The sequence below is a fragment of the Rhizobium sp. PK7-22 genome (genome assembly GCF_056530405.1).
This window is the reverse complement of the sequence record NZ_CP096514.1, coordinates 3,776,484-3,865,000: the sequence shown is the minus strand read 5'-3', so window position 1 is coordinate 3,865,000 and position 88,517 is coordinate 3,776,484. Positions and strand designations below refer to the sequence as shown.

Genomic DNA, 88,517 nt, shown 5'->3' with positions numbered 1-88,517 from the left:
TAAGTACCTGAAGGAAAGGACATCAACCGAGACTCCGTAAGTAGTGGCGAGCGAACGCGGACCAGGCCAGTGGCAATGAGGAATAAAGCTGAACAGGTTGGAAAACCTGGCTATAGTGGGTGACAGCCCCGTAGGCGTAGAACACTCATTGTCCTTGAGTAGGGCGGGACACGTGAAATCCTGTCTGAACATGGGGAGACCACTCTCCAAGCCTAAGTACTCGTGCATGACCGATAGCGAACAAGTACCGTGAGGGAAAGGTGAAAAGCACCCCGACAAGGGGAGTGAAATAGAACCTGAAACCGGATGCCTACAAACAGTAGGAGGGCGAAAGCCTGACTGCGTACCTTTTGTATAATGGGTCAACGACTTAGTGTAACGAGCAAGCTTAAGCCGGTAGGTGTAGGCGTAGCGAAAGCGAGTCTGAATAGGGCGTTCAGTTCGTTGCATTAGACCCGAAACCGAGTGATCTAGCCATGAGCAGGTTGAAGGTTGGGTAACACCAACTGGAGGACCGAACCCATATCTGTTGCAATAGATCGGGATGACTTGTGGCTAGGGGTGAAAGGCCAATCAAACTCGGAAATAGCTGGTTCTCCGCGAAATCTATTTAGGTAGAGCGTCGACCGAATACCCTCGGGGGTAGAGCACTGGATGGGCTATGGGGACTCACCGTCTTACTGATCCTAACCAAACTCCGAATACCGAGGAGTACTAGTCGGCAGACACACGGCGGGTGCTAACGTCCGTCGTGAAGAGGGCAACAACCCTGACCTCCAGCTAAGGTCCCCAAGTCATGGCTAAGTGGGAAAGGATGTGAGGATCCCAAAACAACCAGGATGTTGGCTTAGAAGCAGCCATCATTTAAAGAAAGCGTAACAGCTCACTGGTCTAAATAAGGGTCTTTGCGCCGAAAATGTAACGGGGCTAAAGCCATGCACCGAAGCTGAGGATATGCACTTAACGTGTATGTGGTAGCGGAGCGTTCCGTAAGTCTGTGAAGGAGGACCCGTGAGGGCCTCTGGAGATATCGGAAGTGCGAATGTTGACATGAGTAACGATAAAGGGGGTGAGAGACCCCCTCGCCGAAAGACCAAGGGTTCCTGCTTAAAGTTAATCTGAGCAGGGTTAGCCGGCCCCTAAGGCGAGGCAGAAATGCGTAGTCGATGGGAACCACGTTAATATTCGTGGGCCTGGTGGTAGTGACGGATTGCTCAACTTGTACAGTCTTATTGGATTGATTGTGCAGGGACGCGGTTCCAGGAAATAGCTCCACCAATATAGACCGTACCCGAAACCGACACAGGTGGTCAGGTAGAGTATACCAAGGCGCTTGAGAGAACTATGTTGAAGGAACTCGGCAAATTGCACGCGTAACTTCGGAAGAAGCGTGACCCCATTTTACGCAAGTATTTTGGGGTGGCACAGACCAGGGGGTAGCGACTGTTTATCAAAAACACAGGGCTCTGCGAAGTCGAAAGACGACGTATAGGGTCTGACGCCTGCCCGGTGCTGGAAGGTTAAAGGGAGGGGTGCAAGCTCTGAACTGAAGCCCCAGTAAACGGCGGCCGTAACTATAACGGTCCTAAGGTAGCGAAATTCCTTGTCGGGTAAGTTCCGACCTGCACGAATGGCGTAACGACTTCCCCGCTGTCTCCAACATAGACTCAGTGAAATTGAATTCCCCGTGAAGATGCGGGGTTCCTGCGGTCAGACGGAAAGACCCCGTGCACCTTTACTATAGCTTTACACTGGCATTCGTGTCGGCATGTGTAGGATAGGTGGTAGGCTTTGAAGCGGGGACGCCAGTTCTCGTGGAGCCATCCTTGAAATACCACCCTTATCGTCATGGATGTCTAACCGCGGTCCGTCATCCGGATCCGGGACAGTGTATGGTGGGTAGTTTGACTGGGGCGGTCGCCTCCGAAAGAGTAACGGAGGCGCGCGATGGTGGGCTCAGACCGGTCGGAAATCGGTCGTCGAGTGCAATGGCATAAGCCCGCCTGACTGCGAGACTGACAAGTCGAGCAGAGACGAAAGTCGGTCATAGTGATCCGGTGGTCCCGCGTGGAAGGGCCATCGCTCAACGGATAAAAGGTACGCCGGGGATAACAGGCTGATGACCCCCAAGAGTCCATATCGACGGGGTTGTTTGGCACCTCGATGTCGGCTCATCGCATCCTGGGGCTGGAGCAGGTCCCAAGGGTTTGGCTGTTCGCCAATTAAAGCGGTACGTGAGCTGGGTTCAGAACGTCGTGAGACAGTTCGGTCCCTATCTGCCGTGGGTGTAGGAATATTGACAGGATCTGTCCCTAGTACGAGAGGACCGGGATGGACATATCTCTGGTGGACCTGTTGTCCTGCCAAGGGCATAGCAGGGTAGCTATATATGGAATGGATAACCGCTGAAGGCATCTAAGCGGGAAACCAACCTGAAAACGAGTGTTCCCTATCAGGGCCGTGGAAGACGACCACGTTGATAGGAGGCGTGTGGACGTGCAGCAATGCATGAAGCTTAGCCTTACTAATAGCCCGATTGGCTTGATCGTTCTCATTGACCATGCTCATCAACGCGCCTTCGGCGCGGTGATGATGCCGTTCTTTGTCCTGACGCTGACGCATCCTTCGGATGCTAGGCTGCGGACGGCCCCGCGCCACTCGGCGCGACGGCCTATCGGCCTGTATGGGTGCCCAAAGCACTCCTCCAGGCCATCGAAGAACAAACCGACGTGTTCTAAACAAAACCAGCTTCTCGACACATCACCCATGCGTAGCCGCATCGGTGGATTGCCCTTAGCCGACCTGGTGGTCATGGCGGGGCGGCCGCACCCGTTCCCATTCCGAACACGGCCGTGAAACGCCCCAGCGCCAATGGTACTTCGTCTTAAGACGCGGGAGAGTAGGTCGCTGCCAGGTCTGCTAAAGGCAATCAAAACAATCTTCTCAACGAAAACAGATCTCGGTCAAAAGACCCAAAACATAAAACCAATAACGCGGGGTGGAGCAGCCCGGTAGCTCGTCAGGCTCATAACCTGAAGGCCGCAGGTTCAAATCCTGCCCCCGCAACCAAATCAACAGTCCAAATGCATTTGACGACAAAGCCCCTCACGTGGGGCTTTTTGCGTTTGTGCTCGCCGTCGAGATCCCCAAACGTTCATCGACGCAATGACGGTGGCGATCGAGCCATGAAGTCGTCCTGAGCCGCGGCCAGGAACTGCTGCCCCAGCATGTCGATCGCCTCCATCGACGCCATGATGTCGGCGATAAGCCATGGATCTGCAGGGCTGCCGGCTGGTATTACGTCAGACGTCCGGCAAGACACGAGTTGAGCAGGACCTGCTTTGACCGATGTGTCCGACACGACGGGGGCACTCCAGGACCTGATTAATGGCTGATCATCCAGGGGCGCGCTGAGGGAAATGTCTTTTCGCCATTAGGGCGATAGATCAATTTTGATTTCGATGGGTCCTTGCAACAGCCGCATCCGGGTGCGTGACTGAGGTTTTTCGACATCCTGGGCTCATGCCTGGCCTTCTCGTTCGTCTGAAGTGCCAGTCTTGTGCTCCTTTCCATCCCGGGAACGAAGGGCATGGTGAGGAAGGCCCGGTCTGAGGGTTGGCCGCAGCCTGGGCAGTCGCAGGGTTCGGCCGAGCGCGCCATCGGGCGCAGCTCGGTAAACGTTCCGCAGGCATCGCAGCGATAGTCGTAATAGGGCATGGCTGGCTCCAGATGATGGCATTCCACGGCGTGCCGAAGACGGCAGCGCTCGCCGCCTCGACACGCTCGGCAGGATCAAAGGTCAGGCGCGAGCGGCACGTCGATCTTGCCGTCAAGAAAGATCTTCGGTCCGTCCGCACCGGGTTTCATGTCGAACTCGAAGATGTCGAGCGGCAGCCAGAGGGTGGCGCAGGCATTGGGGATGTCGACGACGCCGGAAATATGGCCCTGGACGGGGGCCGTGCCGAGGATGGCATAGGCCTGGGCGCGGGTGTAGCCGAAACTTCGTCATGTATTCGATGGCGTTCAGGCAGGCCTGGCGGTAGGCGATGTGCACGTCGAGATAGTGCTGCTTGCCGCCCTCGTCGACGGAGATGCCCTCGAAGATCAGGTAGTCGTCATATTTCGGCGTGATCGGCGAGGGGCGGAAGATCGGGTTCTTGATCCCGTATTTGGCCATGCCATCCTTGATCAGCGTCACCTTGATGTGCAGCCAGCCCGCCATCTCGATGGCGCCGCAGAAGGTGATCTCGCCGTCGCCCTGGCTGAAATGCAGGTCGCCCATCGAGAGCCCGGCGCCGTCGACGTAGACCGGGAAATAGATCTTCGAGCCGCGCGACAGGTCCTTGATGTCGCAGTTGCCGCCATGCTCGCGCGGCGGGACCGTGCGTGCGCCCTCGGCGGCCGCCTTGTCGCGTGCCTCGCCCTTGAGGCTGCCCATGTGGGCGCTCGGGCCGCCGTCCGGCAGCGTCGCCAGCGCCGGCACACGGGCTGGATCCGTATCGAACAGCGCCTTCTCGCGGGTGTTCCACGTCTCCAGCATCTTGTGGTCCGGCAGGCAGCCGATCAGGCCGGGGTGGATCAGGCCTGCGTATTTGACGCCCGGGACGTGGCGCGACGAGGTGAACATACCGTGGAAGTCCCAGATCGACTTCTGCGCTTCTGGAAAATGCTCCGTCAGAAAGCCGCCGCCGTTCTTCTTGGAGAAGAAGCCGTTGAAGCCCCAGAGGCTGTTGTCGAAGGCGCCGATGTCGAGGATGTCGACCACCAGCAGGTCGCCCGGTTGCGCGCCCTTCACGCCGATCGGGCCGGAGAGGAAATGCACCTGGCTGAGGTCGACGTCGCGCACGTCCGATGCATCGTCGTCGTTCTTGATCTGCCCGCCGGTCCAGTCATAGGTCTCGATGCGAAAATCGTCCCCCGGCTCGACCCAGCAGGCCATGGGGATATCGGGATGCCAGCGGTTGTGGATCTTCTCGTTGCTGTGGGCGGACTCGCTGAGGTCGACCTTGATGAGCGTCTCGGGCATGCTGTTCTCCTTCCTTGGGTGGTGCGTTGATTGAGTGTCGGTTGCCGGTCAGACGGAGAGGAAGGCCGAGACCTTCTGCTCGTCGATGCCGTCGCGGGGGGATTGGTGGACGATCTGGCCCTTCTCGATCACCAGCACCCGGTCGGCCATGTCGAGCGCGAAGCTCAGCACCTGTTCGGAGACCAGGATCGAGAGACCCATCTCGTCGCGGATGCGGCAAAGGGTGCGGGCCATTTCCTTGATGATCGACGGCTGGATGCCTTCGGTCGGTTCGTCGAGGATCAGCACCTTGGGCCGGGAGGCCAGCGCCCGGGCGATCGCCAGCTGCTGCTGCTGCCCGCCCGAAAGATTGCCGCCGCGGCGGCTCTTCATGTCGAGGAGCACCGGAAACAGCTCGTAGATGTGGTCGGGCACGACCGTGTCGCCGGTGACGGTGAGACCGGTCTCGATGTTCTCCTTCACCGTCATGGCCGAGAAGATCATGCGCCCTTGCGGCACATAGGCGAGACCCGCGCCGACGCGCTGGTAGCTGTCCATCGTCTCGATCGGCGTGCTGCCGATGTGGATCCTTCCCATGGTGGAGGGGACGATGCCGATCAGCGACTTCATCAGCGTCGTCTTGCCCATGCCGTTGCGACCCATGATGGCGACGATCTCGCCGGGGGCAAGCGAGAGGTCGAGGCCGTGGATGACCTCGCTCTGGCCATAGGCGACGTGGAGGTTTTCGACTGCGAGCATGGCGGTCTCCTAGTGCCCGAGGTAGACTTCGACGACCTTGGGGTCGTGCTTGACGCGGTCCATCGTGCCCTCCGACAGCACCTTGCCCTGATGCAGCACGGTGACGCGGTGGGCGATGTCCTCGACGAACTTCATGTCGTGCTCGATGACGATCACCGACTGGTTGCGGATGATGGTGTTGAGCAGTTCGGCCGTCTTCACCCGCTCGGCGATGCTCATGCCGGCGACCGGCTCGTCGAGCATCAGGAGCTTCGGGCTCTGGATCAGCAGCATGCCGATCTCCAGCCACTGCTTCTGACCGTGGCTGAGGATCGCGGCTTCGGTGTCGAGGTGCTCCTTCAGGAAGATCATCTCGGCGACTTCCTCGACCCGGTCGCGGACCTCGGCATCGCGGCGGAAGAACAGCGCGCCGAAGACATTGCGGCCGCGAGGGAAGGACAGCTCGAGGTTCTCGAAGACCGTCAGGTCCTCGTAGATCGACGGGTTCTGGAACTTGCGACCAACGCCCGCATGGACGATCTCGTGCTCGCGCATGCCCGTCAGCTCCTGGCCCTTGAAGCGGATCGAGCCCTCCGTCGGCCTGGTGCGGCCGCAGATCAGGTCGAGGACGGTCGTCTTGCCCGCGCCATTGGGGCCGATGATGACTCGGATCTCGTTCTCATCGACATAGAAGGAGAGGTCGTTGACGGCCTTGAAGCCGTCGAAAGAGACCGTCAGGCCCTCGACGCTGAGGAGGAAATCGGCAGGTGCGCTGGGATCCATGGTTGAAAGCCCTTCACTTGGCGGAGGAGGAAAGGGGCACGCCACCGGCACGCCAGAGGGGCAGGCGCTGTGCAAGCTTCAGAAGTGCCGGTTCGACATGATCGCGGAAGACGCCGGCAAGCCCGTTCGGGAAGGCCATGACGACCGCGATGAACAGCCCACCCATGGCAAACAGCCAGAGCTCGGGAAAGCTCTCGGAAAACGTGGTCTTGGCGAAGTTGACGAGAAGGGCGCCATAGACGGCGCCAAACAGCGACATGCGTCCGCCGACCGCGCAGAAGATGACCATTTCGATCGACGGAACGATGCCGACGAAGGAGGGCGACATGAACCCCACCTGCAGGGTAAACATCGCTCCGCCGATGGCGGAGAAGGCCGCCGCCAGGCAGAAGATGAAGATCTTGAAGTTGGCGACGTCATAGCCGGAAAAGCGGACGCGGTCCTCGCGGTCGCGCATGGCGACCAGCAGGCGGCCGAACTTGGAGACGCGCACGAACTGGGCCGCGACGAGGCAGGCGATCAGAAGCACGGCGTTGACGAAATAGAGCACCGTCTTTGCGTCGTCGGTGCGGATGTCCCAGCCCAGCAGCGTCCGCAGGTCGGTAATGCCGTTGACGCCGCCGGTATACCCCTGCTGGCCGATGATGAGGATGGTGAGGATCGCCGCGACGGCCTGGGTGATGATGGCGAAATAGACGCCACCGACGCGCCGCTTGAACATCGCCGCGCCGATGATGTAGGCGAAGATCGCAGGCACGGCGACGATGGCGACGAGCGTGAAGCTGAGCGAATGGAACGGCTGCCACCAGAAGGGCAGTTCGGTGATCTGGTTCCAGTCCATGAAGTCCGGAATGCCCGGCGTCGACTGGATCTTCGTGGCCTCCGGCGTCGACGCCTCGAGCTTCAGGAACATGGCCATGCAATAGCCCCCGAGCCCGAAGAAGATGCCCTGGCCGAGGCTCAGGATCCCGCCGAGACCCCAGCACAAGACGAGGCCGATCGCGACGAAGGCATAGGTCAGGTACTTGCCGACGAGGTTCAGGCGGAAGGTGTCGACGCCGATCGGGATGACGATCAGGATGATGGCGGCGAGAAGGGCGAGAGCAAGCCATTCGCGGGGTCTGAAAAGCTGGGTATCGGAGGTCATGGGCTGGTCCTCAGCGGCGGATGTTGAGAGTGAACAGGCCTTGCGGGCGCAGCATCAGGATGCCCACGACGGTGAGCAGGGTCAGGACCTTGGCCATCGACCCGCTCATGAAGAATTCCATCGTCGACTGGGCCTGCGAGATGGTGAAGGCGGAGGCGATGGTGCCGATCAGGCTGCCGGCGCCGCCGAAGACGACCACCAGGAAGGTATCGACGATGTAGAGCTGGCCGGCGGTGGGGCCGGTGGAGCCGATCATCGTGAAGGCCGCACCGGCGATCCCGGCGATGCCGCAGCCGAGCCCGAAGGTCAGCCGGTCGACGCGCTTGGTGTTGATGCCGACGGCGCCGGCCATCACCCGGTTCTGCAGCACGGCTCGCACCTGCTTGCCGAAGGTCGAGCGGGCCATCATCAGGTAGACGCCGAAGGCGATCAGGATCGTCAGCCCCATGACGAAAAGGCCGTTGATCGGGATCTCGATCATGTCAGTCAGCGCCACCGATCCCATCATCCAGTCCGGCAGCGTGACGCCCACCTCGCGGGCGCCGAAGACGGAGCGGTAGAGCTGCTGCAGGATCAGCGACAGGCCCCAGGTGGCGAGAAGCGTGTCGAGCGGGCGCCGGTAGAGATGCCGGATGAGGGCCCATTCGACCAGAACCCCCAGCGCGAAGGAGGCGCAGAAGGCGAGCACCATGGCGGCGAAGAAGTAGACCGGAAACAGCACCGGCACATAGGTCGTCACCAGGTGCGAGCAGAGGTAGGTGACATAGGCGCCGAGGATCATGAACTCGCCGTGGGCCATGTTGATGACGCCCATCTGTCCGAAGATGATCGCCAGGCCGAGCGCCATGAGCACGAACACGGAAAACAGGCTGAGGCCCGCAAAGCCCTGCATGGCCAGGATCGAACTGAATTCGCCGAAGGTATAGTCGCCAATCATCGTGGCCTCGCCGGTTCGCAGTCGTTGGATAGGAGAAAGGACGCTGCCCGCCCGGAGCCGAGGGGCAGCGTCAGGCGAGGCTTACTGGTAGCCTTCGGGGAAGGGATCGGGCTCCATCAGGTCGCTCGTCTCGTAGACCACCTTGTACTGGCCATCGAGCTGGGCATGGCCGACACGGGCCTTGGACCAGAGGTGATGGTTCTCGTGGATCTTGACGTAGCCCTCCGGCGCCGTGGTGAGCTCGATGCCCGGCGAGGCTGCCCTGACCTTGTCGATGTCGAAGGAGCCGGCTTTCTCGACGGCGGCCTTCCACAGCCAGGGACCGAGATAGGCCGCCTGGGTGACGTCGCCGATGACGATGTCGTCGCCCCACATCTTCTTGAAGGCTTCGACGAAGGCCTTGTTGTTGTCGTTGTCCAGGCTCTGGAAGTATTTCATCATGGCGTAGGCGCCGGCCATGTTCTCGCCGCCGATGCCGAGGATTTCGTCCTCCGTCACCGAGATCGTCAGGAGCAGAGGCTTTTCCTTGGCAAGATCGATGCCGGCGGCCTTCAACTGCTTGTAGAAGGCGACGTTGGAGCCGCCGACGACGATCGCATAAATGACGTCTGGCTTCCTCAGCTTGATCTTATTGATCACCGAGTTGAACTGGGTGTGACCGAGCGGATAATATTCCTCGCCGACCACTTCGAGCCCGAGCTTTTCGATGTGCTTGCGGGCGATCTTGTTGGAGGTGCGCGGCCAGATATAGTCCGAGCCGAGGAGGTAGAAGGACTTCGCGCCCTTCTCCTTCACGACCCAGTCGATGCCGGCAAGGATCTGCTGGGTGGCTTCCTGGCCGGTGTAGATGACGTTCGGGCTTTCCTCCAGACCCTCGTAGAATGTCGGATAGTAGAGCATACCGTTGTACTGCTCGAAGACCGGCAGCACGGCCTTGCGCGAGGCGGACGTCCAGCAACCGAAGACGGCTGCGGCCTTGTCCTGGACCAGCAGCTTCTTCGCCTTCTCGGCGAATGTGGGCCAGTCCGAGGCGCCATCTTCCTGGATGAACTCGATCTTGCGGCCCAGCACGCCGCCCATGGCGTTGATCTGCTCGATCGCCAGCTTCTCGGCCTGCACCGAGCCGGTCTCGCTGATCGCCATGGTGCCGGTGACGGAGTGCAGGATGCCGACTTTCACGGTATCGTCGGTGACAGCGAGCCCCCGTGGGTTCTGACTTCTGCTGTGACATGGGCCTCTCCTGGACGGCGCATCGGATCCGATGTCGAACCGTACGTTATACCGTAACGTTTTCCGTTGACGAACGTAATAACATTACCTAAGCAGTCGCTGTCAATCCCTGAGGATGCGATGAGCGACATTTGCCTGAAACTCGATAACTTCACCCTGGGCTATCAGGGCCATGCCGCCATTCATCATCTGAGCGGTGCACTCAAGCGCGGCTCGCTGACGGCTGTCGTGGGGGCAAACGGATCGGGGAAGTCGACGCTCCTCAAGGGAATTTCGGGCATTCTGCGGCCGATGAGCGGCACATGCGCATCGTCATTCAAGCGCCTTGCCTATCTTCCCCAACAGTCGGAGCTGGATCGCAGCTTCCCCGCCCGGGTGATCGATCTTGTATCTCTGGGCTTCTGGCAGCGGCGTGGCCTGCTTGGGCGGATGACCCCCGGCGATCGGGCGGATCTGTCCGGTTGCTTGAAGGCCGTCGGTCTTGCCGGCTTCGAGAAAAGACCGATCGACAGCCTGTCCGGCGGGCAGATGCAGCGCGCGCTGTTTGCGCGCACCATGCTGCAGGATGCCGATCTGATCCTGCTCGACGAACCCTTCAACGCCGTTGACGACCGGACCATCCGCGACCTCATCGCGCTCATCAAGGCCTGGGTTGCCGAAGGACGAACCGTCTTGTGCGTCCTGCACGATCATTCGCTGGTGCATGAGCATTTTCCGGAAACAATGCTGCTCGCGCGCAAGCTCGTGAGTTGGGGACAAACGGCGGCGGTCATGACGCCCGACAATCTGGTGCGGGCGAGGGGGTTCCAGGAGGCCTGGGACGAGAACGCCGGCTGGTGCGAGGAGCGGCTGCCCGAAGCGGATCACGGGCATGTCCATCTCGAGGCGGAAACCCTGAACAAGAAGGTGGTCCGCCTTGTTTGATTATCTGTTCGGTCCCTTCCTGCAATACGGATTCATGCAACGAGCGCTCTTCGGGTCGCTGATCCTGTCGATTACTTGCGCGCCGGTCGGCGTGTTCCTGATGCTGCGGCGGATGAGCCTGACCGGCGATGCCATGTCGCACGCCATTCTTCCGGGCGCCGCGCTGGGCTTCCTGTTCTTCGGCCTCGAGATCATCCCGATGACCGTCGGGGGGCTTGCTGTCGGACTGCTCGTTGCCCTCGGCTCGGGGCTCGTTTCGCGTTTCACGGTGCAGAAGGAGGATGCCTCGATGGCAGCCTTCTATCTCATCTCGCTTGCCGTCGGCGTCCTGATCGTGTCGTGGCGCGGATCGAGCGTCGACCTGATGCATGTCCTGTTCGGATCGGTCCTGGCGCTCAATGACCAGGCGCTTAGCCTGATCGTCGGGATCGCCGTATTCACCTACGCGATACTGCTGGTGTTCTGGCGGGGGCTGGTCGCCGAATGCCTCGACCCGTTGTTCCTGCGGTCGGTTAGCCGCATCGGCGGGCCGGTCCACCTGCTGTTTCTCGTGCTGGTGGTCCTCAACCTTGTCGGCGGCTTTCAAGCTTTGGGAACGCTTCTGTCGGTCGGCTTGATGATGTTGCCGGCGGTCGGTGCCCGTTTCTGGTCCAACGATGTTCGCAGCCTCTGCGTCATCGCGGTCGCCATCGCCATGCTGTCCTCGGTCTGCGGATTGCTGCTGTCCTACCACGCATCCATGCCCTCCGGCCCTGCGATCATCTTCATCGCCGGTGCCTTCTACCTCTTTTCCGCACTGGTCGGCCGCCGGGGGGTGCTCGCCAGCCTCTTCGTCTCCGGTCGCCACAAGACAGCCTGATAACAAAAGGAGTTTCCCATGTTCAGAACCCTACGTCTCGCCACCTGCACCAGCATCCTGGTGATCGGCGGTATCGCATCCAGCGCATCTGCCGCAGAACTGAAAGTGGTCGCGAGCTTTTCCATCATTGCCGACCTCGCCAAGAATGTCGGCGGCGACCGCGTCGAGATCTCCTCGCTCGTCGGTCCCGACGGCGACGCACATGTCTATCAGCCTCGCCCGGCCGATGCCGCAGCGCTGGAAGGCGCGGACGTCGTCCTCGTCAACGGTCTGCAGTTCGAAGGCTTCATGTCGCGGCTGATCGAGACCAGCGGCACCCAGGCCGCCGTGGTGGAAGTCAGCAAGGGCATCGAGCCTCTGAAGAACGCCGAAGAAGAGCATGAGCAGCACGAGGGCGAGGCGGCCGAGGCAGGCCATGATCACGCAGGCGAGGACCATGCCGAAGCCGGCCACGATGATCACGGTCATGAAGGCCATCATCACCATGGCGAGTTCGATCCCCACGCCTGGCAGTCGATCCACAATGCCGAGACCTATGTGAAGAACATCGCGGACGCCTTCTGCGAAGCGGACAAGGCCGGTTGCGCCACCTACACGACCAACTCGCAAGCCTATCTGGTAAAGCTCGCCGAGTTGGAGACCGAGATCAAATCCGCCATCGAGGCCATTCCTGCCGAGAAGCGCACGATCATCACCTCGCACGATGCCTTCGGTTATTTCGAGCGTGACTACGGCTTGAATTTCATTGCCCCCGAGGGGGTTTCGACAGAGGCAGAAGCATCCGCGGCGGATGTGGCCAGGCTCATCGATCAAGTGAAGGAGGACAAGGCCTCGGCGATCTTCGTCGAAAACATCGCCAATCCGCGCCTTGTCGAGCAGATCGCATCGGAAACCGGCCTCACCGTCGGTGGCACGCTCTACTCCGACGCGCTCTCGGGCGAAGACGGCCAGGCGTCCACCTACATCGACATGTTTCGATACAATGTGAACACGATCACGTCCGCTATCGTCGGCCGCTGATCCGGCTGGCCCGCCTGGCGAACGGCCGGGCGGGCCCCTCATCAGCGACAATGTAATGCGGGTTCCTGGATGTTTGGCGGGCTGTTCAATCGGCGCAAGTTGGCGTGTGAAATTCTACAGGAGCCTGATGTGAGGCGTCTTTACGATTCCGTGCCGGTGATCTTGCTGACCGGCTTTCTCGGATCCGGCAAGACAACCCTGCTCAACGAGATCCTGGCCGATCCGCAGATGGCGGGCACTGCCGTGATCATCAATGAGTTCGGCACGGTTCCGATCGATCATGATCTGGTGCGAAAAGGGTCGGAGACCTACGTCCGCACCACCACCGGCTGCATCTGCTGCACCGCCTCGAGCGACATACGAATGTCCTTGTCCGACTTGCACGAAGCGCGGCTGCGGGGTGAGGTTCCGCCGGTTGCGCGCGTGGTCATCGAAACGACCGGCCTTGCCGATCCCGCGCCCATCATCAACAGCATTATCCCTGGCGGTGCGCCGGCCATGGCGCTTCGGGACCATGCGGTGGCGCGCCATTTCCATCTTGCGGGTGTGGTCACCGCCTTCGATGTCCTGAACGGACGGGCAACGCTCGACGGTTTCCTGGAAGGCTGGAAGCAGCTCGCTTTCGCCGATCATGTCATCCTGACCAAGACGGATCTGACGACGCAACAGCGGGACTGGGCAGCTGAACTTGGTGTTCTCAATCCTTCTACTTGCTACCACGACCGTCACAAGCCGGGCTTCCAGTTGCCGGTGCTGTTCGGACAGGGCAACTACACGATCTCCGGAAAGGCCGAGGACGTTCCCGGATGGCTCGCGATGGAACGGCTTGCCCAGCACCCCGACCATGCTCACGACCCGAACCGGCATGGCGATGAGATCGAAGCCATCAGCTTGAGCCATGATGTGCCGCTGTCTCCACAGGCTGTGGAGATGTTCCTTCACATCGTGACGACCAACATCAGTTCCGGCCTCCTTCGCATGAAGGGCATATTCGCACTCACGGACGATCCTGATCGTCCGCTCGTCGCCCATGCCGTGCAGCACAGGCTCCATCCGCCTCTGCGGCTGGAACAGTGGCCGGACGACAATCGCACAAGCCGCGTGGTGCTCATTGGCCAGGACATGCCGATCAAGCCGATCCGAGACCTCTTCGAAGTGCTGGCGCCACGTGCGGCAAGGAAACAATGGAGGCGAAGATGAGCGCGCCGTTCGTCAATCCACTTTCGCGTGGTTCTGCCAGTGTCCTTGGCAGGGCACGCGAGATCAAAGCCTGGGCGCGCGAGCTTTTTGGTCTTTCCGATGACGCGGTGGTATCCGTAAACGAACTTGCCTGCCACGTGCCCGGATGTCCGCCGAAGGAGACAGTGATCCTGATGATGTTCGGGGATCAGACGGTACAGGTGTCGATCCATAAGGCCGTGCTCGATGTCACCAGGGAAGACATCGACGCGGGCGCACACCTCACGAAAGACACAAGATGACGAGGTTGCCTTTGGGATCACTGACGATGTCCGCTTCTTCAAGCGGTGCGCTACCAGCGGACAGTCTGCAGCCGGCCCGACACCGAGCCGCCGCTTTGCGGTTTGGACTTCCCTTCGGCGTTCATACCACGCTCGGTTGGGAGCGATGGCACACCTTTTTCATGCCCGTATCAGGATAGCTGACAGATTGCGGGTCACGATTCAGTGGCCGACCCGGCTGCTTGCGGAGATATGCGCCAGCTTGTCCGGGTTTCGGGTCTTGTAGATCGCCAGTATCCGGCCGTCCTCGATCTCGAACGACGTCGTCTGGAGGGTACCGTTGTATAGGCTGATGTAGCCCGGAAGACCGTCGATCCAGACTGTGCGCACAAGGGTTTCGACGTCGCCGTACTTACGGAACAGGCCCCCGTAGAGCCGCAAGGCCCTGTCCATCCCGGCAATGGCGTTTGGAAAGGCCAAGACCTTGCCGCCCCCGTCAGACACGATCCTGACGCCCTCGGCGAGGAGCGTCCGAAGGCCTCCGATATCGCCGGTTCGCGTCGCGTCGAGGAAGGCCGTAGCGATCCGTTCGCCTTCGCCGCGCGCCACGGGATAGCGAGGCGTATCGGACTGCACGTTGCGCCGGGCACGGGAGGCCAGTTGCCGGACCGCCGCGACGTCACGATCGAGGATCGAGGCAATCTCGTCCATCGGTGTATCGAAGACGTCGTGCAGAAGGAACGCCGCCCGTTCCAGGGGCGAAAGCCGCTCGAGCGCGAGCATCAGTGTCAGCGTGAGGTTGTCGGCCCGCAGTTCGTCGTCCGGTTCTGGAAGCGGGTCGGGCAGCCAGCTCCCGATATAGGTCTCTCGACGCACCCGTGCCGATTTCATCGCGTCGAGGCAGAGCCGGGTGACGATCCGACTGAGAAAGGAGGATGGGTTTTGCACTTCCCACAGGTCGACGCGCTGCCAGCGCAGCCAGGCATCCTGCACGACGTCCTGGGCCTCGGAAACCGAACTCAGCATCCGGTAGGCGAGACGCAGCAACCGTGGCCGCTGCGCCTCGAATATTTTGGTCGCTTCAGGCAACCTGTCCATTGCTTTCCTCTTGCGGATGAACGGCACGAAGGCCGACCTGGAGTCTGTTCCACAGGTTGGTAGCACCGATCGCGAGCGTCAGGTTCACGCGTTCTGCCTCGTCGAAGGCAGCCTCCACCAGGGCATAGTCCTCGTCCGGCGCGCCGGTCCGGGCGACGTTGGTGAGGGCCTCTGTCCAGGCGAGGGCTGCACGTTCGCGGGCGGAATAGAGCGAGGACTCACGCCAGCCGTCGAGCAGATAGATCCGCATCTCCGTTTCGCCGTCGGCACGGGCGGCCTTGGCATGCATGTGAAGGCAAAAGGCGCAGCCATTGATTTGCGATGCGCGCAGCTTCACGAGGTGCAATATGGTCTTGTCGAGGTTTGCCGCGATGGCAACTTCGACGGCATACATGGCCTTGATGCCGGCGGCGGCCAATGAGAAGGGCTCGGCTATGCGGGGTACCATGACGGATCTCCTTTGAAGGGTGTATCAGATTTCGGTTCTAACCGGAGCTTCGGCTTGCAGCGCAGCGCGCACGGCGGGACGCTCGAGCATCTGCCGTTTCAGTTCGACCATCTGTTGCGGGACCTCGATGTTGAAGCGTTCTGCCCAGACCAGCATGACGAACAGGTAGAAGTCGGCGACCGTCGGTTCCTTTCCGAACAGGAACGGGCTCTTCATGGCATCGCACATCAGGCGAAGATGCCCTGTTACTGTTTCAGCCGCGTGAGAGCGCTCGCGCTCCGATCCGCCATGCCACATCGGCTTGAATGCGCGGTGCAACTCGGTCGAAATAAAGGAAAGCGCCTCGATCAGCCGGCTGCGACCGAGCGGTCCCGCCGGCGCCAACTGCGGGTAGAGCGTCGCCAGATAATCGAGCACGGCGATGTTCTCTGTCAGAAGCTGGTCGTCGGGCAGAACGAGAGCGGGGACATAACCCTTGGCGCTGACGGTTCTGAAGTCGATGCCGTGTTCCGTCATGTGCGTGCGGATGTCGACGCGCTCGATCTCGAACGCGTGTCCCGCCTCATGCAGCGCGATGTGATCGGCCAGGCTGCAGGCGCCCGGCGCGTAATAGAGCTTCATCCGCTTCATGCCCTCAGCTCGCCGCGATGCAGGAATGTCTCGAAGGTGGTGGCGGCGATCCTGGCGGGCCCTGAGGGCACCAGCGACGTTTCATCGAGCAGGACGCCGAAATAGGTCGATGCCGGATCCGTCACGACGACACGCGGATCATGCGCTGCGGAGAGGAAGCGCGCGACCATGCGGTCGAGCGGCTGACGATCCGGGCCGGCGATTTCGACCAGACCGTTCACAGGCGCCGCCAGGGCCATGTCTGCCACTGCCTCGGCCACATCGTCGGAGATGATCGGCTGGATCAGCGACGACGACAGCCGCACCTCGTTGCCCTGCGTTGCCCCGCGCGCGATAGCGCCCATGAACTCGAAGAACTGCGTCGAATGGATGATCGTGTAGGGAATGCCGGAGGCTGCAATCAGATCTTCCTGCGCCTGCTTGGCGCGGAAATAGCCGCTGGCCTGCAGTTTTGCTGTCCCGACCACGGACAATGCAACGTGGTGCCCGACGCCGGCTTCCTTCTCGGCAGCCAGAAGGTTGCGGCCCGAGGTCTGGAAGAACTCCATCGCAGCGACGTCCTCGAAGGAGGGCGAGTTGGCGAGGTCGATGACGACCGATGCTCCCGCGAGTGCTGCGTTGAGACCAGCGCCCGTGATCGTATCGACGCCGGTTGATGGTGCAGCGGCAATGACCTCATGGCCGCGTTCTCTTAACTTTGCGACGGTCTTGGACCCGATCAGGCCGGTTCCGCCGATGATGACGATTTTCATGGTCGTGGCTCCTTTGGGATGCTTCACGAACAAGACGAGACAAGAGACGCCGACGTGACATCGAGTGATGGATTTAATTCTGTCGACACCGAGGTGTCTTCGCAGCCTTCAGGTTCTGCCGGCACGTCTTGCGCGGTTAGACCCGTCATCCAGTCGAAGGGGAGGCCAATGGCTCATTCGGAGGCGTAGCCAAACGCTCCGAAGAGCCGACAAGGCCGATGAACAAGGCTCGCGGATTCAGGCGAGCTTTAAGCGCCGATGCAATTCATGGAGAACCACACAGGGAACTTTTCCGCGCTGGTCTTGCGCTGTTGGGGGAGCGTCGTGAGCTGTGACAAGCCGCCACTATAGTCGACGGGGGGCTGCCGAAAGCGTTTGTGCCTTGTAGGCGCAGAGCGTGGCCGTCTGCAGGAATCGGGTGGCGGGTTGCTTGGCCCAATGCGTATGTCGGAGCTTCCAACAAGGAGTGGACCATGGGAATGCTGCAAGACAAAGTCGCTATTGTAACGGGTGCATCATCAGGGATTGGCCGCGCCACAGCGATGCTGTTCGCCGCTGAAGGTGCTGCCCTGGTTTTGAACGCTCGCGGAAAATCAGGCTTAGAAAAAGTCGCTGAGACAATCCGGGCTCAGGGTGGACGTGTTCACCTGGTGGTTGGCGATGTAGGCCTACCGGACACTCACGATGAACTGGTTGCTGACGCCGTGCGAGTTTTTGGTGGCTTGGACATCGCTTTCAACAATGCAGCGACGGTCGGACCCATAAAGCCACTCGCAGAGGTCACCTTGTCAGAATGGCAAGAAACACTTGCGACCAACCTCACCTCAGCTTTCGTTGCAAGTCGCAGTCAGATCCCCCTTCTCCTGGAAAGGGGCGGTGGCTCCATCATATTCACATCCAGTTTCGTCGGCACCAGTGTCGGTCTTCCCGGCATGGGGGCCTACGCAGCGTCCAAGGCGGGACTGATGGGGCTCGTGAAGGGGATCACCGCCGACTATGCCAGCAGGGGTGTGAGGGCGAATGCACTCCTGCCCGGCGGCTCCGATACTGCGATGGCTGGCGATGAAGCGCAGAAGGAATGGGCAGCAGGTCTGCACGCCATGAAACGGATAGCGCAGCCGGAAGAGATTGCCCAAGCTGCCCTGTTCCTCGCCAGTTCCATGTCAAGTTTTGTTGCCGGTTCTGCATTGTTCGCAGACGGTGGAAACTCCGCAGTGAAATAGCTAAGCGAAAACCGTACACACTATGTCGTCAAGCGCGGCAAAGGCGCTTGACGACACTCGGCCGGAGTGCGCTTACCGGGAGCGAGTTCAGGGCGTGTGATCGATATGCGCCAATCACGGCCATCGCGATGTTAGGCGGCCGGCATGGAAAACGTTAGCCCAACGGGACAGTCATCGAAGATGAACACCGAAAAGATCGAAACCGAGAGGTTGACGCTAAGTCCCTATTCGTTGGCGGACTATCAGCCGTATCTGGCAATGTGTTCTGATCCAGTCGTTACTCGCTTCCTGGGTGGGCAAGCCTTCTCGGCGGAGGACGCGTGGAATCGCGTGTTGCGCTACGCCGGCCACTGGTCGCTGTTGGGATACGGAATATTCGCCGTAATCGAGAAAAGCACCGGCGACTACATTGGTGAAACAGGGCTAGCTAACGTTTGCAGAGGCCTTGGTGAAAACTTCGATGATTTCGGGGAAGCCAGTTGGACGTTCTCATCAAGAGTACATGGTCTTGGCCTTGCATTTGAAGCGGCCGACGCTGCTCACGGATGGTATGCAGATCGCATGCTCGAGTGCCGCACGGTATGCCTTATTCATGAGAAAAACACGTCTTCCCGCAAGATGGCAGGGCGGTTGGGTTACGCCGCATTCGGCGAGGCAATTTATCGGGGCGAACCGATGATTATGCTTCAGCGCAGCGTAGCCAAATAACTCAGCGCCAGCCTCGTGGTCCAGGCAAGAGCCTCATTCGCGACAGCTTCGCGCCTTCATTTCCGGCGCAGAGGCCACCCCCCTATGCGCCGTAAAACGGACATGCCTTCTGGCCGTGATGTTGCCTGTGCCCGCGTCGTCGATGGTTGACCAGATGACCACGCAATCGGAAGCGGACATTGTGCTTCTTACATGCGCCTTAAGGGCGTACTGCGAGCAAGTGCGGTATCGCAGTCGTTGAAAGCTTACCAACGGCGTCGATCAGCCAGCGCGTCTCAGTCGGCCCGAACTCTCCCAAATCCCTGACCGAAGGAGACCTGCTGAATCGCCAAACAGCGGCTGTCAGTAACGGTGACGGCAGACGCGACAGCACCGCGAAGAAGCGCGGGCGCAAGACGTGTCCCATGTTCCGTACAACAGTCGCGCCCTCCTTCAAGGCCAAAGCAAGCTTTCTCGCCTCGGCCCATGTCAGCGCCTCCCTGCGTTGCCATGTCCAAAGCCCGGCTACGAAGAATGGCACGGTCATTGCGACATGGCTGCGCAAGAAGGCATTCATGTCGGGCTCCACCTCGGTCGGCAGTCCCGCTTCCTTGAAAACCTCAGCCAAATCCGGACGTGCCAGCGTCGTGACCATACCGGGCCCGTCGACCTTGTGACTTAGCCGGTCGTTTTCAAGGAACGCTTTCATGTTCGGGAAACCAGCCGTCAGACGCCCGGAACCGAGAGCATCGCTATATCTCTCAGTGCCGTAGAACGTGTTGAACATGAGCAATATCGTCTTTGCAGCACTGTTCTGCAATTGCGGCAACAAGGCTTGAATCTGATGTTCCGGCACTGTGACGATAGCCAGGTCATAAGGTTCCGTCGGATCAACGCACGGGACGGCGTCGACAGGCGCGGCCTGGCCATCGACGGTGATAATTGCTTTGTCACTAATCAGCGCTTCGAGACGGGCGCCGCGCGCGACGACCGTGACGTCATGTCCTGTCTGAGAAAGATGGAAAGCAAAAACGCTTCCAATTCGGCCAGCGCCTAAGATGATGATTTTCATATCGCCATGATAGCGCGACGTGGATATTCTGAAAATGGAAAAACATGGAAAGCCGATTACCGTTTATGGAAAACATATCGTGGGATGATCTGCGTGTGCTGCTGGCTGTCCATCGTGCCGGCAGCCTGCTCGGCGCTGGCCGGTTGCTCGGTCTTTCGACGTCGACCACCGGCCGGCGCCTGGACGCGCTCGAGTCGGCTGTCGGTGCGAAGCTGGTCCACCGTGATCAGAAGGGCGCGGAACTGGCCCCTGCCGCGGTGCGCCTGGTGCAACTGGCAGAGGGGTTCGAACACGGCTTACTTGCGCAGCAGCGGGACAAGCAACTCGTCGCCGGTACGATCAAGGTTTCCGTGCCGGACGGCCTGGCCGCAGCCATCGCCCAAGCACTGATGACCTTTCATCGCGAACATCCGCGTATCGACATCGAGCTTGTCGGCGAAAACAGGATGGCCGACGTGGCAAAACGGGAAGCGGATATTGCGCTGCGGCTCGTCCGTTCGACGTCGACCCTCCTGGTCCAGAAACAAGTTGCGACGCTGCGTTTCTCCCTGTTCGCTTCGGCTGACTACGCCCGCCGCAGGTTGCCGGATCGACGGCTTCGGAAACAGGATGCTGCAGCTCATAATTTCATTGGACTGGATACCCGGTGGAAGGAATTACCCCAGGAGAGTTGGATGGTGCAGCTGGGGGCCATCCGCTTCGCCTTGCGGTCGAGTTCGATGGACGCAGTGAAAGAGGCCGTTCGCCAAGGCATGGGCTTGGCTGCTTTGGTGGAGCAGGAGCAGCAACATGCCGATCTGGTCCGCCTCACCACCGAGAGCGCAGGGCCGACCCAGCCCCTCTATCTTGTCTACCACCGCGACCTGCGCAGTGCACCGCATCTTCGCGCGGCTGTGAAATCCATTGAAAGCTACATTCGCGCTTTGCGCTGAGTGCGGCTTTCTGGCGAACATTGTTGATTTAGCCGAACACGTACGGTCTGGTCGGCGCTGGCGGGGCTAGGCGAACAAGCAACACGAAGTCCAGGCTCAGACGCTCGTCGGGACGCGACGATGGCAGATCCAACGAACGTCTCGTCTCCAAGGCAGGCCTGCTTTCGACCGCTGCGCTTGCGCACTGTGAGCTTCTCCTCGCAATGGAGACGGCGGAGCTTTTTCAGCTTGGCGTTCTCATCCTCGAACGCCTTCAGCTTGCGGGCATTGGACACGTCCATGCCGCCATACTTCCCCTTGCATTTGTCAAAAATCGCATCCGAGATGCCGTGCTTGCGCGTAAACGCTCCAATCGTCCGTCTCCCGATTCCAAGGGAGTTTCAGTGGTTCAAGTCGCCGGTCGTCATACGTTCTGCCTAGGGTGCTGAGTAGACGTCGATTGGCCTGATGATATCCGGAGTGCTGCGTCTGCCTTCCTCCATCAGTCGCAGCTCCAGAAGAAAGTGTGGCGGCTGTCCGTCAGAGGATCTCAGCGCCGGCGGCGCTCGCGTGTCCTACTCCTCAGGAACACGAGACACATCCGGATGTGATCATCGTTCGATTGCGCGCGCGAAGCAGTGTCATCTGCTGTTCAATTAGCAAATATCACATATGCTAATTCACCCTTCGGTTGAGTTTATATTTTTGATATTGGTTGAATTAGAGTATTCTGATGTTTGCTGCGGTCGAGGGTGCTGCAGCTCCGGCGTAGGAGGCTAGAAAACGTGAAACCCATAATGATCCTGTCAGGTGGCGCATTCGCTGCGATTTTCCTCGCCGCAGCACCGGCGCTGACCCAAACCGCAACGTCGCAGTTCAACGTCCAGATGACCATTACGTCGGATTGTCAGATCAATTCGGCCGGCAATTTGGATTTCGGCTCCACCGGCGTCATCGCGGGAAATCGTGACGTGGCGAGCTCGATCGTTGTCCAGTGCACCAGCGGCACACCTTACCACATAGGCTTGAATGAAGGACTAGGTGCGGGGGCGACGGTCGCGTCACGCGTGATGACGGGCCCGAGCTCCTCGACCGTCGGCTATTCGCTCTACACGGACGCGGGCGTAGCCTGGTCTGGGGCGATACCGTCAACACCAACACGATGAGTGCCAGCGGCAGTGGTGCTGCCCAGACATACACCGTCTATGGCCGGGTTCCCTTGCAGGATACTCCTGCTGCCGGCACATACACGGATACCGTCACCGTCACTCTCACCTACTGAACGGTATTGATCCTCATGCGCATCATCATCGCCGCTGCGGTCGTTGCGGTCTCTCTATGCGGCCCCAGTTCCGGCTCCGCCGCATCGCTGCGCGTTGCTCCCGTCATCATCGATCTCTCTGCCCCGACGGCAACCTCGCACATCCGCCTCTGGAACGACGCAGCCAAGCCGATCAACGTCCAGGTCCGCGTGTTCCGCTGGCGCCAGGAAAACGGGCAAGACGTTCTCGTCCCGGCGGAGCAGGTAGTGGCAAGCCCGCCGATCACGACCCTGAAGGCCGGCGGCGAAAACCTTGTTCGCATCGTCCGAACGGGCAAGCAACCGGTGCGGGGAGAGGAGTCCTATCGGCTGGTAGTGGATGAGTTGCCAAGCGCCGGTCGCCAGGCCGCCACGGTGGTAATGGTCGTGAGGCACTCTATCCCCGTCTTCTTCTCGGAAGATACCGCCAGCGATCCCAAGCTGGAATGGAGGGTGAGGCGAGCCTCCGGAGGCTATGAACTGACGGTGATCAACAGAGGTGATCGCCGACTGAAGGTCTCGGACCTTGCACTGAAGTCCGGGAACCAAACCTTTGCCCGGCGTGGCGGTCTGGTCGGCTATGTACTTGGAGGATCCAGCGTAAGCTGGTTCGTGCCGGGCGAGAAGATCGGTAATGGCTCCGTCACCGTCACTGGCCAGAACGAGGGCGGCGGGTTCGATGCCAAGGTTGCCCTTAAATAGTGCGCGACTTCTTCTGACGGCCTGCCTCCTGCTGACAAGCGCCAGCAGCGGCGCACGGGCAGCAGCAGACGGGACCACGTCTGGCAGTCGCGACCTGCAGCTTGAGGTCATCGTCAACGGCACACCAAGCGGCTTCATCGCGGCCTTCCACGAGACCGGTGACGGCCGCCTGACGATCGAGGCAGAGCAACTGCACAATTGTGGCTTGGAGCCCGCACCGGAAGCGACCCTCCCTGACGGGCGGATCGACATCGCCCTGCTGCCAGGCGTCACTTACCAGTTCGACGAGGCCTTGCAGACGGTGGCCTTCATCACGGAACTTGCAGCACTTGCCCCTCAAGAACTGGGCGGCGAGGCTCTTGCAGGCGACGAAGAGCCAGCGGATCCAGAAAGCAGCTTCGGCGGCTTGGTGAATTATACGCTCTATGCCTCCACCTCCGCCGAGGATCTCGGTGACCCCTGGTCGTTCAGCGGCATGTCGGGCTCGTTTGAAGGGCGGCTTTTCGGACCTCTCGGCCTATTAACCTCCTCTCAGCTTCTGACGGTCTCGCCGAACGAACTTTACTCCACAGCCCGGCTGGACACGACGTGGCGGTACAGCGATCCGGGCAGCATGATCAGCTATCACGCGGGCGACGTCATCACCGGCGGGCTGGGCTGGACCCGGCCTGTTCGTCTCGGGGGTGTCCAGATCCAGCGGAACTTCGGCCTGCGGCCTGATCTGGTGACGATGCCATTGCCGGAACTGTCCGGCAGTGCCGCCGTCCCATCAACCGTCGAGGTCTATGTCGACAACACCCGCCGGTTGTCGCAGGAGGTTGACGCCGGACCCTTCTCCATATCCGACGTCCCCGTCTTCACCGGAAACGCGACGGCGAGGCTTGTCGTTCGTGACGCCCTTGGCCGCGAGACCGTGAGCGAAACACCGTTTTTTACCTCTTCCGACCTTCTTGCCGAAGGCTTCTTCGACTATTCCGCCGAGGCAGGTTTCGCCCGCCGCCTCTACGGGGCGGAGTCCTTTTCCTATGACGAGCGGCTGCTGGGAAGCGCGACAGCGCGCTACGGCGTCACGGACTGGTTCACGCTGGAAGGACATGCAGAGGCCGGTGCCGGTTTCTGGAATGCGGGTCTTGGAACGACGATGGCACTCGGCAACTGGGGCATCGGAACGCTTTCTGGAGCAGCAAGCAGCCATCAGGGCAGCGGCTATCTCGCATCCGCAAGCCTGGAGACGGAAATCTGGGGCCTGCAGTGGCACGCAAGTACCCAGCGTACTTTCGGCGACTATGCCGACATCGCCTCCGTCACCGCCGATCTGACCGTGACCGGCAGCATTCCCCGCAATCGCAGCGGCGCTCCGCCACGGGCGCTCGATCAGGTTGGCGTGTCCATTCCGCTCTCCTTCGATCAGACTGTCCTGAACCTCAATTTCACGCATCTGGAGACGAGTTCGCATGAGCATTCGCGGATCGTCGGCGCCACAGCGAGCAGGCCGATCGGCGACCGCGGCAATGCCTTTGTCACGGCATATGCGGACCTCGGCCGAAGTGACGCCTTCGGCATTTTTGCCGGGATAAGCTGGACCTTTGGCAACAACGGCGCGGTATCTTCCGGTATCCAGCATGACGGCGACGGAACAAGCTTCATTTCCGAAGCATCCGGCCGGCGGGCCTTCAAGCACGGCGATCTGGAATGGCGCGTGAGCGATTCGGAGGGCAGCCGCCGCAGTCGCGGAGCAGGGGCGGTCTATAACGGTTCGGCAGGACGCGTGGAGGCGCATGTGGAACAGGGCCAGGACATGATGAGCGTCCGTGGCCAGGTTGATGGCGCGCTGATCGTAGCCGGCGGCGACGTGTTCCTCAGTGATCGCGTCGAGGATGCTTTTGCCATCGTCGACGCGGGCGCACCAAATGTGGAAATTCATTTCGAGAACCGGCCGATCGGCAAGACCAATCGCCACGGCAGGATGCTGGTGCCGGACCTTCGGGCTTATGAGACGAATCGGATCAGCATCGACCCCGCAGCACTTCCCATGCATGCGACCTTGGAGACGCTGACCAAGACTACTGTGCCGCATCACAAGAGCGGCGTGACCGTGGGATTTGCCGTGAAAGTGCACGAACGACCCTTAACCATCTCGCTGCGTCGGCCGGATGGAACCTTCGTCGAGCCGGGTTCGGTGATTGCGGCCGACCAAGCCGATGAGACGTTCCTGGTCGGCTATGACGGTCAGTCCTATCTCGCCGGCATCAGCGGACGCACTCGCTTCACCGTCAATCCGGGCAGCGCAAGCGGCTGTTCCTTTGAAATCGACCTGGACGAGATCGAGGACAGGGACAGGATCATGGAGACGACATGCACAGAGGACGGTGGATGAACAGGCAAGCTATCGGCGCTCTTGCGGCAGTATCAGCCGCTCTCGCGGGGACCCCTGCGCTTGGACAGGCTTGTGACGTCAGCATGTCCAACATCAGCTTCGGCACCGTCAATTTGCTGGGCGGCTCGGGGGTTAACAGCTCCGGGTCCGTCAACGTCAACTGCCGCAATCTTCTCGGTCTCAGCCTCAGCGTTCGGCTCTGCGTTCATCTGGGGGCCGGAAGCGGCGGCATGTCCGCGCCCGTCAGGACCATGGCCAATGGCGCAAACCGTCTGCAGTACCAGCTCTACCAGGATGCCTCCCGCACCACCTCCTGGGGCGCAGCGAACCTACCCTCGCTGGGGGCTCCCCATACCTTCGACTTCGCTCTCCTGCCGCTCTCGACATTCACGGCGAGCCGCACCATTCATGCTCGCATCCTGCCCAACCAGCAGACAGTGCCTGGCGGTGCGTACTCCTCGACCTTCACGGGCGGCGACGTGCGCGTCAATTGGGGTACGTACACCCTCATCCCACCGTCCTGCAGTTCGCTCACGCAAAACCCCAGTTCGCCCAGCTTTGCCATCCAGAGCTTCGTTGATCGGACTTGCAGTGTCTCGGCACAGAACCTTGACTTCGGCCGCCATGGCCTCCTGAAGAACCGGATCGATGCGGCAAGTCAGCTTGCCGTCAGTTGTACATCCGGACTGCCGTTTGCCATCAGCCTCAACGGCGGGCTCACCAATGCAGCGCCGGCGGAGCGCAAGATGACCAACGGCACCCACGCCATCACCTATGGTCTGTTCCGCGATTCCGCGAGAAGCCAACCCTGGGGCAGCGCCACCGGGCTGCTGGCCGCCGGTACGGGAAGCGGCATCATTCAGAACCTCACGGTTTACGGGCGGGTTCCGGCGCAGACGACACCGCCCGCCGGCACCTACACCGATACCGTTGTCGTCACGGTCACCTATTAGCTCTGCGAGGCAGGAGCATCCCATCTTGCGGCGTATTTGCCTCAAAACTCCCTGCTGCAATCGCGCCGTTCATGGAGACCGTCGACGATGGAAAAGGACTGTCTCGGCCGCTGCCAGCGAACGGTCTTCGAACGTCAATCAATCATCTATTAGAATTCACTGTTTAACTAAAGTAATCGGTTAATCGTGTTGATGGAAGGTCGGGACCTGGTCCCTTGAAAGGTTGAGTGATGATGCTTGGTAGGCAAACTGACGCAGTGGCGATGATGCGGGCGCTTTCGACCTCGCAAGCCCTCATCGAGTTCGATCTTGAAGGCATCATCCTCACGGCAAACGAGAACTTTTGCCAGGCACTCGGGTACAATCTTTCGGAGATCGTCGGTCGGCATCACAAGATATTCTGTAACTCAAGTCAGGTCGCATCCCCAGAATATGCAACCTTCTGGTCACGTCTGGGCGCCGGGACCTTCGACGCCGGGAGTTACAGACGTTTCGCAAAGGGCGGACGCGAGGTCTGGATCCAGGCTTCCTACAATCCGGTCTTCCGCAACGGCAGGCCCTACAAGATCCTTAAAATTGCTGCTGATGTCACCTCTGCCAAGACGCAAGCGATCGAAGACGCCTGCAAGCTGGAAGCGATCTCGCGCTCTCAGGCGGTCATTGAATTTACGCCCGCCGGCGAAGTCATCGCTGCCAACGAAAACTTCTGCCGGACGATGGGCTATTCACAAGACGAAATTATCGGCAAGCATCACCGCATGTTCTGCCGAAGCGACTACATCAGTACGCAGGAGTACAGAGTTTTCTGGGAGCGGCTTGATCAAGGTGAGTTCATTTCGAGCGAGTTCGTTCGCATCGCCAAGAGTGGGCGCGAGGTCTGGATCCAGGCGGCCTACAATCCCATCATCGATTCCTCCGGCCGCGTGACCAAGGTGGTGAAGTTTGCAACCGACGTGACGGAGCGGATGAGTGCCATCAACGAGGTGAACGTCGGTCTCTCAGCTCTCTCGGATGGCGACCTGACAGTGGCCCTTGAACAGCCTTTCGTTCCATCGATGGAAGAGCTCAGGCTGAACTTCAATCGGTCGATGGCGCGCCTGAATTCCACCATGGCGACCATCGGTGAGAGTGCGAATGTCATTGCCGATGCATCCACCGAAACCAGTGGCGCAAGTGCCAGCTTTTCAAAGCGGACAGAGCAGCAAGCGGCTTCTCTCGAGGAAACTGCCGCGGCCCTCGAACAGATCACGACCACGATCACCAGTACCCGTGACAGCGCTCAGGAAGCCGGTGTTCTCACAGCTTCAACGAAGGCCAGCGCAGAGGCATCGGGAGCTGTCGTCGCAAAGGCTGTGGCAGCCATGGGTGAGATCGAGAAATCCTCGCAACAGATCGCAGGCATCCTGGGCATCATCGACACGATCGCGTTCCAGACAAACCTGCTGGCACTGAATGCCGGTATCGAGGCCGCCCGGGCTGGCGAAGCAGGCAAGGGATTTGCTGTCGTCGCGCAGGAAGTGCGCGAGTTGGCGCAAAGGTCGGCTGCGGCTGCGAAGGAGATCAACAGCCTGATCTCGACCTCCAACCGCTTGGTGGGTGACGGTGTGGATCTGGTTGGCCAGACCGGCACCGCCTTGAACCAGATCCTGAACCAGATCGCCAGCGTCGACTCCAACATCAGCGCCATCGCCGATGCAGCCAGGGAGCAATCGGCGGGGGTCAAGCAGATCAGCGTCGCCGTCAACTCCATGGACCAGGCGACGCAGCAGAATGCGGCTATGGCCGAGGAGGCTACTGCTGCAAGTGCCGCCCTGGCCCAGCAAGCTGCGCTACTGAGAGAGCAGATGGCAACCTTCCGTACGAAGGCTGAAGGTGCTGCACGCTATTCAGGTGCAGGCCTCAGGCGTGTTGCGTGAGGCATCCTTCCTGACCGAAGGTTCAATTGCGGCAGCCGACGAATGTCATTCGCGCTGGACCGGCACGATCGCGTCACTGCGCGGCGGGCGATCCAAAGGGCCGCGGGTCAGATCCTGTCTTCCCCGCTCCACTTCTATGACGGTGTAGGCCTTTTCATCCCGGTAGATACTGCCGTGCCTGCTGGTGACGTCTTCCCCCGGTAGCGCCCGGACCTCCGTAAAGTCGAATTCGGCACCTGCCGCCACGATGCGAGCATCGCCGGGCGTCCTGGCAGCGACCAGAAACTCGCCGATTTCGGGTGCATCGTGCCATCGAGCATCATTGTGTTGCGCCACAGGAACCAGCCGGTAGATGTTCAGCGGCTCGCCGGGCTCCGTGCCGTGGGCGAGTTTTGCGGCATCCGAAAGCTGCGCCTGGCTCTCGACCGATCGTCCAAAGGTGGTGGGACTTTCGCTGCTCACTGTCACGTTCGTGGCCGAGTTGTCAGCGTTGTCGATCATCTTGCAATCTCCCATGTTGCGTCCGGATAGAACAAGGCTTCACAGGCATCGTTCCGGAGTAGCATTCCACCGCGGATGCATTTTTTTCTGCTTGCTGTCGCCCGGCTGAAATGGGGCGTGGAACCCGCGGTCTCGATGCCGGTTACAGAGACCCGCTCCAGCATCAGCAGGAATTCTCCATGGCTCTTCAAATCAAGCTGCCCCAAGAAGCGACTGCCCCTCACCTGGATCTAGGCGGTGGGCTGCATGAGGTCGCACCGGACATTGCCTATCTCCGGGCGGTACTGGTCAACGTCATCCTCGTAGGCCCCCAAGGTGCTGGTGATCGAGAATGGGTGCTGATTGACACTGGCGTGGCGGGATCGAAGGCCAGCATCACCAGAGCGGCAGAAATACGCTTTGGATCTTCCTCGCGGCCACGCGCAATCGTCCAAACCCATGGTCATTTCGACCACGTGGGAGCGCTGGAGGAACTCAGCGCTGACTGGGACGTGCCAGTTTATGCGCATCCCGAAGAATTGCCGTACTTGGATGGCACACGGAGCTATTCGGCGCCGGATACAGCAGCCGGTGGAGGCGTCATGCCAAAACTGGCGCCTCTGTTTCCCCGGTCGCCCGTCAACGTCGCTGATCGTATCGTCGCGTTACCTGAAGGCGGCAGCATTCCGCCGATGCCGGGCTGGGTCTGGATCCATACGCCCGGCCACACTCCTGGCCATGTGTCGCTGTGGCGAGCCAGCGACAGGTCTCTGATCGCGGGCGATGCGTTCATCACCACCGGGCAGGAGTCGGCGTATGAGGTAGCCCTTCAACGGCTCGAAATGCATGGTCCACCCCGGTATTTCACGCCTGACTGGGAAGCCGCGGGAGCATCGGTCTCAAAGCTTGCCGCCCTTGGACCAAGACTTGTCGTGACCGGTCACGGACGACCGGCCGCCGGCGCGGAAATGCTTGCGGCATTGAACAAGCTCTCCGACAACTTTTTCGACATCGCCGTCCCCGAGCACCTGCGCTGAACACTGCGGCGCGTGGAGCTCTGGTATCAAGTCGCCGATCTCTCCGTTGTCCGACTGCTCCGGCGGGACACTCGTGGACGAGGGCGCTAAGGACAACGTCGCCCGGGACCGTTCGCGATGCTGCCACGACTGCGAAAGTTCCTGGAGTTGAGTGTTCGCAGCCGACCGTACGCTCCTGTACCTACCATACCGCATGGATGACTGGCAGGAACACCAGCCCCATTCTGCCGGTTGGCATTGCCAAAGGAGACTGAAGCCATGCCAAGCAGATCACACGATCCGGCCCCCAACCCGGCGCAAATCAGAGGCGACCTCCAGCGAGGACTTAGTGCTGACAGAAGGCCGGGCGTCGACCCGGCCATGGCGCCGCTCGAGACCGACTCCGGAGCTGGCGGCGCCCCGCTCACACCCGACGACGGATCGCCCCCGCCACAGAAACGCAAAGCAGAGGAGGGGCCCGCCTGAAATCATAGGCGAACGCAGGCCGAGCCTTCCCGCTTATCTGCCGCTTCTTGCCGTCGTCGTGATCGCCGCTGCGGTTCTGGCTGGCGTATTGCCGATGATGCGGCGCGGGCCCTGGACTGGTGAGCCATCCACAGGAGGCGAGAATGCATACGGAAGAGGCCCGGAAAGCGTGGTGGCAGCGCCTGGGGCGTGTCGGTTGATGCAACCGCGACGCCGCACAGGTTCGATCCTGCGTGGCGAGCTGGAGGAGTCCGTTTCCTGAGAGCTTGCCTACTAGGTGGCCTGCCGTCGTGCAGCGAGAGAGGGAGCAAGCTCGTTGAAATAGGAAGGATCGGGCCGGCTTGCTGAGGAAAGTTCGCTGGACTACGGCGGGGATAGCGGGCGCATGTCGATCCGCGCCCGCTATCTGTGTGACTGGCCAAGGAAGGGCGGGCTGGTCTACCCGATCATGCTCCGGATGCCCTTCAGCATCGCGAGGTGGCTCTGGATCCCTGTCACGCCGACAATCGAAGCCCCGCGGGCCATCGGGTCATCGCCATTGCGCGCGTACTTCTTGTGGATTGCCAGGAGCTCCTCATGACCGTCAATCTGTCCGTCGATGTACATCGCATCGAACTCAGCCCCTTCTGCAGCCTCGAGCTTTTCCAGCATTGCCGCATGTTTCTGGCTGATGCCCGCGGCGCCCGGACGGGAGCCGAAAGCTTCGGCGACGGCTGCCTGCTCGGCAATCTCGAGTTCCGCGAATGTCTTCACGGCCCGATGCTCCGCCTTCTGCAGAGCAAGCTGGCTTGTTGCGGTGGCGAAATCGCCGCCCATGAGGGCGGGCATCTTCGCCCGATCTAACGCAGCACCCTGGCCGAAAGCAGAGCTTGTGAAAGGAAGCACTGCCGCCGTGGCTGCCGTGCCGATCAAGAGATGACGTCTGTTCATTGGCTTTCTCTCCTTGCCCGCCGCGGCTCGAACCAGCTTCGAAGAAGCGGGTTCCCGTGTCTTCGCCATGAACCGATTTCTGTCATGTAGCAGACAGCCCGCTGATAGCCGTCGCTTGCGAGAGGGTGTCAGCAAGCGGCACCACGAGCTTCAAGCCCTGGTACGGCACCGGACACACCTGCCTCGTCGCCTGGAAACGAGGAACATTCGGTGGCGGAAAATGATAGCCATCTAGCTACTGGAGGTACTCGCAATGCTCGAAGAACAGATCTCGAAATGCACGGCACATCAGCTGGTTGCGCTGGTCCCGAACCTGCGCTCGTTCGCGCGTCGATTTGATCCCAATCCCAGCAACGTCGAGGACCTTGTGCAGGATACGCTCGCCAAGGCGCTCGCGAACCTCGACAAGTTCCAGCAGGGTACCAACCTCAAATCCTGGCTGTTCACCATCATGCGCAACACATTCTGCACGAAGTATGGGCGGAGCAAGCGCGAGCCCGTCGGAATTGACGACTGCGTGGCCGGACAACCGTCCATCAGCGCTCCGCAAGAGTGGTCCCTGCGGGCGAAAGAACTCGCGAGAGAGATCGACCTTCTGCCGCTGCATTACCGGTCCGCTATCCAGCTCGTCCTGATCGACAGTGTGAGCTACGAGCTTGCGGCTGAACAGTCCGGCTGCCCGATCGGTACTTTGAAAAGTCGCGTGAGCCGCGGGCGATCAATGCTCATTGCGAGGCTGGCATGAGCCCTTCAGCGTAAATGCGGCGCAGCAACTGCCGGTCGCGAGGTAGCCTCAGCCTGTGATGTCTCTGGTCCTCGGGAGATCAAGACCGTCTGATCGGAAATCCTATAAGACGTTCGTATTCCTGCTCAGGAATTCCATAGGAGCCGCCAGCGATCTCCTCCAGCTTCTGTCTATTTACTATCCTGATGTTACCCCGCGTGGCCTTGATGGCACCAACCCCTTCGAGGACATGTATCTCGTTGGTGACGCCTGAACGACGCACGCCCAGCATCAGCGAGAGGAACTCGTGCGTCAGTTGCAGATCATCTTCCCGCAGGCGGTCATGGCACATCAGCAGCCAGCGAGCCAGGCGCTCGGGCATGTTGTATCGGCCATTGGCAAGAGCGGAGTGCGCAAGCTGCAGGTCGCAACAATGAACATATTTCAGAAGAAGATCGTTGGCCGTCGGTACCTTCTGAACCATCGACAACAGCATAGCCGCTGGTACCGAGATGCCGCTCCCCTCGACCTGCATGAAGGCCTTGTTCGGCGTCTTCTCTACCTTCAGGAGAAGATGGGAGCCCGTCATGCCCTCGAAGCCTATATGGCCGACCTCGACGGATTCGTCGTCCGAGTTGGTCGCCACAAGCGATCCCAAACCCCGCTCCAGGAAGTAGACGAGGTCGGTGGCCACATTGGCGGTGATAAGATCGAACCTCAATGGTAGTTCGACACGCTGCATCGAAGGTTGCAGAAGCGCGTAAGCTTCAGGAGAGAGCGCACGCAGAAGAAGATTTGAAGTATTCTCTTGAAGAAGGTCAGACATCTTCCAGCCTCGGCGGGAACGAGCCCGGTCTCATGCGACGTGTGGCGAGGCGTCAGCAATGATAAGCTTATGCGTCAAACTGGCTTGATCGGCCAAGAGCCAGAGGCGTTGTGTACGGTTTTGACATTTCTATTCCGCGGCCGCCCTTGCCGCTGCGAGCGAAGGTTGATCGACGATCTGAACTGCGGCGGAGAACGAGAGGACCATGACGGTAAACCCATGCTCATCAGTGACGTTCATCAGCCAGGATGAAACATCTGCGGTCTTCAGAAGACTTCCCTTCAGCCGCTCGCCGATGGTCTCAACGGCTTCGCGCCGGGCAGAAAGCAGATCAGGATGCTCAGACCCTATGCTGTCGGGGAGTGAAATGCCGTCATGAAGATTGAAGAAATACCGCGTCATGTGTCAGCTGCTCCTGTCCAGGCAAGAGCAAAAGCGGTCTCTCAGCCGCCCGCGCCTGTCTTCAACGGCGGGCGATGGAATATTCGTTGCATTCAATAGCGGTTTAAACAAGGCGGATGTCTTGCCTTAGCCAGTGAACGGCGAGAGGCCTATGGGCTCGCACGACGGCCGTGGCTAAGCATCCTTGTTCCGTCAGTTCGGTACAGACCGCACACGCGGTCTAGCCGTCCCGCCCGCCGCTCCTATGTGATCTGTTCGAAGAAACGATGGCCGCTGTTCCGGCATGCCAGATACCCTAGAACACGCTTGGAGTGACGGGAGCATGCCGAGGTACTTCTTTCATCATGTTACGAAAGCCGGCCACGTCTCTGATCTTGAGGGCACCAACCTTCCCAATTTGGATCGTGCAAGAGCGGAGGCTGTCCTGGACGCTCGCAGCCTGATGAGCAATGCGATGCTGCAAGGCCAGGACATATCCTCGCGAAGCATCCAGATCTGTGACGAAATGGGGAACGTCCTGTTGACGGTGCCCTTTGCCGATGCCGTGACGCGTGAAACCTGAGCCTCTGTGCGGTTTCGCACCCTTCATTGCGGCTTGGCGCCAGCGCCCTACTCTTCTTCAGGATTACGAGAGGCGGAGCAGAAGGTGTTGAGGAGGACAACTTCTGCTCTTTCCTATTTGAAGGGAACGAGCATGACAGACTTGCAGCAGTCACGCATGGGAAACAAGCTGATTGCAGCATTTCCGCCTGCAGATTTCGAAACGATCGCTCCACATCTGGAGCCTGTTGATCTGCCGAAGGGAACGGTTCTCGCCGAACCGGGTGAACCGGTGGAGCACGTCTATTTTTTGACGAGGGGAATAGGGTCGGTCATCGCTGTGACCAGCGAGGGAAGTCGTATCGAAGCCGGTCTGTTCGGTTTCGAGGGTTACGCGCCGGCTCATGTGGCTGCGGGCGTCCGGTTGAGCCCTCATGAAGTTGTCATTCAGGTGGAGGCAGATGGCCACCGAATGACGTTCGACGCCTTTCAGACGGCCATGGAAACAAGCCGGAGTATCCGTGCAGTGATCCAGCGCTCTGTCGCCGCTTTTGTCGTACAACTGTCCTACACCGCAGCATCGAATGCTCTTCACAGCGTCGAAGAGCGCCTGGCGCGTTGGCTGCTCATGTGCGACGACCGCATTCAGGGCGGTGAGTTTCGCCTGACTCACGAATATCTTGCCATGATGTTGGCCGTACGTCGTCCGAGCGTCACGACGGCACTGCATGTCCTGGAAGGGAACCGCTTCTTAAGGTCCGAGCGCGGCCTGATAACCATGCGTGATCGCAAGGCAATGCAGGAGTTCGCCGGCGGAGCGTATGGGAAGCCGGAGGAATATTACCGCAAGCTGATGGAGGAAGCCTTGCAACCCCCTGTCGGCGGGAGCTGCTGATCCATACAGGCGGTCTATTCCTGCCGAGCGGTGGTTGCCTGACCGGCAGGGTGCAAAGCTTCGGATCCGGCATAATACCGGCTCCTGAAGAGCCGCGAATTGGAGGCGAGAACCGCGATTTCAGCCAAACGGCTCGGGTCAAGCAGACCACGTCTGTAGAAGCAGAAGACGAGGCTGGCCAGATGCTGGCGTTCATCTTCATTGGTCGTCCCGGCAGCTTTTGCTGCTAGACTGACAGCTTCCCGGAGCGTTGCCACACCGGTGCTGTCGAGTACACTTGGGTTAAATGTCAGATGCAGGGACATCAGGTTCCCTCCGCTATTTCAACCATTAGAAAGATAGCAGATCGACCTGGTCATTGCAGGTTGAGTACGAAACCGTACCTCTTCGGCAGAGTTTTCGCGGATTTCAGGCGCGGGCTTCCCTTCCTGAGACACAAGATGCACTTCGGAAGCATCGTTCGCATTCTATACACGAGCTGCTGGAACTTTGCCGAGATGATCCAGTTCGCTAGCCACACAGACCGAAGCTGAACAAGCAAAGATCGGGCGGTGTTGCAAATTCTCTAAGGAGAAATAGCGGAGCGGTAGGTCGAGATGCCAGGTAACAGTAGCCCGACGACCAGTGGTGTCGTCATCACTTTCCCGCCGGCGAGACCGGGTCGCGAGCGGCCCGACGAAGGAGACACCGTCCCGGGGCAAGCAGAAGCCGAAGGAACCGAGTGCCGTAGATTGAACCGCGCAGGACGATGGTTCGCCCCCGAAGACTGGACAAGATACGAAGTATGAGCTGCAGGTTCGGCACCAGACACCTTATGGATATCAGGAAGGCTTGCTGGCATGAACCTTACCTCAGGCCGCCATGACAAGGCTGGGAGGGACAGTCAAACCCACTTGCCCCGACATGACACCTTCGACGTAATTCAAGGCGTTCTGCAGACCGTTGGACGTGTAGGGTTTCTCGATAGCGCCCAGTGCCCCCGCAAAATCGTCGGGAAGGCGTTTCAGATTACCCGAGACGAACACGTACAAAACCCCTTTGGATGCCAGGAACTGTCCAACATCGATGCCCGTCGGCCCGTCCAGCAACTGGATGTCCACGAAGGCGAAGTCCGGATTGTGCGAGACTGCCACCTCCATGGCTTCCTTGCTGTCAGCCGCAAGAGCCACGACCTCGTGGCCAGCAGCCTCGATCTCACTCTCCAGCTCCATGGCCAGAAGTGCCTCGTCCTCAACAATCATCACTCTCAAGATATGCCCTCTCAATCTTCTATGCGCAGCGTCACGCGGACGTCGGTTTTGCCGTCTACAAGATGGCGTTCAATCTTAGCTTTCAATTGTCGTGCCGAGGCATCGAGCATCGCTTGACTGAAAGCATCTTCTTCAGTGTTCGCAACAGTGGAAACGACATTGTCCGCGACCCTGATCAACAGGCGTCCGTCAAGCCGCCTGATCTCGAGGTGGATGTCGCCTCCGGCCTCGCCGAGGCCACGCCGGACCACGTCGCCAATGAGCTCGTTCACGATGAGTGCTATTGGAGAGGCCTTGGTCGCCGGAACAATCACCTCGTGAAGCTCCGTCGTCAGCCTGACGTCGCCGCGCCTCAAGGCGCCGATTATGTCCGTGACGAGAGCATTCGCGAAATCCGCAACGTCGAAATGCCCGACGTCCTCGTCGTTGAGCAGCTTTCTCTGCACCGTGCTGAGCGCTTCTACCCGGTTAAGAATGGATTTCAACGTCCGTTTGGCGACGTCGTCTTCTGTCATCCGGGCCTGCAGCTTGACGATAGACGCGATCGTCATGAGGTTGTTCTTGACCCGGTGATCGACCTCATGGACGAGAGACGTCTTGGTGGCCAGCGCTTGCTTCAAATCGCTCGTACGTCGGGCGACCTCCTTCTCGGCAATATGCCTTGCACGAGCAAGTTCTGCCTCCTTGCTCTTGATGTGCGTGAAATCGAGCTGTGATGCGAAAAAGTATATAACCTCTCCAGCATCGTTCCTCACCGGACTGACGAAGAGTGCGTTCCAGAAGGTGCTGCCGTCCTTGCGGTAGTTGAGGATGTCGATGGAAAGGTCATGGGCTGTTTCGACCGCCTCCCTGATCTTCGCGACCGCCGCCCTGTCCGTTTCAGGGCCCTGAAGCATCCGGCAGTTCTGACCCACGAGCTCCTGTTGGGAATATCCCGTTAGTTCGGAGAATGCCCGATTGGAAAAGATGATCGGATTGTCGTCCTGCCTGGGATCGGTGATGATCATAGGCATGCGTGTTGCCTTGAAAGCGGCAGGAAAAGGATCTTCAGAGGCGTGCCCTCCGACAAGCCGGTCACCTGCCTCCTGAGCGCCTCGTACCTTGTTGATCTCGTCCATCAGTAGCTTCATCTGGTCAGTTGCCGAACGGAATGAATCAACTGCGCTTCCGGTTCCATGGCGATCTGGTATTCGCCCACGTTGCGGTCAGGAGCATCATGCCGGTCGGGTATTACGAGGCTTCAACGGCATCCTATCAGGCAGACGGACATGCCCGGTACAACGGGGCTGATCGCGCCGGACCGTTGCGGCTTAGACATCAATGCCTGTTCTTGGGCACACGCTCATCGCAAGCTGATGGAGATCACTCGCGACGGAACAGCATCTATTACCGGCGACGACTTCAAATGGATCGCCATGGTTTCGATCTGGTGCGCGAGGCATAAAGCGACGCTTAAGCGCTCCGCGTCGTCCTTGGAATGGTGAGACCGGCACGGGCTTTTGACGCTCGCTTTATTCCTGCTCCGCCATGCGATAACCCACGCCGGGTTCCGTACGCACGATCCGCGGCTGAGTGGGATCACGCTCGATCTTCTGCCGCAGCTGGCCGATGAAGACGCGGAGGTAATGCAGATCGTCGCCGTGGGCGGGGCCCCACACGGTCGTCAAAAGGGTGCGGTGGGTGACGACCCGGCCGGCATGGCGGGTGAGGAGAAGAAGGAGGTCATATTCCTTCGGCGTCAGATGCACCGTCTCGCTGTCTCGGCTGACGAGCCGCTTGATCGGGTTGATTGTGAGCCCGTCGATGTCGAAGACGGTCGGAATGGCATCGCGACGGCCACGATGACGAAGAGCGGTGCGGATGCGGGCTGTCAGTTCTCCGATCCCGAAGGGTTTCTCGACGTAGTCGTCGGCACCGAGATCGAGGGCCGCGATCTTCTCGCTCTCGCGGTCGCGGGCCGACAGGATGACAATCGGAATGTCCGACCATTGCCGAAGGCTCGCGATCACGTCCTTGCCGTCCATATCGGGCAGGCCCAGGTCGAGGATCACCAGGTCCGGTGCCTGGGTTGCAACGGCCTTCAAGGCTTCCGCGCCCGTGGCGGCTTCCAGCACTTCGTAGCCTGCTGCGGCCAAGGACGGTTTTAGAAAACGCTGGATCTGTGGCTCATCGTCGACCACGAGGATGCGTGGCTGGGTCATTGCGGCTCCGTTCTCGACGTCTTTTCGGCTTGCCGGAACCGCATGACAATACGCGTGCCGCGTTTCCGAAGAGCCGGGCTCTCCGCGTGGATCTTGCCACCCATTGCCTCGACGAAGCCACGTGCGATGGACAGACCGAGACCGGTCCCCGGCGCGCGGCCATCCGATTTTCCCCTGCGATAGAATTTTTCGAAGATGCGGTCCAGATCCTCGGGCGGAATACCCTTGCCGTGATCGGTGACGGAAACCAGCACATCTTGCCCGTCGCGGCGGGCGTAGACATTGATCGGCTCGTCACCGCCATATTTCACGGCATTGTCCAGGAGGTTGAACAGCACCTGCGCCAGAAGCACGCTGTCACCGCGAACGAGTGGAAGGTCGGCCGCAATGCCTGTCTCAATGATCCGGCCAGGGACGTATTTCCGGGTTCGCTCGACCGCGGACTGAACAACGTCGGCGACATCCACCCAATCCTGTTTCGGTTTCAGCGTTCCTGCTTCGATCCGGGTCATGTCCAGCAGGTTGGCGACAAAGCGGCTCATGCGGCCGCTCTCCTCCTCGATCGACTGCAAGAGATCGTCGCGATTTTCCGCTGTCATTCGACTGCCGAGCTGGCGCAGACCGGTGACCGCGCCGGTGATGGTCGCGAGAGGTGTGCGCAGGTCATGTGAGATCGAGGACAACAGGGCCTCGCGGTAGCGTTCGCCTTCCAGCCGTGCGGCCTGTTCCACCGTTTCGTCGGCAAGACGCGCCCGATCAAGTGCAATTGCTGTTTGATCAAGGATGGCGGTCAGGGAACGCTCGGCGTTGAGGTCGAGACGCGCGCCGGCATGTTCGATGCCGCACACCCCCACGATACCATGGGGTCCGAGCAGTGGGCGGAACTCGAAGCGGCTGTTGGGCAGCGTGCCCGTGCCGTGGCCGGCCGGCTCGCGCTTGTCCTGCGTCCAACGGGCGGCCGTCATATCGGTGACGTCGAGCTCGGTATCCGGCGGCCAGGCGGCGGCCACGCCGAGGTCACCCTTGCTCGGAACAAGCAGCACGACCTTGCGCTTCAGGCTGGCCTGCAATTGCGAGACCGCGAGCCAGATGGCGTCCTCACCCTTGGCCGTGCTGGCGAGCTTGCGGGAGAAATCATAGAGCGACTGCAGCGCAGTTGCCCGCACCCGCGCGACCTCTGCCTGTTCGCGGATCCGCGAGGTGAAGCCACCGGCAATCATCGCCACAGCGAGGAAGACCAGAAGTGCGAACACCTCGTGGGGGGCCGCGATCGTGAACGTGTGGACGGGGTCTATGAAGAGAAAATTATAAGCCATCCCCGACATGATCGCGGCAAGGAAAGCCCCGAGGTAACCACCGGAAACGGACGCTCCGAGCACAGCGAGCAGAAACAGGAGCGAGATGTTCGGCAAATCGACAAACACGTCGATGCCCTTGCCGATCAGGGCGGTCGCTGCCACGAAACCGACTGCCGACAGCGCCGACTGGCGCAGTGTCGTTGCCCTTGGCAACTGGAATGAAGATTGCCGCAGGTTACCCGCGGCGGTGTCGGGCGTTACGATATGGATGCCGACGCCAGACGCCTGGCGTGATAACGCATCGGGCAGCGATCGTGTGAAAAGCGTCTGCCAGCGGCTGCGCTTGCGCGTGCCGATCACGATCTGGGTGGCGTGCTCGCGCCGTGCAAGCTTCAGGATTTCCTCAACGAAGTCATTGCCGATGACGCGTCGCGTCTCCGCGCCAAGCTGTTCGGCAAGCCTGAAGACCGTTTCCATGCGCTGCAGGCGTTCCGGAGTTTCGACCTCTCGATCCGCCCGTTCGATGGAGACGACCAGCCAGGGCGCGTTGAGGCCGGAAGCGAGCCGGCTTGCCACCCGCACGACCTTCTCCGACAGCGGGTCGGAGCCGACGCACACCAGCAGGCGCTCGCCCGTTGCCCAGGGACCGTCGATCGCATTCTGCTTGAGATAGTCGACCATCTGGTCGTCGACGCGATCGGCTGTACGGCGAAGCGCGAGTTCCCGCAGTGCCGTCAGATTGCCAAGGCGGAAAAAACGATCCACGGCGCGGTTGGCGCTTTCGGGCAAATAGACCTTGCCCTCCTTTAGCCGCTCGATGAGTTCGGAGGGGGCGAGGTCGACCAGCAGCACCTCGTCGGCTCGCTTCAGAACGATGTCCGGCACACGCTCGCGCACCGTTACCCCAGTGATCTGGGCGACAAGATCAGCAAGACTTTCGAGGTGCTGGATGTTCATCGCGGTCCAGACGTCGATGCCGGCGGCGGTCAGTTCCTCGATGTCCTGGTGCCGCTTCGGGTGGCGGCTGTCTTCGGGGTTGGAATGGGCGAGCTCATCGACGATGACGATGCGCGGCCGCCGTTCGAGCGCGGCATCGAGGTCAAATTCCTCCAGCATGCGGCCGCGATGGGCAGTCCTGCGCCGGGGCAACATCTCAAGGCCTTCCAACAGGGCGGCCGTTTCGCCGCGGCCGTGGGTCTCGACCAGGCCGACAACCACGTCTACGCCATCCGCCTTGAGGCGTTTTGCCCGCGACAGCATTGCATAGGTTTTGCCGACGCCAGGAGCGGCCCCCAGAAAAACGGTCAGCTTGCCCCGGCGGTCCTTATCCGCCAGGGCAAGCAGGGCATCGGGATCGGGACGTCTAGCGTCCCTGCGGTCTTCATCCGCCATCCAGGTCTCACATCTTAAAGGGCATCGAGTGCCAGGTTGAGCTCTAGCACATTGACCCTTGCTTCACCGATAACGCCAAAGGTCGGATTTTCGGTTTGCTGCACGACAAGCGATGTGACGGCAGCGGGCTCCAATCCTCTCGCTTGCGCAACACGTGCGACTTGGGCGTTTGCAAAGGCGGGCGAGACATGCGGGTCGAGACCCGAACCGGAGGTCGTCACCGCATCGGCGGGGACGGGTTGTGTCATGCCGCTTTCTGCCAGCCGGGCGACATCGGCACTGACACGGTCCTTGAGCTTGGCCGAGGTCGTACCGAGGTTCGAGCCGGACGAGGCCGCCGCATTGTAGGCTTCCGGGCCGGTGGCGGAAGGACGGGGCCAGAAATAGCGGTCCGAGGTGAAGGTCTGGCCGATGAGCGTCGAGCCGATGATCGTACCTTCCCGGTCGATCAGGCTGCCGTTTGCCTGCCCGGGCATCACCGCCTTGGCGATGCCGGTGATGGCCAAGGGATAGGCCAGACCCGTCAGGAGGGTCATGGCAACAACAAGGGTGAGAGCGGGTCTGATTTGATTGAGCATGGTTACACCAGATGAAGGGCGCTGACGGCAAGGTCGATGACCTTGATGCCCGCGAAGGGAAGGACGAGCCCGCCGAGACCGTAGACCAGCAGGTTGCGACGAAGCAGCGAAGCGGCACCCGCCGGACGATAGGCAACGCCCTTGAGCGCCAGCGGGATCAGCGCCACGATGATCAGCGCATTGAAGATGACCGCCGACAGGATGGCCGATTGCGGCGAGGCAAGCCCCATGACGTTGAGCGCCGCAAGGGCCGGATAGGTGGCCACGAACAGCGCCGGGATGATCGCGAAGTATTTGGCCACGTCATTGGCAATCGAAAACGTCGTCAGCGACCCGCGCGTCATCAGGAGCTGCTTGCCGATCTCGACGATCTCGATGAGCTTGGTCGGGCTGGAATCGAGATCCACCATGTTGGCGGCCTCGCGGGCGGCCTGGGTGCCGGTCTGCATGGCGACCCCGACATCGGCCTGGGCGAGTGCCGGGGCGTCATTGGTGCCGTCTCCGCACATGGCGATCAGGCGACCGCCCTGCTGTTCGCGGCGGATATAGGCGAGCTTGTCCTCCGGGGTCGCCTGGGCGAGGAAATCATCGACGCCGGCTTCAGACGCGATGGCGGCTGCCGTGACCGGGTTGTCGCCGGTCACCATGACCGTACGAATGCCCATGGCGCGCAGTGCTGCAAAGCGTTCCTTGATGCCGGGCTTGACGACGTCCTTGAGGTGGATGACGCCGAGCAGACGGTTTCCGTCGGCAACGCCGAGCGGCGTACCGCCGGAGCGGGCGACCTGGTCGACGGCGCGGCGGAATTCGGCCGGCGCGTCCTGTTCGGTGAGGCCGGCGAATTTCAGGACCGCGTCGACGGCGCCCTTGCGCAGGCGGCGCGAACCGATGTCGACGCCCGACAGGCGGGTTTCGGCAGTGAAGCCGATGACCGCGTCGAACTCGGCCTTTGGCATCGGCACACCGAATTCACCCGTCGCCAGTGCCACGACCGAGCGCCCCTCGGGCGTTTCGTCGGACAGCGAGGCAATGAGGGCGGCTTCCGCGAGTTCGGCAGGTGTCACGCCCGGAGCGGGAAGGAAGTCGCTGGCCATGCGGTTGCCGAAGGTGATCGTGCCTGTCTTGTCGAGGAGGAGCGTGTCGACGTCGCCAGCAGCTTCGACGGCGCGGCCGGAGGTGGCGATCACGTTGAAGCGCACCAGGCGGTCCATGCCGGCAATGCCGATGGCTGACAGCAGCCCGCCGATCGTAGTCGGGATCAGCGTGACGAGCAGGGCTGCCAGCACGGTGACCGAGAGCACCGTGCCGGAATAGCCGGCGAGGCCCCAGATCGCGACGCAGACGAAGAGGAAGATCAGGGTGAGGCCCGACAGCAGGATCGACAGGGCGATCTCGTTCGGGGTCTTCTGCCGCTGGGCGCCCTCGATCAGCGCAATCATGCGATCGACGAAGGAAGAGCCGGGCTGGACGGTGATCCTGATCTTGATCTCGTCGGACAGAACCTGCGTGCCGCCTGTCACGGCCGAGCGGTCCCCGCCGGATTCGCGGATGACGGGCGCGGATTCGCCGGTGATCGCACTTTCGTTCACCGAGGCGACGCCTTCGATCACCTCACCGTCGCCGGGGATCAACTCGCCGGCCGCGACAAGCACGATATCACCGATCTTGAGGCTGCTCGCGGGGATGGGGTCCGTCTGGCCGTTGGCGCCGAGCCGGCGAGCGACGAGTTCGGACTTGGTCTTCTTCAGACTGTCGGCCTGGGCGCGGCCACGACCCTCCGCCACGGCTTCGGCGAAGGTGGCGAAGAGCACGGTGAACCAGAGCCAGGCGGCAATCTGGCCGGAAAAACTGGCCTCGCCCGGATTGGTGGCGAGGTCGCGGATGAAGAGGATCGTCACGACGAGAGCGACGACTTCGGTGACGAAGATCACCGGATTGCGCAGGAGTTTGCGCGGATCGAGCTTGACGAACGCGTCGCGGATCGCCGGAAGCAGGATCGACGGGTCGAGAAGACTGGGAGCCTTATGGTCCTTGGACATGTTGGTTCCTTAAAAGGTCTGGCCGGCGAGCATGGCGAAGTGTTCGACGATGGGGCCGAGCACCAGGGCAGGCAGGAATTGCAGACCGCCGAGAATGAGGATGATGCCGATCAGGAGCCCGACGAAGAGCGGGCCGTCGGTCGGGAAGGTGCCGGCAGACGCCGGCGACTTCACCTTGGCGGCGAGCGACCCCGCGATTGCCATGACCGGCACGACATAGGCGAAGCGGCCAAGCAGCATCGCGATGCCGAGCGTCGTGTTGTACCAGGGCGTGTTGCCGGTGAGCCCCCCGAAGGCCGAGCCGTTGTTGCCGGCAGCCGACGTATAGGCATAGAGGATCTCCGACAGGCCGTGCGGGCCTGATGTTCCGACGCTCGCCACCGCAAAGGGCAGCATGGCCGAAACGGCCGTGAAGCCGAGGATGACCAGCGGCAGGATGAGCACGGCGAGCATGGCGAACTTCATCTCGCGACCCTCGATCTTCTTGCCGAGGAATTCCGGCGTACGTCCAACCATCAGGCCGGCGACGAAGACGGAGAGCACCGCAAAGACGAGCATGCCGTAGAGGCCAGAGCCGACGCCGCCCGGCAGAACTTCGCCAAGCTGGATCAGAAACATCGGCACCAGGCCACCGAGCCCGGTAAACGAGCCGTGCATGCCATTGACGCCGCCATCCGACAGTCCGGTCGTCACCGCGGCATAGAGCGCGGTCATGGCCTGGCCGAAGCGGACTTCCTTGCCTTCCATATTGCCAAGTGCGGGATCGACGCCGATGGACGTCAGGATGGTGTTGCCCTGGGCTTCGGCCCAGTAGACGATAGCTACACCGGATATCAGCAGGACGGCCATGGCCGAGATCAGGGCCCATCCCTGCCTGCGGTTTCCGACCATCTGGCCGAAGGTGTAGACCATGGCCGCCGAGATCGACAGCATGGCGAAGATGTTGAGATAGTTCGACCAGGCGGTCGGGTTCTCGAAGGGATGGGCTGCATTGACGTTGAAGAAGCCGCCGCCATTGGTGCCGAGCTGCTTGATCGCTTCCTGGGAAGCGGCGGGGCCGAGCGAGATCACCTGGTTGGCGCCTTCCAGCGTCGTGGCCGTCACCGAGGCATCGAGCGTCTGGGGCAGGCCCATGGCAACGAAGGCGAGGGCGACGACGATGGCGAGCGGCAGGAGCACGTAGAGGGTGGCTCTGGTCATGTCGACCCAGAAGTTGCCGAGCGTCGCGACCCTGGAGCGGGCGAGAGCGCGGGTGAAAGCCACGGCGAGTGCCATGCCGGTCGCAGCCGAGAGGAAATTCTGCACGGTGAGGCCTGCCATCTGGGAAAAATGGCTCATCGTCGTCTCGCCGGCATAGTTCTGCCAGTTGGTATTGGTGACGAAGGAGACGGCGGTGTTGAAGGCGAGATCGGCCGGCACGGCCGGAAAGCCCTGCGGGTTCAGCGGCAGGTAGGCCTGTAGTCGCAGCATGGCGTAAAGCGCGATGAAACCGGCCAGCGAAAAGGCGAGCATGGCAAGCGTATAGCCGAGCCAACTCTGTTCCTTCTCGGGGTTGATGCCACTCACGCGATAAAGATCTCTCTCCACTCGGCCGAGCACGGGTGAAAGAATGCTCCGCTCGCCGGAAAACACCCGTGCCATGTAGAGGCCAAGTGGTTTGACGACGAGAAGGACGGCGAGGAAGAGGAAGCTGATCTGCAGCCATCCGATAAGGGTCATGGATCTACTCCCGATCAGAAACGCTCGGGACGCAGAAGCGTCACGACGAGATAGATGCCAAGGGCGATGGCGACGAAGAGGCCGAAGAGGGGTTCAAGCATTTCTGCATCCCTCACAGTCGGTCGAGGGCGCGGGCATAGAGGGCAAGCACGACAAGCGTGCCGCCGCCAAGCGCGAGGAAGATGAGGTCGGACATGTCCGTGTCTCCTGTTGATATGGAGACAGCATTAGGGGTGTTTCAGGTCAGGCTTCGATTGCGAAGGCGCAGCAGGAGAATAAAGAAAAGATAAGGATGCACTCCAACGGTCACCGATCGCCCCTTCCATGAGGTTCGCAGGCGGTCGTGACTGCTGCCTGCCTGTTCAGCCGGCGACCAGTCAATGTCATCATCAGCGCTCTAAATTAGCCGTCGGAAACGCCTGATTAAGGTTTTCTTTCTATTAACGGGTCTGGTGTGACAGCTTGTTGATCGGTCCTGCGTAACATGCAAAAATCCCTCTATCCCGCCTCCATCCTTCCATCAGAGCAGTCTGAATCCTCGGTCGACGTGACGGTGGTTCACGCGACCGGTGTGTCGTCGCCAGATGCCATCATTCTGGATCCGGATCAGCTTCCCAGCTGGCAAAGACCCTTCGTCTTGAAGCCGAACGTGCGGTTCACTCGCACGCCTGGACGCTCTGTTCGTAATCTCGAGCCGGCATCTGTTGCGCTGGCTGGACCTGACCTCGGCGTGGCGATACCCTCCGTCGAACCTTGGTCCGAGCCGCAGGTTGAGGTTCCAGCTCTCGTCGATCAGGCGAGTGGGCCCAGCAACGCAAATCCTTCGCCGGAACCCGTCTCCTTGATTGTCGGCTCGCCGGTCAGTCTCTTGCAAATGCGGCTCGCAAGCTCGTTGCAGGGGCGGACCGCCGCGCTGACGATGGCGGCTGCGGGACAAGCAAGGGCTGCGACGTCCGCCGTTCCTATGCCGAGTGTCTCGACGCAACCAGCCGGTCGGCGTGACGATGCCAAGCGGTCTGAAGCGGCACAGGTTTCCGTCGCCGGAGGAGCGCTGGATGCTGCTCCCCGTGTGGCCGTTCGCCAAGATCTTGCCGCTTCGAAACGCGCCTTTCCGGCAATGCCGGATCACCTGCTTTGGGAGATGATCAGCCTTGGGCTGTCGGATGCCGAGGAGGCTCCCTTGGAGGTGGTCACTGCAAAACGCCAGCCAGCGGCTTCCGTGACGACGAAAGCAGAGCGCCTGCTGCAGGAGAACCCAACCCCGCAGCCGCCGTCATTCAATGCTCCCGCGGTCCGGGCCCCTGAAGTCATCGCCCCTGAAGTCCTGCCTCCCGCAGATGGTGGCGAGCAGGCGGGTCGATCAGCCGTTCATCTTTACCGGCAGGTCGCGCTTCGCACCGTAACCGTCCAAGCAACGGCTTCTGCGCCGACAGAACCGTTGGCTGCACCTCTTGCGACCGCGGCTTCGGCCTTGAGGCCAGCCGAGGACGTACAGAGCTTTCGCCGCTCTGCTCGCCGCACGGCGCTGGGGCTGACACCCACCAGCATCCGCGCTTCGGACGACTACCTCTTTCCGTCGGTCGATCTGCTGCAGTCCCCGGGCCTGCGCCAGTCCCAGGACATGAGCCAGGAGGCGCTGGAGCAAAGCGCCGGGCTCTTGGAAAGCGTGCTGGAAGACTTCGGGGTCAAAGGCGAGATCATCGACGTTCGCCCGGGTCCGGTCGTGACCCTCTACGAATTTGCACCAGCGCCCGGCGTCAAGTCCTCGCGCATTATCAACCTGTCGGACGATATCGCGCGGTCGATGTCGGCACTTTCGGCGCGCGTGGCCGTGGTGCCAGGACGCAATGTGATCGGCATCGAGCTGCCCAATCAGGTCCGCGATACTGTCTATCTTCGCGAACTGATCGAGAGCAGCAATTACGTTGCGACCGATTACCGGCTGCCGCTCTGCCTGGGCAAGACCATTGGCGGGGAAGCTGTCATCGCCGAGCTGGCCAAGATGCCGCATCTCCTGGTGGCGGGAACGACTGGCTCTGGTAAATCGGTCGCGATCAATACGATGATCCTGTCGCTGATCTATCATCTGAGCCCGGACGAATGCCGGCTGATCATGGTGGATCCGAAGATGCTCGAGCTCTCGGTCTACGACGGCATACCGCACCTTCTGACCCCCGTCGTCACAGATTCCAAGAAGGCGGTGCTGGCGCTGAAATGGGCGGTGCGCGAGATGGAAGAGCGCTACCGCAAGATGTCGCGGCTTGGCGTGCGCAATATCGACGGCTTCAACAGCCGTGTCGGCGAGGCGCGCAGCAAGGGCGAGACCATTCTGGTCAGCGTGCCCTGCGGGTTCGATAAAGGTACCGGTGAGCCGCTCTTCGAAGACCAGGAGCTCGACCTGTCGCCGTTGCCGTTCATCGTGATCATCGTTGACGAGATGGCCGACCTCATGATGGTGGCCGGCAAGGAGATAGAAGGTGCGATCCAGAGGCTCGCCCAGATGGCGCGTGCCGCCGGCATCCATCTGATCATGGCGACCCAGAGGCCATCGGTCGACGTCATCACCGGCACGATCAAGGCAAACTTCCCGACCCGCATCTCCTTCCAGGTCACGTCCAAGATCGACAGCCGGACGATCCTCGGCGAACAGGGTGCAGAGCATCTCCTGGGGCAGGGGGACATGCTGCATATGACCGGCGGCGGTCGCATCGCCCGGGTGCATGGTCCCTTCGTCTCGGATTACGAGGTGGAGAAGGTCGTCGCGCATCTCAAGGCGCAAGGGCAGCCGGCGTATCTTGGTGGGGTGACGGAAGACGAGGAAGGCCACGCGGAGGAAGGTGATGATCCCGCCGTCTTCGACCAGTCTTCCATGGCGGGCGAAGGCAGTGCCGACGAGCTCTACGAGCGGGCCATCCAGATCGTCCAGCGCGACAAGAAGTGCTCGACCTCCTACATCCAGCGTCGGTTGTCCGTCGGCTACAACCGCGCGGCATCCCTGGTCGAGCGGATGGAGCAGGAGGGTCTTGTGGGGCCCCCGAACCATGTCGGCAAGCGCGAGATCCTTTCATCAACCGCCCCGGTGCAGGTCGGGCCGGAAGGTTGAGGCTGATCGGGATTGACGAGATCTGGGTCGCATGGCTGCGACAGCATCGTCCGATGCTCTCCCTTGTCACCGGAAAGGCACGTCAGGGACGGGAGAGCCACCCGGGCGCTGGCTCAGGTGTCGCTCTTCCTTCGAGCTCGGGGTAACCGGCCGCTTCGACCGGCTACCTCGACGATCCGCTCGAACAGGCGCAGCGGCTCGTCGCCGGTCATGCCGGCAGCGTCGCACACGAGCCGGTCTTCCCGACGGACCGCTCCGGCCTCTCTCGTCAATGCCGCGATCACCTTTGCCGGCGTCTTCTCTGTGAGCGTCATCGCCAGCGCTTTCGGACCGGCCTCCAGCCGGGCAATCCCCAATCGTCCTGCCGCAAGCTGCAGCCGTGTCGTCCGCAACAGAAGCAGCACGTCCGCCGGCGGCACGCCGAACCGGTCCTCGAGCTCCTCTTCCAGGTCGTCCATTTCCGTCGGCGCGGCAGCTCGAAAAAGTTTGGCGTAGAGATTGAGCCGGACGGCCGGATCCGACACATAGTCCGCCGGGATCGTCCCGGTGAGGCCGAGGTTCAGAACGGCCCGATGGCGCTTTCCCGATGTCTGCTTGCGCAATTTCGCGACGGCGCCTGCCAGCAGTGTCCGGTAGAGGCCGACGCCAATCGCCCGCATGTGACCCGCCTGATCCTCGCCAGCGATGTCGCCTCCGCCGCGCAGATCAAGGTCGCGCAAGCTGATCGCCAGGCCACTGCCGAGGCGATCGTTCTCGACGAGGGTCGAGAGCCGCAAGCGCGTCTCCTCGGCAACGGCGGCGTCTTCCTGCGTCAGCAGGGTTGCCATACCCTGCCTGCCGCCGCGCCCCACCCGTCCGCGCAACTGGTGGAGCTGCGCCAGCCCGAACCGTTCCGCATGCCAGACGAACATCGTGTTGGCGCGCGGCACATCGAGGCCGTTTTCGATGATATTGGTGGCGAGCAGCACATCGCCGTCGCCGTCGGCAAAGCCGACGATCACCTCGTCGATGGCCGCGGCCGGCATTTTGCCGTGCGCGACCTTGACCGAAAGCTCCGGAACGATCCGCCGCAGGATCGCCTCGACCTCTTCGATGTCCTCGATACGCGGCACCACGACGAAGCTCTGTCCGCCGCGACGATGTTCGCGCATCAGGCCGATCCGCAAGGATGCGCTGTCGAAGGTTGCAAGCCCGGTGCGGACAGGCCGGCGTCTGGAGGGCGGTGTCGTCAGAAGGCTCACCTCCTGAACACCGACCATCGCCGACTGCAGCGTCCGCGGGATCGGTGTGGCCGACATGGCAAGCGTGTGAAGGGACGGCGCCAGCGCGGTCATCGCCCGCTTTTCTTTCAGTCCGAAGCGGTGCTCTTCATCGACGATGAGCAGTGCAAGCCGAGCGAAACGCACATCCTTGGCAAGAATGGCCTGGGTTGCGACGATGACGCCAATCTGGCCTTCTGCGAGCGCCGCCTTCACCTGTTTTGCGGCGTCCGGCTTGACCAACCGCGACAGCATGCCGACAGCGATGCCGGTCCCTGCGAAGCGGTGCTCGAAGGTGGCGAAGTGCTGGCGCGCCAGCACGGTGGTGGGGGCGATGACGACCACCTGTCCGCCGGCAAGGGCAACCGCTGCGGCGGCGCGCAGAGCAATCTCCGTCTTGCCGAAGCCGACATCCCCGCAGATCAGGCGGTTCATCGCCTGGCCGGAGGCGAGATCGGCGGTGACGGCGCGGATGGCCTCGGCCTGATCGGAGGTTTCCGCGAAGGGAAAACGTCGCGTAAAAGCCGAAAATGCGGCGCGAGGCGGCACGAACTTCTCCGACTGCGCGAGTTGCCTCTGCCTTGCGACGGTCGCAAGATGACGTGCGGTGGACTGGATGTCCTTCGCGATCTTGTCGCGCTTCTTCTGCCATGCCTCGGTGTGAAGCCGGTCAAGTGTCACGGACTCTGCGTCTGAGCCATAGCGCCACAGTTTGCCGAACTCCTCCATCGGCACGAGGATCGAGCCTCCGTCGCGGTATTCCAGACGCGCGGCGTCGCGGCAGACACCCTCCACCGTGATGCTCTCGAGGTCTTTCAGAACGCCGACGCCGTGGTCCTCGTGAACCACGACGTCGCCAATGCGAAGCTCCGGCTCGGCCAGAAGCCCAGCGGAGCTGGTGATGCCACTCGTCCCGTCGGCGGCGACGACAACAGCTATGTTGTGCGCAGCATCGACGAATCCCTGCTGAAGGTCGCAGTCCAGCTTCAGCAGTGATCCGGCGCCGGTCTGCAGGACGGTGTCCCAGCTGTCGACGGGCCGAACGTCCGTCCCAGTTGCCTTTGCCAGACGCCGACCGAGCGCGTCGGCTCCCTTGCCCTTTCCGGCGATGACGGTCTTTCGCCCCTGCTGCAGGCCATCCTGCACGAATTGCACCAGCCGTCTGCGCAAGCCAGCGTTGACGGTGTCTGCCGGCAGGTCGCTGCCTTGCTCAAGGTCCAGCACGCCTGTCGCCGCGCTGCCGGCGTACCGGTCCCATTCGGCAGGATCGAGGTAGAGCGAGCGAAGCGAGAGGCTGTCCGGCTCGCCGAAATTCTTCCGGGACTGTCGCGCGTCTTCGATGATGTCCAGGTGCCGCTTAACCCTTTCGCCGCAACCCGGAGCGAACACCAGGGAGGTATTGCCCAGGATGTCGAACACGGCCGGCATCTCGGCATATTGGCGGCAGAGGACGCGCTCCATCGTGTCCGGCGTCGGCGCCAGCGCCTCCGGTTCGTTCTCGCTTCGGACCGCCTCGGAAGCCGGCCCGAAGATGACCGTATCGAGAAAGCTCTCCGTTCGCTGCGAGACCCGGTCATAACCCCGCAGTTCCAGGAGGAGATCGTCTTCCGCCAGGACGATCCGCATCGGACCTGGTGCGCCGGCGGGATAGATGTCGATGACGCCCTCGCGAACCGCGACTTCGCCAGGATCGTCGGCGACGCCTTCCTCCACGTAGCCGGTCCGCCGGATAAAGTCCGAAAAAGCGTCGCGGTCGAACGTCGTGCCGACCACCAGTTCAAGCTGGCTTTCCTCTATGACCTTCGCCGGCGGAATGCGTTGCAGCATCGCCTCCAGCGAGGTCAGCAACAGTCTCGGGGCGTCGCAGGGTCTGTTCCAGATCCGCAGAGCATCCATTCGCCGTCCCATGCAGTGGCGCGAAGGTGGCACACGATCGTAGGGAAGACAGTCCCAGGGCGGCAGAACAACAAGGCCGATGTCAGGAAAGAGGGTGCTGACGGCTTCGGCAATGGTTTCGGCCGCGCTTTCGCTCAGTGCCACATAGCACAGCGATCGCCCCGACTTTCGCAGCGAAGCGGCCAACCTGGTTGCCACCAGGCCGGGAGGCAGCTTGACACCTGGCGCCTCTTCGACCGCGGCGAGGGACGTGACGGAAATTTCATCTTTGTACTCAACGACCTTCACATCAACCTGCCATTCTGCCGCCGGCAATCTGCCGGCCTGCAAGAACCCGGTCGTGATCGGCTTGTTCCATGCTGAAGGCTTCGATCACTCGTTATGCCGAGCATCGCAGGACACGCGATCCGCCAGAACATGAGACCGGGCAGGCTGATCGCGTGGCGGGCCGGCAGATTCAGGGTGTGCGTTGGCTGGAGCAGAGGAGATCGCAGGCCGTCTCGGCTCAGTGCCTGCGATCAACGTTCCGGCAGATGGCCACCCCATGTCGTGACGACTTCGTCAGCGCGCCGCCCAGTCTGCCCCGCGGCGGAAAATTTCGCGCATCTGCGGCACCTCGAATTCCTGCGCCACATGGCCGAGCGATGAGTAGAAGACCCGGCCCTTGCCGTATTGGCGCTTCCAGACGACCGGCATGACGACGCCGTCGATCCACCAGGCGTGTTCGCCGGTAAAGGTCGTCGTCGCCAGCACCTCGTTGGAGGGGTCGACATGCATGTAGTATTGCTCCGAGTGATAGGGGAAGTCGGAGATCCCCTCCATGAGCGGGTCGTCGGGCCGGGTGATGTTGACGGTATAGTCGATGATGTTGCCCGGATGGGCGACCCACTGGCCACCGACGATGAACTGGTATTCGACGCATTCGCGGAAAGCGTCGCCCGCACCGCCATGATAGCCCGCCAGGCCGACGCCGTTCTCGATTGCGGTGGCGAGGTTCTTGGCCTCCTCCTTCTCGATCTTCGACATCGTCATGATCGGCACGATCAGCGAGAGATCGTGGATCGATGGATCTGCGAAGGCTTCCGTGCTGCGCTCGACATAGACCTTGAAGCCGTCCTGCTGGAGCATGTCCTTGATGACTTCGGCGCATTGTTCCGGTTCGTGGCCGCTCCAGCCACCCCAGACGATCAGGGCTTCACGCATTTTAACTCCTCCCAATGTGGATTTCAGTGTCAGGCGGCCAACTGGCCGTCGTTCAGCGAGGCCGACAAGGGCGCCGGCCGGTCCGTCTTCGTGTTGATCTTGATGGTGGTGCCGCTGTCGGCGGCGTGCTGGAAGGCTTCCATCACCTCCAGCACGTGCAGCGCCAGGTCACCATTGGCGCGGTGCGGCCGGTTGGAGCGGATCGCATGCGCCATGTCGGCGACGCCAATCGAGCGGTAGTTGCCGTCCGCATAGGGCTGGGTCGTATCCTGCGGCTCGAATGTGCCGCCCTTCTTCAGGAGCTCGACCTGACCACCGAAGTGGTTCGGATCGGGAACGATCAGGCTGCCTTCGGTGCCATAGAGCTCCAGCGGCACATGCTTGTGGCCGGCGACGTCGAAGCTCATGCCGATCTGGACGACGGCACCGCAATCGAAGGCCATGACGCCTGCCACGTGCGTGGGGATATGAACCGGGATGCGCTCGCCGTTGCGGGGCTGGCTGGTGATCAGTCGCTCGCTACGGGGCGCGATGGCAAAGCCCGCCACCTGCGACACCGGGCCGAGCAGGTTGACGAGGTCGGTGATGTAGTAGGGGCCCATGTCGAGCATGGGGCCGCCACCGACCTCGTAATAGAAGTCGGGATTGGGGTGCCAGCGCTCGTGGCCGGGGCACATGAAGGTCGCGGTGCCGCCGACCGGCATGCCGAGCACGCCCGAATCGATCAGCGCACGCGCCGTCTGGTGCGAGCCGCCGAGGAAGGTGTCGGGGGCGGCGCCAATGCGAAGCCCCTTCGCCTTGGCCGCTTGCGCCAGCGCCTGGCCCTCCTTGAAGTTGATGCCCAGCGGTTTTTCCGAATAGGTGTGCTTGCCGGCGTCGAGCGCCTGCATCGCGACCGCGACGTGGGCTTTCGGCACCGTCAGGTTGACGATGATCTCGATGGCGGGATCTGCCAGCAGCTCCTCGACGGTGCGCGCCGTCAGGCCGAATTCCGCGGCGCGCTGCTCGGCAAGCTCCCGATTGAGATCGGCCACGCCTCGGATGTCGAGAATGGCGAAGGAGGCCATAGCCTTCAGGTAAGCTGACGAGATGTTTCCGCAGCCGATGATGCCGATACCTACCGTGTTCATGAATCCTCCCAGATTGCCTCGATGAAAATTGTCAGCCTTTTGCCGGCTGCGGCGCCGGAGCCGGGCCGGTGGTGCCCCATGGCGACTCGTAGAGCTCGCAGAGGGCGACAACCGCCGCCCCTTGCGCCCACATCTCGTCCGGCGAGGGGTCGAAGACCAGTTCGGCGATCTCGCGGATCGAAGAGGGGATCGCGGACCTGTAGGAGTCAGACAAGGTCTTCAGGAACAACTCCCCGAGCGAGAGGCTCGAGCCGACGATGATCACGCGCGGCGGACCGAAGAGCGTGACGATGTTGGCGACGGCTATTCCGACAGCTTCTCCGGCACGGGTCGCGGCCACGATGAGAGCATTGTCCTCTGCCGCAATCAGAGTTTCGGCAAGCGCCATGCCCCGGCCTAGTCTGACGGCATCTGCAAACCTGCCCTGCTGCGTCTGTTCTCCGAGGATGGCGGCTTCGCCGGCGAGCGCGGACAGCCGGACCGTTTCCGGCAATCCAATTCCCATCATCAGGTCGCCGAGATTGTGGCTCAGCCCGCCGGCGCCGCGGAACAGCTGTCCGCCATGCAGGACGCCAAGCCCAAGGCTGTGTTCCAACGAGACCAGAACCATGTCGTCAAGGTCGCGGCCCTTGCCGAACCAGTGGTGAGCAAGCGTGATGGCATGTGCGTCGCTCTCCACGATGGTGGCAACGTTCAGCCGGTTGGTCATCTCGCTGGCGAAATCGATGTCCGGATCGCTAACAATCGGGCTGGAACGGACAAGCCCGGTGCGGTGCTCTACAACGCCCGGAAATCCGATGCAGACCGTGGAGATATCCTGCAGGCCAAGCCCGGCATCGACGACGCAGCGGCGAATGCCATCCTCCACGAGGTCGGCGATGACGCTGACCGGCTGCCGGTTGACCCTGATCGGCAGCGACAGCGTCGAGATCACCTCGCCACAGAAATTGCTGACCACGAAGACCATGTGGTTGGCGGCGATCTTGGCGCCGACGACGCGGGCCGCATTTGGGTTCAGCTCCAGCATCACGCGCGGCCGGCCACGGGCTGCGGCATTGCGAATGTCGCCCTCGTGACGGGTCAGGATCAGGCCATCATCCAGCAGCGAGCCGGTGATGGCCGAGACAGTCGTCGTCGACAGCTGCGAGCGTTCGCTGATCTCGACCCGCGAAATCGGGCCGTAGCGCCGGATGGTGTCCAGCACGGTGAAGCGATTGATGGCGCGCATCAGTTCCGGATCGGCAGTTTTCATCGCAGGATGCGCGCTCGCCTTGATATTATCTTCGGTATCCGGACAAAATAGAGGCAATATTTCGCGGGCTGTCAACGTGTTCGCGCAGAATTTATTATTTTCCGGTTGACAGCAGCATGTTCTTGCACTGATTTTGTACGCGTCAGGGAATAAATGTGCACTTTGGGAGGAGAGCAGGATGACGCTAGACAACAGGACAGCGCTGACGCGCACCAAACTTTTCATGAATCTGGGCGCTTTGACAGCCCTCGCCGTCAGCAGCGGGGCGAGCCTCGCCTCTGCGCAGACCGTCGTGAAGTGGATGCATGTCGAAACCGTCCCGGCCTATATCGAGGTCTGGGAAGAAATCGCGGCAGCCTACGAGCAGGAACATCCGGACGTCGACGTCCAGCTGCAGTTCCTGGAAAACGAGGCCTTCAAGGCGAAACTGCCCACGCTTTTGCAATCGGATGCCGCGCCGGACTTCTTCTACAGCTGGGGTGGCGGCGTGCTGCGCCAGCAATCGCAGACCGGCGCGCTGATGGATCTGACCGAGGCGATGAACGCCGATGGCGGCGCCTGGGCCAAGGATTACAAGCCGGCGGCCCTGAACGGGCTGACCTATGACGGCAAGGTCTATGCCGTGCCCTATCGCATGGGCACGATCAGCTTCTACTACAACAAGGAGCTGTTCCAGCAGGCCGGCCTCAAGGCCGAAGACATAAAGACCTGGGACGACTTTCTGGCAGCGGTGACGACGCTGAAGGAAGCCGGCATCACGCCGATTGCCGGCGGTGGCGGCGACAAGTGGCCGCTGCATTTCTACTGGAGCTATCTGGTGATGCGCAACGGCGGCCAGGAGGTCTTCGAGAACGCCAAGAACAACGAGGGCGAGGGCTTCCTGGATCCGGCGATCATCAAGGCCGGCGAGCAGCTGGCCGAACTGGGCAAGCTGGAACCCTTCCAGGGCGGCTATCTCGGTGCGTCCTGGCCGCAGACGCTCGGCGTCTTCGGTGACGGCCGCGCCGCGATGCTGCTCGGTTTCGAGCATACGGAAGCCAACCAGCGCACCAATGCGGGCGACGGCAAGGGCCTGGCGCCGGAAAACATCGGACGCTTCCCGTTCCCGGTGGTCGAAGGTGGAGCCGGCAAGGTCACCGACACGCTCGGCGGTCTCAACGGCTGGGCCGTCACGAAAGGCGCGTCGCCTGCCGCGGTGGACTTCCTGCGGTTCTTCACCAGCCCGGAACAGGAGCAGAAGATGGCCGCTGCCGGGATGATCATCCCTGCTGCCACCGGTGCGGAAGAAGGGTTGAAGAACCCGCTGATGCGTGAAGCGGCGGACCAGCTTGCCGCGTCCACATGGCACCAGAACTTCTTCGACCAGGATCTGGGACCGTCGGTCGGTCGCGTCGTCAACGACGTCTCCGTCGAGATCCTGTCGGGCCAGATGTCGCCTGAGGAGGGCGCGCAGATGATCCAGGACGCACGCGAACTCGAGTAGCGCTCCGTTGCAACACCGCTGCCGGCGCTTGCGCCGGCGGCACGCCATGCAGCCGGCTTTGCAGGGAGGAAAGCAAGGCATGACCGACATGACTGCCGCGGCAGTGGCAACCCAAGGTGTGACCGGACCCAAGGTCCGTTACAAAAGCCCGACGGCACGCGGCCGGCTTCCCGTCCTGGTGCTGTTTCTTCCACCAGCGCTCCTGCTTTTCACGCTATTCGTCATCCTGCCGATGGGCGAGGCCGCCTGGTACAGCCTGTACCGCTGGAACGGCTACGGGACGCCGACGGAGTTCGTCGGCATCCGCAACTTCACCGTTCTCTTCAACAATGGCGCCTTTTCGCAGGCCCTGATCAATAACGGGCTGATCATCGTCATCTCGCTGCTGTTGCAGATCCCGCTGGCCATCTGGCTGGCGACGATGCTGGCCCACAAAATTGCCGGCGTCGTCGCCTTCCGGCTGATCTTCTTCCTGCCTTATGTTCTGGCCGACGTCGCGGCGGGCCTGATCTGGCGCTTCGTCTACGATGGCGACTACGGGCTGTTTGCCGCGCTCGCCGGCTTCTTCGGGATCGCCACGCCTTATGTCCTCGCCGACCGGGATCTTGCCATCTATGCGGTGCTCGCCGTCATCGTCTGGAAGTATTTCGGCTTCCACATGATGCTGTTCATCGCCGGCCTGCAGGCGGTCGACAAAAGCGTGCTTGAGGCGGCCGAGATCGACGGTGCGACCGGATGGCAGAAGTTCCGTTACGTGACGCTGCCGCTTCTCGGCTCCACGGTCCGGCTGTCGGTATTCTTTGCCATCATCGGATCGCTGCAGCTCTTCGACCTGATCATGCCGCTGACTGGCGGCGGGCCGTCGAACTCGACGCAGACCATGGTCACCTTCCTCTACACCTATGGCGTCACCCGCATGCAGGTGGGGCTCGGCAGCGCCGTCGGCGTCGTGCTCTTCGTCATCTGCATCACGCTCGCCTTCGGCTACAAACGGATCTTCATGCGCCATGACTGATACGACAACGCAAGTCCGCATGACGGCGGGAACCCGCCTCTATCTCTACATCTCGCTGTCGCTGGTCGCAGCCCTGGTGCTGGTGCCGCTCGTCACCACGGCGCTTGGCGGCTTCAAGTCGCTCGGCGACCTGCGCACCAGCCCCTTCGGACTGCCATCGGATTGGGTCTGGTCCAACTATACCGACATCCTGTTTGGCGAGCGCTACTGGCGGCAGATGGCCAATTCGCTGTTCATCGCGGTGATGACGGTGTTCCTGACGGTCGTCGCCTCGGCCATGGCGGCCTTCACCTTCGCCCATGTGCGCTTCTTCGGTTCCGGCCACCTGATGAACTATTTCCTGATCGGGCTGATGTTTCCGGTGGCGACCGCGATCCTGCCGCTGTTCATCCGCATCCGCGATCTCGGACTGCTCGATTCCTATTGGGGCGTGATCCTGCCGCAGGTGGCCTTCGGGCTCGGGATGAGCATCCTGCTGTTCCGCAACTACTTCCGCAACCTGCCGGAGGAGCTGTTCCAGGCGGCCTTTGTCGACGGCTGTGGCTACATCCGCTTCTTCTGGTACGTGTCGCTGCCGCTGTCGCGGCCGATCGTGGCCACCGTCAGCATCGTCACCTTCGTCAACAGCTGGAACAGCTACATCCTGCCGCTGATCATGCTCAACACCGAGACCAAATATCCCTGGCCGCTCGGCATCATGGTCTATCGCGGCGAGTTCGGCACCGAATGGCAGCTGGTGCTCGCCTTCATCACGCTGACCATCCTGCCGACGGTCATCGTCTTCTTCCTCGCCCAGAAACACATCATCGCAGGCCTGACGGCTGGCGCAGTCAAGTCGTGATACGGAGAATGACATGACATCTGTCGAACTGAGAGACGTCCGCAAGGCCTATGGCGCGGTGGAGGTGATCCACGGGGTGTCGCTGGCGATCGACGACGGCGAGTTCATCGCGCTGGTCGGGCCGTCGGGCTGCGGCAAGTCGACATTGCTGCGGATGATCGCCGGGCTGGAGGAGATCAGCGACGGCGAGATCTTCATCGGCGGCACGGTGGTCAATCCGCTCACCCCGCGCGAGCGCAACATCGCCATGGTGTTCCAGTCCTATGCGCTCTATCCGCACATGACGGTGGCCGAAAACATGGGCTTCAACCTGAAGCTTTCCGGCGTCTCAAAGCCGGATATCGAGCGGCGGGTGGGAGAGGCGGCGCGCATGCTGGCGCTCGACGAACTCCTCGACCGCAAGCCGAGCCAGCTGTCGGGCGGCCAGCGCCAGCGGGTCGCCATGGGCCGTGCCGTGGTTCGCGATCCGGCCGTCTTCCTGTTCGACGAGCCGCTCTCCAACCTCGACGCCAAGCTTCGGGTGCAGATGCGCACCGAAATCAAGACGCTGCACCACAAGGTCGGCACTACCTCCGTCTACGTCACCCACGACCAGATCGAGGCGATGACGCTGGCGGACCGGATCGTCGTTCTCAACGGCGGCCGAATCGAGCAGGTGGGAACGCCGCTCGACCTCTACCGCGCACCGGTCAACATCTTCGTCGCCGGCTTCATCGGCTCGCCGGCCATGAATTTCCTCGACGCCGACGTGGATGCCGACGCGGGCGGGCCCGCGGCACGGCTGACCGACGGCACGGTGATCCGGCTCGACCCTTCCTCTGCGGTCAAGCGCGGGCAGGCGGTGAAGCTCGGCCTTCGTCCTGAACATATCGTGCCGGGTGCTTCAGACGGCGACAGCGTCGTGACCGGCCAGACGTTGGTGGTCGAGCCGACCGGAGCGCAGACCCATGTCGTCTTCATGCTCGCGGGAGAGGCCGTGACGGCGGTCGTCGACGGCGCCTTTCCGGCCCGTTACGGCGCGCCCTTCGAAGCGGCGATCGCTGCCGAACGGGTGCATGTATTCGACCGCAACAGCGGGCTGGCGCTCTGACCTTTTATCGCTGCTGCAGACAGGCTTCGACATCACCATGAAAATCACCGCCATCAAGCCGTATATCGCCAGGGTCGGCGTGCGCAACCAGCTCGTCGTCAAGGTGGAGACCGACAGCGGCATCCACGGCTGGGGGGAATCGGGACTTTCCTATCGCGAGAAGGCGGTGGCGGGGGCGCTCGATCACTATGCGCAGTTCCTGCTGGGCCGGGATCCGATGCGCTGCGGGGCGTTGTGGCAGGAGATGTACCGCAGCCAGTATTTCGAAGGCGGCCGGGTGCTGACTGCGGCGATCGCGGCGCTCGACATCGCCTTTCACGACATCAAGGGCAAGGCGCTCGGCGTGCCGGTCTACCAGCTTCTTGGCGGCAAGCAGCGCGACCTGGTGCCGGCGTTCGCCACCACCTCGGCCGAGCCCGGCGAGGCAATGATCGAGCAGACGGTGTTGTTGAAGGAGGCCGGCTGGAACTGCGTGCGTTTCATCGCGGACGGCCAGGAAAACAGCGAGCGCTTCGAGCCGCGGGAATCCATCGCGGTCACGGCAGAATGGGTCACCCGCGCGCGTGCCGAAGTCGGCCATGCGATGACGCTCGGTGTCGAGTATCACCACCGCTTAAGCGTGGCGGAGGCGGCGTCCTTCTGCCAGAAGATGCCGCAGGGGACGATCGATTTCCTAGAGGAGGCGATCCGCGACGAGACGCCGTCCGCCTATGAGGCGCTGCGCAAGATGACCGACGTTCCGTTTGCGATCGGCGAGGAATTTTCCTCCAAATGGCAGTTCCTGCCGTATATCGAGCGCGACATCCTGCAGTTCTGCCGGATCGACATCTGCAATGTCGGCGGCTTCACCGAGGCGATGAAGGTCGCCGGCTGGTGCGAGGCCCACTACGTCGACCTCATGCCGCACAATCCGCTCGGTCCGGTCTGCACCGCCGCATCTGTCCACCTGGCCGCGGCGGTTGCCAATTTCGCCTGGCTCGAATGCCGCCAGAGCCCGGCCGAACAGCATTGGGGCTTTGACGATACGACGCTCTTCCCCGGCCAGATCCAGATGGACGGCGCCTTCTACGTGGTGCCGGACGCACCGGGGCTTGGAATTGACGTCGACGAAGCTGAACTGGAGAAGATGCCGTTCGACTATTCCGAGCCGCCGCATCTGCGCCGCACCGATGGGTCGTTTACGAACTGGTGATGGTCTAGCCTCGAAAGGAGCGACAGCCTGCCATAAGCGGGACTCCGACTGACCAGCAGTTCAGTATTTCTTCTTGCGAACGGTCTTGTTGCCGCGTGCTCCGCTGACGACCGGAGTTCTGTCGCGGTTTTCGGCAAGCAGGCCTCGCCAGCGTTCGACGCGGTCACCGGCCAGGGTGCCGTCCCGGACGGCTGCCTGAACGGCGCAACCCGGTTCATGCGCATGGGTGCAATCGCGAAACCGGCAAAGCGGCGCCAGTTCCGTGATGTCGGCAAACAGCGTCTCGATCCCGTCGGTGGCGTCGCTGACGTAGAGGGTTCTGATGCCAGGCGTATCGATGACCCAGCCGCCTCCCGGAATGGCGTGCAGAGATCGGGCGGTCGTGGTGTGCCGGCCTTGTGCGTCATGCTCGCGAATGGTCCCGGTTTTCTGCTCTGCATCGGATGCAGCCCCGGTCAGAGTGTTCACCAGCGTGGACTTTCCGACCCCGGAGGATCCCACCAGGGCGACCGTCTGACCGATGCCGCACCAGGACGCCAGCACGGAGCGTGCATCGGCAGAGCGTCCATTCAGGGCAACGACGGGCAGATCACGTTGCAAAGCTTCGGCCTGTGCGCGAAAGGGGCCAATGTCGTCCACGGTGTCCGCCTTCGTCAACACGATGACCGGATTGCTTCCTGTCTGGTTGGCCATGATCAGGTAACGCTCAAGCCGCTCGATATTGAAATCGGCATTGCAGGACGTCACGATCAACAGGGTATCGATGTTGGCGGCAACAAGCTGCTGAGCCCGACCGAGCTCCGGGCGTCGCTGAAACACGGTCTTTCGGTCGAGCCGGCGGACGAGCATATCCGAGTGGGGATCGGCAAGCAGCCAATCGCCCACTGCAAAGTCAGCCGTGTTGGCATTGGCTGGGAGTTCCAGCTTGACGGGTCCTGCGACACCGATCCCTTCGATGCGTGCCCGATGAACGGATGCGACGCGCGTGGGATGGAGGTCCGTTTCGTTCGGCATGACCTGATCGGCGAAAAAGTCGGACCAGCCGAGCAGTTCCAACGTCGAGGAGGGAGGTGCGTTCGTCAAATTCGTCTTCGCATCTCGTTTCAGTTGTGCTGTCGCTTGGGCAGAGATTTTGCGTAAGCAGCAGCCTCGCCGGAGTAGGGGAAATGATCCCCCAGTTGACGGTCGCCGTCGTAAACCAGGAAGGCGGGCCCTTCGATTTCGACGACCCTATACCCGTTTACATATTCAAACTTTGGCGTCTTCCAACCCATAGAGGCTCTCCAGTTTCGGCCCGCGATTGCAAATCCGGAAGATTACGTCCGACCGTCGTACTCGACTGGTCTATTGCTCTATCAGGTGCTGCACAAAAGACGAACCAGCAACTTCAGTTCGATCGCCTCATGCAGGTGGCAACGGACCACCAGTCTGACAATGAGAACGCGTCTGCATCTGTAGATATCGACGCGCCTTGGCATGATCACCTCAGGATGCAGATCAGGAGCCACAAGTGCTACGCGGCACCTCCGTTACTGCGATGAGCCGGTTGCCTGGGCCAGAATGCGCCTGGCAGACAGTGGAGGTTCCTCCGACGCCCAGGTGACGAAATGGTCGGGACGGACGAGGATGTAGCGGGCTTGATAGTTCTCTCGAGCTTTTCCACCGTCGTCCAGAACGATCTCCAAGGCCACGCCTATCTGTTCTGCGGCAGCGGCAAAATCCTTCAGGACCACCTCGTCGCCGTCGTAAGCGACAAGCGTGAAGCCGGACGAGAGGCATTCGAAGATGTTTCGGCCGTCGGACTGGAGTTGCGGTGCCAGATGGCAGCCAGCCACCGCGCGGAATTCATGAGTACCGACAGCACTGACGCTGTCACCCTTCTCCCCGCGGACGATCGGCGAGCCGCGATAGTTCGGAGAGAAGGCGTTCACCTCCGCGCGCGCGCCGCTTCCGCGCGCCTTCCATTCGGCTTCGAAGGCCACTCGATCGCGGGCAGGATCGAAATTCTCCAGGAATGCCCGGTCGCTTTCGATCGACTTCTCGATGAAATCGCGTGCCGTCGAGACGAAGACCGGCCGGCGCTCTTCGTTATAGCTGTCGAGCAGGCCATCTCCGCCCCAGCCCTGCAGCCGGGCTGCAAGCTTCCAGCCCAGGTTGCGGGCATCCTCGAAGCCGGTGTTGATCCCATAGCCGCCGTAGGGGGGATGGCTGTGTGCCGCGTCGCCGGCAATGAAGATCCGCCCCTTGCGGTAGCTGTCGGCCGTCGCGATCCGCAGGTCCCAGAAGCCGACGTGCTCGAACTCGATATCGAAGTCGGCACCAACCGCGCGGTGCAGATAACCGCTGAAATCGAAATTGTCCCTGTTGGTTCCTGGCGGCACCGGCGCATGGAAGAACCAGGTGTTGCCGAGATCGACACGACCGAAGAACTGCCAGTAGCCTTTCAGGTCCGGATGCAGGACGTTGTAGAAGGACTTGCCGGGAAAGCGCTTCAGCAGTTCGTGCAGACCGGTGGAGCGGAAGACGAGCAGCACCATCACCCGGTCGTGATCGGACTGGGTCTGGGTGATGCCGGACTTTTCGCGGATGACGGAACGGCTGCCGTCGCAGCCCACGGCATAGGCGCTCCGCAGGCGGCGCTCGCCACCGCCGTCGCGGCAGGCAAGGGTCACGGTGACGCCGTCCTCGTCCTGCTGAACGTCCTCTCCGGTCCAGCCGTAGAGAACTTCCACCGACGGCAATGCCTTGACCCGCTCGCGGAGCACCTCTTCGGTGCGGTACTGCGGCAGGCGTTCGTTGTCGGTGAAATAGTATGGTCGCACCAGCTCCCGCTGCAGCCAGTCATAGTGGTAGTCGCCGGTCAGCGTGCCATAGGCGGTTAGCCCGCCGATACCGTATTCCTTGGGCACGGTTCGCGCGGCGCGAAGCTCCTTTTCAATGCCCCAGGCATGGAAATGCTCGACGCTGCGCTGCGTCAGGTTCTGGCCCTTCGGAACCTGCTGCGGCGTGGGATAGCGTTCCACGAGGATGGTGCGGATGCCGCGCTGACCGAGCTCGATCGCCAGGCCGGTGCCGACCGGTCCGCCGCCCACGATGACGACGTCTGCCGTGTTGTCTTCCATTGTCGTTTCCCGTCTTGCGTCACTGCCGGGCGCGGGCGCCTCAGACGACGCCAGCTTCCAGGTAGACATGCTTGGTTTCAAGAAAGTCGTTGAGGCCTTCCGGTCCGTGCAGCCGGCCGAGGCCGGAATGCCGGTAGCCGCCGGTCTCTCCCTCCGCAAACAGCCGGCCGTGGCAGTTGAGCCAGATCGTACCGGCGCGGATCGCCCGTGAAACGCGTGTCGCGCGCGTCAGATCGCGCGTGAAAACGCTCGCGGCCAGACCGTAGCGGGTGGCATTGGCCTTGGTGACGGCCTCCTTCTCGTCCTCGAAGGTCTCGATCGAGACAATCGGCCCGAAGAGTTCCTCCTGCACCAGCTCAGATGCCGTATTGTCGATCCGGAAGAGGCTCGGCGTGATGAAGGCGCCCCGGCCGAGCGTCCTGCCGCGCAGGAGGAGTTCGCCCTCGTCGGCCGCCTGCTCGATGATACGGGCGATGCGGCTCTGGTTTGCCAGGTCGATGAGCGAGCCCATCTGGCTCTGCGGATCGGCTCCCGGGCCGGTGCGGACGGCGGAGAAGGCGGCCGTCATCCGGCCGGTGAAATCCCGTTCGATGGCGCGGTGCACGAGGAAGCGGGTGGCGGCGACGCAGATCTGGCCGGCCATGACCAGCGCGCCGCCGGTGAGTTCCCGCACGGCCGCATCCAGATCGGCATCCTCGAAGATGACGGCCGGTGCCTTGCCGCCGAGTTCCAGCGACAGGCGCTTCAGGGTCGGTGCGGCGCCCGCCATGATCCGCTTGCCGGTGGCGCTCGATCCGGTGAAGCTGATCACGTCGACCGCGTCCGATGCCACCAGCGCCTCACCGACTCCGGTGCCGTACTCGTTGACCGAATTCACCACGCCTTTCGGCAGCGACGGGCAATCGTGCAGGCATTGCATCACCCGGTGGTGGACGAGCGGCGTCTGCGGCGCCGGCTTGATCACCACCGTGCAGCCTGCCGCCAGTGCCGGCCCGAGCGAACGGACAAGGAGCGTGACCGGCGCGTTCCACGGCACGATGATCGCCGCCACGCCTGCAGCCTCCCGGTTCATCGTCGAGAAATTGCCAGGCGCGGTCTCGATGGTGCGGCCGAGGATGGTGCGAGCCAGCCCGCCATAGTAGCGCGCCTCCGAGATCGCTCCCATCGTCTCGCCGAGCGCTTCGCGTCGCAGCTTGCCGTTCTCGGCGACGATCAGGTCGGCGATCTCGTCGCGGGCGGCCTCCAGCCGGTCGGCGAGCTCGAACAGCACCGCTGCCCGCAGCCGAGGCGAGGCGGCCCAGCCTGTCTGGTCGAAGGTCTCCCGCGCCACGGCGACGGCCTGGTCGGCAAGCGCCGCCGTGCCGGGGCCGTAGTGGCCGAGCAGGCTGCCGTCGGCGGGATTGATGCTTTCGGCCGTCCCGTTGCCGGCGATCCATTCGCCATTGATGTAGTTGTCCGCTCTTGGAAGCTGCGCCAGCATGCTCGTCTCCCTCAGATCTCCAGCCCGAGAAGTGCGACGGCATTGTCCTGATAGAGCTTGCGGCGAAGCTCGTCGGACACCTCCAGTTCGTCGAGGATGCGGATCGTCTCGCGGATGTACATCGGGCCGCCTTCGGGATCGAAGGGCGCATCGGAGGCAAACATGACATGGTCCTCGCCGAAGAACTCGATCGCGTGTTCGATCGCCTTGCGCGAACCGAAACTTGCCGTATCGGCATAGAAGTCCTTGAAATACTCCAGATGCGGCCGCTTCAGCGAGCGGCGCACAGCATCGAGATCCCGGTCCGTCGTGCGCTTGCCCATCTGGTCCCATCCGGCGCCGACGCGGCCTTCGAAGAAGGGGATCATGCCGCCGGCGTGATGGGTAATGACCTTGAGGCCGGGATGCCTGTCGAAGACGCCGGAGAACACCAGCCGCGCCATGGCGGCGGATGTCTCGTAGGGCCAGCCGAAGGTCCACCAGATCTCGTATTCCGAGCGCGTCTCGCTGAGGTAGTCGGGAAAGTTCTCGCCGCGGGCCGGATGCAGCCAGACCGGCTTGCCGACCGAGCCCATGTATTCGAAGAAGGGCTCGAACTCGGGAAGGTCCAGCGGCTTGCCGGAGACATTGGTGAAGATCTGCATGCCGACGGCGCCGAGTTCCTCGACGGCCCGCTTTGCTTCTCGGACCGCGGCCTGCGGGTCGTTCAACGCCGCCGTGCCGATAAATGCCGGGAAGCGTTCCGGATACTTCTGGCAAAGCTCGGCCAGAGAGTCGGAGCCGATGCGGCTGAGGTCGTGGGCCTTTTCCGGGCCGGCGAGCTTCTCGAGCGGCGGCGAGGCGAGCGACAGGACCTGCTGGTAGTCCTCGCCGAACATGTCCATGACCTCGAACCGGCGGTCGAGCTCCGTCATCATCGGCACCGCGCCGGAGCGCATGGTGATGTCCGTCATCGTGCCGATATGATCGATCAGCGCGTTGAAGAAGGGCTTCGGCCAGATGTGGTTGAATATGTCGATCTTCTTCATGGGTGGCCTCCTCCTTGCCGCTCTGGCGGCGTCGGGAAACTGCTTTTCCACGTCGCCGTCCCTAGGGAGCGAGGCTGGCGACGATGTCGCGAGCTCTCTCCTCCCGCTGCCCAAGATGCTGAGGCAGGAAGATCAAGTCAACAGATAATCTCTCTATGTGAGATTTTTAGCGATCTGACGATTGGTGCCGATGGGCAGCGAGGGCGGCGCTGATCTCGCTGCCCGCATGGCGAACCTGCTGGCCGATCTGGTCAATGGTGGTGCCGTTGACGAGGCTTCCGGAAATCGTGACGCAGACGCTCGCAATCGGGCTCCGCCCCGCGTCGAAGACCGGCGCCGCTATGCCCACCACGCCGGGTGTCACCTCGCCGTAGGCGACAGCAAAACCTGTCTTGCGCACGCGTTTCAGACTTTCCTGTATATCGTCGAGCGTATTGCCCAGCCCGACCTCCGCCATATCCGCCATGGTCTTCTCGATCAGCGGAACAAGGTGGCGTTTCGGTAGAAAGGCCACGATGGAGCGCCCGATCGCGCCCCGGCCGAGCGGCATGGGCCGGCCGCGCGCATAGGAGGTGACGGGGTTCTTGATGGAGCTGCGGGAGTCGACGCAGAGGATCTTGTCGCCATACCAGCGCACCAGGAGGGCGGTGCAGCTGTATTGCGAGGTGAGAAACTCGAGATGCGGCAGGCCGTTCAGGATCAGCGCATCCGACTTCCTCAGCAGATAGTCGAGCTCGACGATCTTCGGCCCCAGCGTGAACCCGGTGTTCGGCATGGAGGTCAGCAGGCCGGCCGCCTTCAGGATCTTCAGGTAGCGATAGAGGGTCGGGCGGCTGTAGCCCAACGCCTCCATCATCTCCTCCGGCGTCCATTCAAGACGGTCTTCGGTGAAGACCTCCAGCACCGCCTGGAGGCGTTCGAGACTGTTCGCCGTCTTTGCTGTCAAGTCGCCGCCTGTTCCATCGCTTTCCTGCCGTTGAGATAGGCCAGTATCATTGCTGTGATCCCGACCACAAGTCCCACGGCATCGGTATAGATCGCGCCGGGGAAGGCGCCTGCCGGGATGAGGGCGAGAATGCCGGCCACGGCAAACACGCCGCGCATCAGCGGCGAGAGGCGCCGCGCGAAATAGCCGGCCAGCGCCGCCGAGACCAGCCACATGCCAAACGTTGCGGTGACCACCGCCCATGTCACCTCGCTGGTCTCACCGATCAGGAGAAGGCTCGGCGAATAGGCAAACATGAACGGAATGACGAAGGCGATCCAGCCGAACTTGCAGGAGGCAAATCCCGTCTTCACGGGATCGGCCTTGGCAATGCTGGCCGCCGCAAAGGACGCAAGTGCGATCGGCGGCGTGATCATCGACATCATCCCGAAGTAGAGCACGAAAAGGTGGGCGGCCATCGGATGCAGGCCGACCTCGACCAGTGCCGGCGCGACCAGCGAGGCGAGCAGCACGTAGACTGCAAGCGTCGGCAGGCCCATGCCGAGGACGATGCAGACGATGGCGGACATCAGTAGCAGGACGATCTTGCTGCCGCCGCCCAACTGTACCAGCGCATAGGTGAGGTTGAAGCTGAGACCCGTGATGTTCATCACACCGATGACGATGCCGGCGGCGGCCGAGATGACGATGATCTCGACCACCGCTTCGCCCGTCTCGACGATCGTGCCGAGCATCTTGCGCAACGAGGCCCGCATGCCGTCATAGCCGAAGATTGCGGCCGTGACGGCGACGCTGGCGCAGGCGAGGAAGGCTGCCCGTTCCGGCAGCCAGTTCATCCAGAACAGCGCATAGATCAGCAGGACGAACGCCAGGATAAAATGGAGGCCGCCGATGATCGTGCGCTTGCCCGGCATCTCGTCTTGGGGAGCGCCCTCGATGCCGAGCTTGGCGGCTTCGAGGTCGGCCTGGATGAAGAGCGCACCGTAGTAGAGCAGGGCCGGGACGAGCGCCGCCAGCGCGACATCCGCATAGCCTACCTGCAGGAACTCCGCCATCAGGAAGGCGGCCGCGCCCATGACGGGCGGCATCAGTTGCCCTCCGGTGGAGGCCACCGCCTCGATGGCGGCGGCCTTGTGGGCAGGATATTTGTCGCGCTTGATCATCGGGATGGTGACGACGCCGGTCGCAACCACATTGGCGACGGCAGAGCCGGATATGGAGCCGAACAGCGCCGAGGCGAAGACGGCGATCTTCATCGAGCCGCCGCGGTAGCGACCCATGGAGATCAGTGCTGCGTCGGTAAAGAACCTGGTGCCGCCCGTGGCGCCGAGAAGCGCTCCGAAGAAGATGAACGCAACGACGATCGTGGCGCCGACGGACAGCGAGAGCCCGAAGATGCCGTTGACGTCATAGGCCATGTAGCCCGCAAGCTTCTGCCAGTCCTGGGGTCTCCCCGCCAGACGACCGGGGACGATGTTTCCGAACATCGCGTAGAGCAGGAAGACGATCATGATCGCGACCAGCACCCAGCCGGTCGAGCGCCGCAGTCCCTCCAGAAGCAGGACCAGCAGGATGATGCCGGGAAGCCAGGCCTCGATAGGGCGGGTAAAGACGAAATTGACGACGGTGGCGTAGTTGAGGGCGATGAAGATGGCTGCGCCGAAACTGAGGATGGCCCCGGCCGCGTCGTGCCAGGGCAGAGCCTCGTCCCACCGCTTTACGCGATCGGGCCTGTAGAGCATGAAGGTCAGCGGCAGCGTCAGCGCCAGGATGACCGCCAGGAACTGCTGCGGATAATAGGAGACGCCCATCATCCGCGGCACGCCCAGCGACCATGCCATGGCGGTGAGGGTGATGGCTGCGGCGAGTGCCGCAGCCAAAGGTCTCCAGAGCCAGGACGGGATGCTGCCGAAGGGAGCGTCCATCGGAGGTTTCGCTTCCACAGACCTTACTCCTTCCAGATGCCGACTTCCTTGTAGAAGCGGATGGCGCCTGGGTGATACTCACCGGGCGTCGTATCGCCCACCATGTCCTTGGGCTCGAATGCGGCAAACGGCGGGAAGGCGGCCTTCATGGCGTCCTTGCTCTCGTAGAGAACCTTGGTCATCCGGTAGACGGCCTCCTCGTCGGCCTCGGTATTGGTGAAGACGAGCTGCGGGTAGGCGATATAGCTGCCGGTTTCCAGCACGCCGGGATTGGCAGGGCCGGGCTCCATCGTCACGATGTATCCCGACTTCCAGTGCTGGCGGATCGCAGCCTTTGCTTCTTCGGTATCGGGGATCGTCAGGGCCCGCAGTCCGCCCACGGCGGCGTCGGCCTCGCGGACCTTTCCGGCCCCGTGGGCGAAGATGAAGCCGACGCTCTCGCCGGAGATGAAGGCATCGGCACCGGCAACCACGCTCGGCACCTGCACGGGCTGCATGTCGGCGCGGCTCAGCCCGGCAGTCGCATAGATGGCGTCGAGCTGCGGCAGGATGGTCTGCTGCGCCGTATAGCCGTCGACCATCGGCTTGCCCTTCAGGTCCGCCGTGGTCTTGATGTCGCTGTCGGCGCGCACGAAGATCGCCTCCTTGATCGGCATGATAAGGCCCACGACGCGTAGCCTGTCGTTGACGCTGCCGGCAAACCAGGCCTCGCCCGACAGCGCATTGTTGAATTCCTCGAGATTGCCGACGCCGAACTCGACGTCGTTCTGGTTGACGAGCGGCATGTACTGGTTCGGGCTCGTGGCAGGCTGGATCGTCGCATTCAACCCGGCGTCATTGGCGGCCTTGGCGACGGCCGTGCCGATGTTGTGGAAGATCGAGCCGGGGTTCGAGGTGGCGATGCCTACCGTCTGGGCGGACGCGCTGCCGAACACGGCAAGGCCAGCCGCAAGTGCGGCCGCAAAGAGCTGATGCTTCATGTCGTTCTCCTCCGCTTGCTTTCCTCCATCGGCCAAGCAACCGATATAAAATCTCACTCTGAGAGATTATTGACAGATCATCTCTTGCCTTTCCGCATTTTACAAGTGCATTTTGGAGCCTCTCGAGTTTTCCGCAGGACGGAGGGCATGGTCTTGCGGATGTTCACGGTTGGGAGGACCTCATGGACATCACACACGAACACACGGACACGCCGGTGGCCGAGACCGGCGCTGAATCCCTGCTGAGGGGGCTCAAGCGCAACGGCATCGACTATATCTTCGCCAACGCCGGAACCGACTTCCCGCCGATCGTCGAGGCCTTCGTGCAACTTGAGGAATACGAGGCTCCGACGCCGATACTGGTGCCGCACGAAACCGCAAGCGTCGCCATGGCGCACGGCTACTACCTGGTGACCGGCAGGGCCCAGGCCACCATGGTGCATGTGAACGTCGGCCTGGCCAACTCCGTCATGGGCGTCATCAATGCCGCAAGCGACAACATTCCCGTCCTGGTGCTGTCCGGCCGCACGCCGATCACCGAAAGCGGCCGCCGCGGCGCGCGTGTGACGCCGATCCAGTACGGCCAGGAAATGTACGACCAGTCGTCCATGGTCAGCGACGTCACCAAGTTCCACTACGAGATGCGCTATCCGGAGCAGGGCGACCTCCTGGCGACCCGCGCCACCCGCCTTGCTCTCAGCGAGCCTCGCGGGCCGGTCTATGTCAGCCTGCCGCGCGAGCCCCTGATGGAGGCGGTTCCGCCCGCTGCCGCGCGTCCGGCCTCGCCCCAGGCCGTTTCGTCGCTTGCCTATCCCGACCCCGAAGCAATCCGCCAGGCCGCCGTGTGGCTCGCTCATGCGCGCGCGCCGCTGGTCATCTGCCAGCGCAGTGACGCTGGCGGAAAGGCTGCCGCGGAAATCCTGCGGTTTGCGGAGGAATATGCACTTCCGGTCGTCGAGCCGTTCATGGTTCGCAATGTCATGCCCTCCAGCCACCCGATGTTCCTCGGCCATGACGTCAAGGCGCCGCTCGCGGAGGCCGATGTGGTGCTGGTGGTCGACAGCGCCATCCCCTGGATCGAGTCGCTTCATCGACCTGGCGACGCGACGCGGGTTATCCACCTGGGGCCGGATCCGCAGTTCCAGCGGATGCCCATTCGCGGCTATCGCAGCGACCTCTCCATCGCCTGTGACCCGGCGGCCGGGATTGCGGCGCTTGCCGATGCCATGCGACCGCTGGCCGGCGATGCGCAGGAGCGCCGCCATGCCATCACTACCCGCGCCAGCCAGCGCCGCGACCGGGCCGACGCGCTGGCGCGCGAGGGGGGCGAAAGCCCGATGACGGCCGAGTGGATGAGCCGCTGCATATCGGACGCGATGGACGAGCAGGCAGTGGTATTTTCCGAGCTCGGCGTCGTGCCGGAGGTCATGCAGGTCTCCGGTCCGAACCGGATCTTCAACAATCCGCATTCCGGCGGGCTCGGATGGGGCCTGCCGGCAGCGCTCGGCGCGCAACTCGCCGACCGCGACAGGCTCTGCATCGCCTGCATCGGCGACGGTTCCTACATGTTCGCCAATCCTGTCGCCTGCCACCAAATCGCCGAGGCGTTGGAGCTTCCGGTGCTGACGATCGTGAAGAACAACGGCATCTGGAACGCGGTGCGCCGCTCCGTCGTCGCCAGCTATCCGGACGGCGCCGCCGTCAAAGCAAACAGGATGCCGCTCGTCTCCCTTGAGCCGTCGCCGGATTACCGGCAGATCGCCGCCGCAAGCCGGGCCTATACCGAAAGGGTCGAACACGGCCGCGACCTTCCCGCCGCCCTGGAGCGCGCCATCGCCGTGATCCGTCGCGAGAAGCGGCAGGCGATGCTGGAACTGAAGATCGCGGTGTCTGACAGGCAATAGGCCGTTCGGCGGCACCAAGAGCTACGCCACAGGCTCCTTGTTGAAGATGGCGTCTGCTCACACCGAACGCCCCGCGAAGATGTCTTAAGCACGTCAGCCACGTCGCAGCGTGACGATCGGGTCGGCCAAAAGCCCGCTCGCTTGATGCCTTCCGGCTTGAAGCCGCTAATACCCGGACATCAGTCGCAGCATCAGCGCAGGATCGCCGAAGCCGCCGGATTTCGAAAGAAGCGTGACGCCATGCCATCTCCCGCCGCGGATACGGGAGATGGGCACGCCGGGCGCCGCGTCTCCGAAACACTCCAGGGAGTCGGCACCGCTCACCTCGAGGACGATGGAGAGGGTGTCGCCACCGGTGACCAGCAGGGATGTCGAAGCCTGATCTTCAAACACGATCACCGGCAGCTCCCGCCTCAGGACATCCGCGGTTTCCCCGGCGTCTGCGGACGTGAGGCCCGGCGAGAGCAGCCAGGGTTTCCGGTCTGCTGCACGGCGATCCACCCGTTCTGAGATCGGACGCAGCATATCGGCTGCCAGCGCCGCCGCGACCTGATCTCGCGTTGAGGGATGGCTCGTGCCGACGATCATTCCGCGGATGGGAGGAAGGGGAGGCATGGTCCCGCGCGCGGGCGCAAGGGCAGCCGCAAGCCCCCCGGTGCCGACCCAGAGCGTCCTTCCCTTAGCCGAGGATGCCGCGGCAAGCGCTCGCTGGTGCAGGAGGTGCTGGCTGTCGGCGTCCACGAATGCCATCGTCACGGCTGCGGCGACAGAAGACTGCGCAACCGATGCGAAGGCATGCCGGAAATCGGTCCCGACCGGCTGCGGCGGGCCGGACCCTCCGATCAGGAACTGCTGCGTGCCGGCCGTGATCCGTCCCATGTCCGGATAGGCGGGCGCGAAGATGCAATGGGAGAAATTGCCGGCCTCCAATGCCGCCATCGTTTCGGCGAATGGATGGCCGCGCAGAACGCTGTCGATCTTCTTGAACCAGAGGGTTGCCGGGTCCTCGCAGGCCATCTCCGCCATCGCCTTGAAGACGCGGGCGACGGCATCGGACACAGGGATGTCGCGCGATTCTGTGCTCATTGCCAGGCGGCTTCCCGCCGGCAGGGGCCGGCCGGGCACCGCAATATGCACCGGCTTTCCGGGTGCGGCGAAGGCGCAGCCGCTGTCCAGTGCTCCGGTCAAGTCGTCTGCCAGCAGCCGCAATCCGGTCATGGGCGCACCTCCGCATCCAGGGGCGATGACGGGAGAAGCTCAAGCGGGATGCCCCTCGCGCGGATGGCTGCCCCATGCTCCGCCGGCAGCTTGTCGTCGGTGACGACGAGGTGCACATCCGCCAGCCGCCCGAATGTGCAGAAGGCGGTGCTGAAAAACTTGCTGCTGTCGGCCAGGAGAATGATGCGTTCGGCTGCGTGGAGGATCGTGCTCTTGATGTCCGCAAGCTCCGTGGACGTATCGGACAGCGCCTCCTCGGTCAGGGCGTGGGTGCCGACGAAGGCCAGGTCGGCGCGAAGGCGACCCATCATCTGCACGGCGGTTGCTCCCATCAAGGTTGCGGAGCCCGGACGCACCTGTCCGCCCGTGACTGTCGTGTGGATGATGCCGCTGCCGGCGAGGATCGCGCCGATGGTCAGGTCGTTGGTCACCGCAGTAAAGGGGATGTTGCGATCCCTGGCGGCAAGGGCAGCCGCTCCCGTCGTGGTGCCGCTGTCGAAGATCACGGTCTGGCCGGGCTGGATGAGGCTTGCGGCCCAGCGGCCGATCGCCAGCTTTTCCCGGCTTGCGATGGCGACGGCGATCTCTGGTGCCGGTTCCAGTGTCTTCAGCCCCGAGGCTTCCAGCATGGCACCGCCGTGCGTGCGCACGAGCAGGCCGGCCTCGCAGAGATAATCGACATCCCGGCGCGCCGTGGAAATGGATGTGCCAAGGGCATCGACAATGTCGTGCATCGAGACGGCGCTTTCGCTGCGCAGCAGTTCGATGATCCTGGCGCGTCTCTGGGCTTGCAGCATGTCCGGCGGTCCATTCGTTGATGCTCTGCAAGGGGTGCGGGGGGCCCTGCGGGAGACCACGAGCATAGCAACACAGTTCACATTGCGGCAAGTTCGTTCATCTGTGTGATTGAAGATGATAGAAAATGACGTAGTGTGATTTAGTAGTCCGACCGGGCCTGTCCGGCCGTAAGTTTTCTCTGGCCTGGATTGCAAAGATCCTGTCCCCGAATGAGAGCAGAGCCATGAACCCGAAGACCCTTGCCATCACCCTCGGAGATCCGGCTGGCATCGGGCCGGAGATATCGATCAAGGCCGTCAGTGCCCTGGCTGAGAGACTGGCAAGCGGAGAGTTTCGCCTGCTTCTCGTCGGCGATGCGGGGACACTGGAGCGAGCCGCCGACCAGCTCGGCATGCCGTGTCCGCCGGTCATCGGCCGCGACCGGATCGGCGACGGGCCGAGTGCTGCAATCGTGGCGACGACGGCGCTCGCATCCCCACCCGACATCGGCAAGGTTTCCGCCGTCTGCGGACAGCAGGCTTTCGAGGCGCTGCAGATGGCTGTCGATCTGACGCTTGCCGGGACGGTGGCCGCCGTGGTGACCGCGCCTCTCAACAAGGAGGCGCTCCATCTCGCCGGCCATCACTTTGCAGGCCATACCGAGATGCTGGCGCACTTCACCGGCGTTCGCGACAGCGTGATGATGCTGGCGCATGAAAATTTCCGCGTGAGCCACGTCACGACCCATTGTGCGCTGGAAGACGTGCCGAAGAAGGCGACGGCAGAGCGCATCGCGCGCGTCATCGATCTGACGCACAAGGCATTGAAGGATCTCGGGATCGCCGACCCGCGCATTGCGGTCGCCGCGCTCAATCCGCACGCGGGCGAAGGCGGCATCTTCGGCCGCCACGACATCGATATCACCGCGCCGCTGGTGGAGCAGGTTCGGGCGCAAGGCCTGCGTTTGGACGGCCCCGTTCCAGGCGATACGGTCTTCGTCAAGATGCGGGCCGGCCAGTACGATGCCGTCATCGCCATGTATCACGACCAGGGCCACATTCCGGTCAAGCTGCTCGGCTTCGGCGTCGATGCGGTGACGGGCGAATGGACGGCCCTCAGCGGCGTCAACGTCACGCTCGGCTTGCCGATCATCCGCACGTCGGTCGATCACGGCACCGCCTTCGATATCGCCGGCACCGGCAGGGCGCAGGCCACCAGTCTGCTGGACGCAATCGACTATGCGCTGAAGCTATCGGATGCAACGGTACGAGACAGATCAAGCGGTCACTAGAAGGTCATTCGATGCAGCTACAGCCTCGGCTTGGTGTGGTGAACCGCCTCGGATCGCTGCCGATCTTTACCTGCTCAGGCGTCAAGTGTCTCTGCTTCGGCAAGGTCGAAGACGTGATGGTGGATCCGGCCCTCGAACATCGAGAGCAGTCCCTGCGTCTTTTCACGGCTCGCGTATCGGACGGGTGATGCGAGCGCCGCAGCAAGCACCTCGCGGCTGTCGTACATCGTCCAGAGGACCATCGGATAGGCCGGCGCGCCGTCATCGCGCTCGATCGCATATAGAACGCGCACTTCCTTCACCCCCGGAAACTGCAGCCACATCGGCATCAGCTCGTCGGAGACATAGGCCCTGAACTCGGCTTCCTTGCCGGGATGGATGCTGCCGTCGAAGAAGGCCTGCCGAACGATCATGATATGCCCAATGGTTTGATGCTTGCGGTTGGATGTCGATGGCAGGCGCTGTCATCGCGCGCCGGTCGGTTCAGGAGATCTGGCCCAGGAAGTTGCGCGTGCGCTCGTGCTTGGGGCTGGAGAAAAACGCCTCTGGCGCACCCTCTTCGACGATCTCGCCCTGATCCATGAAGATGACGCGGTCGGCGACCTGGCGGGCAAAGCCCATCTCGTGGGTCACGCACAGCATCGTCATGCCTTCGCTGGCCAGATCGATCATCGTGTCGAGAACCTCCTTGACCATCTCCGGATCGAGCGCCGAGGTCGGCTCGTCGAACAGCATGATCTTCGGGTTCATGCAGAGCGCCCGGGCGATGGCAACGCGCTGCTGCTGCCCGCCAGACAGCTGCGCGGGGTATTTGTCCGCCTGTTCCGGGATGCGCACGCGCTCCAGGAATTTGCGCGCCGTCGCGTCGGCTTCCGACTTCGACACGCCGCGCACCTTGATGGGTGCGAGGGTGCAGTTCTCGAGGACCGTCATGTGTGGAAAGAGGTTGAAGCTCTGGAACACCATGCCCGTTTCCTGACGGACGATGTCGACGCTCTTGGCACCGGCGCTCAGATCATGGCCGTCGACCACGATCTGCCCCTTCTCAATGCTTTCAAGCCTGTTGATGCATCGGATGAGCGTGGATTTTCCCGACCCCGAAGGGCCGCAGATGACGATGCGCTCGCCGCGCGCGACCGTCAGGGTGATGTCCTTCAAGGCGTGGAACTGTCCATACCACTTGTTCACGCCGTTCATCGTCACGGCGAGATCGGATGTTCCCGGCATGCCCGCTGTCGATGCAGTTGTGTTGACCTCGGTCATGCCAGGAACTCCTTTCATCGTGTCTTAGTTGGCGTCGGCGATGAAGCTCGGCAGCGGAGTGCCCAGCCATTTTTCGTGGATGGCGCTGAGCTCGCCGTTTGCCTTCACCTTGTCGAGAAAGGCATTCACCGCCTCGAGAAGTTCAGAAGAGTCCTTGCGTACGGCAATGCCCTGGACCTGCTGGGTGAGTTCAAGCTTCTGGTTGAAACGGCCGGGGGCCGCGGCTTCGATCTGGGCGGCAACGACATTGGACACGCCGATCAATTCGACCTGACCGGAGAGAAGGGCCTGAACGGCGCTGGCGTCGTCATCGAAACGCTGGATCGTGGCGTCCTGTGGCGCGATCTTGGTCACAGCCGTATCCTGTGTGCTGGCGCGTGCCACGCCGATGGTCTTTCCGGAGAGATCCTCTGCCGTGGACATGTCCACGTCCTCGGCGCCGAACACGCCGATCGAAATGCCGGCATAGGGATCGGAGAAATCAACGCTCTTGGCGCGCTCCTCGGTGATGCCGAGCGACGCGACGAGCAGATCCACCTGGTTGCTCTGCAGATAGGGGATACGGTTCGGACCCGTCACCGGAACGATCTGGACCTCGACGCCGAACTCCTTTGCCAGCAGCTTCGCAACATCGGCATCGTAGCCGTCCGGCTGATTGCTCTCGTTCATGATCCCGAAGGGTGGGAAGTCGACCAGCATGCCGATCTTGACGGTTCCTGCGGACTTGATGCTCTCGACTGTCTGCGCCATGGCCGGCATTGACGCCGCCGCAGCCATGAAGCCGGCGCCGACGAGCGCCAATGCCAGTCTCCTGGTGATGTTGATGGTCATGTTTCCTACCCTCTCGGTAAAACCGGCCTCCCGCCGGCTGGGTTTACGTCAACGCTCTGTCGAGCGAGAAAATCGTACTTCCATGCGCCGTGCCAGCAGCGACAGCGGCCAGCACAGCACGAAGTAGATGGCTGCCACGGTTCCAAAGACCATGAATGGGCTGAAGGTGGCATTGTTGATGATCTGTCCCTGGCGCGTCAGCTCGGTGAAGCCGATGATGGCTGCAAGGGAGGTTCCCTTGATCAGCTGCACCAGGAAGCCGACGGTCGGCGCCACGGCGATCCGCATCGCCTGCGGCAGGATGATGTAGCGCATCCGGTTGAAATACTTCAGCCCCAGTGCAGTCGCCGCTTCGCGCTGACCGGGCGGAACCGCTTCGACGCAGCCGCGCCAGATCTCGCCGAGAAAGGCGCTGGCATGCAGCGTCAGCGCAATGCTGGCGGCGAACCAGGGATTGATGGCAAGGCCGAAGATGTTCATGCCGAAGAAGACGAGGAACAGCTGCATCAGCAGCGGCGTGCCCTGGAACACGCGGATGAAGCCCAGAGCGAGGATGCGCAGCGGGCGGACGTCGGAAACACGCGCCAGTGCAACGAGAAGGCCGCCGATCCCGCCGCCCGCAAAGGCAATGGCCGAAAGCGCCAGGGTCCACTGCGCCGCCATGACGATGATCAGAAATTCATTCCAGCCGAAGGGTCTAATCATGATGCATCCCTATCGGCTCAAAGGGTATCTGAAGGCCATCTTCTCCACCGCGGCGAAAATGGTCGAGAAGCCGATCGACAGCGCCAGATACATCAGGGTGATGACGATATAGACCTCGAAGCTTGCAAAGGTCGCCGACTGGAGATCATTGCCCGCTGCGGCGAGGTCGTCGGCCGAGATCGCCGAGACGACGCTGGACGTCAGCATCAGGTAGATGAACTGGCTGGTCAGTGCCGGATAAACCGTCCGCAGCGCCGGTTTCATGATGACGTAGCGGAAGATCTGCAGCTTCGAAAGACCAAGTGCCGTGCCCGCCTCAATCTGCCCCTTCTGGATGGACTCAATTCCAGCGCGGATGATTTCTGTGCCGTAGGCGCCGAAGTTGATCACCAGGGCCAGAAGGGCCGCGCCATTGGGCGACAACCGAAGGCCGAGCGACGGGAGTCCGAAAAAGATGAAGAAGATCTGGATCAGGAACGGGGTGTTGCGGATGATCTCGATATAGGCGTTGATCACGAAACGGATTGGAAACGGCCCAGCGGTCTTGCCCCAGGCGCAGGCGATCGAGACGATCAGGCCGAGCAGCATGGCGGCGCACGACAACTGTACCGTCAGCCAGGCCCCGACCAGAAGCTGATCGAAGGACGCAAACACGGGGGCGAAGTTGAAAGCGTACACGAGCGGACCCTCCCAGTCCCGGCGCGCCACCACGCAGCCGTTTAGATCGATCTAAAACCATTGCGAACTTGCGTCAACCGGCAGTCACCCAATCTTTACCGCCGAGGGCGAGACGGCTTCGCACGACTGCCGCTCTCTTAGATAGGTCGGGCTGATGATGCAGCGAGGGGGCAGAGACGGTTCTTCTATCCGCTCCACCAGCAGGGTGGCGGCGTTCTTTCCGATGGTCACTGGTGCCGTGGAGACCGATGTCAGGCGGGGGCGCATTGCCTCGGCGTCGCTGACGTCATCGAACCCGACAAGCGATATGTCGCGGCCGACGGTCAAGCCGCAATCGTGGAGCCCTGCCGCCATTCCAAGTGCCACCAGATCGTTGAAGCAGACGATTGCGGTGAAGCGTTCCGGACGATCCACGAAGAGATGCGCGGCGTTAGCGATCTGGGCAAGCTCGTCCGAGACGCGGATGATCGCCGGTTGCAACCCTCGCTCCGCCATGGCCTGGCGAAAGCCCTCGACGCGTTCCTGGTATGCGGAATGAAGCGGCCCGTGCACCGCCAATGCTACAGAGCGATGGCCGAGCGAGGCGAGATGGTCCACCGCCTGATGCATGCCGGCTGCATAGTCGGCCCCGGCGTAGTCCAGGTCCGACGTCACGTGGCGGAGCACCTGCACAACGGGGAGGTTCCAGGACGCGATCAGGGAGGGGAGGTCCGGCTCGGTACCGGCGGCGGGGCAAAGAATGATGCCATCGACGCCATGCTCGCGCATGCGTTGCATCACGGCGCGCTGCCGTAATACCTGGTCGCCGCTGTTGGCGATGATCATCACGAGGCCTGCACTGTCGACCGCGGCCTCGATGCCACCAAGGAGCTCGGCGAAAAACGGATTGGTCAAGTTCGGCACGATCACGCCGATCGTATGGCTGCGCTCCGCACGCAGCCGTGCTGCGCCCATGTTGTAGACATAGCCGAGGGCGCGCATGGCCTCTTCCACCCGTTCACGGGTGGCCGCGCCGACCAGCGGGCTCTTCCTGATCACCAGCGAAGCGGTGGCGCGTGAGACGTTTGCCTGTCGCGCGACGTCCAGCAGTGTGACCTTTGTCCGCTTGCGATCTTTCATGGCGTGCTTCCTGGCGTCTGAGTGCCAGCGATATCGGCAGGCGGCGTCCACTGCAACCTGCCAGCTTCGTGGATGCAGAGAGTAGCTGCTATCAGTCACGCCACCAATTCGTCGTTGCCGCACCACATCCAATCCTCGACGTCGACGAGCGAGTAGAGGGCTCCCTACGCGCTGGAGCCTACGAAATTTCTCGCAGCATGAAGAGGAAGCCCGGCGCCAGGACAATCGGCAGGCCAATCCAGGACGCCGCCTACCCTTGGACCGAGCCGGGCTGCGATCCAGGTGATGAAACGACGACGAGGGCCGTGGGGGCGACATCCGGCCCAGGAGATCTGCCACAGGCCGGAGTCGCTCATGCTTCCAAAACGGCTTGGGCCCGCTCGGCGAGTTCCAGCACGCGCCAATCGGCGCCGCCCGGTCCAAACAGCATCAGCCCGGTCGAAAGTGCCTGCTTGCCTTGCATGGGGATTGTTGCCGCACAGCCGTCGAGGAAGTTCACCGTGGACGGGTTGCGCAGCATCAACGCGTTGAGCCTGTCGAAATCGGCTTCGACGTCGGCAATCAGAGGCGCAACGGTCGGAACCGTCGGCATAATGAAAGCATCGAAGTTCCGGCTCATCGCCTCGAACGCCTTAATGGCACCTTTTCGTTGAGCAAGCGCGCTGGAGACCTCGGATGGGCCGAATTGCTCTGCTGCACGGATGCGTTTCAGGACGCGCGGATCTCCGACAGTTTCCAGGTGATCAAGCCGATCTTTGTGGATGGCATGCGCCTCGGTCGCGACCAGGACCCGATTGGCGTTGCCAAAGCCTTCCAGCATCGGCATTTCCACATCGACAAGGTCGAACCCGCCGACCGAAAGCCGTCCCAGGGCAGCCTCAAAGTCGCGGGCCACCTGTTCATCGAGACCGTCCATCAGAAAGCCGCGCACGACGCCGATCTGCGGCTTGTCGCCAGCAACGGATGAAGGACGCTCGGTTTGCGACAGCACGGCGTAGACGGCAGCGCATTGCTCAATCCTGCGCGCCAGCGGCCCGATGCTGTCAAAGCTCTGGGAGAGCGGAAAGGCGCCGTCCAGAGGCACTGACGCCTGGGTGGGCTTGAAGCCCGAGAGGCCATTCAGCGCGGCGGGAATGCGAACCGAGCCGCCGGTATCGGAGCCGAGAGCAACGTCGGCCAGTCCAAGGGCCACCGTCACGGCGCCACCGGATGTCGATCCGCCGGTGATACGACGCGGACCGAGAGCATTCTGCGGGTTGCCGAAGTGGGGGTTCAGTCCGACGCCCGAATAGGCAAACTCGGACATGGTCGTGCGTCCGAAGGCGATTGCGCCGGCAGCCTTCAGCCGACGGACAGCCTCTGCGTCCTGACGCGCGACGGGCGCGCCGGAGAGAATTGCCGATCCGGCGGTCGTGGTGAGGTCGGCCTCGTCGAACAGGTCCTTGATGGAGACGAGAAGCCCGGCTAGAGGCTGCTTCCAGAGCGCTGCATCGGCATCGAGAGCGGCGGCTTCGTTCATGATCCGCGCGGCGTCGAAGCGCGTGAAGATCGAGGCCAGTACCTGGGGCGGAAGTGCCATCACGCGATCGACGGCGTGGCGCGTGCGATCCTCTGCGCGAAAGCTGATGCGTCCGGAAGCAGCGCGAAGCGGCGAAATATCTGTCATGATTGGCCTCAGGAAATGAAGGGCAGGGCGCTCATCTCGTAGCAGTGATCAATCGTCCGGCCCAGTCTGTCATCGACCATTTCCCTCTGAAATAAAGAGACGGGCGCACCCTGCCCGACAGAACTTTGCATCGAATAGATCAATGTCATTGTTGACGTCGGCAAGCTTTCTCCCCGAAAGCGGGGCCTTCACCTCCACCAGGAGCGCGCTCGTCACCATAGCGGTCAAGGATAGGGGCAGGTTGCGAAACCGTGAGAACCTGGCCAGCAGGTGGTAGATCCCGTGCCGGGTGCAGAAGTCCAACTGCGGCAATTGTGACAAGGCCGGTCGCATTGGCGGCGAAGATACCGTCTATTACCTGATGAACGACAAATCATTGCAGCGTGCCTTTCTGGACCGTGCCGCATGAGCATCCCTCAAACTATCAAACGGAGAACCGCATGAGCATCCTGGGCCTGAAGATCAACAATGTGGAGATGGAAGCCGCCGACGGGCGGACGTTCGAGCGCCTGAATCCGATCACCGGCGAAGTCGCATCGAAAGTCGCCGCCGCCTCGGTCGAGGACGCGCGCCAGGCAGCCAATGCCGCGGCAAAGGCATTTCCGGCCTGGGCTGCCATCGGTCCGGGGCAACGCCGCAAGCTGCTGATGGCGGCTGCCGATCGCCTGCAGGAGAAAGCACCGGATTTCGTCGCCGCCATGGCAGAGGAAACCGGCGCGACGGCAGGCTGGGCCATGTTCAATGTCGGCCTGGCTGCCGATATGCTGCGCGAGGCGGCGGCGATGACGACGCAGATCACCGGCGAGGTGATCCCCTCCAACCGCCCCGGCAGTCTTGCCATGGCGGTGCGGCAGCCGGCCGGCGTCGTCCTTTCCATTGCGCCGTGGAATGCACCGGTCATCCTCGGTGTCCGTTCGATCGCCTTGCCACTTGCCTGCGGCAACACCGTGGTCATGAAGACGTCCGAAATCTGCCCGCGCACTCACCGGCTGATCGTTGACGCCTTGCATGAGGCGGGCCTGCCGGAAGGGGTCCTCAACGCCATCTCCAATGCTCCGGACGATGCCGGAGTGATCGTGGGAGAACTGATCGCCCATCCGGCGGTGCGTCGCATCAATTTCACCGGATCGACGCGTGTCGGTCGCGTCATTGCGGAAACGGCCGCGCGTCACCTGAAGCCGGTTCTGCTGGAGCTTGGAGGCAAGGCGCCGTTGATCGTGCTCGATGACGCGGACATCAACGAAGCCGTCGCTGCCGCCGCGTTTGGCGCCTACATGAACCAGGGCCAGATCTGCATGTCGACAGAACGCCTGGTGGTGGACGAACAAATCGCGGATGAATTTGTCGATGCCATGGCGGCCAAGGTGCGGACCTTAAAGGCGGGCGATCCCCGCCGCAGCGACTCACCGCTTGGTTCTCTGGTGGATCTGAAGGCGGCCCAGCGGATCGAGGGCCTGATCAAGGACGCAGTCTCCAAGGGGGCGGTTCTGGTAGCAGGCGGCAGCGTCGAGGGCACGCTCATGGACGCGGCACTTCTGGACAAGGTCACTCCCGCCATGCGCATCTACGGCGAAGAAAGCTTTGGTCCCGTCGCTTCGGTTGTTCGCGTCGGTTCGATCGACGAGGCGGTTCGTGTGGCCAACGACACGGAATACGGCTTGTCGGCAGCCGTGTTCGGCCGCGACATCAACCGTGCGATGAGCGTCGCACGCCGCATCGAATCCGGCATCTGCCATGTCAACGGACCAACTGTGCATGATGAGGCACAGATGCCGTTCGGAGGCGTCAAGGACTCCGGTTACGGCCGCTTTGGAGGCAAGGCCGGAATCGCAGAATTCACTGAACTGAGGTGGATCACAGTCCAGGACGGCCATATCCACTACCCGATCTAAATCTCCGGTCTCCCCGCCTCCTTCTGAGGGGCGGCGGCCTGCCGGCGACGACGACCTCGTCTGGCTTCTGCGCCTGATTCAAATGCGCAGAAGCCTAGATCACTTTATGAATGACGATCCCGCCCAGAGGCTGGATCGTCATCAACTCGTGCGTAGAAGTCCTCATTCGTCCCCGCTACCCTCCGAGGTGGGTGAGGATCTAGGCGAATGCAGTTTGTTCAGCCGAGCGCAGTATTGTCGGGCGCGGTCTTCAGAAACGCCTGCAATCATGCGGTTTTCGCGAGTGGCCACCATCGTTGTGTCGATGACGGTCCACGTTTCGTCCTCTTCCTGCCGCATCCGGTATCGCTCGATTGTCTCAGTCTCCATTGTTCCTCCGGTAGAGATCTTTGGCGGTTTACCTCAGTTCGTCGGCGCCGGTGCATTTGGCGCCAATCCCGGCTGAGAAGCGGGAGCGGTAACGTCTCCTGCTGGCTGCTCAGCGCCCGGCATAAGCAAAAGCACTGCGATTATGATCACAGCGATCGCAACAATTCCGATGATGACGTTCCGGTTCATGGTCTGCTCCTGTGCTTCGGGTGCTTCGAACCCGTGATCGACAGGAAAGTTCCGCCCGTCCCTGCCTGCTCGCTGGCGTCGGATATGGCAGCGCAGCCGATCAGGATTCACTCCGAAGGCGGTGACAATCACGTCATTCTGACCCGCGTTGGGTGTGCGAGTTCGGCCGGACCGCGGTGCTGATCTTATGCATGCAGCGCGCAGCATGAGTGCGATGGAGCTGAAGAAGGCGGGAACTATTTACGGGACATGAGGTTCTTCTATCCGCAGTTCTATGTCCTCTGCTCCCATGAAAGGCCTCACGTGAGCGAACTTCAAAATGAGCTTCTCCAGCCCAATGCAAGGGGTCAACTTCGGACTCGGGAGCGCTGGGGCGGGCGGAAGGAGCCTCAATCTGCGTCCGTGCAGGTTTCTGCCAAGCGGACCGCCGGCGACGAGGGGCGCCACCCGCTGGTTGTTGACCTCGATGGAACACTGATCCGTTCAGATCTTCTGATCGAATGCGCATTCTCCGAGCTGAGTCGTCGACCGCACGCGATTGTCGAAATGCTGTCTGCGCTGGGGCAGGGCAAGGCAAACCTCAAGCACCGCCTTTCGGAGCCGGAAGATTTCGATCCAGCGGTGCTTCCCTATGATAATGAAGTGCTGAACATCATTCACCGTGCGCGTGAGCAGGGCCGGCCTGTCTATTTGGCGTCGGCTAGCCACGAGCGCCTCGTCTCGGCCGTCGCAGATCATCTGGGCCTCTTCTCGGGCTGGTTTGCAACAGATGCGAGTAGAAATTGTGCCGGCGAGATCAAGGCGGGTCTCCTGGTAGCCGCCTTCGGCGAAGGCGAGTTCGACTACATCGGCAATGATGCCGCCGATCTGCCCGTATGGCGTCACGCCGCAAAGGCTTACGCCATTCGAACGCCCGCCAAGGTGGCGCGGCAGCTGTCAGCGCAGTGCGACGACGTCGAATATGTCTCGCATGAAGGACCGACCTGGCGCACCTGGGCGCGGCTCCTGCGTGTCCACCAGTACGCCAAGAACGGGCTTGTCTTCGTGCCGCTGCTGGCCAACCACCTGTTCGACTGGACGAGTGTGGTCCTGGCGTTGCTGGCGGTCGTCGCCTTCTCCCTCTGCGCGTCGAGCGTCTATCTGTTGAACGACCTCGTCGACCTCCAGGACGACCGCGCCCATCGCACGAAATGCCGGCGACCGCTTGCCTGTGGCGACATCCCTCTGTCTCACGCGCTGGTGGCTATTCCGATTCTGCTGCTTCTTTCGTTTGCGGTGGCAACCCAGATATCGTGGCCATTCCTGGCCGTTCTGGTCGGGTACTTCGCGCTGACGACCGCCTATTCCTTCCTGCTGAAGCGCAAGATGATCCTGGATGTGGTGGCGCTCGCCGGTCTCTACACAACCCGCGTGATTGGCGGTGCCGTGGCATTGTCGGTCGCGGTCTCGCCCTGGCTGCTCGCCTTCATGATGAGCTGGTTCCTGTCGCTGGCGCTCGTGAAACGATACGTCGAGCTTCTGGCCCGACGCGAGGCCAACCTGCCGGATTCCAGGAGCCGGGGCTATCGCAACACGGATACAGGCATGGTCGGCGCCCTGGCCGCGGCTGCAGGCCTCAACGCGCTGACGCTGTTTTCCCTCTATATTTCCGACGCCGACGTTCAGTCCCTCTACACGCGGCCAGAAATCCTGTGGCTGGTCGCCCCGATCCTGACCTACTGGATCGCAAGAGTGCTGATGTTGGCGCACCGGGGACAGGTACACGATGACCCGGTGGTCTTTGCGCTGAAGGACAGGGTCAGCCTGGCGACACTCGGCGCGGTCGGTCTCTTCGTCATCGGCGCCCTGTGAGGCAGCGATGACGAGATCCACCCATGCAACTTCGCCGTCGGGGCGGCGCCGGATGAACCTTGTCGTGCGCTACGCTGCCTTCGCCGTCCTTTCGACCCTGATCAACTTTTCTGCCCAGGAAGCCACGGTGCAGATCCTGCCGGGCCACCCGTTGATGCTGTCGATCTTCGTTGGCACCATAGCCGGCTTCGTCGTCAAATACGTCCTCGACAAGAAGTGGATTTTCTTCGACGACTACACCTCGCATCGGAGCGAGGCGAGGAAGGTTACCCTCTATGGCCTGTTCAGCGTGCTGACGACGGTGATCTTCTGGAGCTTCGAAGTGGCTTTCTGGACCCTCTGGGGAACGACTTTCGCAAAATATGCCGGCGGCGCCCTTGGCTTGGCGATCGGATATGTGTCCAAATACGCCCTCGACCGCAGGTTCGTGTTCCGCTCAGAAGGGGCTTGAAATGATACTAGAAGGTTGGGGCCGATATCCCCGGCTTGTGAGCGAGGTGCATGACTGCGCAACGCCTGCGGCGGTGGCAGATGCTACGGGACACCTATCCGGTATGATCGCTCGTGGAAACGGTCGCTCCTACGGCGACGCCGCCCTGGGTGATGCTGCGACCCTCATGTGCCGCGGGCTCGGCCGGATGAAGAGCTTCGATCCCGAGACGCGACTGCTGACGGTCGAGGGCGGCACGATGCTCTCTGACATCCTCGACGCCTTCGTTCCCCGCGGCTATTTCCCACCGGTGGTGCCGGGCACGAAGTTCGTCACGGTCGGAGGGATGATCGCTTCTGACGTACATGGCAAGAACCATCATCGGGACGGCGGGTTTGGCGCGCATGTCGTCAACTTCAAACTGGTCCTGCCGGATGGGGGCGTGCTCACGTGCAGCCGCGATGAAAACCCCGAGCTTTTCTTCGCCACGATCGGCGGGATGGGCCTGACGGGCGTCATCATCGAGGCGTCCTTTCACCTGAACCGGATCGAGACGGGCTGGATCAGCCAGGACACGATCGTCGCGCGCGATCTTGGCGAAGCTCTGGCCGCGTTGCAGGCCGTGAACGACACCTCCTATTCCGTCGCCTGGATCGACTGCCTTTCCCGTGGCGCCTCCCTCGGACGCTCGCTGATCTTTGCCGGTGAACACGCAACCCGCGAGCAGCTGTCTGCACGCATGCCCGCTGCAGATGCCTTCCCGCCGCAGAAAAAGGCGAAGCTCGCGCTTCCGATCGACTTTCCCGCCTGGGCGCTCAATCGCGCCAGCGTTTCTCTCTTCAACGAAGCCTATTTCCGGGCCGGAGCGCGCAAGGCGGCGGCACCGTCGCTGGTGCACTGGAACCCCTACTTCTTCCCGCTGGACGGCATCGGTCAATGGAACCGCCTCTACGGCAAGAGCGGCTTCCTGCAGCACCAGTGCGTTGTGCCTGATAACAACGCGCTGTCGGTGCTCGGAGAGATCCTTCAGCGGTTTGCCGACTCCGGCAAGGGATCGTTTCTTGCGGTGCTGAAAAAGCTCGGCTCCGGGACCGGTCTCCTCTCCTTTCCCACCCCCGGCTACACGCTTGCGCTCGATCTTCCGGTCACCGACGATGTGTTTCCTCTGCTGGAAGAAATCGACCGGACCGTTGTCGACGCGGGGGGACGGCTCTATCTGGCCAAGGATGCGCGACAGTCGCGCCAGACATTCGAGGCCGGCTACCCGCAATTACCCGAATTCAGAGATATCCGGCGTTCGATCGGTGCAGACCACCGCTTCGGATCCCGTCTCGCAACAAGGCTTGGCATATGACCAAAACTGGCAAGAGCGTTCTACTGTTGGGCGCTACCTCCGACATTGGGCGGGCCACCGCCCTCACCTACGCGCTGGCAGGTTGGGACGTGCAACTGGCGGGGCGTAACCTGGAGGCGGTCCAGCGAGAGGCCAACGACATCGGCACGCAGAGTGGCACAAGCGTCAGCGTCCATCGCCTCGATATCCTGGACAGCGAGCGGCTCGAGGAGTTTCTGGCAGGTTTGCCTGCCCTGCCTGACACAGTGGTCTGCGCGGTCGGTGAACTCGGAGAGCAGCCGCGCGCGGAGAAGGACGCCGAGCACGCCCGGGTGGTGATGCGGACGAACTTTGAAGGCCCCGCCTTGCTTCTCGGGCTGATCGCCGAGCGTTTTGCTGTGCGCGGATCGGGCGCCATCGTCGGCATCAGTTCGGTGGCCGGGGATCGTGGCAGGGCTTCGAACTATATCTATGGCGCCGCCAAGGCCGGCTTTACTGCCTTTCTCTCCGGTCTAAGGAACAGGCTTGCCGGCGCAGGCGTGCGGGTTGTCACGATCAAGCCCGGCTTCGTCCGCACTCGCATGACAGCCGGAATGAAGCTTCCCGGACCACTGACGGCGGAGCCAAAGGAGGTCGCCGCTGCGATCTTCGCCGCAGCCGAAGCGAAGTCGAGGCGCGACGTGATCTATGTGCGCGGCATCTGGTGGCCGCTGATGGCCGTGATCCGGTCCATCCCCGAGCCGATCTTCAAGAAGCTGCGGCTGTAGTGATGGGGGCGGTCCAAAGCACGGCGAGGGAGGGACGCACGCGCCTTTCGCTGTCTCCGGCAGCTGTCGTCCTGGCGATCGGTTTCGTCTGTGCCCTGGTTCTCGCTCTGCCGGGCGTGACCATCACGACCAAATCCCTCGACGAATTGTTTCTGATCTTCGACGGCATCCATCGTGCCGTGATGGGGCAGGTCCCCAGCCGCGACTTCAGCACGGCGCTCGGCCCTCTTGCCTTTTACGGTCCCGCTGCGGGTTTCGGTCTGACCGGCAGCCTGGGTGCCGCCATGCCCGTTGCGATGGCACTGTTCACGGCGATCATGGCGCTGATCGCCAGCCATGTT

General features: G+C 62.0%; 76 protein-coding genes, 1 tRNA gene, 2 rRNA genes and 3 pseudogenes (2 of these 82 cut by a window edge). 35 read left to right on the top strand and 47 right to left on the bottom strand.

Annotated elements, in window-relative coordinates:
* The 3 genes from M1E10_RS23665 to M1E10_RS23655 all read left to right on the top strand — a co-directional run.
* Nucleotides 1-2,549 (top strand): 23S ribosomal RNA (locus M1E10_RS23665); it begins 252 nt to the left of the window's first position.
* A 252-nt stretch (nucleotides 2,550-2,801) separates the two neighbouring features.
* Nucleotides 2,802-2,916: ribosomal RNA gene (rrf, locus tag M1E10_RS23660) — 5S ribosomal RNA — on the top strand.
* Between the two features lie 76 nt (nucleotides 2,917-2,992).
* Nucleotides 2,993-3,069, top strand: a tRNA-Met gene (locus M1E10_RS23655).
* Nucleotides 3,070-3,384: 315 nt separating this feature from the next.
* Here M1E10_RS23655 and M1E10_RS23650 read toward each other — a convergent pair.
* From M1E10_RS23650 to urtA, 7 genes and pseudogenes are all read right to left on the bottom strand, one after another.
* Nucleotides 3,385-3,717 carry an FmdB family zinc ribbon protein gene (locus tag M1E10_RS23650; protein WP_499175219.1) on the bottom strand — a complete coding sequence of 111 codons (333 nt, stop codon included), beginning with the start codon at nucleotides 3,715-3,717 and terminating at the stop codon, nucleotides 3,385-3,387.
* Nucleotides 3,718-3,792: 75 nt separating this feature from the next.
* Nucleotides 3,793-5,026, bottom strand: a pseudogene (fmdA, locus tag M1E10_RS23645) (formamidase).
* A 48-nt stretch (nucleotides 5,027-5,074) separates the two neighbouring features.
* Nucleotides 5,075-5,764: an ABC transporter ATP-binding protein gene (urtE, locus tag M1E10_RS23640; RefSeq protein WP_499175218.1), complete on the bottom strand. Its 690-nt coding sequence runs from the start codon at nucleotides 5,762-5,764 to the stop codon at nucleotides 5,075-5,077.
* A gap of 9 nt (nucleotides 5,765-5,773) precedes the next feature.
* On the bottom strand, nucleotides 5,774-6,526 hold the full coding sequence (urtD, locus tag M1E10_RS23635) for an ABC transporter ATP-binding protein (protein WP_499175217.1): 753 nt from the start codon (nucleotides 6,524-6,526) through the stop codon (nucleotides 5,774-5,776).
* A gap of 13 nt (nucleotides 6,527-6,539) precedes the next feature.
* Entirely contained in the window at nucleotides 6,540-7,673 is a 1,134-nt protein-coding gene (gene urtC / locus M1E10_RS23630; protein WP_499175216.1) for an urea ABC transporter permease subunit UrtC, read from the bottom strand.
* A gap of 10 nt (nucleotides 7,674-7,683) precedes the next feature.
* Nucleotides 7,684-8,610, bottom strand: coding sequence for an ABC transporter permease (gene urtB / locus M1E10_RS23625; protein WP_499175215.1), 927 nt, complete (start codon nucleotides 8,608-8,610; stop codon nucleotides 7,684-7,686).
* A gap of 81 nt (nucleotides 8,611-8,691) precedes the next feature.
* Entirely contained in the window at nucleotides 8,692-9,873 is a 1,182-nt protein-coding gene (gene urtA / locus M1E10_RS23620; RefSeq protein ID WP_499177292.1) for an urea ABC transporter substrate-binding protein, read from the bottom strand.
* Between the two features lie 87 nt (nucleotides 9,874-9,960).
* Between urtA and aztA the strand changes: the two genes are divergently transcribed.
* From aztA to M1E10_RS23595, 5 genes are all read left to right on the top strand, one after another.
* Nucleotides 9,961-10,764: a metal ABC transporter ATP-binding protein gene (aztA, locus tag M1E10_RS23615; RefSeq protein ID WP_499175214.1), complete on the top strand. Its 804-nt coding sequence runs from the start codon at nucleotides 9,961-9,963 to the stop codon at nucleotides 10,762-10,764.
* A gap of 34 nt (nucleotides 10,765-10,798) precedes the next feature.
* Nucleotides 10,799-11,623, top strand: a complete 825-nt coding sequence (gene aztB / locus M1E10_RS23610; RefSeq protein WP_499177291.1) for an ABC transporter permease family protein — start codon at nucleotides 10,799-10,801, stop codon at nucleotides 11,621-11,623.
* Nucleotides 11,624-11,641: 18 nt separating this feature from the next.
* Nucleotides 11,642-12,643 (top strand): metal ABC transporter substrate-binding protein, encoded by a 1,002-nt coding sequence (gene aztC / locus M1E10_RS23605; protein WP_499175213.1) that lies wholly within the window; start codon nucleotides 11,642-11,644, stop codon nucleotides 12,641-12,643.
* A 129-nt stretch (nucleotides 12,644-12,772) separates the two neighbouring features.
* Nucleotides 12,773-13,843 (top strand): CobW family GTP-binding protein, encoded by a 1,071-nt coding sequence (locus M1E10_RS23600; RefSeq protein ID WP_499175212.1) that lies wholly within the window; start codon nucleotides 12,773-12,775, stop codon nucleotides 13,841-13,843.
* Nucleotides 13,840-14,124 carry a hypothetical protein gene (locus tag M1E10_RS23595; RefSeq protein ID WP_499175211.1) on the top strand — a complete coding sequence of 95 codons (285 nt, stop codon included), beginning with the start codon at nucleotides 13,840-13,842 and terminating at the stop codon, nucleotides 14,122-14,124. Before M1E10_RS23600 ends, M1E10_RS23595 begins: the two co-directional genes overlap by 4 nt.
* Before the next feature lie 201 nt (nucleotides 14,125-14,325).
* On the opposite strand, the gene M1E10_RS23590 is transcribed toward M1E10_RS23595, so the two are convergent.
* From M1E10_RS23590 to M1E10_RS23575, 4 genes are read right to left on the bottom strand one after another with little or no spacing between them, the layout of a single operon-like run.
* Nucleotides 14,326-15,201, bottom strand: coding sequence for a sigma-70 family RNA polymerase sigma factor (locus M1E10_RS23590; protein WP_499175210.1), 876 nt, complete (start codon nucleotides 15,199-15,201; stop codon nucleotides 14,326-14,328).
* Nucleotides 15,185-15,649, bottom strand: coding sequence for a carboxymuconolactone decarboxylase family protein (locus tag M1E10_RS23585; protein ID WP_499175209.1), 465 nt, complete (start codon nucleotides 15,647-15,649; stop codon nucleotides 15,185-15,187). Before M1E10_RS23585 ends, M1E10_RS23590 begins: the two co-directional genes overlap by 17 nt.
* Nucleotides 15,650-15,673: 24 nt before the next feature.
* The gene (locus tag M1E10_RS23580) at nucleotides 15,674-16,279 is read right to left on the bottom strand and encodes a glutathione S-transferase family protein (RefSeq protein ID WP_499175208.1); all 606 of its coding nucleotides are present in this window, start codon (nucleotides 16,277-16,279) and stop codon (nucleotides 15,674-15,676) included.
* Complete coding sequence (locus M1E10_RS23575) at nucleotides 16,276-17,031, bottom strand: SDR family oxidoreductase (RefSeq protein ID WP_499175207.1); 756 nt, start codon at nucleotides 17,029-17,031, stop codon at nucleotides 16,276-16,278. The genes M1E10_RS23580 and M1E10_RS23575 overlap by 4 nt, the downstream gene beginning before the upstream one ends.
* Before the next feature lie 473 nt (nucleotides 17,032-17,504).
* Here M1E10_RS23575 and M1E10_RS23570 point away from each other — a divergent pair, with 473 nt between their 5' ends.
* Both M1E10_RS23570 and M1E10_RS23565 read left to right on the top strand, forming a co-directional pair.
* On the top strand, nucleotides 17,505-18,254 hold the full coding sequence (locus tag M1E10_RS23570) for an SDR family oxidoreductase (RefSeq protein WP_499175206.1): 750 nt from the start codon (nucleotides 17,505-17,507) through the stop codon (nucleotides 18,252-18,254).
* Nucleotides 18,255-18,434: 180 nt separating this feature from the next.
* Nucleotides 18,435-18,962: a GNAT family N-acetyltransferase gene (locus M1E10_RS23565; RefSeq protein WP_499175205.1), complete on the top strand. Its 528-nt coding sequence runs from the start codon at nucleotides 18,435-18,437 to the stop codon at nucleotides 18,960-18,962.
* A gap of 199 nt (nucleotides 18,963-19,161) precedes the next feature.
* On the opposite strand, the gene M1E10_RS23560 is transcribed toward M1E10_RS23565, so the two are convergent.
* Nucleotides 19,162-20,013, bottom strand: a complete 852-nt coding sequence (locus tag M1E10_RS23560; RefSeq protein ID WP_499175204.1) for a ketopantoate reductase family protein — start codon at nucleotides 20,011-20,013, stop codon at nucleotides 19,162-19,164.
* Nucleotides 20,014-20,057: 44 nt separating this feature from the next.
* Between M1E10_RS23560 and M1E10_RS23555 the strand changes: the two genes are divergently transcribed.
* Nucleotides 20,058-20,945: a LysR family transcriptional regulator gene (locus tag M1E10_RS23555; RefSeq protein WP_499175203.1), complete on the top strand. Its 888-nt coding sequence runs from the start codon at nucleotides 20,058-20,060 to the stop codon at nucleotides 20,943-20,945.
* Between the two features lie 215 nt (nucleotides 20,946-21,160).
* Here the strand turns inward: M1E10_RS23555 and M1E10_RS23550 are convergent.
* Nucleotides 21,161-21,283, bottom strand: a pseudogene (locus M1E10_RS23550) (transposase); the annotation flags it as partial.
* 438 nt (nucleotides 21,284-21,721) lie between these two features.
* Between M1E10_RS23550 and M1E10_RS23545 the strand changes: the two are divergent.
* The 5 genes and pseudogenes from M1E10_RS23545 to M1E10_RS23525 all read left to right on the top strand — a co-directional run bounded on the left by M1E10_RS23545 (nucleotide 21,722) and on the right by M1E10_RS23525 (nucleotide 28,172).
* A pseudogene (locus M1E10_RS23545) lies at nucleotides 21,722-22,206 on the top strand (Csu type fimbrial protein).
* A 15-nt stretch (nucleotides 22,207-22,221) separates the two neighbouring features.
* Entirely contained in the window at nucleotides 22,222-22,926 is a 705-nt protein-coding gene (locus tag M1E10_RS23540) for a fimbrial biogenesis chaperone (protein ID WP_499175202.1), read from the top strand.
* Nucleotides 22,904-25,303: a fimbria/pilus outer membrane usher protein gene (locus M1E10_RS23535; RefSeq protein WP_499175201.1), complete on the top strand. Its 2,400-nt coding sequence runs from the start codon at nucleotides 22,904-22,906 to the stop codon at nucleotides 25,301-25,303. Before M1E10_RS23540 ends, M1E10_RS23535 begins: the two co-directional genes overlap by 23 nt.
* Before the next feature lie 83 nt (nucleotides 25,304-25,386).
* Nucleotides 25,387-26,256, top strand: coding sequence for a Csu type fimbrial protein (locus M1E10_RS23530; RefSeq protein ID WP_499175200.1), 870 nt, complete (start codon nucleotides 25,387-25,389; stop codon nucleotides 26,254-26,256).
* Between the two features lie 233 nt (nucleotides 26,257-26,489).
* Nucleotides 26,490-28,172, top strand: coding sequence for a methyl-accepting chemotaxis protein (locus M1E10_RS23525; protein WP_499175199.1), 1,683 nt, complete (start codon nucleotides 26,490-26,492; stop codon nucleotides 28,170-28,172).
* 45 nt (nucleotides 28,173-28,217) lie between these two features.
* Here M1E10_RS23525 and M1E10_RS23520 read toward each other — a convergent pair whose 3' ends face one another.
* Nucleotides 28,218-28,670 (bottom strand): hypothetical protein, encoded by a 453-nt coding sequence (locus tag M1E10_RS23520; protein ID WP_499177290.1) that lies wholly within the window; start codon nucleotides 28,668-28,670, stop codon nucleotides 28,218-28,220.
* 182 nt (nucleotides 28,671-28,852) lie between these two features.
* On the opposite strand from M1E10_RS23520, the gene M1E10_RS23515 reads away from it, so the two are divergent.
* Nucleotides 28,853-29,689: an MBL fold metallo-hydrolase gene (locus M1E10_RS23515; RefSeq protein WP_499175198.1), complete on the top strand. Its 837-nt coding sequence runs from the start codon at nucleotides 28,853-28,855 to the stop codon at nucleotides 29,687-29,689.
* Between the two features lie 903 nt (nucleotides 29,690-30,592).
* Here the strand turns inward: M1E10_RS23515 and M1E10_RS23510 are convergent.
* A complete protein-coding gene (locus M1E10_RS23510) occupies nucleotides 30,593-31,084 on the bottom strand; it encodes a DUF4142 domain-containing protein (protein WP_499175197.1) in 492 nt (163 codons plus the stop codon).
* 253 nt (nucleotides 31,085-31,337) lie between these two features.
* On the opposite strand from M1E10_RS23510, the gene M1E10_RS23505 reads away from it, so the two are divergent.
* Entirely contained in the window at nucleotides 31,338-31,829 is a 492-nt protein-coding gene (locus tag M1E10_RS23505) for a sigma-70 family RNA polymerase sigma factor (RefSeq protein ID WP_499175196.1), read from the top strand.
* 79 nt (nucleotides 31,830-31,908) lie between these two features.
* On the opposite strand, the gene M1E10_RS23500 is transcribed toward M1E10_RS23505, so the two are convergent.
* A complete protein-coding gene (locus M1E10_RS23500; protein ID WP_499175195.1) occupies nucleotides 31,909-32,634 on the bottom strand; it encodes a Crp/Fnr family transcriptional regulator in 726 nt (241 codons plus the stop codon).
* A 129-nt stretch (nucleotides 32,635-32,763) separates the two neighbouring features.
* The gene (locus M1E10_RS23495; protein ID WP_499175194.1) at nucleotides 32,764-33,036 is read right to left on the bottom strand and encodes a DUF6894 family protein; all 273 of its coding nucleotides are present in this window, start codon (nucleotides 33,034-33,036) and stop codon (nucleotides 32,764-32,766) included.
* A 283-nt stretch (nucleotides 33,037-33,319) separates the two neighbouring features.
* Between M1E10_RS23495 and M1E10_RS23490 the strand changes: the two genes are divergently transcribed.
* Together M1E10_RS23490 and M1E10_RS23485 are read left to right on the top strand one after the other, a co-directional pair.
* The gene (locus tag M1E10_RS23490) at nucleotides 33,320-33,598 is read left to right on the top strand and encodes a DUF6894 family protein (RefSeq protein ID WP_499175193.1); all 279 of its coding nucleotides are present in this window, start codon (nucleotides 33,320-33,322) and stop codon (nucleotides 33,596-33,598) included.
* A gap of 132 nt (nucleotides 33,599-33,730) precedes the next feature.
* Nucleotides 33,731-34,471 (top strand): Crp/Fnr family transcriptional regulator, encoded by a 741-nt coding sequence (locus M1E10_RS23485; RefSeq protein WP_499175192.1) that lies wholly within the window; start codon nucleotides 33,731-33,733, stop codon nucleotides 34,469-34,471.
* A gap of 14 nt (nucleotides 34,472-34,485) precedes the next feature.
* Here M1E10_RS23485 and M1E10_RS23480 read toward each other — a convergent pair whose 3' ends face one another.
* The 3 genes from M1E10_RS23480 to M1E10_RS23470 all read right to left on the bottom strand — a co-directional run bounded on the left by M1E10_RS23480 (nucleotide 34,486) and on the right by M1E10_RS23470 (nucleotide 36,839).
* Nucleotides 34,486-34,776, bottom strand: coding sequence for a hypothetical protein (locus M1E10_RS23480; RefSeq protein WP_499175191.1), 291 nt, complete (start codon nucleotides 34,774-34,776; stop codon nucleotides 34,486-34,488).
* A 546-nt stretch (nucleotides 34,777-35,322) separates the two neighbouring features.
* Nucleotides 35,323-35,721, bottom strand: coding sequence for a response regulator (locus M1E10_RS23475; RefSeq protein WP_499175190.1), 399 nt, complete (start codon nucleotides 35,719-35,721; stop codon nucleotides 35,323-35,325).
* A gap of 11 nt (nucleotides 35,722-35,732) precedes the next feature.
* Nucleotides 35,733-36,839, bottom strand: a complete 1,107-nt coding sequence (locus M1E10_RS23470) for a histidine kinase dimerization/phosphoacceptor domain -containing protein (RefSeq protein ID WP_499175189.1) — start codon at nucleotides 36,837-36,839, stop codon at nucleotides 35,733-35,735.
* A gap of 150 nt (nucleotides 36,840-36,989) precedes the next feature.
* On the opposite strand from M1E10_RS23470, the gene M1E10_RS23465 reads away from it, so the two are divergent.
* A complete protein-coding gene (locus M1E10_RS23465; RefSeq protein ID WP_499175188.1) occupies nucleotides 36,990-37,205 on the top strand; it encodes a hypothetical protein in 216 nt (71 codons plus the stop codon).
* Nucleotides 37,206-37,232: 27 nt separating this feature from the next.
* On the opposite strand, the gene M1E10_RS23460 is transcribed toward M1E10_RS23465, so the two are convergent.
* Genes M1E10_RS23460 through kdpF form a run of 6 tightly spaced genes read right to left on the bottom strand, consistent with a single transcriptional unit; the run spans nucleotide 37,233 to nucleotide 45,064 of the window.
* Nucleotides 37,233-37,922, bottom strand: coding sequence for a response regulator transcription factor KdpE (locus tag M1E10_RS23460; protein WP_499175187.1), 690 nt, complete (start codon nucleotides 37,920-37,922; stop codon nucleotides 37,233-37,235).
* Complete coding sequence (locus M1E10_RS23455; protein ID WP_499175186.1) at nucleotides 37,919-40,612, bottom strand: KdpD family sensor histidine kinase; 2,694 nt, start codon at nucleotides 40,610-40,612, stop codon at nucleotides 37,919-37,921. The genes M1E10_RS23460 and M1E10_RS23455 overlap by 4 nt, the downstream gene beginning before the upstream one ends.
* 14 nt (nucleotides 40,613-40,626) lie before the next feature.
* The gene (kdpC, locus tag M1E10_RS23450; RefSeq protein ID WP_499175185.1) at nucleotides 40,627-41,190 is read right to left on the bottom strand and encodes a potassium-transporting ATPase subunit C; all 564 of its coding nucleotides are present in this window, start codon (nucleotides 41,188-41,190) and stop codon (nucleotides 40,627-40,629) included.
* A 2-nt stretch (nucleotides 41,191-41,192) separates the two neighbouring features.
* Entirely contained in the window at nucleotides 41,193-43,229 is a 2,037-nt protein-coding gene (kdpB, locus tag M1E10_RS23445; RefSeq protein ID WP_499175184.1) for a potassium-transporting ATPase subunit KdpB, read from the bottom strand.
* A gap of 9 nt (nucleotides 43,230-43,238) precedes the next feature.
* Complete coding sequence (kdpA, locus tag M1E10_RS23440) at nucleotides 43,239-44,948, bottom strand: potassium-transporting ATPase subunit KdpA (RefSeq protein WP_499175183.1); 1,710 nt, start codon at nucleotides 44,946-44,948, stop codon at nucleotides 43,239-43,241.
* A 14-nt stretch (nucleotides 44,949-44,962) separates the two neighbouring features.
* Nucleotides 44,963-45,064, bottom strand: a complete 102-nt coding sequence (gene kdpF / locus M1E10_RS23435; protein WP_499175182.1) for a K(+)-transporting ATPase subunit F — start codon at nucleotides 45,062-45,064, stop codon at nucleotides 44,963-44,965.
* A gap of 368 nt (nucleotides 45,065-45,432) precedes the next feature.
* Here kdpF and M1E10_RS23430 point away from each other — a divergent pair, with 368 nt between their 5' ends.
* The gene (locus tag M1E10_RS23430; protein WP_499175181.1) at nucleotides 45,433-48,051 is read left to right on the top strand and encodes a DNA translocase FtsK; all 2,619 of its coding nucleotides are present in this window, start codon (nucleotides 45,433-45,435) and stop codon (nucleotides 48,049-48,051) included.
* 113 nt (nucleotides 48,052-48,164) lie between these two features.
* Here the strand turns inward: M1E10_RS23430 and M1E10_RS23425 are convergent, their stop codons facing one another.
* The 4 genes from M1E10_RS23425 to M1E10_RS23410 form a co-directional block, all read right to left on the bottom strand.
* Nucleotides 48,165-51,494: a transcription-repair coupling factor family protein gene (locus tag M1E10_RS23425; RefSeq protein WP_499175180.1), complete on the bottom strand. Its 3,330-nt coding sequence runs from the start codon at nucleotides 51,492-51,494 to the stop codon at nucleotides 48,165-48,167.
* Between the two features lie 273 nt (nucleotides 51,495-51,767).
* Nucleotides 51,768-52,409, bottom strand: coding sequence for a ThuA domain-containing protein (locus M1E10_RS23420; protein ID WP_499175179.1), 642 nt, complete (start codon nucleotides 52,407-52,409; stop codon nucleotides 51,768-51,770).
* Nucleotides 52,410-52,438: 29 nt separating this feature from the next.
* On the bottom strand, nucleotides 52,439-53,539 hold the full coding sequence (locus tag M1E10_RS23415) for a Gfo/Idh/MocA family protein (protein ID WP_499175178.1): 1,101 nt from the start codon (nucleotides 53,537-53,539) through the stop codon (nucleotides 52,439-52,441).
* 31 nt (nucleotides 53,540-53,570) lie between these two features.
* Nucleotides 53,571-54,791 (bottom strand): ROK family protein, encoded by a 1,221-nt coding sequence (locus tag M1E10_RS23410; RefSeq protein WP_499175177.1) that lies wholly within the window; start codon nucleotides 54,789-54,791, stop codon nucleotides 53,571-53,573.
* A 223-nt stretch (nucleotides 54,792-55,014) separates the two neighbouring features.
* Here M1E10_RS23410 and M1E10_RS23405 point away from each other — a divergent pair, with 223 nt between their 5' ends.
* The 5 genes from M1E10_RS23405 to M1E10_RS23385 all read left to right on the top strand — a co-directional run bounded on the left by M1E10_RS23405 (nucleotide 55,015) and on the right by M1E10_RS23385 (nucleotide 60,412).
* Entirely contained in the window at nucleotides 55,015-56,274 is a 1,260-nt protein-coding gene (locus M1E10_RS23405; protein WP_499177289.1) for an ABC transporter substrate-binding protein, read from the top strand.
* A 79-nt stretch (nucleotides 56,275-56,353) separates the two neighbouring features.
* Nucleotides 56,354-57,289 carry a carbohydrate ABC transporter permease gene (locus M1E10_RS23400; protein ID WP_499175176.1) on the top strand — a complete coding sequence of 312 codons (936 nt, stop codon included), beginning with the start codon at nucleotides 56,354-56,356 and terminating at the stop codon, nucleotides 57,287-57,289.
* Nucleotides 57,282-58,130 (top strand): carbohydrate ABC transporter permease, encoded by an 849-nt coding sequence (locus M1E10_RS23395; protein WP_499175175.1) that lies wholly within the window; start codon nucleotides 57,282-57,284, stop codon nucleotides 58,128-58,130. Before M1E10_RS23400 ends, M1E10_RS23395 begins: the two co-directional genes overlap by 8 nt.
* A 13-nt stretch (nucleotides 58,131-58,143) precedes the next feature.
* On the top strand, nucleotides 58,144-59,220 hold the full coding sequence (locus tag M1E10_RS23390) for an ABC transporter ATP-binding protein (RefSeq protein ID WP_499175174.1): 1,077 nt from the start codon (nucleotides 58,144-58,146) through the stop codon (nucleotides 59,218-59,220).
* A 37-nt stretch (nucleotides 59,221-59,257) separates the two neighbouring features.
* Nucleotides 59,258-60,412, top strand: a complete 1,155-nt coding sequence (locus M1E10_RS23385) for a mandelate racemase/muconate lactonizing enzyme family protein (protein ID WP_499177288.1) — start codon at nucleotides 59,258-59,260, stop codon at nucleotides 60,410-60,412.
* Nucleotides 60,413-60,472: 60 nt separating this feature from the next.
* Here M1E10_RS23385 and rsgA read toward each other — a convergent pair whose 3' ends face one another.
* From rsgA to M1E10_RS23345, 8 genes are all read right to left on the bottom strand, one after another.
* A complete protein-coding gene (gene rsgA, locus M1E10_RS23380; protein WP_499175173.1) occupies nucleotides 60,473-61,495 on the bottom strand; it encodes a ribosome small subunit-dependent GTPase A in 1,023 nt (340 codons plus the stop codon).
* 20 nt (nucleotides 61,496-61,515) lie between these two features.
* Nucleotides 61,516-61,686, bottom strand: coding sequence for a hypothetical protein (locus tag M1E10_RS23375; RefSeq protein WP_499175172.1), 171 nt, complete (start codon nucleotides 61,684-61,686; stop codon nucleotides 61,516-61,518).
* Nucleotides 61,687-61,941: 255 nt separating this feature from the next.
* Nucleotides 61,942-63,534, bottom strand: coding sequence for an FAD-dependent monooxygenase (locus M1E10_RS23370; protein ID WP_499175171.1), 1,593 nt, complete (start codon nucleotides 63,532-63,534; stop codon nucleotides 61,942-61,944).
* A 40-nt stretch (nucleotides 63,535-63,574) separates the two neighbouring features.
* Nucleotides 63,575-65,014 carry an aldehyde dehydrogenase family protein gene (locus M1E10_RS23365; RefSeq protein ID WP_499175170.1) on the bottom strand — a complete coding sequence of 480 codons (1,440 nt, stop codon included), beginning with the start codon at nucleotides 65,012-65,014 and terminating at the stop codon, nucleotides 63,575-63,577.
* Nucleotides 65,015-65,025: 11 nt separating this feature from the next.
* Nucleotides 65,026-66,042 carry an amidohydrolase family protein gene (locus M1E10_RS23360; RefSeq protein WP_499175169.1) on the bottom strand — a complete coding sequence of 339 codons (1,017 nt, stop codon included), beginning with the start codon at nucleotides 66,040-66,042 and terminating at the stop codon, nucleotides 65,026-65,028.
* Between the two features lie 166 nt (nucleotides 66,043-66,208).
* Nucleotides 66,209-66,988 carry an IclR family transcriptional regulator gene (locus M1E10_RS23355; RefSeq protein WP_499175168.1) on the bottom strand — a complete coding sequence of 260 codons (780 nt, stop codon included), beginning with the start codon at nucleotides 66,986-66,988 and terminating at the stop codon, nucleotides 66,209-66,211.
* Nucleotides 66,985-68,931: a TRAP transporter permease gene (locus M1E10_RS23350; RefSeq protein WP_499175167.1), complete on the bottom strand. Its 1,947-nt coding sequence runs from the start codon at nucleotides 68,929-68,931 to the stop codon at nucleotides 66,985-66,987. Before M1E10_RS23350 ends, M1E10_RS23355 begins: the two co-directional genes overlap by 4 nt.
* A 5-nt stretch (nucleotides 68,932-68,936) precedes the next feature.
* Complete coding sequence (locus tag M1E10_RS23345) at nucleotides 68,937-69,893, bottom strand: TAXI family TRAP transporter solute-binding subunit (RefSeq protein ID WP_499175166.1); 957 nt, start codon at nucleotides 69,891-69,893, stop codon at nucleotides 68,937-68,939.
* A gap of 182 nt (nucleotides 69,894-70,075) precedes the next feature.
* Between M1E10_RS23345 and M1E10_RS23340 the strand changes: the two genes are divergently transcribed.
* On the top strand, nucleotides 70,076-71,797 hold the full coding sequence (locus M1E10_RS23340; RefSeq protein WP_499175165.1) for a thiamine pyrophosphate-requiring protein: 1,722 nt from the start codon (nucleotides 70,076-70,078) through the stop codon (nucleotides 71,795-71,797).
* A 165-nt stretch (nucleotides 71,798-71,962) separates the two neighbouring features.
* Here M1E10_RS23340 and M1E10_RS23335 read toward each other — a convergent pair whose 3' ends face one another.
* Together M1E10_RS23335 and M1E10_RS23330 are read right to left on the bottom strand one after the other, a co-directional pair.
* Nucleotides 71,963-73,015, bottom strand: a complete 1,053-nt coding sequence (locus tag M1E10_RS23335) for a four-carbon acid sugar kinase family protein (protein ID WP_499175164.1) — start codon at nucleotides 73,013-73,015, stop codon at nucleotides 71,963-71,965.
* Complete coding sequence (locus tag M1E10_RS23330) at nucleotides 73,012-73,812, bottom strand: DeoR/GlpR family DNA-binding transcription regulator (protein WP_499175163.1); 801 nt, start codon at nucleotides 73,810-73,812, stop codon at nucleotides 73,012-73,014. Before M1E10_RS23330 ends, M1E10_RS23335 begins: the two co-directional genes overlap by 4 nt.
* A gap of 224 nt (nucleotides 73,813-74,036) precedes the next feature.
* On the opposite strand from M1E10_RS23330, the gene pdxA reads away from it, so the two are divergent.
* Entirely contained in the window at nucleotides 74,037-75,083 is a 1,047-nt protein-coding gene (gene pdxA / locus M1E10_RS23325; RefSeq protein WP_499175162.1) for a PdxA family dehydrogenase, read from the top strand.
* A 74-nt stretch (nucleotides 75,084-75,157) separates the two neighbouring features.
* On the opposite strand, the gene M1E10_RS23320 is transcribed toward pdxA, so the two are convergent.
* From M1E10_RS23320 to M1E10_RS23290, 7 genes are all read right to left on the bottom strand, one after another.
* The gene (locus tag M1E10_RS23320; protein WP_499175161.1) at nucleotides 75,158-75,496 is read right to left on the bottom strand and encodes an EthD domain-containing protein; all 339 of its coding nucleotides are present in this window, start codon (nucleotides 75,494-75,496) and stop codon (nucleotides 75,158-75,160) included.
* Between the two features lie 70 nt (nucleotides 75,497-75,566).
* The gene (locus M1E10_RS23315) at nucleotides 75,567-76,310 is read right to left on the bottom strand and encodes an amino acid ABC transporter ATP-binding protein (protein ID WP_499177287.1); all 744 of its coding nucleotides are present in this window, start codon (nucleotides 76,308-76,310) and stop codon (nucleotides 75,567-75,569) included.
* Between the two features lie 60 nt (nucleotides 76,311-76,370).
* Nucleotides 76,371-77,171: a transporter substrate-binding domain-containing protein gene (locus tag M1E10_RS23310; RefSeq protein WP_499177286.1), complete on the bottom strand. Its 801-nt coding sequence runs from the start codon at nucleotides 77,169-77,171 to the stop codon at nucleotides 76,371-76,373.
* A gap of 54 nt (nucleotides 77,172-77,225) precedes the next feature.
* Nucleotides 77,226-77,882 (bottom strand): amino acid ABC transporter permease, encoded by a 657-nt coding sequence (locus M1E10_RS23305; protein WP_499175160.1) that lies wholly within the window; start codon nucleotides 77,880-77,882, stop codon nucleotides 77,226-77,228.
* Between the two features lie 9 nt (nucleotides 77,883-77,891).
* Nucleotides 77,892-78,560 carry an amino acid ABC transporter permease gene (locus M1E10_RS23300; protein WP_499175159.1) on the bottom strand — a complete coding sequence of 223 codons (669 nt, stop codon included), beginning with the start codon at nucleotides 78,558-78,560 and terminating at the stop codon, nucleotides 77,892-77,894.
* 84 nt (nucleotides 78,561-78,644) lie between these two features.
* A complete protein-coding gene (locus M1E10_RS23295) occupies nucleotides 78,645-79,679 on the bottom strand; it encodes a LacI family DNA-binding transcriptional regulator (protein WP_499175158.1) in 1,035 nt (344 codons plus the stop codon).
* Between the two features lie 352 nt (nucleotides 79,680-80,031).
* On the bottom strand, nucleotides 80,032-81,345 hold the full coding sequence (locus M1E10_RS23290; RefSeq protein ID WP_499175157.1) for an amidase: 1,314 nt from the start codon (nucleotides 81,343-81,345) through the stop codon (nucleotides 80,032-80,034).
* 440 nt (nucleotides 81,346-81,785) lie between these two features.
* Here M1E10_RS23290 and M1E10_RS23285 point away from each other — a divergent pair, with 440 nt between their 5' ends.
* From M1E10_RS23285 to M1E10_RS23260, 6 genes are all read left to right on the top strand, one after another.
* On the top strand, nucleotides 81,786-83,237 hold the full coding sequence (locus tag M1E10_RS23285; RefSeq protein WP_499175156.1) for an aldehyde dehydrogenase: 1,452 nt from the start codon (nucleotides 81,786-81,788) through the stop codon (nucleotides 83,235-83,237).
* A 960-nt stretch (nucleotides 83,238-84,197) separates the two neighbouring features.
* A complete protein-coding gene (locus M1E10_RS23280; protein WP_499175155.1) occupies nucleotides 84,198-85,646 on the top strand; it encodes a UbiA family prenyltransferase in 1,449 nt (482 codons plus the stop codon).
* Between the two features lie 7 nt (nucleotides 85,647-85,653).
* On the top strand, nucleotides 85,654-86,097 hold the full coding sequence (locus M1E10_RS23275; RefSeq protein ID WP_499175154.1) for a GtrA family protein: 444 nt from the start codon (nucleotides 85,654-85,656) through the stop codon (nucleotides 86,095-86,097).
* A 1-nt stretch (nucleotide 86,098) separates the two neighbouring features.
* A complete protein-coding gene (locus M1E10_RS23270; protein WP_499175153.1) occupies nucleotides 86,099-87,430 on the top strand; it encodes an FAD-binding protein in 1,332 nt (443 codons plus the stop codon).
* Nucleotides 87,427-88,176 carry an SDR family oxidoreductase gene (locus M1E10_RS23265; RefSeq protein WP_499175152.1) on the top strand — a complete coding sequence of 250 codons (750 nt, stop codon included), beginning with the start codon at nucleotides 87,427-87,429 and terminating at the stop codon, nucleotides 88,174-88,176. The genes M1E10_RS23270 and M1E10_RS23265 overlap by 4 nt, the downstream gene beginning before the upstream one ends.
* A gap of 2 nt (nucleotides 88,177-88,178) precedes the next feature.
* Nucleotides 88,179-88,517, top strand: partial view of a hypothetical protein gene (locus tag M1E10_RS23260; RefSeq protein ID WP_499175151.1) — the 5' portion only. Its footprint extends 1,224 nt past the window's final position; only the first 339 of its 1,563 coding nucleotides appear in the window; it begins with the start codon at nucleotides 88,179-88,181; its stop codon lies off the right edge, out of view.

What these genes read in the sequence shown, in the direction of transcription:
- M1E10_RS23650 (WP_499175219.1), bottom strand. Translation starts at nt 3,717, where the DNA reads ATGCCCTATTACGACTATCGCTGCGATGCCTGCGGAACGTTTACCGAG.
- urtE (WP_499175218.1), bottom strand. Translation starts at nt 5,764, where the DNA reads ATGCTCGCAGTCGAAAACCTCCACGTCGCCTATGGCCAGAGCGAGGTC.
- urtD (WP_499175217.1), bottom strand. Translation starts at nt 6,526, where the DNA reads ATGGATCCCAGCGCACCTGCCGATTTCCTCCTCAGCGTCGAGGGCCTG.
- urtC (WP_499175216.1), bottom strand. Translation starts at nt 7,673, where the DNA reads ATGACCTCCGATACCCAGCTTTTCAGACCCCGCGAATGGCTTGCTCTC.
- urtB (WP_499175215.1), bottom strand. Translation starts at nt 8,610, where the DNA reads ATGATTGGCGACTATACCTTCGGCGAATTCAGTTCGATCCTGGCCATG.
- aztA (WP_499175214.1), top strand. Translation starts at nt 9,961, where the DNA reads ATGAGCGACATTTGCCTGAAACTCGATAACTTCACCCTGGGCTATCAG.
- aztB (WP_499177291.1), top strand. Translation starts at nt 10,799, where the DNA reads ATGCAACGAGCGCTCTTCGGGTCGCTGATCCTGTCGATTACTTGCGCG.
- aztC (WP_499175213.1), top strand. Translation starts at nt 11,642, where the DNA reads ATGTTCAGAACCCTACGTCTCGCCACCTGCACCAGCATCCTGGTGATC.
- M1E10_RS23595 (WP_499175211.1), top strand. Translation starts at nt 13,840, where the DNA reads ATGAGCGCGCCGTTCGTCAATCCACTTTCGCGTGGTTCTGCCAGTGTC.
- M1E10_RS23590 (WP_499175210.1), bottom strand. Translation starts at nt 15,201, where the DNA reads ATGGACAGGTTGCCTGAAGCGACCAAAATATTCGAGGCGCAGCGGCCA.
- M1E10_RS23585 (WP_499175209.1), bottom strand. Translation starts at nt 15,649, where the DNA reads ATGGTACCCCGCATAGCCGAGCCCTTCTCATTGGCCGCCGCCGGCATC.
- M1E10_RS23580 (WP_499175208.1), bottom strand. Translation starts at nt 16,279, where the DNA reads ATGAAGCGGATGAAGCTCTATTACGCGCCGGGCGCCTGCAGCCTGGCC.
- M1E10_RS23575 (WP_499175207.1), bottom strand. Translation starts at nt 17,031, where the DNA reads ATGAAAATCGTCATCATCGGCGGAACCGGCCTGATCGGGTCCAAGACC.
- M1E10_RS23570 (WP_499175206.1), top strand. Translation starts at nt 17,505, where the DNA reads ATGGGAATGCTGCAAGACAAAGTCGCTATTGTAACGGGTGCATCATCA.
- M1E10_RS23565 (WP_499175205.1), top strand. Translation starts at nt 18,435, where the DNA reads ATGAACACCGAAAAGATCGAAACCGAGAGGTTGACGCTAAGTCCCTAT.
- M1E10_RS23560 (WP_499175204.1), bottom strand. Translation starts at nt 20,013, where the DNA reads ATGAAAATCATCATCTTAGGCGCTGGCCGAATTGGAAGCGTTTTTGCT.
- M1E10_RS23555 (WP_499175203.1), top strand. Translation starts at nt 20,058, where the DNA reads ATGGAAAGCCGATTACCGTTTATGGAAAACATATCGTGGGATGATCTG.
- M1E10_RS23540 (WP_499175202.1), top strand. Translation starts at nt 22,222, where the DNA reads ATGCGCATCATCATCGCCGCTGCGGTCGTTGCGGTCTCTCTATGCGGC.
- M1E10_RS23535 (WP_499175201.1), top strand. Translation starts at nt 22,904, where the DNA reads ATGCCAAGGTTGCCCTTAAATAGTGCGCGACTTCTTCTGACGGCCTGC.
- M1E10_RS23530 (WP_499175200.1), top strand. Translation starts at nt 25,387, where the DNA reads ATGTCCAACATCAGCTTCGGCACCGTCAATTTGCTGGGCGGCTCGGGG.
- M1E10_RS23525 (WP_499175199.1), top strand. Translation starts at nt 26,490, where the DNA reads ATGCTTGGTAGGCAAACTGACGCAGTGGCGATGATGCGGGCGCTTTCG.
- M1E10_RS23515 (WP_499175198.1), top strand. Translation starts at nt 28,853, where the DNA reads ATGGCTCTTCAAATCAAGCTGCCCCAAGAAGCGACTGCCCCTCACCTG.
- M1E10_RS23510 (WP_499175197.1), bottom strand. Translation starts at nt 31,084, where the DNA reads ATGAACAGACGTCATCTCTTGATCGGCACGGCAGCCACGGCGGCAGTG.
- M1E10_RS23505 (WP_499175196.1), top strand. Translation starts at nt 31,338, where the DNA reads ATGCTCGAAGAACAGATCTCGAAATGCACGGCACATCAGCTGGTTGCG.
- M1E10_RS23500 (WP_499175195.1), bottom strand. Translation starts at nt 32,634, where the DNA reads ATGTCTGACCTTCTTCAAGAGAATACTTCAAATCTTCTTCTGCGTGCG.
- M1E10_RS23495 (WP_499175194.1), bottom strand. Translation starts at nt 33,036, where the DNA reads ATGACGCGGTATTTCTTCAATCTTCATGACGGCATTTCACTCCCCGAC.
- M1E10_RS23490 (WP_499175193.1), top strand. Translation starts at nt 33,320, where the DNA reads ATGCCAGATACCCTAGAACACGCTTGGAGTGACGGGAGCATGCCGAGG.
- M1E10_RS23485 (WP_499175192.1), top strand. Translation starts at nt 33,731, where the DNA reads ATGACAGACTTGCAGCAGTCACGCATGGGAAACAAGCTGATTGCAGCA.
- M1E10_RS23480 (WP_499175191.1), bottom strand. Translation starts at nt 34,776, where the DNA reads ATGTCCCTGCATCTGACATTTAACCCAAGTGTACTCGACAGCACCGGT.
- M1E10_RS23470 (WP_499175189.1), bottom strand. Translation starts at nt 36,839, where the DNA reads ATGGACGAGATCAACAAGGTACGAGGCGCTCAGGAGGCAGGTGACCGG.
- M1E10_RS23465 (WP_499175188.1), top strand. Translation starts at nt 36,990, where the DNA reads ATGCCCGGTACAACGGGGCTGATCGCGCCGGACCGTTGCGGCTTAGAC.
- M1E10_RS23460 (WP_499175187.1), bottom strand. Translation starts at nt 37,922, where the DNA reads ATGACCCAGCCACGCATCCTCGTGGTCGACGATGAGCCACAGATCCAG.
- M1E10_RS23455 (WP_499175186.1), bottom strand. Translation starts at nt 40,612, where the DNA reads ATGGCGGATGAAGACCGCAGGGACGCTAGACGTCCCGATCCCGATGCC.
- kdpC (WP_499175185.1), bottom strand. Translation starts at nt 41,190, where the DNA reads ATGCTCAATCAAATCAGACCCGCTCTCACCCTTGTTGTTGCCATGACC.
- kdpB (WP_499175184.1), bottom strand. Translation starts at nt 43,229, where the DNA reads ATGTCCAAGGACCATAAGGCTCCCAGTCTTCTCGACCCGTCGATCCTG.
- kdpA (WP_499175183.1), bottom strand. Translation starts at nt 44,948, where the DNA reads ATGACCCTTATCGGATGGCTGCAGATCAGCTTCCTCTTCCTCGCCGTC.
- M1E10_RS23430 (WP_499175181.1), top strand. Translation starts at nt 45,433, where the DNA reads ATGCAAAAATCCCTCTATCCCGCCTCCATCCTTCCATCAGAGCAGTCT.
- M1E10_RS23420 (WP_499175179.1), bottom strand. Translation starts at nt 52,409, where the DNA reads ATGCGTGAAGCCCTGATCGTCTGGGGTGGCTGGAGCGGCCACGAACCG.
- M1E10_RS23415 (WP_499175178.1), bottom strand. Translation starts at nt 53,539, where the DNA reads ATGAACACGGTAGGTATCGGCATCATCGGCTGCGGAAACATCTCGTCA.
- M1E10_RS23410 (WP_499175177.1), bottom strand. Translation starts at nt 54,791, where the DNA reads ATGAAAACTGCCGATCCGGAACTGATGCGCGCCATCAATCGCTTCACC.
- M1E10_RS23405 (WP_499177289.1), top strand. Translation starts at nt 55,015, where the DNA reads ATGAATCTGGGCGCTTTGACAGCCCTCGCCGTCAGCAGCGGGGCGAGC.
- M1E10_RS23400 (WP_499175176.1), top strand. Translation starts at nt 56,354, where the DNA reads ATGACCGACATGACTGCCGCGGCAGTGGCAACCCAAGGTGTGACCGGA.
- M1E10_RS23395 (WP_499175175.1), top strand. Translation starts at nt 57,282, where the DNA reads ATGACTGATACGACAACGCAAGTCCGCATGACGGCGGGAACCCGCCTC.
- M1E10_RS23390 (WP_499175174.1), top strand. Translation starts at nt 58,144, where the DNA reads ATGACATCTGTCGAACTGAGAGACGTCCGCAAGGCCTATGGCGCGGTG.
- M1E10_RS23385 (WP_499177288.1), top strand. Translation starts at nt 59,258, where the DNA reads ATGAAAATCACCGCCATCAAGCCGTATATCGCCAGGGTCGGCGTGCGC.
- M1E10_RS23375 (WP_499175172.1), bottom strand. Translation starts at nt 61,686, where the DNA reads ATGGGTTGGAAGACGCCAAAGTTTGAATATGTAAACGGGTATAGGGTC.
- M1E10_RS23370 (WP_499175171.1), bottom strand. Translation starts at nt 63,534, where the DNA reads ATGGAAGACAACACGGCAGACGTCGTCATCGTGGGCGGCGGACCGGTC.
- M1E10_RS23365 (WP_499175170.1), bottom strand. Translation starts at nt 65,014, where the DNA reads ATGCTGGCGCAGCTTCCAAGAGCGGACAACTACATCAATGGCGAATGG.
- M1E10_RS23360 (WP_499175169.1), bottom strand. Translation starts at nt 66,042, where the DNA reads ATGAAGAAGATCGACATATTCAACCACATCTGGCCGAAGCCCTTCTTC.
- M1E10_RS23345 (WP_499175166.1), bottom strand. Translation starts at nt 69,893, where the DNA reads ATGAAGCATCAGCTCTTTGCGGCCGCACTTGCGGCTGGCCTTGCCGTG.
- M1E10_RS23340 (WP_499175165.1), top strand. Translation starts at nt 70,076, where the DNA reads ATGGACATCACACACGAACACACGGACACGCCGGTGGCCGAGACCGGC.
- M1E10_RS23335 (WP_499175164.1), bottom strand. Translation starts at nt 73,015, where the DNA reads ATGACCGGATTGCGGCTGCTGGCAGACGACTTGACCGGAGCACTGGAC.
- M1E10_RS23330 (WP_499175163.1), bottom strand. Translation starts at nt 73,812, where the DNA reads ATGCTGCAAGCCCAGAGACGCGCCAGGATCATCGAACTGCTGCGCAGC.
- pdxA (WP_499175162.1), top strand. Translation starts at nt 74,037, where the DNA reads ATGAACCCGAAGACCCTTGCCATCACCCTCGGAGATCCGGCTGGCATC.
- M1E10_RS23320 (WP_499175161.1), bottom strand. Translation starts at nt 75,496, where the DNA reads ATGATCGTTCGGCAGGCCTTCTTCGACGGCAGCATCCATCCCGGCAAG.
- M1E10_RS23315 (WP_499177287.1), bottom strand. Translation starts at nt 76,310, where the DNA reads ATGCCGGGAACATCCGATCTCGCCGTGACGATGAACGGCGTGAACAAG.
- M1E10_RS23305 (WP_499175160.1), bottom strand. Translation starts at nt 77,882, where the DNA reads ATGATTAGACCCTTCGGCTGGAATGAATTTCTGATCATCGTCATGGCG.
- M1E10_RS23295 (WP_499175158.1), bottom strand. Translation starts at nt 79,679, where the DNA reads ATGAAAGATCGCAAGCGGACAAAGGTCACACTGCTGGACGTCGCGCGA.
- M1E10_RS23290 (WP_499175157.1), bottom strand. Translation starts at nt 81,345, where the DNA reads ATGACAGATATTTCGCCGCTTCGCGCTGCTTCCGGACGCATCAGCTTT.
- M1E10_RS23285 (WP_499175156.1), top strand. Translation starts at nt 81,786, where the DNA reads ATGAGCATCCTGGGCCTGAAGATCAACAATGTGGAGATGGAAGCCGCC.
- M1E10_RS23275 (WP_499175154.1), top strand. Translation starts at nt 85,654, where the DNA reads ATGACGAGATCCACCCATGCAACTTCGCCGTCGGGGCGGCGCCGGATG.
- M1E10_RS23270 (WP_499175153.1), top strand. Translation starts at nt 86,099, where the DNA reads ATGATACTAGAAGGTTGGGGCCGATATCCCCGGCTTGTGAGCGAGGTG.
- M1E10_RS23265 (WP_499175152.1), top strand. Translation starts at nt 87,427, where the DNA reads ATGACCAAAACTGGCAAGAGCGTTCTACTGTTGGGCGCTACCTCCGAC.